The following is a 110,076-nucleotide window of genomic DNA, read 5'->3' on the forward strand; positions in this document are numbered from 1 at the left end:
GTGACGGCAAGGCAAATATCGCCGAGTCCTACGCCTCAGACGAAGGCAATGAAATCTGGCTGATCAACAGCCATCTTCCGGAATATCTGCAGGCCAACCGCTTCAACCACGAGCCCCGCCGTCGCCGGAAGCTGCTTTTGTCGAAGCGCGAGATCTCCCGCCTGCGTGTCGGTATCAACCGTGAAGGCATGACACTGGTGCCGTTGAAGATCTACTTCAATGAAAAGGGTCGCGCGAAACTCGAACTGGCGCTCGCCAAGGGCAAGAAGCTGCACGACAAGCGCGAGACCGAGAAGGAACGCGACTGGAACCGCGAGAAGTCGCGGCTTTTCAAGGCCGGTTGAGGCTGACCCGTCGGGCGTCGCGTTAAGCGCGTGCTCGAGCGAGCTGGAGAACCCTCACGGCGGAACAAAACCACACATCGCCCGTTTCAGCTCGTTATTTTGGGGCAAGTGGGCGATGACGAAAAAGCAGATCTTTACCTACATCACGATTGTCATCGGCTTCGGCGCCGCCGGCTACCTTCTGTACCATACGTTCCGCGAATACTCGCTCAGCGACATTGTCCAGTCCGTCCGGGATATCCCGACCTATAATCTCGTCATGGCGGGTCTGTTTGCCGCCGGATCTTATGTTTGCCTGTCCGGCTTTGATTGGGCTGGCGTGCGCTACGTGAAGAACGACCTCTCCTATCCCAAGATCGGCCTTGCCTCCTTCATCGCGCTGTCGATCGGCCAGAGTGTCGGCCTGTCGGGTCTCAGCAGCGGCGCGCTGCGCTATCGCTACTATCATCACTGGGGCATGAGCACCGAGGACGTTGCCAAGATCGTTCTGTTTTCCGGTGTCACTGTCGGCATCGGCATGGCCGTTCTGTCGGGTATTGTGATGATCATCAATCCGAAGGATGCCGCAACAGTCCTGCGGCTGTCGGAGGCGATGGTCATGGGGATCGGTTTTGCCTGCGTCGCCGTGACGGGTGTATATCTCATCCTCGCGGCAACGGTGCGCGCGCCTTTGAAGATCCGCTCCTGGAGCTTTGAAATGCCGACGCTCAGGATCGCCATCGCACAGGTGGTAATCGGCACGATCAATTTCGCGCTCGTATCCGCCTGTCTGCGCGAAGTCATGGCAGCGAGCGCCGATGTCAGCTACCTGAAGGCCGCGACCGCGTTCGTGCTCGCCAATCTCGCAATCCTCATTACCCATGCGCCCGGTGGCCTTGGAGTCCTCGAGGCAACGGTTCGTCATGTAATGGGCGACCAGGCGTCGATCGGTTCGCTTGTCGCGTTCCGAGTGATCTACTTCTTCATTCCGTTCTTTATCGGGCTTCCCCTGGCCCTGATCGTCGAGGGCGTGTTTCGTGCACGAAAGCGCAGCGCCGGGCAGGGGGCGTCATCTTCGGTGACGCCGGAGCCGCATTCGGCGTAGTCGTTTTCCCCAACAAAAAAAGGCGCCGTCGAACGGCGCCTTTCTCATTCCAGGGATGATCTCAACCTTCGGCCGGTTCGGGAGCAGGCTCCGTCGGCCGTGGTGCGCGTTCCGATGGATCGCGGCCCACTTCGGCTTTCAGTGTCATCAGATCGATGAAATGATCGGCCTGCCGGCGCAGGTCGTCGGCGATCATCGGCGGCTGCGTCTGCATCGTCGAAACGACCGAGACCTTGCGGCCGCGGCGCTGCAGCGCCTCGACAAGATTGGTGAAGTCGCCATCGCCCGAAAACAGCACGAGATGATCAACGGTCTCGGCCTGTTCCATCGCATCGATCGCGAGCTCGATATCCATGTTGCCCTTGATTTTGCGGCGGCCAAGCGAATCCGTGAACTCCTTGGCGGGCTTGGTCACAACCTTGTAGCCGTTGTAATCCAGCCAGTCGATCAGCGGCCTGATCGACGAATATTCCTGATCCTCGATCAGCGCCGTATAGTAATAGGCACGCAACAGATAGCCGCGCTTCTGAAAAGCCTTCAGAAGCTTACGGTAATCAATATCGAAACCAAGGCTTTTCGAGGCCGCGTAAAGATTAGCACCGTCGATAAAGAGAGCTATCTTCTCTCTTGGGTCAAACATATGTCTCCATCCCCTTCAAGCTGCTTGACCAAGGACCCGTCAAATGAAAAGTTGAGCCGATCGCTTAGGTATTTATCGGTTAAATTACCAGCTAATCATATAAATGTCATTTATGGTAGGATTCGCTTTTATCCAAGCAACCTTTCGTTGAATCTGGCCAGAGTCATCGCCACCACGGTCGGCGGCATGCGGCAGTCGGCATGAATAAACTTGAATTTCGCCGGCAATGGCTGTATCGGGCGTAGCAATTCCGAAAATAACGACCGCAAAGGACAGGCAATGGCCCGTGTCACAGTAGAAGATTGCATTGACAAAGTCGATAATCGTTTTGAGCTGGTGCTTCTCGCCAGCCACCGTGCCCGCCAGATCTCGCAGGGCGCAGCGATCACCATCGATCGCGACAATGACAAGAACCCGGTCGTCGCACTGCGAGAAATCGCCGACGAAACGCTGTCTCCCGACGACCTGAAGGAAGACCTGATCCATTCGCTGCAGAAGCATGTCGAGATCGACGAGCCCGAGCCCGATCCGGCAACCCTGATTGCTGCCGGCAGCACGTCGACAGCCACTGGCAACGACGAGGAAGACGGCGCTGCGGAAACCGTCAATTTCGACCAGATGTCGGAAGAAGACCTTCTCGCCGGTATCGAAGGCCTTGTGCCGCCGGAAAAGAGCGACGATTACTGATTGATGCATTGTTTGGGCAAGGGACCGTTCATTCTCTCGCCCTAATCTGTCTTGATATCTATGATGGCCGCGCTGATCTGATGGTTGGCGCGCCATTTTTATTTTGTTGGACCCGGTATCGAGGGCATTTCACGGGATGATGAGGCAGTACGAGCTTGTTGAGCGGGTACAGAAGTACAAGCCCGAGGCCAACGAAGCTCTTCTCAACAAGGCCTATGTCTACGCCATGCAAAAGCATGGCCAGCAAAAACGCGCCTCTGGCGATCCCTATATCTCGCATCCGCTCGAAGTGGCTGCCATCCTCACCGACATGCATCTCGACGAGTCGACGATCGCCGTCGCGTTGCTGCACGATACGATTGAGGACACGACCGCGACCCGCGCCGAGATCGACGAGCTGTTCGGCGAGGATATCGGTCGTCTCGTCGAAGGCCTGACCAAGCTCAAGCGTCTCGATCTCGTCTCGAAAAAGGCCAAGCAGGCCGAGAACCTGCGCAAGCTGCTGCTGGCGATCTCCGACGACGTGCGCGTCCTGCTGGTCAAGCTTGCCGACCGGCTGCACAACATGCGCACGCTCGACCATATGAAGGCCGAGCAGAAGGCCCGCATTTCCGAAGAGACGATGGATATCTATGCGCCGCTTGCCGGCCGCATGGGCATGCAGGACATGCGCGACGAGCTCGAGGACCTGTCCTTCCGCTACATCAACCCGGAAGCCTATGCGACGGTCACCCAGCGGCTGGCCGATCTTTCGGCCCGCAACGAAGGGCTGATCAAGAAGATCGAGGACGAGTTGCGCGATCTTCTCGTCGCCAACGGCCTGCCGGACGCCGCCGTCAAGGGACGCCAGAAGAAGCCCTATTCCATCTTCCGCAAGATGCAGTCGAAGTCGTTGTCCTTCGAACAGCTTTCCGACCTCTACGGTTTCCGCATTGTCGTCGACGACGTCGCCTGCTGCTACAAGGCACTCGGCATCGTTCATACCCGCTGGCGCGTCGTGCCGGGCCGCTTCAAGGACTACATCTCCAACCCGAAGCAGAACGACTATCGCTCGATCCACTCGACGATCGTCGGCCCGTCCAGGCAGCGTATCGAATTGCAGATCCGTACCGAGATGATGCAGGAGATTGCCGAATACGGGATCGCCGCGCACGCGCTCTATAAGGATGGCCAGTCGGGTGGTGCCAAGGGCGACGATCTTCTGCCCAAGGAATCGAGCGCCTATTCCTGGCTGCGCCATACGATCGAGTCGCTTGCCGAAGGCGACAATCCGGAAGAATTCCTGGAGCATACCAAGCTCGAACTGTTCCAGGATCAGGTCTTCTGCTTCACGCCCAAGGGCAAGCTGATCGCGCTGCCGCGCGGTGCCACGCCGATCGACTTTGCCTATGCGGTTCATACCAATATCGGCGACACCACGGTTGGCGCCAAGATCAACGGCCGTATCATGCCGCTTGTCACCCGGCTGAACAACGGTGACGAGGTGGAGATCATCCGCTCGGGCGTGCAGGTTCCGCCGGCCGCCTGGGAAGAAATCGTCGTCACCGGCAAGGCCCGCTCGGCCATCCGCCGCGCCACCCGCATGGCGATCCGCAAACAGTATGCTGGCCTCGGCTACCGTATCCTGGAGCGTACCTTCGATCGCGCCGCAAAGACCTTTACCCGCGAGGCGCTGAAGCCTGCTCTTCATCGGCTTGCCCACAAGGATGTCGAGGATGCGATCGCTGCCGTCGGGCGAGGGGAGCTGTCGTCGCTCGACGTGCTGCGCGCCGTCTTCCCTGATTTCAAGGACGAACGCGTTACGGTGAAGCCATCGGCCGATGACGGCTGGTTCAACATGCGCAGCGCGTCCGGCATGATGTTCAAGCTGCCGAACCAGCCAAAGGCACCGCTGGAGGATGCCCAGACGGCCGTCAATGCCGGCGATGTCGTTGCGTTGAGCCCTGAACCGGTTCCGATCCGCGGTCTTGCCGGCAATATGCAGGTGCGTTTCGCACCGAGCGGCGCCGTGCCCGGAGACCGTATCGTCGGGATCATGGACAAGGGCGAGGCGATCACCATCTATCCGATCCAGGCGCCGATCCTGCAGCACTTCGATGAGGAACCGGAGCGCTGGATCGATGTGCGCTGGGATCTCGACGAGGCCAACAAGTCTCGTTTTCTGGCCCGGATCGACGTCAACACGATCAACGAGCCAGGCACCCTTGCGACGGTCGCGAAGACAATCGGCGGTCTCGACATCAACATCCGATCCTTGTCGATGGCCAGCAATCGCGCCGCCGATTTCTCCGAGATCGCCATGGAAGTCGAAGTCTGGGACGTGCGCCAGCTCAACCAGCTCCTGACGCAGCTGAAGGAACTGGACTGCGTTTCCAACCTAAAGCGTGTCTACGACTAACCCCAGCCGACCGTCGACGCGGACTGCCTGTTTTGAGTGCGCTCCCCTGGAACGGGTATGCATTCAATGCAGGGCTGGGAGGTAACCCTTGCGTTGGTAAAGCCCGCTGGTTCAGCCTATATCTGCTGCGCCGCAACATTTACCGAAAGAGGCGTCATATGTTTACCTCCGTCCGCAAGTTCGCCCGCGTCCTGCGCGGTCCTTCCGTCCAGGAACGCGAAATGGCTTACCTCAATGAAGCCTGCGATCGCTTCGATCTCGAGCACCGCGTTCGCCAGATCGACCGTGGCATGTTCCGCAAGTCCATCTGAATTCAATGACATGACAGCGGCTCGGTCGTCTGTCGTGCAGTAGATCTATCCGGGGGCCGTGCGCGAAGCGGCCCGATGCCAGCGGCCAATTTTCGCCATCATCTTGGGCTTCCGATACGAAGACCGTTTCCGAACTGAGATGATGGTTCTCGGATCCTTGACCGGACCGAACCAGAAAGAAGCTGCTTCATGCCCTTTCGGCGCCGCAAAGCCCCGACCTTTCGAGAAAAGCTGCATCGCGCAATATTCCCCCCGAAGGGGTTCCGCCGTGTGCTCGGATATTACCGGCTTAAGATCTTGCGCATCGGCGGTTCGCCGCATGCGGTTGCTGCCGGTCTTGCCATCGGCATGGTCAGCGCCTGGACACCCTTTCTCGGCTTCCACATCCTTTTTGCGATTCCTTTTGCCTGGGTGCTGGGCGGCAGCATGGTCGCTGCGGCGCTTGGCACGGCCTTCGCCAATCCCGTTACTTGTCCCATCATCTGGCCCCTTACGTGGGAAATCGGCCAGTTCATCCTTGGCCGCGCTGGCGGCGGCGAAGCGCGGCCGGTCGATCTAGCGGCGCTGTTTTCCCAGCTCAAGCTATCGGAACTCTGGGACCCGATCCTGGAGCCGATGCTGATCGGCTCGCTGCCTCCCGGACTGTTCTGCGGACTGCTTGTCTATGTCGCGACCTATTTCGGGATCCGCAGTTTTCGCAACAGCCAGACGGAGCGTCGGCTTGCCCGCCGCAGCGAATATCAGCAGGCCTATGAGCGGGAATATCAGCCGGGGAACTTGACGGCGCAGCCGGCAGACCGCAAGTCAGTCGATGCTTGAGAAAGAGGGACTTTGATGATTATCGGCATGGGCAGTGACCTCATCGACATCCGTCGAGTTGAAAAATCCATCGAACGTTTCGGGGAACGGTTCACCCATCGTTGTTTCACCGATATCGAGCGCGCGAAGTCCGATCGTCGGAAGAACCGCGCAGAATCCTATGCCAAGCGGTTCGCCGCCAAGGAAGCCTGCTCCAAGGCTCTCGGCACCGGCCTTGCAAACGGCGTGTTCTGGAAAGACATGGGCGTTGTCAACCTGCCGGGCGGCAAGCCGACCATGGTGTTGACGGGTGGCGCGGGCGAGCGGCTGGCGGAACTGATGCCTGCCGGTCAGGAGCCTTTCATCCACGTCACGATCACCGACGAGTATCCCTATGCGCAGGCCTTCGTGATCATTGAGGCGCGACCGGTGGCCGCTCCGTGAGCGTACCCGAATTTGGCGAAGCGGTGGCCCATTGCCGCCGCTCTGTGAAGACGCTAAAGCATGTCCCGCAAAAGCGCGCAGCGGTTTTGTAGCTACAAGGTGCCACGCAGGAATGACCTGAACGGCGGGCGTGATCTCTCGAAGATTGCAGCACGTTTCACACAGGTAGCCATCCGCCGTGAAGAGAGAGATTGAAATACGTGTCCGATAACGCCGAGACGAAGCCGCAGAATGCCCTTTGGGAAAACATCAAGGTCATCATCCAGGCCTTGCTGCTGGCTATGGTGATCCGCACCGTCCTGTTCCAGCCCTTCACGATTCCGTCCGGCTCGATGATGCCGACGCTCCTGGTCGGCGACTATATCTTCGTCAACAAGTTCGCCTACGGGTTCTCAAAATATTCGATGCCGTTTTCGCCGGACCTGTTTGAAGGCCGCGTCCTTCAGTTCAGCGAGCCGAAGCGCGGCGACGTGATCGTGTTCCGCCTGCCGCAGCAGCCCGAGATCGATTACATCAAGCGCCTGATCGGCCTTCCCGGTGACCGCATCCAGGTTCGCGACGGCGTGCTCTTCGTCAACGGAACCGCTGTACCCAAGCAGGGCGACGGCGCTTTCACATCCGACTACCGCTCCGATCCCGGCACCAACGTTCCGGTCTTCCGCGAGACGCTCGACAACGGCGTGACCTTTGACACGCTCGACCAGTCCCCAAGCTCGCGCGGCGACAACACCCGCGAGTTCGTCGTGCCGGCGGAACACTATTTCTTCATGGGCGACAACCGCGACAACTCGCTCGACAGCCGCTTTGACGAAGGTCCGGGCATGGTTCCGGCCGAAAACCTCGTCGGTCGCGCCAGCGTCATCTTCTTCTCGCTCGGCAACGACACGTCCTTCCGCGAGATCTGGAAATGGCCGTCCAACATGCGTTGGGACCGTCTCTTCAAGGGCGTTCATTGATGAAACCGCTCTCACTCTCGGATGAAGAACGCGGCCGTCTCGAGACGATAATCGGCCACGTCTTTTCCGAGAAGCAGTGGCTTGACCGGGCGCTGACCCACGCCAGCGTCGGTCTTGCCAAGGATGCCAATTACGAGCGTCTGGAGTTTCTGGGCGACCGTGTGCTCGGGCTCTGCGTTGCCGAACTTCTGTTCACCACCTTCCGGTCCGCACCGGAAGGAGAGCTGTCTGTGCGCCTTAATCAGTTGGTCAGCGCCGAAAGCTGTGCCATTGTTGCAGACGAGATGGAACTGCACCGTTTCATCCGGACCGGCGCCGACGTCAAGAAGATCACCGGCAAGCGGATGATGAACGTCCGCGCCGATGTGGTGGAGAGCTTGATTGCCGCCCTTTATCTGGATGGCGGACTGGAAGCTGCCCGCGGTTTCATTCTGCGTCATTGGAAGGCGCGTGCGACCCGCGCCGATGGCGCCCGCCGCGACGCCAAGACCGAATTGCAGGAATGGGCGCATGCCAAATTCGGCGTGACGCCTTCCTATCGCATTGACGACCGCTCCGGCCCGGATCACGACCCGCGCTTTACCGTGACGGTCGAGATTCCCGGTGTTTCGCCCGAAACGGGCGCCGACCGGTCGAAACGTGCAGCCGAACAGGTGGCTGCCACCAGGATACTCGAACGCGAAGGCGTCTGGCAGAAGACCTCTGCTGAAGACTGATTGGACATCATGATCGAAGACAACACCATCGAAGGCAAAGACGAAGACGTAAACGCCGTTCAGCCGGAAACCGCGGTCGACAAGGCGGCGGCGGAACAGGCTGAAGCCGGTCCGACCCATTCCGGTTTCGTGGCGCTGATCGGCGCGACCAATGCCGGCAAGTCGACGCTGGTCAACCGTCTCGTCGGCGCCAAGGTGTCGATCGTCAGCCACAAGGTGCAGACAACCCGCGCCATCGTTCGGGGCATCGCGATCCACAACAACGCCCAGATCGTCTTCATGGATACGCCCGGCATCTTCAAGCCGCGCCGCAGGCTGGACCGCGCCATGGTGACCACCGCCTGGGGCGGCGCCAAGGATGCCGACATGATCGCGCTCCTGATCGACAGCGAACGCGGCCTGCGCGGCGATGCCGACGCGATCCTCGAGGGTCTGAAGGATGTGCATCAGCCGAAACTGCTGCTTCTGAACAAGATCGATCAGGTCAAGCGAGAGGATCTTCTGGCGCTTGCTGCCGCGGCCAACGAAAAGATCGACTTCGTGCGCACCTTCATGATCTCGGCGACGACCGGTTCCGGTTGCGACGATCTGATGGACTATTTCTCCACGACCCTGCCGGAAGGTCCCTGGTACTACCCGGAGGACCAGATTTCCGACCTGCCGATGCGCCAGCTTGCGGCCGAAATCACCCGCGAGAAGCTCTTTCTAAGGCTCCACCAAGAGCTTCCCTACGCCTCGCATGTCGAGACGGAGAAGTGGGAAGAGCGCAAGGATGGCTCCGTCAGGATCGAACAGGTCATCTATGTCGAGCGCGAAAGCCAGAAGAAGATCGCTCTCGGCAAGAACGGCGACGCCATCAAGGCAATTTCGACAGCGTCGCGCAAGGAACTGACCGAGATCCTTGAACAGCCCGTTCACCTGTTCCTTTTTGTGAAGGTCAGGGAAAATTGGGGAGACGATCCACAACGTTTCCGCGAAATGGGCCTGGAATTCCCGAAAAACTGAATGTTTGACCGTTTTTGGCTTGCCGACTCCTTCCGATGCGTTAGCTTGATATCGGGAGAAGGAACTGCTGTGTAATTTCGAATGTTAGTAAATTCGGAAATGCTTAATTGTTATTTCCTAAAATACGCCGACGGGTTACGCTGGTTGTATTGAAGGACTGAGGCGATCTCGGCAAATCGTGGAGGTGGTGCCAGGCATGAGCGATATAAGACGTTTTGATGCCTTCAGTGGTATGGATCTCAGCGATGCGGTTGGGTTCTTCAGCTGGAACGTTCAGGAGAACAAGGTCTACGGCGATCAGGTCTTCGCATTCATCTACGGGGTCCCCTACAGGGACCTCGAGAGCGGCGCGCCGATCGAACAGGTCATCGTCAACGTCGACGATGGCGACAAGCAGCGCGTCGCAAAAGCCCTGCACGAGTCCATCATTTCTGGAAAAAAGTGCCACCAGAGTTATGGGATCACCCATGTGGACGGTCGCCGCGTCACGGTGACAGGGCAGGGACGATGCCTTCGCGACAAGCTCGGCCTGCCGTCGATCTACACAGGCTCCGTTACCGCTGTCGAAGTGGGCAGTGGTGCTCATTCTGGCGATCCACTCAAGACCCATTGTCTCGAGGCTTTGAAAATCGCCAACAGCCGCCGCCACGCGCTTGCGGCCCGCTACCTGGCCTCCGCACTCAACGTGCTGGATGGCGGCAAAAAAGCGTAAAGCATCCATGGTTCGTGCAAATTGCGGCTGCATCCTCCGGTCGTGCACGATGGCTGCAGAATCGCTCCCTTGGACATTCCTGTCAGCCAAAGGGCGCTCGTGATTCGTTACGTAGAACCCCGTAGCAACTTGTCATCTATCAATGTACGCGATTGCTAACGCGATGGTGATGGTACAACTACGCGTCGTATTGGCATAGGGAGCGTACATGGCACGCGGAACGATCGCTTCTGACGAAGCGGATCAGGATTTCATCAACGCGGTGGGGTTCTACAGCTGGAATGTTGCAGAAAACCGCGTCTATGGTGACGACGTCATCGCCCATGTGTTTGGTCTCTCGATCGAGGACCTGTCGATCGGAATGCCGATCGACGTCCTGGTGCGCTACATCGACGAAGGCGACAAGCAGCGTGTGGCCAAGGCTATCCACATGGCGATCGTCGATGGTGCAGCCTACAATGCCGAATACAGCCTGACCCATCCGGATGGCCATAAGGTTAGCGTTCGCGCGAACGGGCGCTGTCTGCGCGATGTCGATGGGCTGCCTTCGATCTACAGCGGCACTGTCATCGTGCAGCCAGCGCTCGCCGAACCGATCCAGATCAGTGATCCGCTCGAGAGCCACTGCCGGGCAGCGCTGGATCTCGCTTCAGCGCGCGGCCATGCTCTGGCCGCGCGATATCTGTCTTCAGCACTCAACATGCTGACGCCGGATCTCGGCTGAGACGGAGATCTTACTTCTTGCGCTCCATCAGCGCCTTGACCTCTTCGAAGCGACGACGATTTTCGGGTTCCTGCTCACCCGGGCCGTAGCATGTCTTCGAGATGCAGAAGCGCAGCAGCGTGAATGGAGGTCCACCCTTGCCGAACTCGCAATCGATCTCGTTGGTGAAATCGGTCGGCTTGGCGTCCTGGCGGGTCGAATAGGTGAGACGTGCGCCCGGCGGATCGAGTTCCGGGAAGGACTGCACAATGCCGGTCTTGACGTCTGGAATGAGCAGGAAGTTCTTGGCAACCGCGACGCAGGCCTGTTCAAGCTGCGGCGACTGCGCGGCCGCAGGCGTTGGCAAGGCGAGGCCAAAGGGCATCGCGGCAATGATAGCGGTAGCGAGCAGGGCGTTTTTCATGTGATCTCCGGCAGCGTATTGCTCTTGGCTGTTCGGCGGAGAAATCCGCGGCGAAGGCAATTTGTTCCAGCCCGATCGAGAGATAAATCGAGGGAGGCGCGACAGCCACACCTAGACACCGACAGAGCCCGCAAACCGTGCCGGAAAGACGCAGAAACCGATTCAGTCCCAAGAGGTTATACGGTAGAACTGATCAACGCAGACAGGAAGTTCACCTATCGATGCAGTGGCAGGACGAGGCAATCATCATCGGCGTGAAACGCCACGGCGAGACGAGTGTCATCGCCGAACTGATGACGCGCGAACGTGGCCGCCATCTCGGCATCGTCCGTTCCGGCCGCTCGCGCGCGATGCAACCGGTGCTGCAGCCGGGAAACCGCGTGGAGGTGGTCTGGCGCGCGCGTCTCGACGAGCATCTCGGCGAATTCAAGCTCGAACCGCTGCAACTGCGTGCAGCAAAGCTGATGGAAACCGCAACGGCGGTCTACGGTGTCCAGGCGATGGGGGCTCTGCTTCGGCTGCTTCCCGAGCGTGATCCGCATCCGCACCTGTTCGAAGCTCTCGATATCATTCTCGCTGCGATGGATGATCCGTCCGATGCGGGCGAACTCTTCGTCCGGTTCGAACTCGCGGTGCTGAACGATCTTGGTTTCGGACTGGATCTTTCGGAATGTGCGGCGACCGGCACACGCAGCGATCTTGTCTATGTGTCGCCGAAATCCGGTCGCGCCGTGAGCCGCGATGCCGGCGCTCCCTATGCGGACCGCATGCTGGCCCTGCCGGATTTTCTGGGAGAGGGGGCATCCAGGACTGCTGACCGCGACGGCATGGCCGCGGCCTTCCGTCTGACCGGCCATTTCCTATCCCGGCATGTCTATGAACCGCGCGGAATGACCCAGAGTACCGCCCGCGACGGGTTCGTTCAGGCGGCGCTGAAGGCGCTGTCGAAAGCCCCTGACGATCAGACGCCGCAAGGATCAGGTATCATTCCGCCGGCTGCATGACCGGTTGGCGGTTCACCGTCTTTTCGCGAATGGGCCAGTGTACGGCCGCGGCAAACAGGCCGAACACGACGCCGAACCACCAGACCATGTCATAGGAACCGAGCCTGTCGTAAAGCGCGCCGCCCATCCAGACGCCGAGGAACGACCCCACTTGGTGCGACAGGAACACGAAACCGCCAAGCAGGCCCAGATGCCGCGTGCCGAACATGATCGCCACCAGTCCGTTGGTCGGCGGCACCGTGGACAGCCACAAGAGACCCATCACGGCGGCAAAGATGATGACCGAGGTCGGAGACTGCGGCAGAAGCAGGAAGGCCGTGACGGCGATCGAGCGGCCGATATAGATATAGGCGAGCAGATAGGGTTTCGAGTAGCGCTGCCCGAGCACGCCGGCGCCAAGCGAGCCGATGATGTTGAAGAAACCGATCAGTGCCATGGCGATCACCGCATAGCGAGCCTCGATGCCGATATCGCGAAGATAGGCCGGAAAATGCGCGGTGATGAAAGCTACCTGAAAACCGCAGACGAAAAAGCCCGAGGTCAGCAACAGGTACGACTTGTGCCCGAAGGCTTCCCGCAGTGCCTGCGCCGCGGTCTGCTTGAACTCCGTCTGGTTCTGCGTGCCGGAGCTGGCATTGCCCCGGAGCGGGATGGCAAGCAGCGGAACAGCAAGCATCATCGCCGACATGATCATCAGACTGTCCGACCAGCCGTAGGCCGTGATCAGCGCCTGGCTGAGCGGCGCAAACAGAAACATCCCGGCAGATCCGGCGGCAGTGCCGATCCCGAACGCTAAGGAGCGCTGTTCGGGCGTTACGTTGCGGGCAAAGGCTGACAGGATCGTGCCGAACGAACCGGCGCCGACGGCAAGCCCCACCATCAGACCGCCGGACAGGTGCAGCATGGGAATTGATTGCGCGGACGACATCAGGAACAGTCCGCCCGCATAGAGGAGACCGGACAGGGCGAGCACGCGGCCTGTACCGTATTTGTCCGCTATCGCTCCGAAGATCGGCTGGCCAAGGCCCCAGGCGAGGTTCTGGATCGCCATCGCGAGCCCGAACGTGGTGCGATCCCAGCCACGATCGGACAACATCGGCAACTGGAAGAAGCCCATTGCCGAACGCGGGCCGAAGGTCAGCATCGCAACCAAGGCACCGGCCGTGATGATCAGCCAGGGCATCGATGAGCGCGCGGGGTTGGACATGCTTGCCTCCTGAAATCAGGCATTATCCATAGCCGCGCAGGTGTGAAATGGGAAACGACTTTTCCTGACGCGATGCATCACAACAGCTGATGCGACAAAGCCTTCTCTACAGCGCGCCGGGCGGCTCGATCGGGGGCGGTGGGACTTTGCCAAGCCGCGATTCGCGCCAGAGCGTGAAGGCGCCGGCGCTAATGACGATCGCACACCCGGCCACCATGTTGATGGTCATCATCTCGCCGAACAGCATCACACCGATCAGGCAGACGAGCACCGACTGTACGTAGAACATCGGCTGTACCGCGACGGCGTCGACGAGCGAGTAGGCGCGGATCAGCAGATAGTGCCCGGTCATGCCGGTAACGCAAAGCGTCAACATCCAGAACCAGTCGGAAAGCGTGATGTGCGACCAGTAAAACGGACCGACCAGCGTGATCGCCGCAGCACCGGCAATACCCGTGTAGAAAAACGCGGTATCGGCCGTGTCGGTGCGGCTCGCGAGCCGGGTCAGCACCGAGTAGAGCGCAAACATCGTGGTGCCGATCAGCGGGATGACGATCCGGAAATCGAATGTCGCATGCAGCGGATTGATGATCATCAGGATGCCGGCAAAGCCGACGCCGATCGCGGTCCACCGCCGCCAGCCGACCTTCTCGCCAAGCAAGGGCACCGAAAGGCAGGCAACGAGCAGCGGCGTCGCCGCAAAGATCGTATGGGTGGCCGCAAGACCGACCTCGGCAAAGGAGAAGATCGACAGCGCGATTTGGAAAACCAGAATGACCCCGCGGGCAATCTGCAGCCACAACCTGTTCGCGGACGCTGCACCTTTGACACCGCCGGACGAGCGACCGGCCACGATGAGCACAAAACCTGCGAAGGCCCAGTAGCGGATCATCGCCACGAAAATGGGAGGATAGGCGCCGCCCAGGTGTTTCGAGATGCCGTCCTGAACCGCGAAGATAATGACAGCAGTCAACGCGAAGAGAAGTCCCGTAGACCGAGATGTCATGATGGTGATCGATTCCAGTGCGGAGCGCGCAAGCGCCGCCGTGACGCCCTACGTTTGTGAGATTGGTGTTCTTGACCGGTTTTGACCTTTGTCAACAAACGCCGATTGGACATGTCTGCCATGCGGTGCCGTCAGAGGGAACCTTCAGACCCGAAAAAGGTATATGAGAAACTGCAAATAGTTCTGGAGACCTCCACTTGAGGTCTTCCCCGTACTGGCGACTGGAACATATGTTCTCAAGGTTGAGTTAGACTTGGGCAAGCAAATCAGGAGAAACGATGCTCACTGGGATGACGGAAGACCAGCGAAACGAATTTCTGGAGCGCATCACCGCGACCACGATTGCAAACCAGGCAATCCTGAAGTGTAGCATCAGCGGTTTTCCTTTGACGGCGGATAATGTTGTCGCCTTCGTTGGCGATTTTCTCGATCCGGAAAACCCGAACCTGCAGGAACTGATCGAAAAGATTGGTCACGCCATCGACGAGGTGCTGGATTGCCAGGGCCAGGCGATGCGCCTGGCGCGGTAGCACAGGACAGTTCTCAAGTCCGGAAAGGGGACGCGGTCAGGCAACGTACAGCCGCTTTTCCTTACCGATGCTTGATGGCCCAGGCGCCGCGCGTCGAGACCACTTTCACGTCGTCACCAATTGCGATCATGCCGCCGCCGCGCGGCACTGCGTTCCATCCGAACAGCGGGCCGGGAACGCGCCGGTCGGCCGACATGCGCAGGCGACCGAGTGCCGGCATCGGGTTGGCGACATCCCGCGAACCGGTCACCTGATCCTGGGTGATCATGATGCAGCGGGCGCAGGGTTTGACGAGATCGAGACGAACGCCACCGATATCGATAGCCTCCCAATGGTCATCGCCAAAGGCGTCCCCGTCGTCGATGACGATGTTGGCGCGGAACCGGTCCATCCCGACGGCGCCTTCTCCATGCTTCTCCATGTCGGCATTGATCGCCTCGAGCGAGCCGGTGGTCGTGACCAGGACCTGGTATCCGTCGGCAAATGTGACCGGCGTATCGGGTCCTGCCCAGTCGTCGCTTGCGATCCGCTTCGAACGTTCATCGAAGAAAACAAGCCGCACGTCGCAGCCCAGCCAGTCGCAAAGGGTCGAGTTGATATCCTTGTCGGCCAGCGCGGCGCTGACGATCGAATTCCAAACGACCACATCGGTACGCCGGTAGCCCGGCGGCCGGGTGACGGTGATCCCGCCCTTGCTCTCCATCGAAAACCTGAACCCGTCCGTGTCGGGCAGGACCTGCAGCTGCGCCATTTCTGGAAGATCGCGCTGGTTGACGAAATGCCCCCTGGTATCGACCAGCATCAAGCTGCGATCGCCGGGTATGCCCGTGGACGTCATCTGCGTCTCAGTGAGCGAAATGCCGCGGCCGCTCTTCAAGGGGTAGTAGTTGATCTCGCTGACATGCATGGGTTTTCCTCAAATTTCATCGAGAAAGAGGTCGAGAACACTTTTCAGACGCTGGTGGCGTTCGTTTGCCGCCTGCCTGCCGGCCTGCGTCTTGAAGCCGTCGGCGAGCTTGAACAGCTTCGTTTCGAAATGATCAATTGCAAACGTCCTGTCGTCGAGCGGTCGATGCTTGGCGAGAGGATCGGCCGGATCGTAAAGCGCGGAACCCATCCGCCCGGCAATGTAGAAACAGCGTGCCGCACCGATCATGCCGATTGCATCGAGCCGGTCCGCATCCTGCAGGATCTTCGCCTCGATGGTCTGCGGCTCGAGGTTTGCCGAAAAACTGTGGGTGAGGATGGCGTGGGAAACCGCATCGATATCGGTCTCGCTCCAGCCCATCTCGCCCAAAATGCCCGCCGCCTTTTCCGCGGCAAGACGAGATGCCTGGTTGCGCAGCGGCGAGTTCTTTTCCACCGCAACGCAGTCATGCAGCAGCACCGCGGCTGCCAGCACCCGCCCGTCGCCGCCTTCGTGTTGATGAATGCGCATCGCATTCTTGAAGACGCGGGCGATGTGAGCCAGATCGTGGCTTCCATCGTCGCCAGCACTGGCATGCGGAATGAGGCTTCTAGCCAGATCCTGGTGGGGCGAAAAGGCTTCTGCGAGTGACGCGGTCATGCTGGTTTCTACGAGGGTTCGTGAGAATCGTCTGTATTAGATGTGTCGTTCTTGTTGACTAGAATCCGTTGATAGAAAAGCCCGATTCCGATCAGAACTGCCCCCAGCCCGATAAAGGACAGGGCCCGCATAATGCCTTCGAGATTGGCCATATCGATCAGGAAAACCTTCGCCACGGACACCAGCACCAGCACTGCAGAAGCAAGCCGCAGGCTCTTGGCGTTCCATTTCGAGCCCGCTACCAGAAGGCCGATGCCGATCAGGAGCCAGACCACAGAATAGGCATAGGTTTCGGAAGCGAGAAAGCCCTTCCACTGGGCAATATTCTGGCCCTGGAAAAAGCGTCGAACCGAAAGCGTCGCCCAGAGAAAGCCGAGCAGGGCGCCCGAGACGGCGAGCATTGCCACATAGGGCGCTGGCCGCCGGCCGCGCGCCAAGTACGAGGTCAGTCCATAGGCGAGCGCCGGGAGAAGATAACCGAGCAGCAGAAGGTTGAGGACGGGCCAGGAGCCCGTGCTTTCGCCGGAAAAGAACGGATTGAGCGCAAACACATGCGCCGAGAGCACGTTCACCGTCGCGATCGCGCCGGCGATCATCGAGCCGTAGCGGAAGACCGGGCTCGGGCTTTTCAGGTCGAGCGTCATCAGAATGCCGGAGAAGCCGATCGTCAAGAGCGTGTAGATCGACTGCTCGCCAAGCGTCGGTGTACGGGCATCGAGCACGCCGCCATTCATCGCGTGGCGTATCAGCACGGCAAGTGTTAGCAGGGCTGCAAGCGATGCCAGTCCCTGCAAAACGTTGCGGACACGGACATCGGGTGATTTGCGCAGCATCCAGGCTGCTACAATCGCGAGCAGGGTCGGAATACCGTAGCCCGGCAGCAGCGCATTGAAGAACGGCGTCGTGCCGAGACTGTCCGCGCCAACCAGCGTCGGCTGCCAGGCGATGCGGCCGAACACGATCGCGATTGCCGCCGCCATCATCCAGGGCAGGGCAGCCCATGTCCGCACTCGCATCGCCATCAGATAGGCAAAGCCGAGAACGGAAAGAAGGATCGTCGTGACGATGCCGTTGGTAAGCGCGTGTAGTGCCAGCGTGAAGCCCGCGAAGGAGCCGAGCACTGCGATATTCGCCGGCCAATCGATGCCGTCGCCATCGCTTTCGTCACGTCCGCGAAACAGCCACTCCGCCACCGCGAGCATCACAAGTCCGATGCCGATGCCATAGAGGCCGTGCGTCCAGTCGCGGAAAAAATTGCCGAAGTTCAGAAACGAGATGAACCCGATCGTGACCGGCATTGCCCCCATCATAAAGGACCAGAGTACCGAAAACGTCGGTTCCTCATGCCGGAAGCGCCTGAGGAACCCGGCCCCGAGCAGCGTGAAGATGCCGCCGAGGAGCAGGAAGCCTGCAATCTCGTGGCCGAAAGCGGCAACGACAGGCGCGGTTGTGCCGGTCACCGGTTCGGGCATCACATAGGCGAGCAATGTCGACGCAACGGTCGCTATACCGGCAAGCGCGGCGAGCGCTGCAACCACGACCGTCCACACCCCGTAGCTGCGACTGCTGCCGACGGCGGCCAGCGCGCCGATCAGGGCGACGAAGACGAACAGCGGATGAAGAGAGCCCCCAGGCGTGGCGACCAGCATGGCAAGCGCCGAAATCGCGACCGTGACTGATAACGAGAGGGTGATCCGCAGCGGTGGCCTCTTCAGCAGCGCCCGCCAGCCGCCGCTCCCTGTCAAGCCGCGCGTATAAACGCGGCCGGGCCAGATGAGGATCGTTCCGGCAATCATCATCAGCAGCACCAGCGAAGGCGGCATCATGTCGATCGGCAGCGATTGTGACGTGTAGGCGAGAACCCAGAGGCCGATCCCGAAATTGGCGATCATCGGCACCACGGTCCAGCGGCGGATGCGCGAGGCGGCGTTCAACGCCAGCCAGCTCACGCCGAGAAACAGGAACAACGCGTTGACGTCCGGGTCGTCGGTCGTCACCAGAAGCGGCGTGATCAGCGAGCCGAGCAGGCCAAGCCCGGCCAGCGTCTGCCCGTGCAGCAGCGACAGCCCTATTGTTGTAAACGAAATCAGGGCCATCAGCATGAAGGCGGTGCCGGAGCCGATGAAATCGTAAAAGGCGTAGGCCGCGAAGGACGCGCCCAGCAGCGTGATGCTACCGGCGGCCGTCAGCGCACCGGGGATCATCGCATTGGCGTAGAGCTCCGACATCTTGGGCATTGCCCGACGGCGCACCAGCTCGCCGGCGGCAATCAGCACCAGGCCGAACATCGCTGCCAGCGACAGACGGGCACCGGGGCCGAGCAGACCGGCTTCGATCGAATAGCGGACAAGGAAGATGCCGCCAAAGGCGAGTGCCACGCCACCCACCCAGACCGGCCAGCGAGCACCGAGATAGCTTTCCAGATTTTCACGGCGGAAGCGCGGAGCGGGCGCGGGGAGCGGTGGTGTTTCGGCTGCCTGATCGGACGTCCTCACCTCGGGCGCCGTGATCTCTGCCAGAACTTCGGTCTTCGATGGTTCTGCTGCAGCCTTTGCAAGGTCCGTGTCTTCGACCATGTCAGCCGCGGCTTCGGTGCGGATATCGGCAAGTGCCGTCTCGGGCGACACGACCACCTCGGAAGTGACGGGAACGCCGGTCAGCAGGCGCGCCCGGACATCCGAAAGTTCTTTCTCCAGCGAAGCGACCCGGCCCGACAGCTTTCGCTGCGAGACGACGAGGGAGAGAATGAGAACGATCAGCAGAAGCTGGAGGATCATATGCTAGCGGGCTCGGTTGAGAAGGTCAGCGGACGTTATACCATTGGTCCGCAAAGAAAAGCCGATCTCCCCGTCGATACCGTTATGGGGTGTATGAAGCCGGACCGTCGTCCTGCGCATCGGCCGGCACCTCTTCCTCGACCACCTTGTCGAAGGCAAGCTTGACGGCCTTGGTCATGTCGCGGCTGACCGCCCACCACTGGGCGCTCTTGATCCAGTAGCGCAGTGTCAGTTTGGCGCTGCCGGCATCGAAATCCGCAAGATAGGTGGTCGGTGCCGGGTTGCTCTCCACCCGCGTTTCCGACTTGGCGATCGACTTGAGCTTGGCTTCGGCCTCGTCGAGGCTCTGGTCGGCCGACAGCGTCACCGAGATCTCGTGCCGGCGCGTGTGCAGGCGCGAATAGTTGGTGATCGGCACGTTCCAAAGCGTCGAATTCGGCGCCAGGCGATAAACGCCTTCGGCGGTGCGAAGCTCGGTTGCAAACAGGCCGACATCGACGATCGTGCCGCTGACATTGCCAGTCTCGATCGATTCGCCGACGCGGAACGGGCGCAGAACCAGAAGCATGATGCCGGCTGCGATATTCTGCAGCGTGCCCTGCAGGGCAAGACCGACCGCGAGGCCGATCGCGCCCAGTGCCGCAAGGACCGATGCCGTCTGGACGCCGAACTGGCCGAGCACCATCACCACGACGATGATCAGCACCGCGTAACGGATGATGTTGGAGAAGAACTGCGCCAGCGTTGCGTCGATGCCGTTCACCCGCGACAGACCGTTGTGCGCCCAGCGACTGAGCAGGCGGGCAGCGGCCCATCCGACGATCAGAAGAAGAATGGCGCCGATGACCGAGAATGAATACTGGATGCCGAGGGCTGTGAGCTGTGAGAGTGCCGTACGAGTTGCGACGACGAAAGCCGATGCCTGTTCCATTCGGGGCCTGATCCTTTGCTGTAAAGAGGAGGCTAATTGGCGCGGGTGACTGTCAGGTCAAGGCAAACGGAGCGACGTTTCTCACCCGCCGCAGGGGATCAGGACGCGCGGTTTTCGATTTCGGCCTGTGCCGTAACAGGCAGCACGAACGAGGCCCGACCATCCGTTTCAGCGCCGCGCCCGATCCGCTTGATCGCCTGCACAAGCCGTCCGTCACGCTGCAAAAGACGGTCGCCGATCTCAATCAGCCTTGTATTCGGCGTCGCATGCGGCGCGACCTTGCGCAGCCTTGTCGCGAGCTCGACCTCGTCCTGATCGGGATAAAGTGAAAGCGACGCAATGACGGCCGCTGCCGGAGACCGCGACACGCCCATCCAGCAATGCACGACTAGCGGCGCGGACTGATCCCAGTCTTTGGCGAAGGCGATCAGCTGCTCCACATGTGCCTCGCTCGGCGCAATCAGAGTGCCGGTGCCGGCAAAGCCGATATCGTTCATCTTGAGTTTCAGGTGGCGCGCGGCGGCAATCACGGCAGGCCGGTGGAAATCCTGCTTTTCGGCAATCAGGCTCACCATTTCACGGGCGCCGTGGCGGACCGAGAGTTCAGCGATCTTGTCGAGCGGACAGACGATGATCCGGCTCATGCCGTCACACCGCGATCGGCTTCAAGCGCATGAAAGCGCTCGAGAAAGCGCGCCTGAGCATCGAGCGCCGGCATCGGCTTCAGTTCCAGCATGTCGCGGGTTATGCCACGCGGCACGCCGAAGAATTTCTGCGCCTCGGTGACGGAAAACCCGGCAAGCTCCGTCGCTTCGAAAAACGCGGCAACGGTGTCGGCTTTCTTGATCATCACCTTCAGCTCCTTGGTCGGATGCGGCGGCAGGCCGAAGCGGATGTGGATCGCTGCCTCGAGCCGCAATTCGACCGCCTTGTAACCGCCGCCGACCACCGACTTGAAGGGCGAGATCATGTCGCCGATGACGTATTCGGGTGCGTCATGCAACAGCGCCATCGCCATCGCCTCGCTGGAGGCATCGGGATTGGTGCGAGAGAAGATCTGCTCGACGATCAGGCTGTGCTGCGCCACCGAAAACGCGTGGTCGCCCTTGGTCTGGCCGTTCCAGCGCGCAACGCGGGCAAGCCCGTGGGCGATATCGGCAATCTCGACATCGAGCGGCGAGGGATCCAGCAGGTCGAGCCGGCGGCCGGAAAGCATCCGCTGCCAGGCGCGCATGGATTTCAATCCGCTCACGGCTCGGCCTCTTGCGTCGCTGTCGGGAACAACAGGTCGGTCCATTCCGGCAGCGAGAGAACGACGGTGACATCGCTCGCCGTCAGGGGAATACCATTGGCGATCGCATCGCCGACCCGGTCAATCCGCACGATTGCAAGCCCCTTGTTACCCAAGACGGATCCGAGCGTGCCGACCGGCTTGCCACCGGCCATGATGTCCGTGCCTGAGACGGGCAGGGCAGTCTCGCTTGTGACGAGCGCGACACGCCGCCGTGCCGTGCCACGGTGCTGCATGCGAGAGACGACTTCCTGCCCGACATAGCAACCCTTGCGGAACGACAGCCCGTCGGTCTTGTCGAGGAGAACGTCGTGCGGAAAGGCATCCTGCAGGGCATAGTCGAAGCCGGAGGCCGGAATGCCGGACGTGACCCGCAGCGTCTCGTACTCGGCTTCCGACGCGTCGATCGCGATGCCCTCGGGCTTTCCCGGATACCGCGACAAAGTCACGCCGGCTTTGGCAAACGCCGCATCCGCAGCACCAGTAACCGAACCGTCGCCCCAGGTTACCGTCACGCCATCGGCATCGTCGGCTGCAATCGTCACGGCCGCCCGCAGCTTGTACATGGTGAGCCGGCGCATCAGCGCGTCGCGCTGGGCCGATTCGGTTTCGATCAGGAAATCGTCGCCGTCTCGGGAGATCATGAAGTCGAACAGGATCTTGCCCTGCGGCGTCAAAAGCGCGCCGGGACGGGCCGTCCGTTCAGGCAGGGATTCGATATCTGTCGTGATCAGGCTGTGGAGAAAATCGCGTGCATCGACACCGGAAACCCGGATCAGCTGGCGCGAGGAAAGATGGACGGCGGGCATGGCGGAAGGTCCGATTGTTGAGCCGGAAGGTCGAACCCGACAAGTAAGCCCTCCCGACCGCGCGAACAAGTGCAGTCGCGGTGCCGCAAGCTTCAGTCGCCGCCGGTGAAGAACTTCCACTGGCCGTCGGGCGACAGGCCGATGCGGTAGAAATTATAGGCGTCGTTTTCTTCCATGCCGATCATATCGCCGGCCGTAACGATCCGCAGCAACTCGACGCGCTCGGGTGGGGTGAGGGCAGAGATCGACTTGCCGGCGAAATACGGCCAGACGTAAACCTCTTCCGGCTGCCCCGCCTCGAGCCTCACGGCGCTGGCGGAGAGAAGGTCCATGACAATCGCCAGAATTTCCTGGCCGTCTGGATCGCCGGAAAAGTTCTTCAGCGCGCCGACCGGATCGTCGCCCTGATAATCCATAACCTGGGTCTGGTTCGGGCCGGGATTGGTCAGCGGCTTCAGCCGTTCGATATCGCCGGAGGCTGCGGCCTCGATCAAGGCGGCGCGCATTTTCTTGACAGGCTCAGGCAGCGTGGTCATGTCGCGGATGATGTCGGCTTGGATCGTGTCGGTCGCCGCAGCCGTTGGCTGGCCGGCGGCGGGTGCAGCGGGCGCTGCTACGGGCGCCTGGGCTGACCCGGTCGCCGGCACTTGCGGGCCCTCGAAAGCCTGCATGACGCCGGACGATGGCTTGCTGCCGCCTGTTTCACTCTGCGCTGTGGTGCTCAGCGCCAGCGCGGAAGCCGGTGCCATAACCTGCAAGCCGCAAAAACATGTTGCGGCAAGCGCCAGACGCAGACCGTTGAAGTTTGTCATGATATGCATTCCGGCCGCCTTCCGAAGGGGAATTCTCGGCTTTTCTTGATGCCTGATAAGGATGTGCGAGATTACTGAACGATCCGTTCCGGCGAAAACTCTCCGGCCAGCATGCGGTTCTTCAGCGAATCCAGCAGTGCTTCGGCGCCGGTTTCGCCCAGCAGGCGGATCGTCTCGCGAATGGCACAGGCCATCGCGACATCAGCAATGATTTCAGCCTCGATGCCATCGGCACGGCCATCGGCCCAGGCTTCATTCTGATATTCCAACGCAGCCTGCATCTTCTCGTGGACGATCATGTCATCGATTTCGTTGCGGCCTGTCTGCATACTCTTGATCCTCGGTACCCGTATTAATTACTGACCCATTAAGAACTTTATCAGCCTTTTATCAAAACGACACGGCTTGAGGTCAAAAGAGGTAAATAAACCGCTAATTTCCGTAGCGACTGGCTATTTCGGCGGCAAGTGTTGCGCCTTCGGCACGGTAGAGTTCCTCAGCCATGCGTGCGGGTTCATTGCAGGACGTGTGAACCGCGGCAAACGAGCGGTAGCCGCGGTTGTAGGCGGCGGTCAAGCGTTCCCGCCGTTTAGGCTCGCTGGCGGTGTCAGAATCCAGCAATTTCTGCATGGATCCGCGCCAATCGTCACTGGTTGCACCGCAAAGCGACCGCAAATAAGTGACCGATCCCAGCACTTCCGCAAGCCGCATCATCTGCGAATCATACGGAGCCGGTTTTGATTCGGTTTCCGTCTGTGGCGCGGCCGTTGTCGCAGACGGCGCCTGCTTCGACGGTGCTTTCTGCGACTGGGCGCCAGCCGGCGCGGCGGCACAACTCAGCGTGATCGCAGCAACGATCGCGAATCGGTGGGAAGACGTGAGGAAAGACATCAGGCGGTGCATACGAACTCCTAACCGCGTTTCAGTTCCGCCGCCAGCCTTTCGGCGCATTCCAGCACGCTCGCAGGCACGGGAAGATTGCGGATCTCCTCAACCGAATACCATCCCGGATCGGCCGCATCGTCGGCGGCAATCGCCTCTCCTTCGGGGTCCGCTTCGACACGGAACACCGAGAGCGAGAAATGGCGGTTGTCGTCCTTGTCCTTCTTAAGGTCGTAGGTGGCAAACAGGGTCGGATTGCGCACAGCGATGCCGGTCTCCTCGAAGAATTCCCGCACCGCCGTCTCCGATGGCGTCTCGCCGGGCTCGGCCCGACCCCCTGGAAAGGCAAACAGATTCGCCGAGGGCGGGTTCAATCGCCGGATCAGCAGAAATTTGCCGTCGCGTTCGAGAATGGCCGAAGATGCGGCTTGCGGGGAGGGCGTGGCTGTTGTCATGAAATTCGGCGGCTTTGAAGAACGATACGGTCAGGCTAGTGTAGGCGGGAATAGCCGCCCATCAAGGACATATCATGTCGCGCGCAAAAACCCTCTCTCACGGCATGACACGGCCCGAACCATGCCGGTGAACCTCAACGGCTGGACAGCATGAAAACCTATCTCCTCTACTCGCTCGCCGCCCTGTTCGAGATCGCCGGCTGCTTTGCCTTCTGGGCCTGGTGGCGGCTGGAAAAGCCGGCTCTGTGGCTGGTGCCGGGTATGGTGTCGCTCGCGCTGTTTGCCTGGGTGCTGACCTTCGTGCCAAGCGACGCGGCCGGGCGGACCTACGCCGCCTACGGTGCAATCTACATCCTGGCTTCCATCCTCTGGCTCGCTGGCGTCGAGAACCGGATGCCCGACCGCTGGGACATCCTCGGCACGACCGTGTGCCTAATCGGCGGCGCGATCATCCTCTTCGGTCCCCGCAGCGCCTGATCCGCTTGACGTCTGCCTACCCCAGTGCCATCTAATCTCGCATGTGCGGACGCTACGCCCTGACGGCGACTTCTGAGGAAATTCTGGAGGTCATGCAGGCGCTGGGGGAGGAAGGTTTCCCGGCCCGCTACAATATTGCCCCGACGCAGCCGATCCTGATCGTCATGCAGAACGAACATGTGAAGCCCGGCAGCAATCTTCCGCCGCGTCGCGTCGTACTTGCCCGGTGGGGCCTGATTCCGGGCTGGGTCAAGGATATCAAGGACTTTCCCCTGATGATCAACGCCCGCTCCGAGACGGCGGCCGAAAAGGCGTCGTTCCGGGCCGCCATGCGTCACCGCCGCGTTCTTATCCCGGCCTCCGGTTTCTACGAATGGCGCCGGCCGCCGAAGGAAACGGGACTGCCTTCGCAGCCCTTCTGGATCCGCCCGAAGAATGGTGGCGTCATAGCCTTTGCGGGACTGATGGAAACCTACGCATCTGCCGATGGCTCGGAAGTCGATACCGCGGCGATCCTGACGACGGCTGCCAACCACGCCCTGCGGCCGATCCACGACCGCATGCCCGTCGTCATCGCGCCGGAGGATTTCGAGCGCTGGCTGGATTGCAAGAACGGTGAGCCACGCCACGTGGCGGATCTGATGCGGCCGGTACAGGACGATTTCTTCGAGGCGTTTCCGGTATCAGATCTGGTCAACAAGGTGTCCAACATGGGCAAGGATCTGCAGAAACCGGTCGCGGTGGCACAGCCGCAGGAGAAGCCGCCAAAGGCATCCGGCAGCAGCGGCCAGATGTCGCTGTTTTGATCCGTTCCGACCGCGTCACACCATCCAGCCTTCGAATCACGTCCTGAACGGATTTCCCTATGAACCTGATATCCGCCGGTTTTTCCGGCTTTGCGCTGGGCGGCTCGCTGATCGTGGCGATCGGCGCTCAGAATGCGTTTATCCTGCGCCAGGGGCTGATCCGCAGCCATGTCTTCGTGCTGTGCCTGATCTGTGCGGCATCCGACGCCTTGCTGATTGCAGCCGGCGTCGGCGGTCTGGGAACGATCGTGTCGCAGTCGCCTCTGCTGATCTCGGTGGTGACGCTCGGCGGCGCGCTGTTCCTCGCCACCTATTCGGCCATGGCATTCCGGCGGGCGGTACAGCCCGGTGCGATGGTCGCCGGCGCGCCTGAGGGCATGGCACTCAAGGCGGCGGTGATGACCTGTCTCGCCTTCACCTTTCTAAACCCGCATGTCTATCTCGATACGGTCCTGCTGCTCGGCAGCCTGTCTGCGGCCTACCAAGGCCCGGAAAGGGTAGCCTATGGCGCGGGCGCGATGATCGCATCCTTCGCCTGGTTCTTCGGCCTCGGCTACGGCGCCCGCTATTTGGCGCCGCTATTTGCCAGACCCGCCGCGTGGCGGGTGCTGGATGGCCTGATCGGCGTTGTCATGGGGTTGCTTGCGCTCGGGCTTCTCATAAGCTTCCTACGCGGCGCCTGAGACGGATCAGCGAGCCGGGCTGAGCGTTGGCTTGCGCTTCAGCATCATCGCCGCAGCAGCAACGGCTTTGAGGCCGAGCGGACGGTAATGGCTGGAGAGGTCCGGCTTGGTCTCGATGTTGGTTTTGTTGGTTTCGCTGCTCACGTCTGTCTCCTCACGAATCTCTGTTCCGCTTAAGGGCGGGCCGGCGCATTTCGCCGCCAATCCGGGCGGAATCATGGCTGCGGCTTTACGATGCGATAGAGAAAGAATGGACGCGCCAACTTGCCGCAAGCTGGGGCTGCGACGCAACAATTCATGTGCGCCGCAGCATCAGTCGCAAGGGCAGGACGATCAGACGTGCGTGCGCTCGTCCTCGATGGTGATCGTGCCATAACGCTTTTTCCACGCACGGGCAGAAAACGGCAGAACACAGAGATAGGCAATCGCGGTGATTGCCAGGATTTCCCAGGTGTAGCTCATCAAGAGGCCGACATAGAGAACGGCCACAAGCATGATCGGCAGCATCAGGTCACGGCGGATGCGGCCCGACTTGCCGGACCAGACCGGCAGACGCGAGACCAACAAGAAGCCGATCAACAGCGTGTAGAGAACGCTGGCATACACGAAGAACTTCGTCTGTTCGACGCCGAGAAAACCGAGATAGACCGGCAGAAGCACCAGAAGCGCACCCATGGGCGCCGGAACGCCTACAAAGAACTCAGACTGCCAGGGCGCCTTGATGCCGCGGTCTTCCATCACGTTGAACCGGGCAAGCCGCAGGCCAGCCGCGATCGCATAGAGAAGTGCAGCTATCCAGCCAAAGGATTTCGCTCCGTCCAGCAGAAACGCATAGGAGACGAGGACGGGCGCAACGCCGAAATTGATGATGTCGGCGAGCGAATCCATCTGCACGCCGAATTTCGACGTTGCCTTCAGAAGCCGTGCGATCCGACCATCGATCCCGTCGAGGAAGGCTGCCAGCAGCACCATCGCGACAGCGAGCTCGAACCGTCCCTCGAAGGCAAGTCTGATCCCGGTAAGGCCGGCGCAGATCGCCAGCACCGTGATCAGGTTGGGGATCATCAGGCGGACCGGGATCTCGCGCAGGCGCGGACCACGGGCCTCGTCGGTCGTATGGTTCTGTTCCGGCGGCGAGACGGGCGTCTCCATCAGATGATCTCCTTGCGTTTAGTTAGGCACGACGGCCGATGGTCGGACCCTTGGCGGAGCCGAATTCGGCCAATACGGTTTCGCCGCCGACCGCTCTCTGGCCAACCACGACGCGCGCCTGGCCACCGGCCGGAACGAAGACGTCAAGGCGCGAACCGAAGCGGATCAGGCCGAAGCGCTCACCGGCGCTAACCGGCTCGTTGGGCTTGACCCAGCAGACGATGCGGCGTGCCACGAGACCGGCGATCTGTACAACGCCGACGCGGCCGTGTGGGGTGTCGATGACAAGCCCGTTGCGCTCGTTGTCGCTGGACGCCTTGTCGAGTTCCGCGTTTACGAACTGCCCTTCGCGATACTCGATGCGTGTCACCTGGCCCCGAACAGGGGCGCGGTTGATATGGCAGTCGAACACGTTCATGAAGACCGAGATGCGCAGCATCGGCTCGATGCCGAGATCCAGTTCGGCTGGCGGCACGACCAGAGCAACATGGCTGACGCGGCCGTCGGCAGGGCTGATGACGAGATCGTCATCCTGCGGTACGACCCGTTCCGGATCGCGGAAGAAGTAGGCGCACCAGAGCGTCAGTACCAGTCCGATCCAGAACAGCGGCTCGGCGAAGTAGCCGAGGATCAGCGAGACGACGAAAAAGATGACGACGAAAACGTAGCCTTCCTTGTGGATCGGCACGAGCGTGTTGCGGATGGTGTCGAAAAGATTGATCAACCCTTGGTTCTCCTCAATGGTCTGTGCTGCCTGCCTATAGAAAAACCCTATTTGCGGCAATCCGGTTCCGTCGATGCGCCCATGACGTCATACAACTTCCCGGTATAATTGACGGAATACACCGTTTGAAGCGCCCAGCGACCTCTGCTTGAACGCGGTTTATCCCTGACGCGTCAGTTTCCCAAAGGCCCATCCTCGTCTTCTGACACTCGCAGACGCGGTGCATTGCCACAGAAATCTTCGCCTCAGCGAACCGCCTCAGGGTCTACCCAGCCCATCCAGGTCGAGAAGGCGAGCAGAGGCGAGCCGTAGAAGACCAGCACCAGCATATAGATGATGGCGATACCGCCGAGTACCAGCATCCGCCTGTTCGTATATCGTCTCATGCTGTTCTCCTGTTATTCTGCTGCCGTTACTCAGCAGCAGGTGCGCCGCGACGGACGATGCCGAGATCGTCGTTCTCGCGCACCTTCTTCAACTGCTCTTCCGCTTCCGTCGCCTCGCGCTGACGGTTCCACATCGAGGCGTAGAGGCCTTCCTGCTGCAGCAGCCCCGAATGGGTGCCGCGCTCGGCAATCTGGCCGTCGCGCAGAACGATGATCTCGTCGGCATTGATAACCGTCGAGAGGCGGTGGGCGATGACAAGCGTCGTCCGGTTCTTCGAAACGAGATCGAGTGCGGACTGGATCTCGTGCTCGGTCGTCGTATCGAGCGCCGAGGTCGCCTCGTCGAGAATGAGGATCGGCGGGCTCTTCAAAACCGTGCGGGCAATCGCCACGCGCTGCTTTTCGCCGCCCGAGAGTTTCAGCCCGCGTTCGCCGACCTTTGTCTCATAACCATCCGGCAGAGCCTTGATGAACCGGTCGATCTGAGCGATCTCGGCCGCCGCCTGGACTTCGGTATCCGAGGCACCCGGCCGGCCGTAGCGGATGTTGTAGACGACCGTGTCGTTGAACAGGACCGTATCCTGCGGCACCATGCCGATGGCCGAGCGCAGCGACTTCTGCGTCACGTTGCGCACATCCTGGCCGTCGATGGTGATCGATCCGCCCTGGATATCGTAGAAGCGGTAGAGCAGGCGCGAAATGGTGGATTTACCAGCACCCGAAGGGCCGACGATCGCCACCGTCTTCCCGGCCGGCACGTCGAAGGAGATGCCTTTAAGGATCGGTCGTGCCGGATCATAGGAGAACTGCACGTCGCGAAAGGCGATGGCGCCTTTTTGAGGTCCCTGTCCGATGACAAGATCCTTCGCGTCCGGCCGGTCCACGACTTCTGCTTCGACTTCAAGAAGGTCGAACATCTGCTCGATATCGGTCAGCCCCTGGCGGATTTCGCGGTAGACGAAGCCGATGAAATTAAGCGGAACCGCGAGCTGCATCAGCAGCGCGTTGACGAACACGAAATCGCCAATCGTCTGGTCGCCGCGCTGCACGGCAAGCGCCGACATGATCATGATCACGGCCTGTCCCAGCCCGAAGATCACGCCCTGGCCGAAGTTCAGCCATCCGAGCGAGGTCCAGACGTCGGTCGCGGCCTTTTCGTAGCGCTCCATGGAGGAATCGAAGCGCTTGGCTTCCATGTCCTCGTTGCCGAAATATTTCACCGTCTCGAAGTTCAGAAGCGAATCGATGGCTTTTGTGTTCGCCTCGGTATCGTTGTCGTTCATCGTCCGGCGGATGGAGATGCGCCAGTCGCTGGCCTTGATCGTGAACCAGATATAGGCGGCAACCGTGACAGCCGTGACGGCGAGGTAGGCGAACCCGTAGGCGGCCCAGAATATGATCGCCGTCAGCAGGAATTCGATCACCGTCGGCACCGAATTGAGGATGGTGAAACGAACGATCGTTTCGATGCCCTTCGTGCCGCGTTCGATGATGCGCGACAGGCCGCCGGTCTTGCGTTCGAGATGGAAGCGCAGCGAAAGCTGATGCATGTGCACGAAGGTCTTGTAGGCAAGCTGGCGCACCGCGTGCTGGCCGACCGAGGCAAACAGCGCGTCACGCAGCTGGTTCAGACCCACCTGCAGAATGCGGGTAAAGTTGTAGGCGACGACCAGCACGACGGCGCCCAGCAGAAAGACCGGCAGGATGCCCGCCATGTCGAGCTTGCCGTTTAGCGCATCCGTCGCCCACTTGAAGAAATAGGGGACAGAGATCAGCACCAGCTTTGCCAGCAGCAGAAACACCGTCGCCCAGATGACGCGCGCTTTCAGATCCGCGCGTCCGACCGGCCACATATAGGGCCACAGGTTGACGAGTGTGCTGAAGGGATTGCCGCTATCCGCAGATACGGTCTTCTTTTTTGCTGCCATGGATTTTACCTGAATCTGAGGGCGAAGAAACGCCTTCCCGGCAAATAGGCTGCGCAGGGCCATGTTGCAAATGAAACTCGCATGAAACCTCATCTGGCCTCATCGGTCGAAAGTAGGTATGACTACGGAGTGTATAAGTCCGAATTGCGAGGCGGAGGAGGTCTGGCTATTCGAGGGAAGCTCGCATTGGGAGGAATATCATGCGCTTCAAGACGATTGCCGTTGCGACTGCCCTGAGCACTCTTCTGTGGGGAGCCTCCGCCGGCGCGGCTTTCACTGCCTATACGGTGGTCAAGCATGTACCGCATCTGAATATACTGGAAACGGTCACAGCACTTGTCGAGCGCAACAGTCTTTCACTGCACGTTGCCGCCCATTCACTGGCAGTCACGCCGTCGCAACTGATGATCGGCGATCGGTCGTAAGTCTGTTTTTCTGCAGAGTGTTGCACCGATAGCCGCCGCCGCGACGTGAAGCTCAACCTCCCGCATTCCCGTGATGAGCACAGGAATGTGGAGATTGGGGAACCCGAAGCATTGGCCCTGCGGTTTTAAGTCGTTTTCAGGAGAATTGGGGCCGCGTCATCATTTCCGATGCTGGATCCGTTCGCGGTGCAGCTCTTCCGAATCCGGCCGGAACTCCTCCGGTACGCCGAAGATCTGGCCGGGCTGGATGATGTCGGGGTTGCGGATCTGATCCTCGTTGGCGAGGTAGATCGTCGTGTAGCGCACGCCCTGGCCATACATCCGGCGCGAAATCTGCCACAGCGTATCGCCACGTCGGATGATCACCGAATTGCGTTCGCTTTGCGTCAGCGGTGCCTGCTGGAACGTCTTTGTGCCGTCGACGCCGGTGGCGGGAGCAGCCGGCGTGCCGGCCATTTCCTGTTCGTTGCCACCATCCATCTGCCGTGCCATGGCGGGCCCGACGGCGCGGGCGATCATGGCGCCGAGGTCCTTGAGGGCTGCGCCAACGGCGGCAACGTCGTTTGGAACCTTGTCGAGTGCGGCAAGTGCTGACGCTGCATCCTTGGCGGCATTGTCGGCAACGGAGCGGGCGGAAACGGAAGCGTCGGCCGGCAGGCGGTATTCGGTCAAAGACTTGAGCGTAATCGATGTGGACGAACGTGCCGCCGCCATCTGTTCGCCGCTCGGCATCTTGCCGTCGGCGTAGAGGTTCTGGAGCAGGTTGAAGGCGCGTACCACTTCGTTGCGAAGCTTCTCGAAGGCGCCGCCATCGATCGTCGACATCGGGCTTGAAACTGCGGGGGCTGCGACTGCCGCCACCTGTTCGCCGGCCGGACGGTTGAACGGAACCTCGACCATGACGGTGCGCTGGCCGGCACCGTTCAGTGCCTCGACGCTGATCCGGTGATCGCCGACCGAAAGCTGCGTATTGCCCTCGATGACGAAATGGCCGTTGCCGCCTGCGCGCGACTGGCCGACGGGCTCGCCGTCGACAAGACCGCGCACCATGACACCCGAGCGGGCGATGCCGGCGATAAAGATTTTCGAGCCTTCAAGCTCGACGGCGGTGATCTGCAGATCCGGTGTTCCAGCCGGAGCAGGCGTCGCGTCGGGAGCCGCGGTCGAGGACGGAGCAGAGACGTTTGGCGCGCTGGATGCGATCTGCGACGATGCCTGCGGCAAGGCCGGAGTGACGGCTGGCGTCTGAGACTGACCCGCAGCCGTCTGGCCTGCAGTGGACGGCGCAGCGCCAGGGGCAGGGGGTGTCGGTGATGTTGCGGCATTCGGTGCGGCAGGCGCAGACGCGTTCGGCGTCGCGATGACCCGGCTCGCTTTGCCCGGCGTCGTCACCATGGCAAGCAGCTTGCCGGTCTTCGGATCGCTCGGTACGGAGACCGTCGCTGTCTCGTCCGAGACGACCGTCTTGCCGTCCTTGCCGGTGGCCTTGAGAACCAGCTGGTGATCGCCAGGCGGCAAAGGCTTGTCGAGAACGGCTGCAAAATCGCCGCTCGGGCCGACGTCGATCTTTGCGACGACCGAGTTGCCACTGGAGATTTCGAGTGTCGAATTGGGCAGCGCGCGGCCGGCAATCACGGCCGAACCGTCGGGCTCGACGCGCAGCACGTCAAAGGCGGGCTTGGCTGGCGTCTGGGCAGCGTTCGGCTGGGCGGTGACCGGGCTTGTCGCGCTCGGTGCAGCTGTTACTGCGGGTGCGGCCGGAGCGGAGGGCGCTGCCGGAGCGGAAGGGGTTGCCGGGGGAGATATGGGAGCGGCCGGCGTCGTCGCGGGCACAGATGCCTGCTCCTGCGGTTTCGGCGCGTCCGGAGAATTCGGTGCGTCTGTCGGCTTCACCGCCTGCTTCGTGCTCTCGACCGCGTCCTTGACCGCATCGCCGGCAGCGTTGATCGCATCGCCGAGCGGTTTGGCATCATGATTGATCCGCGGCAGCACGAAAAAGACCATCAGCAGCGATGCGATGGCGAGTACGACCAGAGCGAGCCAACCGGCGCGGTTTTTCATGAGCAAAGCCTTTTCCCGATGGACCCTCCATCGTCTTTCCGGATTATCCGTTTCCTCTAGTCATAACAAGCTTTTCCAGTGTTTCAGCCTTGCTCTGCGCAGTATTTCCAGCCAAATCTCATGGTTGGTGCGTCGCGTGCCAACTCTTTGAAGTGCCTGACGGAGAAAACTGTGCCAATACGATCCATCTGCGTTTACTGCGGCTCCCAGCCGGGACGCGATCCCGCCTATATGCAGGCCGGCCGCGCGCTCGGAAAATCCATTGCAGCCCATGATCTCAGGCTGGTCTATGGCGGCGGCACCAAGGGCATCATGGGTGCGGTTGCTGCAGGCGTTCTGGCGCATGGCGGCAAGGTCACGGGCATCATTCCGGACTTTCTTGTCGATATGGAGGCAACCCGTCATTCGCTCGGCCAGCTCGACGAACTGATCGTCACCAAGGACATGCATGAGCGCAAGCACAAGATGTTCGAACGCTCCGATGCCTTCGTCACCCTTCCGGGCGGCATTGGCACTCTGGAGGAGATCGTCGAGATCATGACCTGGGGCCAACTCGGCCGTCATGAGAAGCCGATGGTATTTGCCAATATCGGCGGGTTCTGGGATCCGATGCTGTCGCTCGTCACCCATATGCGCGAGGAAGGCTTCATCCACCGGGGGCATCTGGTACAGCCGATGGTGATCCCTGACGTGGATGACATCGTGCCGGCCATTCTCGACCGCGACGAACAGCAGGCTGCGTCAAAGGGCGAAGCCGCCGTCATTTCGAAACTCTAGGGTTTCAGGCTCCCGCCGAGGGTAGGGAACAGGAGCACCGCATGCCAGACTGGAATATCCTGTTCGCCTTCCTTGTGACGACGTCCATCTTCGCGTTCATTCCGGGACCCGCGATGCTTTACGTAGCGGCCCGCACGATCGCTGCCGGCCGCAAGGCGGGCATGATGGCGGTGCTTGGCGTCCATCTCGGATCCTACGCCCATATCATCGCTGCAGCAGCTGGCCTTTCGGTTCTCTTTCACGCCGTTCCGGTGGTTTATGCACTGGTGAAGCTTGCAGGCGCGATCTACCTGGTCTGGCTCGGCATTTCCCTGTTTCGCGCGAAGGCTGCGGGTTCAGGCGATCTGCAGGCGGAGACGCCGAGATCCGCCCGAAAGGCATTTGCCGAAAGCATCGTCGTCGAGGTTCTCAACCCGAAGACGGCGATCTTCTTCCTCGCCTTCCTGCCGCAATTCGTCGACAGCACGGCCAGCTTTCCGGTCTGGGTTCAATTCGTGATTCTGGGACTGGCCGTCAGCGTCATCTTCACGATCGCCGATGTTTTCGCCGTTGCCCTTGCCGGCCTGGTGATGGCACGGCTCAACCGATCGACGACCGCGCAAAAGCTTGCCCAGCGGGCAGGCGGCACCATCCTGGTTGGTCTCGGCGCGCATCTCGCGCTGCAGAGAAGCTAGAGACGAGCGTCAGTCGACGATGAAGAGCTTGGCGCCCAGTGTCGTCGAGGACCGGTGCGGTTCGGCGCTGTCGGCCACCTGATAGCTCATGCCGGGCTTCAGCACGAAGATGCGTCCGTCGGCAAGCTCGGTGGTCATCTCGCCTTCGAGGCAAAGCAGGATATGACCCTTCTCGCACCAGTGGTCGGCCAGATAGCCCGGCGAATGCTCGACCATCCGCACCCGGATCGTCCCGAAATGGCGGGTGCGCCAGGTCGAGTGTCCGGTGTCGCCCTTGTGGATGGTCGGCTCGATCTGCGACCAGTCCGTCGTGCCGAAGGGGATATCTGACATCTGCATGAACGAAATCTCCTGAGGGGCGGTCAGCGGCTGCGAAGGTCCCGCAGCATCGCCAGCGTATAGACTGCAAGTGCCGACCAGATAAACACGAAGGCTGTGAGCTTGATGCCGCTCAACGGCTCCTTGAAGATAAACACGGCGGTCAGAAAGATCATTGTTGGTGCGATATACTGCATGATGCCGATGGTCGAAAGCTTCAGCAGCTTGGTGGCATTGGCATAGATCATCAGCGGCACGGCTGTCGCTATACCGGCAAAGGCAAGAAGGGCCGCATCATAGCCGACACCGTTCAGGAAGTGGCCCTGGCCCGTCGCTTCCAGCCAGATGAGGTAGGGCAGCATCGGAATGCTGATCAGAAGCACTTCGAGGAAAAACCCCTGGTTCGGACCGATCGGCAGCGTCTTGCGGAACAGGGCGTAGAAGCCCCAGGTAAACGTCAGCGCCAGCGACACCCAAGGCAATCCGCCGGAGCCCCAAGTGAGGATTGCGACGCCGACCACGGCAAGCCCGATCGCCGCCTTCTGCATCGGCAACAGCTTTTCCTTCAGCACCAGCGCTGCCATCAGGATGCTGAAGAGCGGATTGATGAAGTAGCCGAGCGCGGCATCGATCGCATGACCGTTCGAGACCGCCCAGACATAGATACCCCAGTTGGCGGTGATGAAGGCGGCGGTGACGCAGGCCATGCCGAGCATGCGCGGCGTCCTGATCGCGGTCTTCACATCCCCGGTACGGCCCAGAATGATCAGCACGAGGCCGGCGATCGGCACGGACCAGATGGCGCGGTGCGCCAGCACTTCCAGCGCCGGAAGATGCGCGACCGCTTTCAGGTAAAAGGGAAGGACGCCCCACAGGAGATAGGCGGTGATGCCGAAGGCAAAGCCGCGCGGCGTGTCCTCGTTCTTCGCTCCCGCGGGTTGTGCGGCGACGGGAACGGTATCGGTGGCCATCAGGGCGTTTCCGGCAATTTGTTATCGTTGGCTGGCGGGATACACCAAGGCGTGGCCCCCGGCCAATTCATTTCTGTGAAGCATGGATCAGCGGCGCGACCGCTCCGACCGACCCGCTCACCGGATGCCGCAACTCACTTCGGCCTCAGCGTGATCACGGTCAGTTCCGAGGGTACGCCGAGCCTCAGCGCAAAACCGATCCACAGGGCTGTACCGTTATTGACATAGAGCGACATCTGATCGACGTCGTAGAGACCGGACACGAAGCCGTTGTTGAAGCGGGCGATAAGGCGATCGAACCCCCAGATCATGCCGCCATGGGTATGGCCGGACAGCTGCAGATCGGCCCCGGCATCCGCCGAAAGCTTCGCATCGCGTGGCTGGTGGTTGAGGAGGATGACCGGAACATCAGCTGGCGCACCTGATAGCGCCTTGCCGACGTCAGGGCCTTCCAGGCCGAACCGGGTGGCGTTGAGATCGTTGACGCCGGCCAGCACCATCTGCGCACCGCCGCGCGACAGCACCACGTGGCCGTTGGAAATGGTGCGAAGGCCAAGCGTCTCGTATTGCCGCATCCAGTCGTCATGGCCGAAGTAATATTCGTGATTGCCCGGAATGGTGAAGACGCCGTCTGGAGCGCGCAGTTTGGCAAGCGGGGCAACATCCAGATTGCGGGCCTGCAGATCGCCATCGATCAGGTCGCCAGTGATGACGATGAGGTCGGCATTCTGGGCATTGGCCTTGGCTACCGTCTCTTCGACCCAGGGCGCCTGAAACAGCCGGCTGATGTGAAGATCCGTCAGCTGGATCAACCGGTAGCCATCAAACTGCGCCGGCAGGTCGGGGATCCGGATCTCGACTTCCTTGACCGGCGGCACCCGGATCGCCTGGTTGACGGCAAAAGCTGCAAGCGACATGGCAGCTGCGCCGATCCCGTAGCGCAGCCCGACCGGTATTCTGATCCGCCGACGTCGAAGGGCTGCCGTGACAAGCGCGACCAGATCGAGCGCCAGCTGAAATATGCCAAGCAACAGGATCGTGCCCGCCATCCAGTTGACGACGATCATCGTCATCCGCGGCACTTCAGGCGAAAACATCGTGCCGAACACGATCCGGCTGATCAGACTGTGCTGGAACACCACCATCAGCACGACCGCGATCAACCCCTTCGCCCAGCGGGGCCACGGCAGCGGCAGAAGGAAGCGGAGGACGACGTAGAGGCACAGAAGGGCTTTGGCGAGATGAAACACGTCGATGAGGCTCGGCTTCAGGAGGATGCGATAAGGCAGGGAGCCCTAACTGTGCCGGCCGGCGGTTAATCTCAACCGGCATAACGGGATGTTGATCGGGAGGGGTGAGGCATATCGCTTCTCCCCGCCCGCAGGGAGAAGTTGGCGGGAGCCGAATGCGGGGCGAGACGCCCCGCAAGCTTTCGCATTTATGCCTTCCCCGCAAACCGATCCGTCGCCCGGATCAGTTGATCCGTAATCCCCGGTTCCGATACGGCATGTCCAGCGCCTTCGATGATGTGGAAATCTGCGTCGGTCCAGACCTTCGACAGCTGGTAGGCGTATTTGAGCGGGCAGGGCATGTCGTAACGGCCGTGCACGATGATGCCCGGAATGCCCTTGAGCTTCGTCGCATCGCGCAAGAGCTGGCCTTCCTCAAGCCAGCCGGCATTCATGAAGAAGTGGTTTTCGATGCGGGCAAAGGCGATGGCGTAATGGTCTTCGCCGAAGCCTTCGGTCAGCGCCGCATCGGGAAGCAGGGTGATCGTCGATCCCTCCCATATGCTCCAGGCCTTGGCCGCCTCGAGCTGCGCCGCCGTGTCTGATCCTGTCAGGCGGCGGTGATAGGCGGCCATCATCTCGTGGCGCTCATCCTCGGGAATCGGTGCGACAAACGCCTCGTATTTTTCGGGAAACATTTCGGAGACGCCGAATTGGTAGTACCAGTCGAGTTCCGCTCTGGTGAGCGTGTAGATGCCGCGCAGCAGCAGCTCGGTCACCCGCTCGGGATGCGTCTCGGCATAGGCGAGGCCGAGCGTCGAACCCCAGGATCCGCCGAACACCTGCCACTTCTCGACACCGACCATCTCGCGCAGCCGCTCGATATCGGCGACCAGATGCCAGGTCGTGTTGGCCTCAAGGCTTGCATGCGGCGTCGACTTGCCGCAGCCGCGCTGGTCGAACAGAAGGATGTCGTAGAGTTCAGGATCAAACAGCCGTGACTGGATCGGCGTGATGCCGCCTCCGGGGCCGCCATGCAGGAAGACGACGGGTTTTGCCCCCTTCGTGCCATGCCGTTCGAAATTGATCGAGTGACCGTCGCCGACATCGAGCGTGCCGGTCTCAAAGGCAGTCGTTGCCGGGTAGAGCGTGCGCAGCACTTCCGTCATAGATGCAGACCTTTCGCCGGCCAGTTTTCCGTATCGTGATCGGGGTGCTGGAAGGAGATGATCTGCTCCTGCTTCGAATAGTAGTCCGTATCGCCATGCACGGGAGCGTCGAAGATCGTTTCCACCCAGGGCAGCCGGAAAGCGTGGTTGACCTGCACCTGCGGCATCAGGTCGTCGCGCTCGTCGAAGGCACCGATGGCGATATCGAGGCTGGTCGGCGTACGATAGGTGAGCGGCGTGCCGCATTCCGCGCAAAAGCCGCGGTCAATATTAATCGAGGACTGGAAGTATTTCGGCTCCCCGCGGGTCCACTCGACCCCACTCTCAGCACCGTCCTGCGGCGTTGCGACAAGCGGCCCGAAGAAACCGCCGAACGCCTTCTGGCACATCCGGCAATGGCAGATGGAGGCACGACCGAGCTGTCCGTTGATCCTGAAACGCACGGCGCCGCACTGGCACCCGCCGGTTCTCGGCTGACCGGCTTTTTCCGTTTCACTCATGCGTCGTCCTCCTTCGTCATTCCGCGATCGGCGGGAACTGGTTGCCACGTCTGTGTATCGTGATCCGGGTGCTGGTTGGAAACGATATCGGAAAGGAACGGCGCCTCGTCGATATCATCCATCGTATCGTGCCCGGGCAGGGTGTGCAGATGATCCACGAAGGGTATCTTGCCTTCGGTGCCGTACTGGACCGACGGCGGTAGCGCCGACGGATCGTCGAAAGCACCGGCTGAAACCGCGATACCGTCCACCGCCTCATAGATCAGCGGCGTGCCGCAATTGTCGCAGAAGCCGCGCCGCACATGGTTTGAAGAGTGAAAATATTTCGGCTGTCCGCGCGTCCACGAAAAGCCGGTGCCGCGGGTGGAGACGAGGGGCGCATAATAGGCACCGAACGCCTTCTGACACATGCGGCAATGGCAGATCGAGACATGGTCGGGCTTGCCGTCGAGGCGAAAACGCAGGGCGCCGCACTGACAGCCGCCGGTATGAATGTCATGGCTCGTCATGCATTGCCCCGTAGCGAGGTCTGACGGCCGCGACTGCCCACAGGGTTTGGTTGGCGCTCTGCACTCATGTCATCCTCCCCTCATCCTTTGGGTGGTCCCGTGCGAAAAGCATAGGACCACCCCGCCCATGCGGCAAGCGTTAGCGCTTTACCTCCCAAGTGGTCACCCGTTCGCCGGTCTCGGCGTTCTTGCCATCCTTCAGCTGGATACCCTTGGTTGACAGTTCGTCACGGATGCGGTCGGCTTCGGCGAAGTTCTTCGCTTTGAGCATTTCGAGCCGCAGCGCGACGAGCGCATCCACCGCTTCGGCAAGCGCCCCGTCCACTTCCGTCTTTTCCGGCGCGACGCCGAGAAGGGCGGCACTGGCGCCAAACATCGGCAGCAGCGTGCTGTCGGCATTGGCTTCCTGCGCCAGTGCGTGGATGCGCTGGATCGCGGCAACCGTGTTGAGGTCGTCGGCGAGCGCGTCGAGGACGATTGGGCAGGGCTGCGTGCTCGAAGGAATGTCGGCGAGGTCGACGGCCGGCCATTTGGCAAGAAGCCGCTCGGCCTCCTCGATGCGCTTGATCGAGAAGTCGATCGGTTCGCGGTAATGCGTCATCAGCATGGCGAGACGCAGCACCTGGCCCGGCCACTTGCGGCCGCCGAATGTATCGGTATCCAGCAACTGGTTGATGGTAATGAAATTGCCGTCGGACTTCGACATCTTGCGGCCTTCGACCTGCACGAAGCCGTTATGCATCCAGACATTCGCCATCACGTCGGTGCCGTGGGCGCAGCGCGACTGGGCAATCTCGTTTTCATGGTGCGGAAAGATCAGGTCCAGCCCGCCGCCATGAATGTCGAAGACTTCGCCGAGATAGCGGCCGCTCATTGCTGAGCATTCGATATGCCAGCCGGGACGACCGAGGCCCCAAGGGCTGTCCCAGCCGGGTTCGTTGTGGGAGGAAAGCTTCCACAGCACGAAATCGCCCGGGTTCTTCTTGTGCGCATCAACAGCGACGCGCGCACCGGCCTGCTGCTCGTCCAGCGGACGCTTGGAAAGCTGGCCGTAATCGGCCATCGACTTGGTGTCGAACAGCACTTCGCCCTCGGCGACATAGGCATTGCCGTTGCCGACCAGCTTTTCGATGATGGCGATCATCTGCGCGATATTGTCCGTGGCGCGCGGCTCGATGCTGGGCTTAAGGCAGCCAAGGGCAGCGACGTCGTCGTGAAACTGCTTCGCCGTCTTTTCGGTGACCGCATGGATCGCATCGTTGAGCGCAAGATGCGGAAAGTCGCGCAGCGCCCGGGCGTTGATCTTGTCATCCACGTCGGTAATGTTGCGCGCATAGGTCACATGGGCGTCGCCGTACACATGCCGCAGCAGCCGGAATAGCACATCGAACACGATCACCGGCCGGGCGTTACCGATATGGGCGAAATCATAGACCGTCGGGCCGCAGACATACATGCGGACGTTGTCGGCATCGATGGGCTCGAACGCCGTCTTCGCGCGGATCAAGGTATTGTATAGCTTGAGCGTGACGCTCATCGAAAAATCTCCCAACATCCTGACGTCGCATGCATCTATGGCGAGCGGACCAGAGCGTTTGTCTTCAAAGCTTTTCGAGAGACGAAAACGGCCAGGCCAGCGCTTTACGCTGAGCGAATAATGATCCCGCAGATGGAAATCGCCGTGTTCATCCGTCGTTTATGGCGCGAGGCCACTGTTTGGTCAAGAGATTTGCTGATGCGTTCCCGCTCCGAAATCCCATCGAAAAAGCTGTTGAAAAGCGGTTTTCACCGCCCGCGTTTAGTTACCGGTTAATCTTAACCAAAACCTGTGTTTTGCGTTTTGTCCATTCTGCCTAATATTAGAAATCACTGATGAAGAGTGGGAGGCAGGGTCATGGACGTAAGAACGACCTTCGTGGGAAAGCCGCTTGATCCGGGTGAGCTGGAACGGCTGGCGCGAATATACAACGTCGCGCGCTGGATGACCGGTCGCTCCAGGCACGATCCGTCTGCCGCAAGGCTGGCGGCCATGGCAATTCGCTTCTACCAGCTCGGCGTGCGCGACGACGATGTTCTTCTCGAAAAGGTGCTGAGCACCCATTCGGCTCTCACGAGCAACTGAGATGTCCGAACGGCGTGCGACCTAATTTCGGGTTCCCGCCCACATGCGTGACAACGTCTTGCGCGCCAGGAATGCGGTGACGGCAACCGCAACAAGGATTACGCCGAGGGCTGCGAGCATGTGAACATGCAGTCTCAAATGTCCAAACAGCGCCTCGACCGCGTTGCCGAACAGGTACCCGATCGCCGTTATCCCGACGCCCCAGACGAATGCGGCGATGAGATTGAGAAAGAAGAAGCGAAGAGGCGAGATGCCGGAAAGTCCGATCATCAAGGGACTGACGGTGCGGATGCCGTAGATGAAACGGAACGAGAGGATGAAGCCCGTCGGATGCGCCGCAAGCAGGGTGCGGACGCGTTCTGCAGCCTTTACCCTCATCATCCGCTGGACGATTGCCACGCGGTTGGCGTGGCGGCCCGCAAAAAACAGCGCCTGGTCAGCGATCAGCGATCCCAAGAAGGCACCCGCCGCGGCCTGCCAGTAGGGCATGAGGCCGCGGTGGGAAATCACGCCGCCGAGAAACGCTGCCGTCTCGCCCTCGACAGCCGCTCCCAGAAACACGGCCACCGGTCCATACTCACCGATCAACTGTTCCAGGCTCATGACTAGATTCCCCCAAACGTCCGGGCTGTCGGTCTATCCGGTTATTCCGGCATTCTGAAATCGACGAACCGGTTTTCGCGCACCACGAACATGCGGCCACTGTCGGTAAGCTCTGGCGAGGCGAGGAAGAGAATCTTCTGCGCCACCTCTGAAGGATGCGGCAGTGTCTCCGGATCTTCGCCAGGCACGGCCTGCGCCCGCATCGCGGTCCTTGTGGCGCCCGGGTTGACCATGTTGACCTTGAGCGTCGTATGCGTGTTTTCCGCAGCCCAGATGCGACCCATGGTTTCGACAGCGGATTTCGAGATCGCGTAGGCACCCCAGAAAGCCGGTGCCTTTGCGGCAGCGCCTGACGAGAAGAGCAGGGCGCGACCCGCATCGGATCGCACCAGCAGCGGCTCCACCGAGCGGATCAGCCGCCACATCGAGGTGACGTTGGTCAGCATCACCTTCTCGAACACTTTCGCCTCGATATGCCCGAGCGGCGAAATTGTACCAAGGATGCCGGCATTGGCGACCAGGATGTCGAGCTTGCCCCAGCGTTCGAAGATCGAGGCACCCAGCCGGTCGATCGCCTCCATGTCGGTGAGATCGAACGGCACGAGCGTTGCCGAGCCGCCTGCAGCCTTTATCGCGTCGTCCAGCTCTTCCAGCCCGCCGACGGTGCGTGCGGTGGCGATCACATGCGCGCCGGCCTTTGCCAGCTCCAGTGCCGTGAAGTAACCGATGCCGCGCGAGGCGCCGGTCACCAGCGCAATCCTACCCTTCAAGTCGATCGTCATTGTTCCATCCCTGCCAGTCGCGACCAAAAAAGAAGGCCGCGTTCCCGCAGCCTTCTAAAACGTTCATGATCGATTGAAAACCATTCAGCCGTTGCTGGCCAGAAGCGAGACCTTGCGGCCGACCGCTTCACCATCCTTGTCGAGAAGACGCGTCGGGTAGTCGCCGGTGAAATAATGGTCGGTGAACTGCGGCCGTGCATCGTTGCGGTCTTCGCCGCCGACGGCGCGGTAAAGCCCGTTGATCGACAGGAATTCGAGCGAGTCCGCGCCGATATATTTGCACATCGCTTCGAGGCTGTCGTACTGGTTGGCCAGCAGCTTTTCCCGGTCCGGCGTGTCGATGCCGTAGAAATCGGGATAGTAGATCATCGGGCTTGCGACGCGCAGGTGAACTTCCTTGGCACCGGCATCGCGGATCATCTGGACGATCTTCAGCGACGTGGTGCCGCGCACGACTGAATCGTCGACCAGCACGACGCGCTTGCCCTCGATCATCGCCCGGTTGGCGGAGTGCTTGAGCTTCACGCCGAAAGCGCGGATCTGCTGAGTGGGCTCGATGAAGGTGCGACCGACATAATGGTTGCGGATGATGCCGTATTCGAACGGAATGCCGCTCTCCTGGGCGTACCCCAGAGCTGCCGGCGTGCCGCCATCGGGAACCGGCACGACGACATCAGCTTCGACAGGCGCTTCCTTGGCGAGGTTGATGCCCATGTTCTTGCGCGCCACATAGACCGAGCGACCGCCGACAACGGAATCGGGACGAGCGAAATAGACGTATTCGAACAGGCAGAGCCGTTCCGGCTGGCCATTGCCGGCCTTGCGGGCATCGATCGAGATCGAGCCGTCTGACTGGATCTCGCAGATGATCACTTCGCCGTTTTCGACGTCGCGGATGAACTTGGCACCGATGATGTCGAGCGCGCAGGTTTCAGAGGCAAACACAGGCTTGCCGTCGAGTTCGCCCATAACGAGGGGACGGATACCGGTCGGATCACGCGCCGCGATCAGCTTGGTGCGGGTGATGGCAAGCATCGAATAACCGCCTTCCATCTGCCTGATGGCATCGATGAAGCGGTCTGCGGTGGAGGAGTAGCGCGAGCGCGCGATGAGGTGAAGGACGACTTCCGTATCGGATGTCGACTGACAGATGGCGCCGCCGGCGATCAATTGCCGGCGCAGCGTGAGACCGTTGGTGAAATTGCCGTTGTGGGCAATCGCGATACCGCCGACTTCAAGTTCCGCAAACAGCGGCTGGACGTTGCGAAGAGCGACTTCGCCGGTCGTCGAATAGCGGTTGTGGCCGATCGAGATATTGCCGGGAAGCTTCGCGAGCGTGACCGGGTCCGTATAGTGATCGCCGACCAGGCCCATCCGGCGCTCCGAATGGAAGCGCAAACCGTCGAACGAGACGATACCGGCGGCTTCCTGACCGCGATGCTGCAGGGCATGCAGGCCGAGCGCCGTCAGCGTTGCCGCATCCGGGTGGCCGAGGACGCCAAAGACGCCGCATTCTTCATGAAGGGTGTCTTCGTCCCATACGTTGGAGCGGTTGACATCGAATGTTTGCGATCCCGGCTGCTGCATCTGGCCGTACCCTTTCAGGAAAAATGGAAAGGCTGGCCGGGGGAGATTTCCCCCGGAGACCAGCCCGTCTATCATCAGATTTCGAATGTTACCACAAATGGTGATGGTGTGCGCTGCATCAAGCGCAACACAGCGTCAATTATTTGTAACCGGTGCGTCTTCGGCCGGCGTCTGGTCGGTACCAACAGCGCCATCCACAGGTGCTTCTTCCTTGCCGAGGATACGGGCCCGGATCTGCGGCTCGATATCGGCTGGCAGCACGGCTTCGAGGCGTCCGACCAGCGTATCGAGGAACGGCTTCGACTTGGCGTTGGTGACCCAGGTCGGCTGGGCACTTTCAGCGACCAGCCAGTTCCAGAAGGCAACGGCCACGACGAGAAGCAGGATGCCGCGGGCAGCTCCGAACAGGAAGCCGAGCGTGCGGTCGAGCGCACCGATGCGGCTGTCGATGATGAAGTCGGCGATCCTGGATGTGATGAAGGAGATGATGATCAGCGCCACGAGGAAGATGACGCCAGCCGAACCGGCAATGGCGATGCGGTGATCGGATGTGTACTTTTCCGCGTAAGGGACGAGCAGCGGGTAGAGATAGTAGGCGGCGGCAATGGCGCCGGCCCAGCTTGCGATCGACAGAACCTCGCGGGAGAAACCGCGAACCATGGCAAGCACGGCCGAAAACAGGGTGACGCCGATGACAATACCGTCGAAGATGGTGATGGGCATGTAAACTCTACTCCAGAACCTGCCGTTGCATGCCTGCCGTCTTGGTGAAGCCAATGTGGGCCAGCCGTTTTCGTGCCTGAATCCGACCGGAGTTTCCAACCTGATCCAGAGCGTCGAGCGCGTGTCTTACATCAGCCGTGGCGTTAACGGAAGATCAATCATCTTCCTCCTGCTTCCCCAGCTTTTTGACCGAACCGGCGATGCGCGAGACGAGATCCGGCAGGTCCTCGATCATCGTCCAGCGGGCGCTGGAGCCCTTCGGCAGTTCGGCGGATGTGGCCGGCAGCATGGCACCGGAAAAGCCAAGCTTCTCGGCTTCTTTCAATCGCTGCGCCGTCTGCGAAACGGGACGCACCGCGCCGGAAAGACTGATCTCGCCGAAAAACACATGGTCGGCCGGAAGCGCGATGCCGGCAAGCGAAGAAACAAGCGCCGAGGCGATCGCCATATCGGCCGCCGGTTCCGAGATGCGGTAACCGCCGGCGACGTTCAAATAGACGTCGTGCTGGCCGAGCCGCACGCCGCAATGGGCTTCGAGAACCGCAAGGATCATCGCGAGACGCGACGAATCCCAACCGACCACGGCACGGCGCGGCGTGCCGAGCGAGGTGGCTGCCACTAGCGCCTGAACCTCGACCAGAACCGGCCGTGTACCTTCCATGCCGGCAAAGACTGCGGCCCCCGGGGATTTGGCGTTGCGCTCACCGAGAAACAGTTCCGACGGGTTGGTGACCTCGCGCAGGCCCTTGTCGGACATTTCGAACACGCCGATCTCGTCGGTCGGCCCGAACCGGTTTTTCACCGTACGCAGGATGCGGTAATGATGGCCGCGGTCGCCTTCGAAATAAAGCACGGCATCGACCATGTGCTCGACCACGCGCGGACCGGCGATCTGGCCTTCCTTGGTGACATGGCCTACCAGAACCATGGCAGCGCCCGTCTGCTTCGCAAAGCGGATCATCGCCTGCACACCGGTGCGTACCTGGGTGACGGTTCCCGGCGCCGAATCGGCGGTATCGCTCCACAACGTCTGGATCGAATCGATGATGACGAGATCCGGCCGCTTGCCTTCCGACACCGTGGCGAGAATGTCCTCGACATTGGTTTCGGCCGCCAAAAGCACTTCCGTATCGGCAGCACCCAGCCGCTGGGCCCGAAGGCGAACCTGAGCGACGGCTTCTTCGCCGGATACATAGATGATGCGATGACCACGACGCGAAAGGGCGGCCGCCGCCTGCATCAGAAGCGTCGACTTGCCGATGCCCGGATCGCCGCCGATCAGCACCGCCGACCCACGCACGAATCCGCCGCCGGTGGCACGGTCGAGTTCGGAAATGCCGGTATGGATGCGCGGTGCTTCCTCGGTCTCACCGGAAAGGGCGGTCAGCGTCACGGCGCGGCCCTTTTTCGGCACCTTGCCGGGACCGGACCCGATGCCGCCCATCGGATCTTCCTCGACGATCGTATTCCACTCGCCGCAGCCTTCGCACTTGCCCGCCCAGCGGCTGTGCACCGTGCCGCAGTTCTGGCACACGAATTGAGTTTTAGGTTTTGCCATGAGATCAGGTTTCGTCAGTCTTGAAGAGGTCGGGATGAAGGTTTTGATGGCCGTGCAGGACCCGGACGATGCGGACTGCCGTTTCCGTTCGGCGGAAGTAGATACAGCGCTTGCGGTATGGGAGTGCTTTGAGACCGGGTGAGAGATTATCGCGCGGCGAACCTGGAAAACCGGTGAAGGCAATCCACGCAGCCTTTCGAGTAAGATCTCGTACGAAGTGGCCGGCCGCGACCGGATCGTCGACGGCGATGTACAGGAATATGTCGAGGAGATCCTGATCGGCCAGCGGGGAGTAAATCAGCTCTTTCGGTTCAATATGCGCATCCCCCGTTCGATGATCGAATCCGCGTGTGTGTCGGCATTGGCGAAACGCACGAACTCGCCTCTCTCCAGCTGGGCATCCGCCTCGGCGATCATCGTCCTCAGGAGTTCGTCTTCGCTTCCGAGACGGCTTAGTCCCGCCGCAACGACATCCGCAGCGCTCTCATAGGCGCCTGTCTTCACCTGCTCTTCGATAAACGCCAGAGCCTCGTCATTGAGATGGATCTCGGTCATTTCGATCTCCTTTTGTTCTCATTTAGCACGAAGGTTCCGCCCGCGAAAGAGGGGATCTCCGCGGGCGCTTACGTTCTCACTCGTCGGCGTAAAGATACCGCCGCTCGTAGCGCAGGCCGAGACTGGTGAGGAGTTCGTAGCCGATCGTGCCGGCCGCGCGCGCGACGTCGTCGAGCGGCATGTTGGGACCGAACAGCTCGATATAGTCGCCAGTGCGGACATCGCGTTCCGGCACATCGGTGATGTCGAAGATCGTCAGGTCCATGGTGACGCGGCCGACGACCGGCACGCGGTGGCCGGCGATGAAGCCGAAACCGCCCTCGTGAATGCTGTCCCGAATGGGAACGCCGGCGCCCGAAAGCGCCCGCTTGTAGCCATCCGCATAGCCTGCCGCGACGATTGCCAGCCGGCTGTCGCGGGTCAGCCGGTGTGTGCCGCCATAGCTGACCGTTTCGCCGGTCTTGGCGCTGCGGATCTGGATGATGCGGGCCTCTGCCTTGGCGACGGGCCGCATCGGATTGCTGACGCCGCCGACGGCCTCGCCGCCATAAACGGCGATGCCTGGACGGGTAAGGTCGAAATGGTACTCGGATCCGAGAAGGACGCCGGAAGACGCCGCAAGACTTGCCGGAATGCCGTCATAAGCCTCCGCAACCTTCTGGAATGATTCAAGCTGCTGGCGGTTGAAGGAAGAGGAGGGCGTATCGCCGCTGTGCAGATGCGACAGCACGAGGACGGGCGAGAAACTCGCCGGCCGCGACACGTCGTCGGCAAAGGCGAGCGCGTCCTCAAGCGGAATGCCGAGCCGGTTGAACCCGGTATCGATATGGAGCGCACAAGGGTGATCGCCGTGTTCTGCGGTTACCGCCATCCAGAAGCTGAGCTGCTCTTCGGAGACGAGGACCGGAACCAGTCCATGTTCGTAGAACGTCCCTTCCTGGCCTGGCCAGATGCCTGACAGCACATAGATGCGGGCGTCCGGCGCATAGGTTCGAAGCGTCACACCTTCCTGAACCACGGCCACGAAGAAATCGCGCGCGCCGGCCTCGTAAAGCGCCGTACCGCAATCCTCGAGACCCAGCCCATAGGCATCCGCCTTGACCACGGCCGCAGTCGAGGCATTGCCGGAGAGATCAGCCATCTCCCGCCAGTTGTCGGCAAGCGCTACGAGATCGATGGTCAGCCGGGCAGGGGCGATATCGAATTCGTCGAAAGGCAGGGCGTCGTCGTCGAAATCTGTCATGAGCGCTCAGCAGAATGGATCGGATCGACGCCAATCCTTACCCGTTTCCACGGCCGGAAAAAGACGTACGGGCGAGATTTTGCGCGCTGCACGCTTTTTTTCAAACATTCCAAGCAATCCGATAAAAACAGACACATCCACAACGTATTAATTCAGTGTTCAGATTGTATTGTGTATCAGATTTACTGTTCAATTAATTGAATTTCCCCGCGTCATTGGGCAGGGGGAGGGCAGAAATATATTTCGGGAGACTAATGTGAAAAATGTACTTTCAGTCATATTGACAGCAAGCTTTCTTGCTTCCGGCGCGTCTGCAGCCTTGGCGCAGACGAAGGGCGACTGGGTTCTCGGCAACTATAAGGGTGCCGGTTACTGGTTTCCGGGTGTCATCGAAAAGATCGGCGGTGGCAGTATTACCATCCGCTACGATGACGGTGACCGGGAAACGGTGGCTTCGAGCGCGGTGCGTCCGTACGACTGGATGATCGGCATGAAGGTCGAATGCAACTACAAGGGCGCCGGCGACTGGTACCCGGGCAAGATCACCGCGCTGGCAGGCGAGAAAATCGGGATCGCCTATGATGACGGCGACAAGGAAAGCACCCGGACCGGACGCTGCCGGACCCAGTAGTCGATCAGCGACCCTAAACTGGTCGATGCCGGCCGCTTTGCGGCGGCGGGCATTGACCATCTTATCACAGAGACTTGTGCCGCAATGAGCTCATCAATGCTCTTCGTATTGCGTGAAGCTCGGCTCCGCGAGATCGGCAAACCGGGTGAATTCCGCCTGGAAGGCGAGCTTGACGGTGCCGGTTGGTCCGTGGCGCTGCTTGGCGATGATGACGTCGGCCGTCCCCTTCACCTTGTCCATCAGCTGTTCCCATTCCGGATATTTCGGATCGGCCATATCGCGCGGCTCTGAGTTCTTCACGTAATACTCTTCGCGGAACACGAACAGAACCACGTCGGCGTCCTGCTCGATCGAGCCCGATTCGCGAAGGTCGGAAAGCTGCGGACGCTTGTCTTCGCGGCTTTCCACCTGGCGCGAAAGCTGGGAGAGCGCGATGATCGGCACGTTGAGTTCCTTGCCGAGCGCCTTGAGGCCCGTGGTGATCTGGGTGATTTCCTGCACGCGGTTCTCGCCGGATTTGCCCGACCCCGTCATCAGCTGGATATAGTCGACCACGAGGCAGTCGAGGCCACGTTGGCGCTTGAGGCGGCGGGCGCGGGCAGAGAGCTGCGCAATCGAGATACCACCGGTCTGGTCGATGAACAGCGGCACTTTCTGCATCATCTGTGAGCAGGCGACGAGCTTTTCGAAATCGGCCTCGGTGATATCGCCGCGGCGAATTTTTGACGAGGACACTTCGGTCTGTTCGGAGATGATACGGGTCGCCAGCTGCTCGGACGACATTTCGAGCGAATAGAAACCGACGACGCCGCCATTCTTGGCTTTCATCGATCCGTCCGGCTGGACCTCAGGCTCGTAGGAGGCTGCGATATTGTAGGCGATGTTGGTGGCAAGCGAGGTCTTGCCCATGCCCGGACGACCGGCAAGCACGATCAAGTCGGACCGCTGCAACCCGCCCATCTTGCCGTCGAGCGACATGATGCCGGTGGAAATACCGGACAGATGGCCGTCGCGCTCGAAGGCCTGGCCGGCCATGTCGATCGCCAGCGCCACCGCGTCGTTGAACGACTGGAAGCCACCGTCGTAGCGGCCGTTTTCGGCAAGCTCGAACAGGCGACGCTCGGTATCTTCGATCTGGCTCTGCGGCGGCATGTCGAGCGGCGCGTCATAGGCGATGTTGACGACGTCCTCGCCGATGGTGATCAGCGCACGGCGCAGCGCCAGATCGTAGATCGCCCGGCCGTAGTCCTCGGCATTGATGATCGACACGGCTTCGGCAGCGAGACGGGCGAGATACTGCGCCACCGTCATGTCGCCGACCTTCTCGTCCGCGGGCACGAAATTCTTGATGGTGACCGGGTTGGCGGTCTTGCCCATGCGGATGATGTCGCCCGCCACTTCGAAGATCTTGCGGTGCAGCGGCTCGTAGAGATGGGTCGGCTTCAGGAAGTCGGAGACGCGGTAATAGGCGTCGTTGTTGACGAGGATCGCACCCAGCAGCGCCTGCTCGGCTTCGATGTTGTTGGGAGCCTCACGGTAGTGCGGCGCTGCATCCTTGTTGCTCAGCGATGCGATGTTGCGCGCGACTTCGTTCATGATCTCTGTCCGTCCTGTCCGTCGAAGCTGCCGGTTCTACTGGTAAATGCGCCGTGCTGAAACCGGCCTTTTGCCCCAGCGGCTTTTCCACAGCTATCCACAGCGCCATTTTGCCGGTGCCAGAAAGAACGCAGTGAAACGATGAATCCGGTTGACTGTGTTTCGCTGCGACTCAGTCACTGGTCGCATCAGTATAGCCCCAAGAAGACAAAAAAACGCCCGGGCTGATGACCCGGGCGTTTCTCGAACTGGTTAGACGATGACGGCTTATTCGTCGTCTTCAGCGTTGCCGTCTGCGTCCGGATCGAAGAAGTCTTCCGGACGAAGCGCGTCTTCGTCGACGCCGTAGATGGCGTCAGCCGAGGTGAGGCTTTCGCCCTTGGCCTGGCGCTCGGCTTCTTCAGCGGAACGGGCAACGTTGACAGCGATTTCGGTTTCAACTTCCGAATGCAGGTGCAGAACGACCTTGTGGAGGCCGATTGCCTTGATCGGGGTGTTGAGATCGACCTGGTTGCGGCCGACGTTGAAGCCTTCGGCAGCCAGTGCCTCGAGGATGTCGCGGGCAGCGACCGAACCGTAGAGCTGGCCGGTTTCGCCAGCCGAGCGGACGATCACGAAGGTCTTGCCGTCGAGCGCGTCGGCAACGGTCTGGGCTTCGCCCTTGCGCTCCAGGTTGCGGGCTTCGAGCGTTGCACGCTCGGATTCGAAGCGCTTCTTGTTGGCTTCGTTGGCGCGCAGCGCCTTGCCCTGCGGCAGAAGGAAGTTACGGGCAAAGCCGTCCTTGACCTTTACCGTTTCGCCCATCTGGCCAAGCTTGGCCACGCGTTCAAGCAGAATGACTTGCATGTTGTGGTTCCTTTCAAGTTTCAATTCGTAGGTGGTTCGTCACTGCCGTCTGCAGGTTTTGCAGGCGTCAGGGCAATGGTGCGGCGTGTGTCGGAAAGACCCAGCACGACAATGGCGATCGCCGGCAGGATAAGCATCGACGACAGGTAGCAGAGGACGAGAACCGGCAGGCGCCAGTCCTTGTCGCGGGTGCGAAAGTGAAGCGAGGCATAGCCCGCCATGAGAAAGCCGGCGCCGAATGTGCCGCAGACGACCGCGCCGATCATCGCCGGAGCGCCGCCGAAGAAAGTCATCACGGTGCCGGCGAGAAAGATGAAGATGGCATTGCGGTTCATGCGCAGCGCCGACGGCATGTCCTCGCGCGGCCGAACCGCACGGCCCGACCGCGACACGACGCGCACGGCGATGTAGAAGGCGGCAAACAGCAGCGTCACCCAGATGCCGCCCTGAAACATCGGCAGCATCAGCACCAGCAGCGACTTGGTCTGGGAAAGGCTCGCGACATCGGGGGCGAGCGTGGGCTCCTGCGCCTGCAATGCTGTTGTCATCGCATCGACCATCTGGTCGATCAGTTCAGGACCGTAGCCGATCGCAAAGCCGAGCGCGATCACGGCGATCGTGACGAGCCCGCAGAGGTGCAGCAGAATGTCGGAAATCGGGTACCAGGCCATCAGATTGTCCGGGCCGCCGAGTTCGGAGGCGGGACGGGCAAGATTGGCAAGATGCGACAACCAGCCGGCGGGGATCAGCGTGAACACTGCCATGGCAAGCGCAAACATCGGCGACACGAGAAGTGCACCAAGTACGCCTGCGGTGACGACACCGACGATGGCGGCGCGATTGCCCCAGCCGAGGCCGGCAATCAGGATGGGAAGTGCGGAAGCTGCATAGAGAATGGAGGCAAACGACGACTGTGCGCTGGCACCCATGACAAGCACGGTGGCGATAACACCGGCAAGGATACCGGTCGGCAGCACTGTCTGGAACTTGTTCGTCACTTTGTCTCGCTGTCCTGCCACATCAAGCAGTTAGGGGATAGGCCGGGACGGATGTCGCAATGGCCTTGATCCCCAACATGGGGTTTTGGTTTTGCCGATCCGCGCCCAACGCGGAAGGGGAGATGGACCTGCCGGCTTTGACAGCCGGCAGGTCCGATATCAGATTACGACAGAACGTAAGGCAGCAGGCCGAGGAAGCGGGCGCGCTTGATGGCCTGGGCCAGTTCGCGCTGCTTCTTCTGGGAAACGGCCGTGATACGCGAAGGTACGATCTTGCCGCGCTCGGAAATGTAGCGCTGCAGAAGGCGTACGTCCTTGTAGTCGATCCGCGGTGCATTCGCGCCCGAGAAGGGGCAGGTCTTGCGACGACGGTGGAAAGGACGGCGTGCCGCGGAGGAGGATGAGTCAGCCATTGGTGTTTTCTCCTTCGAACCGATTAAGCGTCACGTGGCGGGCGCGGTGCGCGCTCGAAACCACCTTCACGCGGGGGACGATCGCCGAAATCGCGGCGCGGGCCACGATCGCCGAAGTCGCGGCGAGGACCACGGTCGTCGCCATCACGGCGCGGACGGTCGTCACGATCGCGCTTCTGCATCATTGCAGACGCACCTTCTTCGTGCTTCTCGACGGCAAGCGTCATGTAGCGAAGAACGTCTTCGTTGATGCGCATCTGGCGTTCCATCTCGTGCACGGCAGCTGCCGGTGCGTCGATGTCCATAAGGGCGTAATGCGCCTTGCGGTTCTTCTTGATGCGGTATGTGAGGGACTTGAGGCCCCAGTTTTCTACGCGCCCGACTTTGCCGCCATTTGCTTCGAGGACACCCTTGTACTGTTCTACGAGGGCATCAACCTGCTGTGCGGACATATCCTGTCGAGCAAGGAATACGTGTTCATAAAGAGCCATGTAAGCTTTGCCTTTCTTGCGGTTGTTTTGTCACCCGGGTTCGGCGGCTAAGCCTCAACGACTGCTCTTGGAATGGGGCAAGCCCAGGCAAGAAAAGCTGTTGTATCGAGACGGTCGAGAGCGGAGACACGGGAGGCCGGAACGCTTTTCGTTCCTACGGCCGCTCACGCGACCTACCCTCCGTTCAGCCACCAGCCAGAAGACCGGGTGTTTCGAACAAGGCGGCTTATACGGATTTTTGACGATAAGGCAAGGGGGAGGGGGTCGATGCTCGCAAAAATAGTTAAATGGACTTCATAGCACCTTGGGTTGTAATTTGGGTTCGGGTCAATTCGACCCTTTGCCAAGAGGAGCAGGAGGCATGGCTAAGCTCGATACTATTTTGAATACTACCATCACCTGGAAAAATTGGACGTCGGATGCGGATCTTCTTTCGCTTTTGTCGGACCTGCAGGCCAATATCCTGAAGGGGCACGGCAGAGATCATACCAAGAATGTCTTTCTCAGTTTCGCTGGCATGAAGTCTGATGCGGTCGCCGGCCTGCTGCGGGATCTTTCGTTCGTGACGACATCCGCGCTGACGCAACTGCGCGAGGCAGAAGCATTCAAGGCAACAAGCCTGAGCGGTGGAACCGTTCTCAGCGTCTTTCTCAGCGCGAACGGCTACCGAGCGCTTGGTTTGCCCGACGCCAAGATTCCCGCCGATAAGGCCTTCCGTGCCGGGATGCGGATCCGCGGCCGGCTGCCGGCGGTACCGCTTCCGTTTAACGGTCCGCCGATCAATGATCCGGAAAAGGAGCACTGGGAAAAGGGTGAGGCTTGGGACAGCGCCAAGGACGACCCCGACGCCATGGTTCTGATTGCAGACGAACAGGCCTCACTTGTGGGCAATTCCTACAGCGCGTTGCAGAAGGTTTTCGCAAAGCACGGCGCAACGGTTCTGGGTTCGGACATCGGCCTGGCGCAGAGGCGCAAGCAGGCGGGCGGCGATGTTCGAGGCGAAGGCATCGAGCATTTCGGCTATGTCGATGGCATCAGCCAGCCATTGTTTCTGACCGAAGACTTCCTCGACAACAATGGAATGCCCAAACCTCGTGGCAAATGGGACGAGGAGTTCAAGGCCTCCCAGTTTGTCGTATCGGATCCGGGCAATCCCACGACATTTTCATGCGGCAGCTATTTCGTCTACCGCAAGCTCGAGCAGAACGTGAAGCTGTCCAAGCAGAGGGAACGTCTGCTTGCGCAGTCGGTGGATCCACAGAACCCCGATGAGGACCGCGCGGGTGCGATGGTTGTCGGTCGCTTCGAGGACGGAACACCGGCACTGCAGAGCGGTCCAGTGGCCGGCGCGCCAACCAATGACTTCGACTACACACTCGACCCGGTCGGGCTGAAATGTCCCGTTCGAGCGCATGTCAGGAAGACCAATCCGCGCACGCCGGGCGACGAATTCGAGCGCTCGCATATCATGGCGCGCCGAGGCATAACCTATGGCGATCGGGCACCCGATTTTTCAGATGAGCCAGACAAGGGAGTCGGTCTTATTTTCATGGCTTACATGGCAGACGTCAATCAGCAGTTCGAGTTCACCCAGAGTGCCTGGGCGAACAATACGTCGTTTCCATTCCAGCCGGCGGTTCCGGCGAAGAAAGGTGTCGATTTCATCATCAGCCAGGTCGCAAACAGTGGCGATCCGTCCGAAAAGGAATGGATCGATGGCCATAGTCAGCCACAAAAGGTCGGCGTGATGGATTTCGTGCAGACGGTGACCTTGATGGGCGGCGAGTACTTCTTCGCTCCATCGATCAGCTTCCTTCAGTCGGCACCATCCTTGATCGCAAACCCGCCGGCTGAGTTGTCGTGAAATAGCCGAGCGATTGAGCGGCGACAGAGATATATCCGGCGGCCGGGACTTATCGTTCCGGCCACCTTTATGCTGACCTACCGCGCCGCCCGGCTTTTCCGGTATCTGACCACGGCAATCACGATGAGGAGGGCGGCGAGCGGAAACCCAGCCTCCGTCACGAAGACCCGATCCGCCCTGACCTGGTCGCGCATGGCGGTCCAGGCGATCGAGCTGACGATGCAGTTCTCGTTCGTGTCGGATATCTCGGTAATCGGCAGCTGACCGCATTGCGCGGCGGCCACCAGATAGGCCTCGTGGAACGGGCTTCCGGGCCTTGGAATGTCGATCATGGCTTGTCCTCCGCCGGAAGAAATAGCGCAAGTTTGCGGATGACGACAGCGTGTTTCAGCCGGTCATCCGCAATCCGTCGCGACCTCAGATCGGCATCGGATAGTCGCGATAGACCGCGGCGATCTCTCTCAGAACCTCATCCGACAGCGTCACGTCGGCAGCGGCGATGTTGGTTTTCAACTGGTCCATCGTCGTTGCGCCGATGATGACGGAGGCCATGAAGGGGCGCGTCAGGCAGAAGGCCAGCGCCATCTGAGACGGGTCGAGGCCGTGTTTCTTGGCGATGTCGAGATAGGCCTTGACCGCCGGCTCCTGCCGCGGCTGAAGGCGACCGCCGAGATCCTGGTTGATCGAGCCGCGCGAGCCGTCGGGACGCGCGCCGCCCTGATACTTGCCGGAAAGCAGCCCGGCTGCGAGCGGCGAATAGGCGAGGAGGCCGACATCCTCGTGATGGGACATTTCTGCAAGATCCAGATCGAACTGGCGATAGAGAAGATTGTATTCGTTCTGCAGCGTCGCGACGCGGGGCAGACCCTTCTCCTCGGCCACATCGAGATAGCGCATCGTGCCCCAGGTGCTTTCGTTGGAAAGCCCGATCGCGCGGATCTTGCCCTCCTTCACCAGTTCGCCGAGCGTTTCGAGTTTTTCCAGAAAACTCGTGCGTGCCTGTTCGCGATCCTGTTTCGACGCATCGAATTTCCAGGAATTGCGGAAGTGGAACGTGCCGCGGTTCGGCCAGTGGATCTGGTAGAGGTCGAGGTAATCCGTCTTGAGGCGCAAGAGGCTGGCATCGAGTGCTTCCCGAATCGTCTCGCGGGTAATCGGGCGGCCGTCGCGAATGTAGGAGCGACCGCTGCCGGCGATCTTGGAGGCAAGGATCAGGTCGGAGCGCTTGCCGCTCTTTTGCAGCCAGGTGCCGATGATCGTTTCCGTGTCGCCGTAGGTCTCGGCGCCGGCAGGCGTCGTCGGGTAGAGTTCGGCCGTATCGAAGAAGTTGACGCCGTTGTCGAAGGCATAGTCCATCTGTTCATGGGCTTCGGCCTCGGAATTCTGCGTTCCCCAGGTCATCGTGCCCAGGCAGATCTCCGAAACGGAGAGGTCCGTGCGGCCAAGTTTGTTGTATTTCATGCAGCTCGATCCCGTCTGAAAATGTGGCCGGACTTTAGAACGGATTTGACGCAACGCAAGGGCGCCCCGGTTGCGGCTTCAAGCGGCTATAGCGGAAAATTTACCAAGTGTTTGCTGGACGTGAGAGATATTTTTCCGATTTGTAGTCGGATACGGTATTTTTTGCGGCTCGTTCCAACTTGCCGTGGAATAAATTTTCGGAGGAGTTGTTGAATGACTGATGACGCGATGCAGCACAAAAAGACGGAATACGATGACAAGGGGTTTCCTGACGCCGGCGAGCCGCCGAAGACGGGACGATGGAAACTCATCGGTCCCGGTATCGTGGTTGCCGTCACCGGCGTCGGCGCCGGCGATCTGATCGCCACGCTGATTGCCGGCTCGCGCTTCGGTTATGCGCTTCTCTGGGCAGCCGTCATCGGCTGCATCGTCAAGATTGCGCTGGCTGAAGGTTCCGCCCGCTACCACCTTGCCACGGGTTCCACGATGCTGGATGGCTGGAGGTCGCTCGGCAAGTGGACGAGCTGGTATTTCGGCATCTACATCATGATCTGGGGCTTCGTGTACGGCGCTACCGCCATGAGCGCGACGGCACTGCCGCTGGCGGCTCTCTTCCCGTTCCTGCCGCTCTGGGCCTGGGCCATGATCTCAGGCCTCGTCTGCGCGGCCTTCGTTGCCTTCAACAACTACGAAGTCTTCGAGACCGTGATGAAGATCTTCATCGCCATCATGTTCACCATCGTCGTCGGCATCGCCATCCTCGTCGTGCCTGATGTCGGCAATGCGCTGACCGGTCTGATCCCGACCATTCCCGAGGGTTCGGCCATCTACACGCTCGGCCTGATCGGCGGCGTCGGCGGTACCATCACAATGGCGTCCTACGGCTACTGGGTGAATGCCAAGGGATGGCGCACACCGTCCTGGATGGGCGTCATGCGCCTCGACAATCGCGTCGCCTACATCATGACCGGCATTTTCGTCATCGCCATGCTGATCGTCGGCGCCGAGCTTCTCTACACGGCGCAGATCGCGCTCTCGACCGGTGACCGCGGGCTGCTCGATCTCGATGCGGTGCTCCAGGAGCGGTTCGGTCCGTTTGTCGCAAAGGCCTTCCTGGTCGGTTTCTTTGCCACCACGATCTCCTCCATCCTCGGCGTCTGGCATGGCGTGTCGCTGCTGTTTGCGGATTTCGTCCGCACCGTGCGTGGCGAAACCAGTGGCTCGCGGCAGGGACTGGAAAAGACGCCGGCCTTCAAGTTCTACCTGTTCTGGCTGACGATCCCGCCGATGTCGCTGTTGTGGTTCGGCCGCCCGTTCACGCTCGTCATCATCTATGGCGCGCTCGGAGCCTTCTTCATGCCGTTCCTGGCGGTCACGTTGATCTGGCTGCTGAACTCTGCCCGCGTCCCGAAGGAATGGCGCAATGGCTGGCTGTCGAATGGCCTGCTCGGCGCTGCAGCGCTGCTATTCGTCGTTCTTTGCGTCAACGAAGTGATCAGCCTGATTTCGGGCTGATAACAGGGGGTAAGCACCGGCCAAAATCGGGGTAAATGCCCGAAACCCTTGACTTGCAAGGCGGGAATGTGAATGGAAAGGGCAAAAATAGGGAAAGGAAACGACCTTATGAGTAGTCCGGCGAGCAGTATCGCATTCACATTCCCGGGTCAGGGAAGCCAGGCCGTCGGCATGGGCAAGGAACTGGCCGACGCCTTTCCCGAAGCCCGTGCCGTGTTCGATGAAGTCGACGAGGCGCTCGGCCAGAAACTGTCCGAAACAATGTGGAACGGGCCGGAAGAAACGTTGACGCTGACCGCCAACGCGCAGCCGGCCCTCATGGCCGTTTCCATCGCGACGATGCGCGTTCTCGAAGCCCGTGGCCTCGTTCTCGCCGAAAAGGTCGGTTTCGTCGCCGGCCATTCGCTCGGCGAATATTCGGCTCTTTGTGCGGCCGGCACGTTCTCTCTCGCAGACACAGCACGGCTGTTGCGCATTCGCGGTGACGCGATGCAGTCCGCCGTTCCGGTCGGTCAGGGCGCGATGGCTGCGATCATCGGCCTCGACCACGCCGATGTCGAAGCGATCTGTTTGGAGGCGAAGTCGGAAGGCGTGTGTCAGATCGCCAACGACAATGGCGGCGGCCAGCTGGTGATTTCCGGCTCGAAGGCTGCTGTCGAGAAAGCAGCGGCTCTGGCGACCGAAAAAGGCGCCAAGCGCGCGATCATGCTGCCGGTCTCTGCACCCTTCCACAGCGACCTGATGGCGCCGGCGGCCGACGCCATGCGCCATGCGCTGGACACCGTCCAGAAAAACGATCCGGTCGTGCCTGTCATCGCCAATGTGCGCGCAACGCCGGTCACCGACGCGAACGAAATCGCGACGTTGCTGGTGGCGCAGGTGACCGGACAGGTGCGCTGGCGCGAAACCGTCGAGTGGTTCGGCGCCAATGGCGTGACGACGCTCTACGAAATTGGTTCCGGCAAGGTGCTGACGGGTCTTGCCCGCCGCATCGACAAGAATATCTCTGGCATAGCCCTCAACACCCCGGCTGATATCGACGCGGCGCTGGCTGCCATCCTCGGCTGAAGAGAAGGAATTCAACATGTTTGACCTGACCGGCCGCAAGGCCCTCGTCACCGGTGCCACCGGCGGCCTCGGCGAAGAAATCGCCCGCATGCTGCATGCGCAGGGTGCAACCGTCGGCCTGCACGGCACCCGCGTCGAGAAGCTGGAAGCACTCGCTGCCGAACTCGGCGATCGCGTCCACATCTTTCCGGCCAATCTCTCCGACCGCGCCGCGGTCAAGGCGCTCGGTGAAAAGGCGGAAGCGGAACTCGGCGGCGTTGACATTCTCGTCAACAATGCGGGCATCACCAAGGACGGCCTGTTCGTGCGCATGAGCGACGAGGACTGGGACGCAGTCCTTGAAGTCAACCTGACCTCCGTGTTCCGCCTGACCCGCGAGCTGACCCATCCGATGATGCGCCGTCGCTTCGGCCGCATTATCAACATCACCTCGATCGTCGGCGTCACCGGCAATCCGGGCCAGGCCAACTATTGCGCCTCCAAGGCCGGCATGATCGGCTTCTCGAAGTCGCTGGCGCAGGAAATCGCCACGCGCAACGTGACGGTCAACTGCGTCGCGCCAGGCTTTATCGAGAGCGCCATGACCGGCAAGCTGAACGACAAGCAGAAAGACGCCATCATGGGGGCCATTCCGATGAAGCGGATGGGCGCCGGATCCGACATTGCCGCCGCTGTTCTTTACCTCGCTTCGAATGAAGCGGGATATGTGACTGGACAGACCTTGCATATCAATGGCGGTATGGCGATGATCTGATCCGGGGCACGGGCGCAGCAAATCCGAGTAAAATCGGCTGTTGGCGGCTGTGCGGCGGAACAGATTCTGGCTTTGCGTAGCACGGAAACCGTGTTAAGCGGGCCTTGACTACACGAAGTCACCCCGAAATTCAGGGCGTCATAATGCGTGAGCATGTGACTGGAACCTGAAGAGGGGCGAAGGGGTTTGCCCGCATCGGCACCATGAAGTGCCGGCGGCAGGTATTAACAGGATACGGATGCCATTCAGGCATTCGAGAAGACAAAAGGTCGAGGAAACCGACATGAGCGATATCGCAGAACGCGTTAAGAAAATTGTTGTTGATCATCTCGGCGTCGACGCCGAAAAGGTTGTCGAAGGCGCTAGCTTCATCGACGACCTCGGCGCGGACTCGCTCGATACGGTCGAACTGGTCATGGCGTTCGAAGAAGAATTCGGCGTGGAAATTCCGGACGATGCAGCTGACTCGATCCTGACGGTCGGCGACGCTGTAAAGTTCATCGAAAAGGCTCAGGCCTGATCGAACCATATTCGGGACGCGCGCCTCGTTGCGAGGCCGCGATCTCTCATGACGGCCCGCTTGTTCGGGCCGTTTCAGCAACTAACTGACAATACTACTACAGGGTGGGGCACTGGCGATGAGGCGTGTCGTTATCACCGGTACCGGCATGGTATCTCCTCTGGGATGCGGAACGGAAGTCAGCTGGCAACGTCTGCTGGCCGGCGACAACGCCGCCCGGGTCGTGACCGAATTTGAAGTCGAAGATCTTCCGGCCAAAATCGCCTGCCGCATTCCGGTCGGCGACGGTTCCAACGGCACATTCAATGCCGACAACTGGATGGAGCCGAAAGAACAGCGCAAGATCGATCCATTTATTCTTTATGGTGTTGCCGCCGCCGACATGGCGCTGGCCGACGCCGGCTGGCACCCGCAGACCGACCAGGACCAGATCGAGACCGGTGTCCTGATCGGCTCCGGCATCGGTGGTCTCGAGGGTATCGTCGAGGCTGGCTACACTTTGCGAGACAAAGGCCCACGCCGCATCTCGCCGTTCTTCATTCCCGGCCGCCTGATCAACCTTGTCTCCGGACAGGTCTCGATCAAGCACAAGCTGCGCGGCCCGAACCATTCGGTCGTCACCGCCTGTTCCACCGGCGCACACGCGATTGGCGATGCCGCCCGGCTGATCATGCTGGGCGACGCGGAGGTCATGGTGGCCGGTGGTGCCGAATCACCCATCTGCCGGATCGCGCTGGCGGGCTTTGCTGCCTGCAAGGCGCTGTCGACCCTTCGCAACGACGACCCGCAAAGCGCCTCGCGCCCCTATGACCGCGACCGTGACGGTTTCGTGATGGGCGAGGGCGCCGGAATCGTCGTGCTGGAAGAGCTCGAACACGCCAAGGCGCGCGGTGCCAAGATTTACGCCGAAGTCGTCGGTTACGGCATGTCCGGCGATGCCTTCCACATCACGGCTCCTTCCGAAGACGGCGATGGTGCTTTCCGTTGCATGACGTCGGCCCTGAAGCGCGCTGGTCTTGGCGCATCCGACATCGACTACATCAACGCGCATGGCACATCGACCATGGCCGACACGATCGAACTCGGTGCTGTCGAACGCCTGGTTGGCAATGCGGCCTCCAAGGTCTCCATGTCGTCGACCAAGTCGGCAATCGGTCACCTTCTCGGTGCAGCCGGCGCTGTCGAAGCCATCTTCTCCGCATTGGCGATCCGTGACAATATCGCGCCGCCGACGCTCAACCTCGACAACCCTGATGTCGACACTGTGATCGATCTTGTTCCGCATACCGCGCGCAAGCGCGAAATCAACGTGGCGCTGTCGAACTCTTTCGGTTTCGGCGGTACCAACGCGTCTCTGGTGCTCAAGCGCTACGAAGCCTGACGCGCATTCGGCCTTCGCTTCTCGGCTGGACTTAGGTAGTCCGGCCGATATCATTTTCCGAACCTGCTTTTTGCCGTATTGCTTGGCCAAACAGCCGGTTGAAAGTCCAGAGTCGAGGGGAAACGGTTGAGCGACATGAATTCATCGAATGATCAGCCGGGTTATGGCAGTGGAAACGGCCATGGCGGCAATGGCAACGGTACGACCCGTGGTCCGATCATTCCGAAATCGCCGAACGAGGCCCTGAAGCCCGAACGGGTGCCGGAACCGCCGCGTCGCTCCAAGAAGGCGCGCAGCCAGCTGGTGATCTTCCTGAACTTCGTCATGACCATGGTCGTGCTCGTCTGCATCGTGGTGATCGGCGGCCTGTATTACATGATCCGGACGTTTCAGGATCCGGGCCCGCTGGAAACGAACGCCCACTTCATGGTCCGTCCCGGCAACGGCCTGGCGGAGATTGCCAACAATCTCGAGCGCAACGGCGTCGTGTCCGACGCGCGCGTGTTCCGCTACGTGACCGCGACCTATCTGCGCGGCGGCGAGACGCTGAAGGCCGGCGAATACGACATCAAGGCGAAGGCTTCGATGAAGGACGTGATGGAGACGCTGATCTCTGGCAAGTCCATCCTCTATTCCGTCGTCTTCCCGGAAGGCCTGACCGTGCGCCAGATGATGCTGCGTCTCAACGAGGATGCGGTGCTGGAAGGCGACATGCCGGCTGAGCTTCCCGCCGAAGGCAGCCTGCGTCCCGATACCTACAAGTTCTCGCGCGGCACCAAGAGGTCGGAAATCCTCTCGCAGATGCACGCCGCTCAGCAGAAGACGATCGACCAGATCTGGGAAAAGCGCGACCCCGACCTGCCGGTCAAGACCAAGGCAGAGTTCGTGGTGCTGGCCTCGATCGTCGAGAAGGAAACCGGCAAGGACGACGAGCGCGCCCATGTCGCCTCGGTCTTCATCAACCGGCTGAACAAGGGGATGCGGCTGCAGTCTGACCCGACCATTGTCTACGGCATCTTCGGCGGGGAGGGCAAACCGTCCGATCGGCCGATCTACAAGTCCGATCTGACCAAGCAGACGCCCTACAATACCTATCAGATCAAGGGCCTGCCGCCGACGCCGATCTCCAACCCCGGCCGCGCCGCACTCGAGGCTGTTGCCAATCCGTGGCGCACCAACGATCTCTATTTCGTGGCAGACGGCACAGGCGGGCACGTGTTTGCAGCCACGCTGGAAGAGCACAATGCCAACGTACGCCGCTGGCGCCGGATCGAGGCCGAACGGTCAACCGGCAATACGGCAGCCCGCGGTGAAGAAGTGGTCGATGGCCAGCCGGATGGCGACGACGCCGAAAAGCCACCGAAAAGCAACTGACGCCTTGCCTCTGGGGAAGGCAGTCCGGAGAAGCGTATGAGCCTGCCGTCTAACCCGAAATCCCTGCAGTCGATGACCGGCTTTGCCCGCAGCGAAGGAACAAGCGGCCGCAATCGCTTTGCCTGGGAACTGCGCTCGGTCAACGGCAAGGGGCTCGACATGCGATTGCGGCTGCCCTCCGGCCTTGATCGTCTTGAGCAGGATGTCCGCAAGCGGATTTCCGAACGGTTTTCGCGCGGCAATCTGCAGGTGGCGCTGTCGCTCTCGACCGACGACGCAAAGGTGGAAGCGGTGCTGAACCGCGATGCACTGGCCGCCGTGATGGCGCTCCGCGCTGAACTGGGCGATCTGGTCGATCCGGCACCGCTGCGTCTCGACACGTTGCTTGGCATCCGTGGTCTCGTCGAGATCCGCGAGGCCGAGGATGACGAACAGGCGGTGACGGCGCGCGACGCCGCCATCCTTAACTGTCTCGGCGACGCGCTTTTCAGACTTGAAGAGATGCGCGAGCACGAAGGGTCGGCGCTGCGGGACATTCTCACCCTCCATGTGGACCGCATCGCCGAACTGACGACGCTGGTGGAGAACGACCCGTCCCGCTCGCCGGAAGAGATTGCCAAGAAGCTTTCCACGCAGCTCGCCGCCTTGATGGCAGAGGCGCCGACCCTCGACCGCGACAGGCTTTATGGCGAGGCAGCACTGCTTGCGACCCGCGCCGATCTGCGCGAAGAGATCGACCGACTGAAGGCCCATGTCGTCGCAGCCCGCGAGCTTCTGCAGACGGGCGGGCCTGCCGGGCGCCGTCTCGACTTCCTTGCACAGGAATTTAACCGGGAATCGAATACGATCTGTTCCAAATCCAACGCCTCTGCTGTAACGGCAGCAGGACTGGAACTGAAAGTCGTGATCGACCAGTTCCGCGAACAGGTTCAGAATCTGGAGTGACACGACCATGAGCCCGGCCCCCTCGACACCGAAAACCTCGTCGCCCTCGAAGATGAAGACGACGATCGCGCGCCGGGGATTGATGCTGGTCCTGTCGTCGCCGTCAGGCGCTGGCAAATCCACCATCGCCGGCAATCTCTTGCGCGGCGACCATAGCCTCGAGATCTCGGTCAGTGTCACCACCCGCGCCAAGCGTCCGAGCGAGATCGCCGACACCCACTACCATTTCATCACCGTGCCGCAGTTCGAGCGCATGCGCGATGCCGACGATCTGCTGGAATGGGCCGAGGTACATGGCAATTTCTACGGCACGCCGCGCGAGCCAGTGGAAAAGGCGATGGCCGAGGGACGCGACATGCTGTTCGACATCGACTGGCAAGGCGCACTTCAGCTGCAGGAAAAGATGAAGGCGGACGTCGTCTCGATCTTCGTGCTGCCGCCAACCATGACCGAGCTGCAGTCACGCTTGCACCGCCGCGCTGAAGACAGCGAAGAGGTGATCCGCACCCGGCTTGCCAATTCCCGCTCGGAAATCGAGCGCTGGCGCGAATACGACTACGTCATCGTCAACGACGATCTCGACGAAGCCTTCCACAACGTCAGCTGCATCGTCAACGCCGAACGCGTCCGCCGCGACCGCAGACACGGCCTGTTCGAGTTCGTGAGCAACTTGCTGACCGAAGAGCCCGCGCTGTAGGTTTTAGTGGTACGGGGCGCTGCGGTTAGGTGCTCCCCGGAATTGCTCTACCTTTCCAAGCCATATGTGACGCGCTTTACTGCATCGCGTGCCTGCTGGATGGTGTCGACGATGGATGTGACCGATCGCACGGGGTTCCCGTCCGGGCCGAGATATATCAGGCTGTCAAATTTATAGCGGCAACCTGATCTTTCGATCTGGCCTGCCACCTCGGCGACCGTCTCGGGAGATGTGAGGAGAAGCATTTCCAGATTGGTACGATCTGGCACGCAAGCCGTGCCGCCATCCTTTGGCATCGGCTGAAGAGCGTCATTGAGATAGTAGATCACCCCAATCAGATTCTCGCCCCGACCCACTGCATGTGGCGTGCCCCATACCGAAGCAAGCTCTCCCAGCCACTCCTGCAGTGAAGGAAGGCGTGCGTTTTCTTCTTTTGGCTTGATGTCGAACCTAATCGCATAGAGTTCGGAACTAGTGAGAGGTGAAGTGAGAAAGAGAGAATAGGTGCGGTTGAAGGCGCGCTTTGCTGTTCTATCGGCAATCAGCACGCTTTGGAGATAGGGGATTTTCGAGCCCGACGGCAATGCCACGTCTCGCCGAACATTGATAAGCGTTTCTCTTCGGACCAGAGGCCAGCCCGGCAAGCGTTCTTGGGCAACCTGCTCCAGATCCTTAGCACTCATGCCAAATCTGAATTCCTGAAGCGGCAAGAAAAGGTGCACAAGCGAATCGGGCAAGACCTCCTTCGAAGGAGCGGACCATGCGTGGGCACTCACACCAAGATAGAATAGGCAGATGAGGACGAAGAGGGTGTTGCGCACCGAGGTTGTGTTCCTGTTCGATTGCTTGGAGTGCGGACGCAGCGTCTCATGAGCAGGGCACGTGTCCAATGAAAATCAAAGCGGAGAAGCAGAGTTTCCCTGAAAGCCGCACGATCACGCCGAAGGCGGCATCATGCGGGCCGGAGACCGTTGTGGGGATCCGAACTCAATCGTGCGGTATTCTGAATTTGACGCGGCCTACCCGACTGGGACGAGGCCGTGACCCCTTAAAGCAAGTTCGCGAGTCTCACGAACTCTTCCACCGATAGCGTTTCCGCGCGGCGTTGCGGGTCGATGCCGGCTTTGGCGAGCAGGACTTCCCCACCGACAGGTTTCAGGCTCTGGCGCAGCATCTTGCGGCGTTGACCGAAGGCGGCGTGGGTGATGCGTTCCAGCTTGGAGACATCGCAGGGCAGGGGATTGGCCCGCGGGATCAGATGTACGACGGTCGATGTCACCTTGGGTGGTGGCGAAAAGGCCTGAGGCGGCACGTCGAACATCATGTGGGGATCGGTGCGCCAGCCCGCGAGGACGCCGAGGCGGCCGTAGTGGTCGTCTTCTTGGTCGGCAACGATCCGCAGACCCACTTCCCTCTGGAACATCAGCGTCAGGCTCTGCCAGAATGGCGGCCAGGTCTTGTCCTCAGGCAGAAGCCAGTTCAGCAGCAGTTGCGTGCCGATATTGTAGGGCAGGTTGGCGATGATCTTGACCGGTCCACCGGCAGCCTTCTCGGCCGCGAGCGCGGCGAAATCGATCTGCAGCGCGTCGCCCTCGATGACCTCAAGCCGTCCCGGATAGTGGTCCGCGATTTCTGCAAGCACTGGAAGCGCGCGGGCGTCGCGCTCGATGGCGATCACCTTCTTGGCGCCGAGCGACAGGATGGCGCGGGTAAGGCCGCCGGGACCCGGCCCAACCTCGAATACGGTCACGTCCTCAAGCGGTCCGGCCGCGCGGGCGATCTTCTGGGTGAGGTTGAGATCGAACAGAAAGTTCTGGCCAAGCGATTTCTTGGCGTCCAGTCCATGACGCTGGACGACGTCACGCAGCGGCGGCAGCCCATCGAGCGTCGCCATCAGATGCGCCCCGCAAGGCTCGGTGTCATTGTTCCGGCCATGGCGCCTGCAAGCCGGATTGCCTCGACCAGGCTCGTTTCGCGGGCGACACCCTTGCCGGCGATGCCGAAGGCGGTGCCGTGGTCGGGAGAGGTCCGGATGAAGGGCAAGCCGAGCGTGACGTTGACGGATGTGTCAAAACCCAGCGCCTTGGCCGGGATCAGCGCCTGATCGTGATACATGCAGATTGCCACGTCGTAGCGGCCGCGGGCTTCGTCATGAAACATCGTATCAGCCGGCAGCGGCCCGAATGCGTTGATGCCCTCTGCGCGCAGCTTGACGATGGCCGGATGGATGATGTCGCGTTCTTCGGTGCCCATCGTGCCGTCTTCGCCCGCATGCGGATTGAGACCGGCAATCGCGATGCGCGGCTGGTCGATGCCGAACCGGACCTTCAGGTCGTGATGGGTCACGCGGCAAGTTTCAAGGATCAGCGTTTCGGTGAGCACCGCTGGAATGTCCTTGAGCGGAATGTGGATCGTGACGGGGATGGCCCGCAGCTTCGGTCCGGCCAGCAGCATGACGGGGCGCACGGGCGTGCCGGTATGCTTGTGCGCAAGGTCCGCCAGGAATTCCGTATGGCCGGGAAAGCCGAAGCCTGCCTGGTATAGAACGGACTTGGCAATCGGATTGGTGACGACGCCGAGCGTCTTTCCCGCAAACGACAGCGACACGGCGGTCTCGATCGCCTCGATCGTCCCACGGGCGGTGGCGACATGCGGCTCGCCGGCGGCGACTTCGGCTCCGGCCGGGATCGGCAGAACGGGAAGCGCGTCTTCGAAGATCGAAACGGCGCCGTCCGCGTCGGTTTCACGGATCGCAACGTCGAGGCCAAGAAGGGCCGCGCGTGATGCAAGCACCGCCGGGTCGCCGAGGAAGAGAAACGGCGCAATGCCATGTGTCCGTCTCGCCGTCCATGCGGCGAGCGTGATGTCTGGACCAATGCCGGCAGGATCGCCCTGGGTCAGCGCGAGCGGACGATCAAAAGGCATGCGGTCTCCGTTCAGGCCCTTTTGGGCTTTACGACTTCTGGATGTAATCGATCTGGGCCTTGGCGCGAAGATCGTCCATGTACTTCTTGCTGTTCGGGTCTTCACCGGACTTTTCAGCCTTGCCGAGATCCTCGGCGCGGAACACGGCTTCGGCCGCCACGTCGTCGGAAACCTGACGCTGCTCGCAGATCGCCAGGAACTCGACGCCACGCTCGGTAACGCGCGTGCCGGTCGTGTTGCCGGAGGACTTCTCGATCAAAGGCTTCCAGTCTTCCGGCAAATCCGGCGCAAGCACGCGGCCCAGATCACGGATGGAAACGTCCAGCATCGTCGCTGCAAAGGTTTTAGCTTCGGCGCAGCCGGGGAACCGCGACCGCGACGCGTCGGCTTCCGCCTTGCGCTTGTTGAGGATGGCGTTCCGCTTTGCCGCGGGAACAACGAAGATCACCTGTTTCAGGAAATATTCGGTGGTGACGGGCTTTTGCTTGTTTTCCATCATGCGGGTGACAAGCTGGTCGGTCGACATGCGCTGACGACCGCCGCCGTAACGGGCGTTGACCAGGCGCGGCCAGCTCATCTGCACAGCGATATAGGCCTTGAAATGGTCCGGTGTGACGCCGGCCTGATTGAGCACGCTGCTCAACTGCTCGGGCGTCATCTTGTTGCCCTGCGCGAAGCGGGCAAACGAACGATCGACGTCCTCGGTGCTGACGGACATCTTGACGCGCGAGATTTCCTGGCGCTTCAGCGTTTCGTCGATCAGCTGATCGAGAGCTACCTTGTTGCTCGGCTTCTGACGCTGAAGGCGCATGAAGGCCGAACGGCGAGCAACGTCGGCGGTGGTGATCGCCGACCGGTTGACGACGGCTGCGACGCCGCTCGTCGACTGTGCCATTGCCACGATTGGTGTCATCACCGGCGTGGCGACCGTGGTCGCGGCGAGCACGGAGACTGCCAGCACGATCTTGCGTGTCGCGGTCATTGCAAACATGAAACCAATCCCTTTTTTCCGCCCGGGCACTTGTCGCGCGACTTTGCGCGCTTTCGGCCGCCATACTAGCCGATTGGCGTCCGATTGCACAATCGTTGCGGCAAAACCATGACGACTCTTCCGTTACCGGTCTCAGTAACGGAAGGTTTGATCGTAATCCTTGGTCGTGCCGATATTGACGTCGCCAAGCGTGCGGAAACTCAGGCGCGCACTGATCGTCCAGTCGTTCGCATCGGCTTCCGAAGGCTTGTCGGTATAGGCAAGCGTGAAGATCGTGCACTCGTCGGCGTAGCTGATACCGACGCCGCGCCGGATGAGCGAACTGTCTGTCAGGTCCCACGTGGCGGAACCGGCCAGCGACCAGTTTTCGTTGACCCGGAGCGACATGCTGTTCTTCAGCACGTCCGTCGCGTCGCTGTCGCCGTACTCGTCCTGCGCATCGACCTTAGTGTAGATCAGCTTGCCGCTGACCCGCGGTGTGGAATAGCTGAACGCTGTATCGGTGCGACGGATATCGAGCGACTTTTCATCGAGCCGCACGTTGTTGGAAAGCGAGAAGCCCTGCGGCAGGTCGATCGCCGCCATGGCGACGTAATCGGATCGCGATGTTTCGAGGCCCGAATTGGCCCCGGCCTGAACAAGATCGTCGCTGGCAAAGGAATTCTCGCCGGCAATCTGGTAGGACTGGCCGAAGATGCCGCGCACGCCGATGCCGTTGTTGAACGAGCCGGTATAGCGGAAGCCAACATTGGCACGGGTGCCGCCTTCGACACGGTCGTAGCCGGAGAACTTGTCCCGTTCGAACAGCGAAGTGGCATCGAACACGAAGCTCTGCGCATCCTCGTTCGGCAGGCCGCCGGACATCTGTTCGTCCGGACGCGCATAGATCTGCGCGATCGGCTCGATGATGTGGCTGCTGTTTTCGCTGGTGATCAGGAACGGATAGCGGGCCTCGAGGCCAGCCGTCAGCATGTATCGACCGTTCGTGCCGTTCGGCTCCAGATTGCCGTCATAGGCAAAGTTCGGATTGGACACATCGTGGCGGATGCCATCGGCGCGTGCTGCAAACAGCGGCGTCAGCAGCAGGCCGCCCGATGTCGTGTAGGTGCGCTTCCATTCGGCTTCGGTCGTCACGCGGGCGTAATCGCCTTCGAGACCAGGGAAGCGGTATGTGGTGCCCTCGAAGTAGGAATCCTCTTCGCGACGCGACAGGTTGGTCAGGTTGGCGTTGAACGAAAGCTCACCGCCGTACACCGATTCGGGCGCGATATACTGGTAGTCCAACGACGGATAGGCGATCGCCTGCTGGCGCTCGAGCGTGTTCGACGTGCCATTGTCCTGGACGTCGAAATAGTAGGCGTGCAGGTCGAAATAGTTACGCTTGCCAAGGCCGGTCAGGTAGACGTCGTTGGTGAACGTATCCTGGCTGACATCGGTCAGGCTGTAGGTCCGCGAGAAGTTCGCGTCCGTCTGGGCCATGACGTTCCAGCCGAAGGCCCAGCGCGGGTTGATCTGAAACTCGCCCTTGGAGGCGGCCATGAAGCGGCTGTTCTGCTCGCGGTCGCTTGTGCCAGCGTCGAACGAGCCGGGATCGCGCTGATCGATGCCGGCAAAACGGAACGTGTGGTCGCCGTTGTCGAACCGGTTGCGCACTTCGCCTTCGACCAGAAGTCCCTGGCTCGAATAGTAGGTCGGGCTGATCGTGGCATCCATGCTTGGCGAGAAGACATGGTAATAGGGGACGGTGACGCCGAACCCGAGGTTGTCGCTGACGATGAACTTCGGAAACAGCACGCCGGACTTGCGCTCGACGGTTTCATCGGGAACTTCGATCGGGAAGGGCAGTTTTCCAAGCGAAAAGCCGAACAACTCGAACTGTGCATTCTCGAGGCGAATCGTATGCTTCTGTCCGTTGCGAATGACGCGCTGCGCCTTGACCTGCCAGAGAGGCGCCTTGCCGGGTGTGGCGGCGCATGGAAGGCAGGCGGTGTACACGGTGTTGTTGAGCACCATGATATCGCCGGTCTGGCGCTCGGCGCTTTCAGCCGCAAGGCGGGTATTGTCAGTGGTTTCCACGCGCAGGGCATTGATGAAGCCTTGGCCGAAATCGTCGGTCACGTCGAGCTCTTCCGCGTAGACGCGGCTGCCCGACGGTTCGATGAACTCGATATTGCCGGTCGCCATGACGCGGCCGGTGTTCTGATCATATTCAACGCGCTGCGCGACCATGCGGTAACGGTTGTAATAGATCTGGACGCCACCGGTCGCGGTGACGCGCTTGTTGTCCTGATTGTAGGTCAGTTCGTTGGCGCGCAGAAGCATCTTCGCACCGTCTTCAGCAGCCGGCACGAGGCCCTGCGCATACGCGCCGCCCGTCAATGCAGCGACGCCAGAGACACATACAGACACACCGGTCAGCAGGGCGGCGGCGAGCCGACTGATATTTCCGCGGTTACTTACCGCCACTAGCCATCCTCCTGATGAAGCAAGATCGTAGCGCCCAGGGCAGTCGCGACGACGACTGGAATCCAGACCGCCACGAAAGGAGGAATCGCCCCGCTGCTCCCGAATGCCTTCACAAGCACCGAGACGACATAAAGCACGAAGCCCGAAACTATTCCACCCAGAATCATCGACCTGGACTGTGCGAAGCGACTGAATTTTAACGACACAGTTGCCGCAATCATCGTCATGGCGACGAGCAGCAGCGGCAGTGAAAGCAGGGAGTGAAACTGGGTTTCCAGCGCCTTTGTCGAGATTCCAAAGGATTTGCCTATCTCGATCTTTCGGGAAAGACCAAGAAACGCAACGGTTTCCGGCTGAGCAAGGCTCTCCTGAAGATACTCGCGTCTCAAATTGGTTTTGACCTGTGCCGTCTCGAGACGGGTCGGAATTTCGCCCGGCCGATTCTCCAGAACGTCGTTAAGAAGCCAGTAACCATCTTCCAACTTAGCGGTCTTGGCGTCCTGCCGCATGGTGATGACGTCGTCCTTGTCGAAGTGGAAAACCACCACGTCGAGGAGCTCGGTACCGCTCTCGCGATAGGTCTTGGCGCCGATGATCACGTCTTCGTCGCCGGACAGCTGGCGGATCCACGGCACGAACTTGGACGACTTGGACTTGTTGCTGGCCTGCCGCCACGTGGTCTCGAGCGAGATTGATTCGCGCTGGCCCCAGGCGCCGATCGGGTTGACGACGAACAGCGTGAAGAGACCGAGCAGAAACGATCCGACAATGAAAGGTGCGACGAACTGCCAGACGGAAATTCCGGCTGCACGGGTGACGACCAGTTCGTAGCGACGGTTAAGCGCGATCAGCACCGTCATGCCGATAAACAGGCTCAGCGTCGGGATGGCCTGCTGCAGGATCTGCGGCACGCGCAACGCCGTCATCGCCAGCGCGCCGTAGAGGCTGTAGCCGTTGAGGCCCGAGAGGCGACGGCTCGTTTCGCTGAAATCGGCGAGAAAGATAATGGCGCTGACACCGAGCAGGAACCAGAATGCGGTGCTGATATAGCGCTTGAAGAAATAGCGGCCGAGAGTGGAGAAGATCATTTCACTTCTCCCGTGGTTCCGCGTCCCGTCGGCGACAAGCGCTTCTGCACGACGGTTGTCGCTTTCGTGATGCTGCGGCTGAACAGGCGAGGCATCTGGATCTGCCGGTTGGTGGCCAGCATGAAGCCCGTCACCAGGCAGGTCACCAGCGGAATCGCGTAGACCAGCGGCACGTAGGCCGCGTTGCGTTCCGTCAGATTGGTGGCCGAGAAGCCCAGCCAGCGCAGCAGGAAGGCGAAAAGCAGCACATAGATCATCGGATGCAGCCGTGCCGACCGGTGCGACCGCGTGTTGCCGGCGACAAGCAGAGACACCAGCGCGAAGGTGATCGGGAACAGCCAGTCGGACAGGCGACGATGCAGTTCGCTGCGGAAGCTCTCGGGCTTTTTCTGATAGGCGGGATCGGTCTTGTCGGGGTTGAGCAGGAAGCTCAGCGGCCGGTCACCGGAGTAAAGCGGCAGGCCGCCCTCATCCGATTGGGTCATCGCTGACAGATCGAACGCATAGGACGCGAACTTGACGATCGAGATCCGGCCGTCCGGGCCTTTGCGATGCACTTCGCCATCGCGCATGGTAAGCGATGTGCCGCCAGGATCGACCGATCCTTCGCGGGCATAATAGATCAGGCCGAAATTCGGATCGCGGTAATCGACGATGAAAAGGCCTTTCAGCACCCGGCCTGAATGGCGCTCGGAGATCTGGACGTAAAGCCCGTCCTCGATGCTGCGAAAGGTCTTTTCCTCGATCACGGAAGATAGAAGGTCAGCATAGGCAGCTGCGACCATTTCGCGCGCGCCGAGCCGTGATTTGGGTTCGATGAAATTGGTGATGGTGAAGGAGACGAGGCTGAGCGCGACCGCGAGCAGGATCACCGGCTTGTAGATGATGCTGCGGGCCGCACCGGCCGCGTCGATCACAGGCAGTTCCGAATCGTTGTTCATCGCCGTCAGCGTCTGGGTGATGCCGATGACAAAGGCGAAGGGCAGGACAACCGGAATGATGGTCGGCAGGATATAGCTTGCGAGCTGCATGAACGAGCCCATCGACTGGCCGGTGTCGGTGACCAGGTTGATGCGGCCGAGCACCTGAATCGTCCAGATGATCGTGAGCACCGGAACGAGTGCCACCAGGAACATCTGCAGGATTCGGCGCAATATGTAGAGTTCGAGAAGCTTCATTCCCGCATTATGCCTCAGGTCCTAAGGGGCTTTCGTCCCGCATTCGATCGATGGTAGCCGCGCCTATCTAAGCGATTGGGAACGGCATTGCGACAGGGCCCCTGTCACAAAATGTTGGCAACCCCGGTTTTCTTCGGCGTTGTGACATTTGGAAACAGTGGATTGGACATCAATACGGGCTTTAGGAAGGCACGAAGTTCGATCCTGCGCGCTTGCGTTCGCGACCGAAAGGGTGAAGATCGGGCCTTTCTTCCGCACCACAATGCCTGGAGCTGTAATGTCCATGAAATTCGATATCGCCTTTTCCGCCTCCGCCGTCATCGATGGAGGACTTGCGATTCAGCTCAAGCTTTCGGGAGATGCCGTAGCCGCCGGTGTCGCCGAAGTCGATCCGCAGGCTGTTGCGGTAAGGGCGGCGGGCATCGCCAAGTTCAAAGGCAAGGCGTTGTCGACGCTGGATATTCTGGCCCCGGCCGGATCGAAGGCCGATCGGCTTATCGTGCTGGGTCTCGGCAAGGCCGACAAGCTGACAGCCTACGACTGGCTGAAGGCGGGTGGCGTCGCGGCCGCTGCGGTCAAGACGATGGAGAAGGTGACGGTGTTCCTCGATGCACCCGGTGCCGACGTCGGCGCGGCCGAAGCTGCGGATTTCGCGACCGGCATGCTGCTGCGCGCCTACAAGTTCGATACCTACAAGACGAAGAAGAAGGACGACGACGAGGACAAGTCGCCGAAGACGGTGACCGTCACCATCGTCACCGCAAAAGCGGATGCGGCGACTGAGCAATTCGTCTCGGCGAAGGCCATTGCCGAGGGTGTGATTCTTGCCCGCGACCTGGTCAATCTGCCGCCCAACGTGCTTGGCCCGATCGAGTTTGCGCAGAAGGCGAAGGATCTGGAATCGCTTGGCGTTGACGTGGAGATCCTGACCGAAACCGAGATGACGGAACTTGGCATGGGCGCTCTGCTCGGCGTCGCCCAGGGCTCTTCCCGGCCGCCGCGGCTGGCGATCATGACCTGGAACGGCGGCACGCCGGGAGATCAGCCGGTCGCCTTTGTCGGCAAGGGCGTCGTGTTCGATACGGGCGGCATCTCGATCAAGCCGAGCCTCGGCATGGAAGACATGAAGGGCGACATGGGCGGAGCTGCCGCCGTGACCGGCCTGATGCACACGCTCGCCGCCCGCAAGGCCAAGGCGAACGTCATCGGCATTATCGGCCTGGTCGAAAACATGCCTGACGGCAACGCCCAGAGACCCGGCGATATCGTCACCTCGATGTCCGGCCAGACGATCGAGATCGTCAATACCGATGCGGAAGGCCGTCTCGTGCTGAGCGATGCGCTCTGGTACTGCAAGGAACGCTTCAAGCCGCGCTTCATGATCGATCTCGCGACGCTGACCGGCGCCATCGTTGTCGCACTCGGCAACCTCCATGCCGGACTGTTTTCCAACGATGACGCGCTGGCGGACGAACTGACGCAGGCGGGCGAGACAAGCGGCGAGAAGCTCTGGCGCATGCCGATCTCCAAGGACTACGACAAGATGATCGACAGCCGCTTCGCCGACATGAAAAACAGTGGCGGCAGGCAGGCGGGCTCGATCACCGCGGCGCAGTTCCTGGCGCGGTTCGTCGGCGATACCCCTTGGGCGCATCTCGACATCGCGGCAACGGCGCTCAATTCGCCGCAGAACGAGATCAACCAGTCCTGGGCATCCGGTTACGGCGTGCGCCTGCTGGACGAACTCGTTCGCAGGAACTACGAGAACTGATGACCGAAGTTCTGTTCTACCACCTGACCGAATCGAAGCTCGAAGATGCGCTGCCGGCGCTTCTCGAAAAGAGCGTCGAGCGCGGCTGGAAGGTGGTCGTTCAGACAGCCGAAGACGTGCGTCGGGATTTTCTCGACGCACATTTATGGACGTTCCGCGATGACAGCTTTCTGCCGCATGGCACCGATGCAGCGCCGATGCCGCAGGAGCAACCGGTTCTGCTGACCGCGACGGCAGAGAACCAGAATTCCGCTACCGTACGTTTCGTTGTCGACGGCGCCGAGCCGCCGCCGCTCGACCCCTATGAGCGCGTCGTCTTCATGTTCGATGGCTACGATCAGCTTCAGCTGGAAGGCGCGCGCGCCCAGTGGAAGAAGCTGAAGGGCGATGGACATGCGCTGACCTACTGGCAGCAATCGCCCGAGGGACGCTGGGTGAAAAAGGCCTGATCAGGCAAGGTCGGTCCGCGCAAAATCTCCGCCGACATAGAGAAGCGGCAGACCCGACTGGCGGGCGCCGGCATAGGAAAAGCAATCCCCGAAATTGAGCTTTGCCGGATGGCGGCCCTTGCCGTAGCGGGCGAAGGCGTCTATGGCGGCAGACGCGACTTCGTAGGATGCTGGCAGGACAGAAATCTCGAAGCGTTCGACGAAGCGCTGTACCAGCAGCTTTGTTTCTTCGGGTTGCCTGCCAAGCCGGGTCGCCAGCACAGTCGCCGATTCGTAGATCACGGTCGGTCCCGTGCAAATCGACCGGCTCTCTGCCATGCGCCCCAGAAGCTCGTTTGCCCTGTCGCCGTCGATCAGGATTTCAACGGAGACCGAGCTATCGATGAACATCGTTCTCGCCCCACATCTCGTCGAGATAAGCCTTTTCATCAAACGGGGGCAGCGACTCATTGGGTGGCATGTTGAAATCTTGCCTCAGCCGCTCCAACCGGTCTCGCAAAGCCTGCAGTCGTTCGCTTCGTGTCGTGTTGTCGGAGACAGGTTCAGTTCGTTGATGAACCTCTCCCACCACGCGAACCAGCGCCTGCCGGACCGCATCCTCCTTGCTCGGAGCATTCAGAATTCTCTGCGTCTGTTCGGCAAGCGCGTCGAGAACCGGGTCGGTGATATGAAGCGTCATGGTCATGCCTCACGGGGTTGCGAACGAACGATAGTGTATCCGCGGATTTGGCACAACCGATGGCTACCGCTCACGCTTTCATGATCGTTTCGCGCAGGAAACTGTAGCCCATCGCCAATCGCGCGGCCTGTTCAAGCGTATCGCCGGCGCCGCCGTGGCCGCCCGAGCCGTATTCGTGAAACAGAGGAAGATGCCCGGCGTCGATCAGTCGCTTGGCGAAACGGCGGGCATGCGATGGATGCACGCGGTCGTCGTTGGTCGAGCTTTCGATGTAGATCGGCGGATAGGTCACCTCAGCCGCGGGGTCGATATTGTGGAGCGGCGAATAGGTCAGCATCGCGGCAAGCTCTTCCGCGACGTCAGGGTTGCCGTATTCGTCCATCCAGGCCTTGCCGGCTGGGAAGACGTGGAAGCGCGACATGTCGATGACGGGGACGGAGGTCCAGATCGCGCCGAAATCTTGTGGGTATCGCGTTGCCATGACAGCGGTCAGAAGTCCGCCATTGCTGCCGCCATGGCAGGCGATGCGCGACGGTTTTGTGATTCCACGGGCGACAAGATCGCGGGAGACTGCGACGAAATCCTCGAACGCCTTGTGACGGCCCTTGCCCTTGGCGACCGTGTGCCAGTCGGGGCCGAATTCCGCGCCGCCGCGGATATAGGCCTGTACATAGGCGCCGCCATGCTCGAGCCAGACGCCGGTATTGCCCGAGTAGTAGGGAGCAAGCGGCCAGCCGAAACCACCATAGCCATACATCAGGACCGGCAGTTCGCCCTTCTCCCACGTCTTCGGATAGACGATGTGATAGGGGATTTTCGTCCCGTCTTCCGATGTCGCCTGCAGAAGCTCGGACTGCATCCCTTGCGCATCGAAATAGGCGGGAGAGACGCCGGTTGGAACCAGTTCGGGCGTGCGGGCGCGATCCGTCAGGTCGAGACGCCATGTCCCGTAAGGCTGCAGGAACCCCTGGCCGATGACGGTCAGGATTTCCTCGCCGCGCGTGAGGTCGGCATCGAGCGTGCGGAAGCCAACCGTCTGCAGCGCCGAAGGCAGCGGCAGTTCCTGCGGCTGCGCATCCGGTTTCGTGAGGTCGATCAGGAATAACCGCGGCACCATCACGTCGCTGACGATGAATGCGCCCCAGGTCTTGAACAGCGTGAACTGAGTGACGGTCTGCCCGTGTTCAGGGCTAAAGAGAACACGGGCAGCACCCAGCGGCTCATCCGAATACGGGATAAAATCCTGCAGGATCAGGCTGCCGGTCGGATAGCGCTCGTCACTCTTGGCGCGCCAGAGCAGATGGCGATGGTTGGCGGTGACATCGATCCTGTCGGGCAGATCGAGACGCCGGAGCGCACCTTGTCCATCGCGGACATGGACGCTCATCCGGTCGATCTCGTGGATGACGGTAAAGAACTCGATCGGCTTCTCGTCCGGTCCGCCGTTCCAGAACAGTGGATCGATGATCCCGCCGGTCGCCTGAACGTCGTCGGGGCCTGCTTCGAAGAGGATCGGCGCATCTTTCGGATCCATGGCGCGCTTCAACCGGCGTCCGACGCGGGGCCAGCCAGAGCGGGTGGCGGAGAATTCGTCGATCGAGCCGAAATAGGCAATCTCGTCGGGACCGATCCAGCTTGCATGGGCTCGCGCTGCCGGTGTGTCGAAACCGCCCTCGACGACCGCCTTCGCCTCCGTGTCGAACTCCAGCAATCGCATCTGGTCGGATCCGCCGTCGGACAGGATGACGAGAACGCGGGTCGGCTCGTAAGGGGAGGTGACGGCGCCACTATAGATCCAGCGCTTGCCTTCAGTAACGCAAAAGGAGTCGAAATCGAAAATGGTTTCCCAGGCCGCGTCGTGGCGCGGCTCGTCGGTCGCGGGCAGTCGGCGCCAGAGACCGAGCGGATTATCCTTGGTGCGATGAAAGTCGAACTGCCAGCGTCCGCGCCGCGCCGGCACAATCAGCCGGTCCTCGCGCTCGAACATCGCCTTAAGCGTGTCGCGGTCCGCCTCGAACTGCTGTGTTTCGAGCGCCTCGGCCGAGATCGCGTTCTGCTCGGCGATAAAGGCGAGCGTGCGGGCGTCGTCGTCGGTTTCGAGATAAAGATCCATCGAAGGCCTCCTCTGGCTGCAGCCACTTAGCTAGGCATGCAGACCGGCCGAGGCAACCGGGATTTCGAAACTCAGCCGGCCATCGCTTCTTCGTATTCCGAAGACAGCATCAGCCATTGCTCTTCGGCAGCCGCGAGTTTGGCCGCGGCTTCGCCCCGTTCCTTGGCCTTGCTTGCGGCCTTTGCCGGCGTCTTTTCATAGAGCGCCGGGTCTGCAAGCTCTTTATCAAGCGCCTGAATCAGCTTCTCAAGCTTGGCCGTCAAGGCCTCGGCATCGTTGATCTTTTTGCGCAACGGGGCGAGCGAGGCACGCCTTTCCGCGCTCGCCTTGCGCTGTTCGACCTTCGATGCCGCATCGTCAATCAGCTGCGGTTTTTCTTCTTTTTTTTTACCGGAACTGACAATCAGGTCGCGGTATTCTTCGAGATCGCCCTCGAAGGTTTGCACCGTGCCGTTGTTGACGAGCCAGAGACGATCGACCGTCGCCTCGATCAGATGCCGGTCATGGGAGATCAGGATGACCGCGCCCTGATAGTCGTTGAGCGCCTCGATCAGGGCTCTTCGGCTGTCGATGTCCAGATGGTTGGTCGGCTCGTCGAGGATGAGGAGGTTGGGCGCGTGGAAGGCGGCAAGCCCCATCAGCAGGCGCGCCTTTTCGCCGCCCGACAGATCCTTTGCAGGCGTCGACATCTTTTCTGTCGCAAGCCCCATCTGGGCGACGCGGGCGCGGACCTTGCCTTCCGGGACTGACGGCATCAGGCGGCGCACGTGCTCCACGGGAGAATCACCCGGGACGAGGTCGTCGAGCTGGTGCTGGGCGAAGAAGCCGATCTTCAGGCTTGGCGCGAGTTTCAGTTCGCCGCTTTCGGCGGCAAGCCGGCCGGCGATGAACTTGGCGAAGGTGGACTTGCCGTTGCCGTTCGAGCCGAGGAGGGCGATGCGGTCGTCATGGTCGATCCGGAGCGTGATGTTCTTGAGGATCGGTTTGCCCGGCTCGTACCCGACGGCACCGTTCTGCACCGAGATGATCGGCGAGGCGGGTTGCTTTTCGGGCTCGGGGAAAGTGATCGGCTGGACATGATCCTCGATGACAGAGGCGACCGTTCCCATCCGCTCCAGCGCCTTGACGCGGCTCTGCGCCTGCTTGGCCTTGGAGGCCTTGGCCTTGAAGCGGTCGATGAAGGTCTGCAAATGCTTGCGGGCCGCATCGTTCTTCACCTTGGCCTTGGTCTGCAGCTCGTCGTTTTCCGCCTTCTGGCGTTCGAACTGGTCATAGCCGCCGCGATAGAAGGTAAGCTTCTTCTGGTCGAGATGGACAATCGACGTGACCGCATTGTTGAGCATGTCGCGGTCATGGCTGATGACGATGACGGTGTGCGGATAGCGGCGCACGTAATCTTCCAGCCAGAGCGTGCCTTCAAGATCGAGATAGTTGGTCGGCTCGTCGAGCAAAAGCAGGTCCGGCTCGGCAAACAGAACCGAAGCAAGCGCCACACGCATTCGCCAGCCGCCGGAAAATGACGAGGCAGGCCGAAGCTGAGCTTCCTGCGAAAAGCCAAGGCCCGCGAGAATGCTGGCGGCGCGCGCTTCCGCCGAATGGGCGTCGATGTCGACGAGGCGCATCTGGATGTCGGCAATCCTGTCCGGATCGGTGGCCGTCTCCGACTCGGCCATCAGCGCTGCGCGTTCCTTGTCGGCGGCGAGCACGATTTCCAGCAGCGAATCCTCGGTGCCGGGCGCTTCCTGAGCCACCTGTCCGAGCTTGGCGCTCTTCGGATAGGAGACCGAGCCGGTCTCCGAGCTGAGCTCGCCGGTAATCAGCTTGAACAGCGTCGATTTGCCCGCACCGTTGCGGCCCACAAGCCCGGCTTTGGTGCCGGCGGGCAGCGTCACGCTGGCATGGTCGAGGAGAAGGCGCCCGGCAATACGGGCGGAAAGGTCGGTAATGGTAATCATGGCCGCGGTTTTGGCCGAAACCGGGCGTGAAGGCAAGACGGCGGCCGTCGCGATTTGCGGGCATTGTGCGCTGCGAAGGGACAATCTCTCAAGGATCTCCCCCTGTTCCTCCGGGAACAGCCCTCCAGACCGCGCCCATCTAGGTTCGTCCCTGGCCACTCGGCCGAAGCATCCCTGACGGATGTTCGAACAAGGAGGGTTGAGAGATGAAGTTTTGGAAAGCGTCATGCCTGACACTTTTGGTGTCGGTTTCCTTTGCACCGACAGGCGCATTCGCCGATGACCGGTTCACCTGCTGGGCGCCGACCGCGGCGCAGGCGGCCTTTACCGCAGACTACTGGACGGACGAGCGCCGTCGCAATGCAATCCCCGCTCCCGGCCTACTGCCGGAGAGCGGCATGCCAGGTGGCGACGTACATTCCCTCGAAGGTACCGAGGTCAAGCTGGCACCGATCAAAGAGGCTCCGTTCAAGTTCGGTGGCAAGCTGTTCTTTAGCCTGGGCGGAATCGATCAAGCGGCCAGCGCCCAGTTCGTATCCGACGACAAGATCATTATCGGGGCGGCACACGCCATGTGGCTGAATGGAGACCAGGCCAGCAACGTGGTGTTCTATCCGGGTTATGACGGAGCGCCGGGCGAGGCTTATCCTATCGAAATGGCGTCCGTCCTGACGGCGTGGACGAAGATACCGCAAGTCCCGGGCCTTGCCGCGGCCGCAGTCGATTACGCGGTCATGCGCAGTACCAAGGCATCGACGTCTGGAAAATTCCAGCTGCGTCTCGCTAAGGTACCTGAGAAAACCGAACTCACCCTGATGGGATATCCCGGACGGCTGGATGGTGGCGAGTACATGTTCATGGAGGACCCGTCGATCAGCGTCAGCGATGCGACGGCTTACGAGGCAAAGCCGCATCCGATGTACGGCGGCGGTGCCAGTGGCGGAGCGTGGTTCCTGCCGGCTGAGAACAAGGCGTTCGAAATCTTCAGCGTCGTGTCGAATGGCAGCCCTAGTAACGTCAAGGGGCCGCATTTCACGCATGAGACCGAGGAAATGATCGAGTACGTCAAGGGTGGCTGCAAGTAGCGATCGCAAAAGGGCAGGCGACCTGCGCGACGGACCTCAAAATCCGTCGCGCTTGGCGTCGCGGCCTGGACCACCCTGTCAATTGTCGGTAGCCCCTTCGCGCGACATGATCTTCAGCGATCGGTAGTCGAGGATGATCAGGCGGCCGCGCCGCATGCCGAGCACGCCGTCGCCCTTCCAAGCCTGAAGCTGCGCGTTCACTCGTGGGCGGCTGGCATTGATCAGTTGCCCCATTTTCTCCTGCGATATCGCTCTGTCGATCAGCAGCCCCTCCGCTGTGCTGCGGCCGTGCAGGCGGGCGAGATCCACCAGAAGACGCGCGAGCCTGGTCTGCAGCGTATGCAGTGCCATGCCTTCGGCAAAGGCCATCGTCTTTCTGAGTTTGCGTGCGAATGTCTTCATGAGAAAAGCCGACATCTGGGGCATGCGGGTGATTTCGCTGAAAGCGCTGCGCCGGACCACCATCACGCGGGTCTCGCCGGCGGCGACCGCGTTCGCGAAGTGGGTGCAGCCGAGGGTGAGTTCGACATCTCCCAGAACGTCGCCGGCGCCGAGCTCGGCGAAGATCACCTCATGCCCATCCTCCGAGATGAAATAGAGATGCACGCAACCGGACACGATGATCGACAGCGCGTCGCAGGCCTGACCGCTGAAAAACAGCGTCTGGCCGTCCCTATAGAGCCGGCTCGCCGACCCCGACACGAGACGCGAGTACGTGTCGTCGTCGAGATCGTCGAACCACGCGGAATGTCGGATATCGTTGTTGATCTTGGAGATAAGGTTCGATGTCATAAACCCACTCGGACGCTGAGGTGTCGCTTGCCGTCTGAGCCGTGATACGAATAAATGCAATCAAAAGTTGTTACATGCGTGACATTCTCCAGCGATAAATCATTCTAGGTTGTGCTCACGGCAGGAGTTGCCGTTGGTAGCCGAACGGACCGCTCGGTCCGGTCCGCATGTCGCGGCGGCAAGAATGTGAAAGAGGAGAGGTCAGCATGCGTGTTATGATGGGAAGGGAAGCGATCGAGATCTTCGAGAAACAGGATCTGGGAACGCCCTATACGCTTACGGTCATGAACGAGAACCCGAAGTTCCAGAGTTATGCGTTGTTCCAGACGATACCGGACGTGGTCGGCGCGTCGCAGAGCCCGTTGTCTCTGGCATGGATGATCGGCAACGCGGCCTCGGGCAGCCCGGAAAACCCGAGCATGTCGACATTCAGCTGGACGATCGACTACTCGATCAGCGCCGGTTACATCCAGGAACTGGGTTCGACACTCAACCCGCGGGCATTTGCTACCGCCAGCAAATGTGACGTGGTTCTCGATGGCCTGAACAACGTCGCCGTAACCTATCAGGGCGCGTTCCCGAACGGTGCTCCGGCGTTCCCGACAAATCCGACCAGCGGCCCCGCAGGTGTCTTTCTCGTGCGGGCGAACAACCTGATCCCGTCGGTTCTGCAGCAGGCCAGTGTCCGGATGTCGCTGAACGTGGGTCTTGCGATGGGCGGCAAACCGGCCGTCGCGGTGCAGCTCGAGCCAAACCTCGACTACACGTTCACACCGAAGCCGAGCTATTTCATCATCGCCGGCTCGTTCATCGAGGGGCAGGTGATCGATACGGCCATCTCGTCCGCAGCGTTTCCGGTCCAGTTCGCGCAGGGCGTGACCAGAAAGACAATCCGCTTCACGCAGGAAAACCAGTTCGTTCCCGCCTGACGCCGACGCGATCGACTTTTTGCTGAAATGCAGGACGCGGCGCCCGGATGGGCCGCCGCGTCAATGTCGTATGGAGGATCGGAGAGCGTGCTCAGGAGACACGACGGCTTGGATCGCCGAAGATCGCCACGGTTTCGGTTCCGGCGCCTGAACCATGGACACGAAGGCTTTCGAGTGCGGTTGCCGCATGCAGCTTGATCTGTTGCGGCGAGAATGCCTCGGTCGAGAGCGCCACGCCGATCGACAGCCGCATGTGGGGGTAATGCCCTTCACCGGAACCTGCAAACACGAGGCTGTCGGTGATCGAAGTTACGAGTCGATCGGCGATCGCTTTTGCACCGCTCCGATCGACATCCTCGAACAGAAACGCAAAGCTGTCGGTCGCGGTCCGGGCCAGAAAGTCGTTCTTCTTGATCGCCTTGCGGAAAATCGCGGCGGCGCGCTTGACGATCCGGCCGGCAGTCACCTGGCCATAGGTCTGCGCCATCTCGCCGAGATCGACAAGGCGGACGACAAACAGCGCGGCCGCGCGATGCTCGGCGGCAGGCGCGTAGAGCAGATCCAGCTTTTCGGCCAGCGCCACATGGTTCGGAAGCCCGGTCAGCCGGTCGGACAGAGAATTGGTTCGGGCCGCTTCCGCCAGATTGCTCGACATCAGCAGCCGGTCGGCGGCAAGCTCCAGAGATTTGGTGAGACCGATCTCGGCGGAGAGCGTTTCGCTGAGGTTCGCCTGCAGATGATCGAGCTCGGCCTGGATGTCGGCGAGACCGCTGGCACTTCCGCTCCGAAGGCTTTCGGCCGCCGTCTCCAGCGCACGTACGAAATTCTGCTTCTTCAGCGTGGCCTGGGCAATCGTGCCGACGAGATCGAGAACGCGTCTCGTTTCCTCGTCCCGGTTGGCGATCGATAGAACGACGAAGCCGGGAAGCTGGTAGCGCAGGCCGATCTCGTCGATCTGGGCCTGGGTAGCGCCGGCCGGAAGGGTGGCGACGTCGCGGGTAAGCGCCGGATCGGACCCCGACAGCGCTTCGTGGAACAGCGTGTAGTTGCGTGGAAGACCGGCAACGTCCTGCTTTGCCATCTGCTGCGCCACGACAGCCAGGCTCCTGTCACGCGATTGCCGTGCATTGTCCGCCGACATGATCCACCTATTCCTCAGGGTCTCGTTACTGTCTCGTTTCAGGAAGACAGTACGCGAGATCGAGGGTTAAGAACGCCTGAAACGTTGGCTTTTGTCAGGCGTTTGAAGACGTCTCGTTGCGAATACGGTTAAGGCTGAGTTCACAACCCCTGTTTGTCCTAAAGCCGTATTACATTAAACCTGCATCCACTGTTTTCCATGCCCGCGCAGGAAGGCGATCATATCGAGCACTACGGAGGGCTTGCCGAGCGAGGTGAGGATGGCGTGCACCTGTCCCCGGTGGTGGGTCTGGTGGTTGAAGAGATGGGCGAGAACAGGCGCCACTGGTTCGGTGACCTCCGTCGGAACGGTCACTGGCGTATAGGTGATGGTGGCACTGAGTGCGCCGTCGCTCAGCGACGTGAGATAGTCGGTGATACGCACATCTTCAGCGTCACGCGCCGTGCGCAGGTCAGAGAAATCCTCGAACAGAACGGCCCCCAGATCCGTCGGCGCCGTGCCGTCTCCGGTCAGGCGGCGCATCCAGATGCGGTCGGCAACGAGGATGTGGTTGAGCGTGCGGTGGACTGATCCGAAGAAGGCGCCACGATCTTCGCGGTATTCGGCGTCCGTCAGCGCGGCACAGGCATCGTAGACCTGTGAATTTGCCCAGGAATTGTATGCGGCAAGCATCTGGAAATGGCGCAGCATTCAAAGCGTCTCCGGTTGTTCACGTGTAATCATACCGGATTTGTCGGCCAACCCGAGGGGCAGGGGTTGATACCACCCATGAAATTTCCTGACTGGATTTGTGGGGCTTCCCATCCCATCATGTGCGGTGAGTGACAGATCAGGAGCCCATGATGACACGCATTCTCTATTCCCTCTGCGGCGCTGACGCGCACCGGCCCTTTTCGCCGCATGCGTGGAAAGTGGTAATGGCGCTCAAGCACAAGGGGCTCGACTACACGGAGCAGCCAACACCGTTTACGCAGATCCCCAACCTGGAGAACGGGTTTTCCAAGACCGTGCCGATCCTGCGGGACGGAAACGAACTGATCCGTGACAGTTTCGACATCGCGGTCTATCTGGACGAGCGCTATCCCGACCGTCCGACCCTGTTCGGCGGCGAAGGCGGCAAGGCGCTCTCCCGGTTTGTCGAGGGTTTTTCGCAGACGGTGGTACACGGCGCAATCGCGAGGATCGCAATCAAGAGCGTACACGATACGCTGGGGCCGGCCGACCAGGCCTATTTCCGCAGCAGCCGCGAGGCCATATTCGGCCGGTCGCTGGAAGAGGTCGCCGCCGACCGGCAGAGGGAAATCGACACCTTCGCCGAGAAACTGAAGCCGGTTACGCACACGCTGAAATTCCAGCCTTTCCTTGGCGGCGAGGCGCCGCTCTTTGCAGACTACATTCTGTTCGGCGCGCTGCAGTGGCTGCGGGTGACGGATGGTGCCGACGTGCTGGGCAAGGACGGCCTGCTGGCTTCGTGGTTCGAGCGTCTGCTCGACCTTCATGACAGCGCAGGACGCGTTGTGACGGCTGCGTGAAATTAGGCCCATCCCCCTTGTTTCCCGCGAAAGGGGCGGTTAAACACCGCCCACTTTCCGTGGAAACAAAGGATGAGACCAATGGCGATTGAACGCACGTTTTCGATGATCAAGCCGGACGCAACGAAGCGCAACCTGACCGGTGCCATCACCAAGGTATTTGAAGACAACGGCCTGCGCATCATCGCATCCAAGCGCGTCTGGATGAGCAAGCGCGAAGCTGAAGGCTTCTACGCCGTTCACAAGGAACGTCCTTTCTTCGGCGAACTCGTCGACGGCATGACGTCTGGCCCGACCATCGTTCAGGTTCTCGAAGGCGAAGGCGCCATCCTGAAGAACCGCGAAATCATGGGCGCGACCAACCCGGCCAACGCCGACGAGGGCACGATCCGCAAGCAGTTCGCCCTGTCGATCGGCGAAAATTCGGTTCACGGTTCGGATGCTCCGGAAACCGCTGCCCAGGAAATCGCTTACTGGTTCGCCGAAACCGAAATCGTCGGCTGATTGCTGACGGATCGGTTCGATCTAAAAAAGGCCGGGGCATTCGCTCCGGCCTTTTTTGGTGTTTGCGGCAAGGTCATGGAGTCGCCGGGCAGCCGGTTCGCCCGGAGAAGTCGGTCGAGCCATCGGCCTTGAACATGTCGGGGTTGGGTGTGTAGGCCGGGCCGACGACCAGCGGTGCCGCCGGTATCACAGACTGATCGACATCCGACGTCACGGTGGTTTCGATCACCTGCAGCACCTCGCCGGACGCGCCTGTCAGCGTGATGGCCACGCGGTAGGGCCTGTCCTTCCGGACGCACTGGACGAACGGGCTGGCAAGCGTGAGCCCATCGTCGACATCGAGAACTTTCTCTTCGGTGAAAAGCGCCGGTCCGCCCTGCGGATCTTCGAATTCCGCTCTGGCGCGGCTTTCCTTAGGGATGGCAGCGACCCTTCGCAGCGTAACGAGGTAGTTAGCGGTGGCCACCCGGTAGTTGAAGACGAAAATCCGGCCGGACAGTTCGAAATACACGCCTTCCGACGGTCGCTGGCAGCCAGTCACAATCAGGCCCATCACGCAGAGCCCGGCTGATATCGCTGCCCTCCACCTCATGTTGCGTCTCCAGCCGAAGGTCCGCCATCGCGGCTGCGGCGATAGTGGCGGTTCGCCTTTACGCGGTTGCCGCAGACGGTCATGTCGCACCAGCTTCTGCTGCGGTTGCGGCTTCGGTCGATAAACAGCCAGCCGCAATTGCCGCAGGTCTTCAGGCGGGAAATCTGATCGTCGCCGAGAAGCCGCAAGGCCGAGCGGGCGGTGGCGGCCTCAAGTGAGCCGGTGCCGGTTCCGCGCAACGCCACAGCCGTCGCGCCAAGCAGATCGGCCAGTTTGTGCGGGTCATCCTCGCCATCCGCTCGAGCACGGAAATACCGGTCGATCGCTTCCCGAAGCACGAGGAAATCGGCGCGTCTTTCCGCGGCGACTGGCGTCACTTCTCCAAACAACGCCCGCTCCGCCGAGAATTCTCCGGCCGCCTCGGGAAAGGCATCCATCTGCTGCGGAGAGGCGAAGCGATCAATGCGGCGTGACGGATCGATGCGCAGTATGACGCTGTTGGCGACATCGAGCGCCAAGGCGCCACCGACGAAACGATGCGGGGTCCAGGTGAAATCCATCCCAGAATTATAACTAGTGTAACGCGGTTTACCAGTTATATTCGTGTCATCCTTTTGGGGTTTGCCGATGGCCTATCTGCTCCAGCAATTGGCGAATGCTGTGCCGCTGTCGGTACTCTACGCAACGCTTGCCTTCGGCTACGTGATCGGCTTTGCGCTGACGAAGCGCGCAGACATCGCCTATGGCGCCATCTTTGCTTTTTCCGGCCATCTCTACGTGTTGTTCGCGCAGCTCGGCTGGGACGAGTTCTGGCTTGTCCTGCCGGCGGCACTGGCGATGGGGGCGGGCGCGGCGATCGTCGGCGGCGTCGCGACCGGGATCGTGGTCGGCGGGCTGACCCTGCGGTTGATCGAAAGGCATGCGCGCAACGCGCCGATCGTCGCCGCGCTGGGCGTGCTGCTGGTGCTGATGGAGGGCGCTCGGCTTGCCTCCGGCTCCCGGGAGATCTGGCTGTCGCCGTTTCTGAACCGTGCCGTTCCGCTCTGGGCGGGTCACAGTTTCGCAATAACCCTGACGCTGATCCAGTTGCTTAATACCGGCCTGATGCTGGCAATGATCGCGGCCGGCTGGCTGGTAATTGATCATACAAGCCTCGGGCGCATCTGGCGGGCGGTGGCCGACGACAAGATTGTGGCCCAACTCTGCGGCATCAGTTCCCGTCTGGTATTCGTCCTCGCCTACGCGGCAGCATCTCTGTACGCCTCCGTCGCAGGCGTGTTGGCGACCTCGTATTACGGAACGATGGACTTCGGCGCCGGGTTGTTGGTCAGCATCAAGATCGTCCTGATTGCTGCAGCCGGGGGCCATTCGCATCCGCTGCGGTCGGCAGCCGGTGCCGCCGCTATCGGCTTCGCTGAAACGCTATGGAGCGGTTACGGTCCGATCCTGTGGCGGGATTTCGCCATCGGCCTGATGCTGGTTGCGGTTCTTGTCATCAGCCGGCGGGAAAGGGTGGTCCTGTAAACCTCAGCGCCAACGGTCGCGTGCGGTATCGTCGGCGTCTTTCGCATCGACCCAGGACCGGGGCGAACCGTCGGCCGCATGTTCCTTCTTCCAGAACGGCGCAGATGTCTTCAGAAAATCCATCACGAAATTGGCGCCATCGAAGGCTGCCTGGCGATGCGAGGCGACGGCGATGACGAGGACGATGTTGGCGCCGGGCGCGATCTTGCCGTAGCGGTGGATGGCGGTCAGTCCGAGAAGCGAAAAGCGGTCGATGGCAAGAAGGGCGATGCGGTTCATCTCGGCTTCCGCCATGCCCGGATAATGCTCGAGCTCCAGCGCCGAAAGCGCTCCATGCTCGTCGCGGCAAAGACCGCTAAAGCTGACCACCGCGCCGATATCCATGCGGCCGGCAGTGAGGAGATCGATCTCCGACTGCAGATCGAAATCGTCGGTCTGGACGCGGATCGTGGGCATGGTCATCAGAATGGTTTCCGTTTACCCGCCTGTCATTGGGGGGAAAATGCCGATCTCGCGTGCTCCGGCGATCTTTTCGAAATGCTCCACATGCTCCTGATCGATCGCGACGCGAATGACCTCGGGATATTGCAGCGCGTTCTCGTATTCCTCGCCGAGTGTCTTCAGGTGATTAAGGAGATCACGCGCGGTAACGACCTCAGGCGGCAGGTCGAGATCCTCCTCGGTCTTGCCGATTCTCTCGCGCACCCAGGCGAAATAGACGAGTTTTGTCATCCCTCGTCATCCACGAGATGCTTGAGACCGGCGCGGAAATAGTCGTAGCCGCTGTAGAAGGTGAGGGCCGCTGCGACCCAGAGAAGGCCAATGCCGATCTGCGTCGTGAACGGCAGGAACTTGTCGCCGGCAGGTCCGGCCAGCAGGAACGCGATCGACACCATCTGGATCGTCGTCTTCCACTTGGCGATGCGGGTCACCGGCACCGAGACCTTGAGCGCCGCCAGATATTCACGCAGGCCCGAGACGAGAATTTCGCGGCAGAGGATCGTGATCGCGGCCCAGAGCGACCAGCCGGCAATCGTCTGGTCGGCAGCAAGCAGCAGAAGCACGGCGGCAACCAGAAGCTTGTCGGCGATCGGATCCAGCATGCGGCCGATATTCGACGTCTGGTTCCAGATCCTCGCAAGATAGCCATCCAGATAGTCGGTCAGCGACGCCACGACGAAGATCCAGAATCCGGCCCAGCGGGCAAAATCCGAGCTTTCCAGCTTTCCTTCGATGAAGAAGCACAGAACGATCACCGGTACGGCAAGGATGCGCGCATAGGTCAGAAGATTGGGAATGTTGTACGCGCGGGAAGCCATGATGGACCTGTGCTTGAGGGTTGCCTCTAGTTGAGGTTTCGAGACGCCAGCGTCAACAGTTTTCGCGGCTTTTTTACAGTTGGTTGAGATGCATACGCTGTTTTGATGACCCATGCATGTCGTTCATCGTCATCCACTTCGGCTCTCGTGGAAGTGATTATAGACCTGTTTGGCCACCGCTTCGGAAATTCCTTCGACCGCCATCAGATCGTTGAGACCTGCGCGGGACACGGCCTTTGCGGTGCCGAAATGCTGCAGCAGCTTGCGCTTTCGGCCCGGCCCGATGCCCGCGATTTCGTCGAGCGGGTTCTTGATCATCTCCTTTTTGCGCCGGGCCCGGTGCGAGCCGATCGCGAACCGGTGCGCTTCGTCGCGCATGCGCTGGACGAAGTAGAGGACGGGATCGCGTGGCGGCAGAGAAAAATCGCTGCGGCCGTCGGCAAAGAAGCGTTCGCGGCCGGCATCGCGGTCGACACCTTTGGCCACCCCGATCGCCGTCACCACGTCTCGGATGCCAAGTTCGTCGAGGATGGTGCGCACAGCCGTCATCTGGCCCTGGCCGCCATCAATCAGGATGACATCGGGCCAGGCCGGAAACGCGGCATCGTTGATATCGTCGCTGGTCGCCTCGACGGGTTTCGGCGTCGAGATGCTGCGATCAGGAATGCCTTCTTCCTTGATCAGTCGCGAGAAGCGCCGGGTCATGACCTCGCGCATCATGCCGAAGTCGTCGCCGGGGGTAATGTCGGTCGATTTGATGTTGAACTTGCGGTATTGGCCCTTCACGAATCCTTCCGGACCCGCGACGACCATGCCGCCGACGGCATTGGTGCCCATCATATGCGAGTTATCGTAGATCTCGATGCGCCGGGGCTGGTAGGGCAGGCTGAAAGTTTCGGCGAGACCCTTGAGAAGGCGCGCCTGCGACGATGTTTCGGCCAGCTTGCGGCCATGTGCTTCGCGCGCATTGGCAGCGACGTGATCGACGAGATCGCGCTTTTCTCCACGCTGCGGCACCAGGATCGAGACCTTGTGTCCCGCCTTTTCGGAAAACGCGAGCGCCAGCAGTTCCTGCTCCTCGACCGTTTCCGACAGCAGAATCTGCTTGGGAACCGGCTTGTCGTCATAGAACTGCGCGAGAAACGCGTTGAGGACCTCGGCTCCTGCCATCTGAGGATCGGCCTTCGGGAAATAGGCGCGGTTGCCCCAGTTCTGGCCGGTGCGGAAGAAGAACACCTGGATGCAGGTAAGCCCACCTTCGTGGTGGATGGCGAAGATATCGGCTTCCTCGACGCCGGCCGGATTGATGCCCTGGTGGCTCTGGACGTGGCTGAGCGCTGCCAGCCGATCGCGATAGATTGCGGCGCGCTCGAAATCCATGTCTTCGGAAGCTTCCGACATCTGCCTGGCGATGACGGTCTTCACGTTCTGGCTCTGGCCCGAAAGAAAGTCCGAGGCTTCCTTGACGAGCTCGGCATAGCCCTCGTCGCTGACTTCATGGGTGCAGGGGCCGGAACAGCGTTTGATCTGATACAGAAGACAGGGACGCGTGCGGCTCTCGAACACGCTGTCTGTGCAGGTGCGCAGCAGGAACGCACGCTGTAGCGAGTTGATCGTGCGGCCGACGGCAGAGGCCGATGCGAACGGTCCGAAATACTGGCCTTTGCGGGCGCGGGCGCCTCTGTGTTTCATCAGGGCAGGGGCACGGTGATCGCCGCTGATGAGAATGTATGGAAACGACTTGTCGTCGCGCAGCAGAACGTTGAACCGCGGACGTAGCCGCTTGATGAGGTTCGCTTCAAGCAGCAGCGCCTCGGTCTCCGTCCGCGTCGTGACGAATTCCATATGCGTGGTTTCGCGCACCATGCGGGTGAGGCGGTTGGAATGCAGTCGGCCCTGCGCATAATTGCTGACACGTTTCTTGAGGCTCTTCGCCTTGCCGACATACATCACATCGCCGGCCTCGTTGAACATCCGGTAGACGCCCGGCGCGTTCGGAAGGTGCTTGACGAACTCGGCGATCAGGTCGGCGCCCTTGAGGCCCGTGTCGTGGCGGACAGCCTCGTTCCAGTCGATGGACGTGGTGATAGCCGCAGCGACCGCTTCCGGTGCCAGGGCATCGTCGTCGTCTTCTTCGTTTCCGTCATAAAGAACGCCGCCATCGGGCACATTCTTCGCGTTCATCGCATGTCTCCGCCGGCAGAATCAGTTCAGACGACTATTTCTGCGGGCTCATCTCGTCTTTGTGATCATCCAACCCGAAGAAATCGGCGACTCGGGGCTGAAGCTGTTCGCCAACAGATAGTGTTTTGCCGGCAGCTTTGGAAGCGTGCCACCACGCCTGCATTTCTCTCTCAGCAAACGTGCTCGCGGGGTCCTGGAAGCGAATACGGCAGGAATTCGGCCTCGTTTCGACCGGAAATGACGATTTGCAAGTAGGAGTTCTGCAGGATGCTGTGATGGCGTTGATGCGTTGCTCGTCTAAATTTGAGTTAAACTCGAATAAAGGAGGCTAAATCTCGCGCCTCTCGGAGTCGTGATATGTATCGAGGCTGTTTGACAGCGTTTGTTCGCAATGTTAAGAAACGATCAAGAAATGTAAAATGCTCTATAGTGCGATTAACGTCTCATTATCCTTAACGATATACCTGTGGCGATGAAGCAACATCGAAATTTAGCCGTCTAGCTGCCACAAACAATTCACATTTCGGCTCTTTCAATTCCTCAATTGCCCCCCAAATTCGTCCTCAGCCAGCAGGGAACAAAGCTGTCGTCAACTCTGTTGATGTGACACTTGCCCGGCAGCCTACAGCGCCGATACCCGAAAGGGTGCGCAGGGACGTTGTAGCAATTAGGAATACTCGTGTCGGACCTTCCGAAACCCGAAGTGGTTTTTGAGCCGATGCGCCAAACGGAGAAAAAGGTATGCGTATTCTCGTCGCGACTCTGATGGCCTCGGCTGCCAGCTTTATTGCAATTTCCTCGGCCAGCGCTGCTGACGCCGTCGACCAGATCCCTGCAGCTCCTATGGCTGTTGAAGAAGTCGCACCGGCCGCTACGTGGCAGGGCTTCTACCTCGGCGCCACCGGTTCCTACGACTGGGGCCGTTTCGGCGGTGGCGACTACAATGCCAAGGGTGCAGGCGGCGGTGCTTACACCGGTTACAACTGGCAGAGCGGCCAGGTTGTGTACGGTATCGAAGCTGACGTCGGCTACAACGGCCAGGACGGCAGAACGTCCGGCGGGTATCGTGGCGAAGCTGGCTGGGACGGTTCGGTCCGCGGCCGCGTCGGTTACGACCTCAACCCCTTCCTGATCTACGGTACGGCTGGTGTCGCGCTGCAGAACAACGAACTCAAGGATGCAACGTCGTCTGACGACAAGACATCCGTTGGTTACACGGTCGGCGTCGGTGCTGAAGCATTCGTCACCAGCAACATCACGACCCGTATCGAATATCGCTACACGGACTTCGCAGCCAAGGACTACAGCCTCGACAGCGGCAACGTCTCCAAGGGCTTCGACGACCACAGCGTTAAGGTCGGTATCGGCGTAAAGTTCTAATAAGAACAACAAAAAGCCGGGAGCGTTTCCCGGCTTCTCATCTAAAAGCCCGTTGTCACCAACGGGCTTTTTTCATGCGTGGTTTTCGGTCGGTATAACGGTCAGTCCATCTGGATATTGGCGTTCTTGACGACCGGGGTCCATTTTGCGAGTTCGGCTGTCACGTGTTTACCGAGTTCCTCCGGGGTGGAACCGACGATCTTGGCGCTGAAATCCTTCATCCTCGCGACAACTGCCGGGTCCTGTAGCGCCTTGTTGGCGGCGTCGTTCAGTTTTGCGACCACTTCAGGCGGCGTGCCGGCCGGTGCGAACAGGGCGTTCCAGGTGTAGGTCTCGTAACCCGGTACCGTCTCGGCAATCGTCGGCACGTCCGGGAACGAAGCTGCCCGCTCGGCAGTGGTGACGCCCAGTGCCTTCAGAGTTCCCGCCTTGATATGCGGAGACGAGGAGGGCAGGTTGTCGAACATGATCGAGATCTGGTTGCCGATCAGGTCGTTGAGGGCAGGACCCGCGCCCTTGTAAGGAACATGCTCCATCTTGACGCCGGTCATCGCCTTGAACAATTCGCCCGAGAGATGCAGGGGCGTGCCGTTGCCCGACGACGCGTAAGAATACTTCTCCGGCTCCTTCTTGAGGAGCTCCACCAGTTCCGCCACCGTGTTGACCGGCAGTTTCGGATTGATGACCAGAACGTTCGGCACGATGACCAGTAGCGAGACAGGCGCAAAATCCTTCTCGGGGTCGTAGGGCTTCTGCTTGAGGATCAGCGGGTTGAGCGCGTGGGTCGCAACCGTGCCCATCAGGATCGTGTAACCGTCCGGCTCCGCACGCGCGACGCGGTCGGCGCCGAGATTGCCGCCGGCTCCGGCGACGTTTTCAACCACGATCTGCTGGCCGAGGATATCGCCCATCTTCTGCGCCACGACTCGACCGACAACATCCGTCGATCCGCCGGCTGCAAACGGCACGACGAGGGTGATCGTCTGGTCGGGAAACGACTGGGCCGCAGCCCCGGTGGCTGAAAGTGCTAGTGACATCAGGGACAGAGCCGAGCCTGCAAGGGCTACGGAAAGGCGCAGGGCGGTTCGCCGCGTCAACGCTGATCGCTTCATGAAATTCCTCCGAATTGCTTCAAACGGCCTCCCGCCGTTCTCGTCATAGTAGCGGAGGAAAACCGGAGGGCAAGCGTTTCAATTGCTTGTGCAAATGGGAGAAGGTCTCGAACGACCGGCAGGTTGTGCCAGGATCCGCGGCAACCCAAGAGTTCTAGGGCGGCCGCGGATCTCATTCGGTTCAGGCGTAGGGCTTCATTTCCATATAGGCCGGAAAGCGCTTGGAGAACGTGTCAGGCCAGGAGGCGAGTTCCGGACGACCTTCGGCCCACTGGCCGTTAAAGCGCAGGTCGAGATAACCGATCATAGCGGCAAGCGCGAAATGGCCACCATGCAGCTTCTTGCCGGTCTTCGGCAGGTTCTTTTCCAGATAGTCCAGCCCGCGCACCACCTTGTCCCACTGCTTGTCGATCCAGGGCTGGTGGACCTTTTCCTCCTCGCGCGAGCGACGCTCGTAGACGATCGCGAGAAGGCTATCGGTAATGCCGTCGCAGAGCGCTTCGAGCACTTCCGCCTCGGTCCGCTTCACGTCCTTCTTCGGGTAAAGCTTGCCGCCGGAGTGACGATCGAGGAAGTGCATGATCGCGACGCTGTCATAGACCGGCGGCTCGTTCTTGCGGATCAGAACCGGGATCTTCCCGAGCGGATTGTTGTCGATGAGTTCGGGAGGCGCCGCATTCGTGTCGGTCTTTTCTTCGGTCACGTCGAGACCGAGATGGCGGGCGGCCATGCGAACCTTGACGGAGTAGGGCGAGGCCGGGGAGTGGAGGATCTTCATCGGTATGTCCTTGTTCTGATATCGAGGGCCGCTGGTGTCATCTTGGGCAAGCGGATGTCAGCGGGCCGGAGGAAGCGTAATCTGGCCAATCCGGCAGCCGCGGCGGTCGACCTCCGCGCAATCGCGAAACTGTAGATCCTTGCTAAGGCAGATACGAATTTCATCGAGCTTTTCACCTTCGCAGCTCGCAGCGATACCGCGGCGGGAAAGACCCGGGTTGGCGGACATGAAGGCCTGCTCGATGGCATCAGGGGAAAGCTTGAGCGGGCTTTGCCCGCCAGCAAGGTCCGCCGGAAGTTTGACGTGCTCAAAAGCCTTGCGGACAGTGTCGAAATAGGTTGGCTGGTCGAGGCCGGTGCAGCTTCCATGCTTGCGCCACTGGTGACCGATCAGACCCATCGACGGCATGATGTCGAACAGCTTTTCACCAAGCTGGCGCGGCACGCGATCGGGTTCCGACGAGCGGCAGAAATCCGGGAAGCCGGTTTCGTATTGCGGCCAGAGCCCGTGTACGACGAAGCGGAAACGCTTGTCGGTGCCGCATTGCTGCCGGTTGCGGCCTCCGTCATCGGATGCGCAGAAGGTTGGCGACCAGGACAGAGAGAGGACGTAGAAATCGAAAGCGCCCGCACGGTCCTCGGAGCCTTGCTGACCCCGGTTGCGCTGCCGCTCCTGCGCCGTCGACGCAGTAGTGAAGGCGAGAAGGACGACGAGGCCTGCAAGGGCGGCGAACAAGCGTTTCATGGTGGGCGGCCTCCAGTCGCGCCGCACCATGAAAGGGATGCGCCGACGGGTCAAGCCTCGGCGTCGGTGTGTTCACCTCTTATCCAGAAGCATCGCTGCGAGGCGTAACGATCCTGTGCCAGCGCCGTCTTTATCGGGGGCAGGATCGTATGCAGCTCATCCTTGAGCGTGAAAGGCGGGTTGACGATGACGAGGCCCGAGCCGTTCAGGCCGGCTAGATCCCGGTCGCTTTTCACGGTCAGCTCGACGCAGAGCATTTTGGGGATATCCAGCGCGTTCAGCTGCTCGTGAAAATCCTTGATCGGTGCGCCCTTCTTCATCGGGTACCAGAGGCAATAGGTGCCGCCGGAGAACTTGCGATAGGCATTGGCGAGACCCTTGACCATCCGGTCGTACTCGCCTTCCTCCTCGAAGGGCGGATCGATCAGCACGATGCCGCGCTTTTCCTTCGGCGGCAGATGCGCGCCGAGCGCCAGCCAGCCGTCGAGTTCGGTCACACGTGCCTGGTAGTCGCCTTCGAACAGGCGCGACAGGCGGGCAAAGTCTTCCGGATGCAGCTCCATTGCCGAGAGACGGTCCTGCGGGCGAAACAGCATGCGGGCGAGTTTCGGTGAGCCGGGATAGAACTTGACGCCACCCTTCGGGTTCAGTTCCTTCACGGCGCCCAGATAGGGCGCAAGGATTTCGGCCACTTCGGGAGAAAACTCCGCATCGACCAGCTTGCCGATGCCGTCGAGCCATTCGCCGGTCTTCTGCGCTTCTTCGGAGGATAAGTCGTAAAGCCCGATGCCCGCATGCGTATCGAGGAAGCGGAACGCCTTGTCCTTGTTCTGCGCATAGAGAACAAGCCGCGAAAGAACGACGTGCTTGAGGACGTCGGCGAAATTGCCTGCGTGGTAGATGTGCCGATAGTTCATCTCAGCTTGTGTCTCGCTTGAATAAAATTGATGCACTGCAAATGGCGCTTTTTGCATCCGTCGCCATGCCATATAGAAAAGCCATGAACGTTGCGACCCCCATTCCCGAAAGCCCCGTCGTCGGTCACAATTCCGTCGGCCATACCGTCTGTCCGCATGACTGTCCGAGCGCCTGTGCGCTGGATGTCGATCTGACTGCGGATGGCAGGATCGGTCGTGTCCGCGGCTCGTCCGACAACAGCTACACGGCCGGCGTCATCTGCGCCAAGGTCGCGCGCTATACCGAACGCATCTATCATCCCGGCCGCCTGATGGTGCCACAGCGCCGCATGGGTGCCAAGGGCGAAGGGCTCTGGCAGGAGATCTCCTGGGAAGCCGCGCTCGACGAGATCGCCGACGCTTTCGTCAAGGCCGAAGCGAAGCACGGGTCCGAAGCGGTGTGGCCCTATTTCTACGCTGGAACGATGGGGCAGGTGCAGCGCGATTCGATCGAGCGCCTTCGCCATGCCAAGAAATATTCCGGCTTCATGGGGACGATCTGCACCAACATGGCCTGGACCGGTTATGTGATGGGCACCGGCGCCCTGCGCGGCCCCGATCCGCGCGAGATCGCAAAATCCGATTGCGTCGTGATCTGGGGAACCAATGCGGTCTCCACCCAGGTCAATGTGATGACCCATGCGATCAAGGCCCGCAAACAGCGCGGCGCCAAGATCGTCGTCATCGACATCTACGACAATCCGACAATGAAACAGGCCGACGTCAAGCTGGTGCTGCGCCCCGGCACCGATGCAGCACTCGCCTGCGCCGTGATGCATGTCGCCTTCCGCGACGGCTATGCCGACCGCGCCTATATGGCGAAATATGCCGATGATCCGGCAGGCCTCGAAGCGCATCTGAGAAGCCGCACGCCGGAATGGGCGTCGGCGATCACGGGCCTCACCGTCGAGGAAATCGAAGGATTCGCCAGGCTTGTCGGCACCACTGCGAAGAGTTTCTTCCGTTTGGGCTATGGGTTTTCCCGTCAGCGCAACGGTACGGCGGCGATGCACGCGGCGCTGTCGATCTCGACCGTGCTCGGCTCCTGGCGACACGAAGGCGGCGGCGCCTTCCACAACAACGGCGAGATCTACCGGTTCAACAAAGCCGAGCTGATGGGCACGGCCTACAAGGATCCGGACATCCGCATGCTTGACCAGTCGCAGATCGGCCGCGTTCTGACCGGGGACGCGGAAGCGCTGCGTCATCGCGGACCGGTAACGGCGCTGCTGATCCAGAACACCAACCCGATGAACGTTGCGCCGGAACAGCGCCTCGTGCGCGAAGGCTTTCTGCGCGACGATCTTTTCACCGCCGTCCACGAGCAGTTCATGACCGATACGGCCAAGGTCGCCGATATCGTTCTGCCCGCGACCATGTTCCTCGAGCATGACGACCTTTATCGCGGCGGCGGGCATCAACATATCCTGCTCGGCCCGAAACTGGTCGAACCACCGGCAACGGTGCGCACCAACCTTTTCGTCATCGAGGAAGTGGCAAAGCGTCTCGGCGTCGACGGGTTTGCCGGCTTCGGCATGGATGAGCGCACCCATATCGACCGTATCCTGAGCGCCAGCGGTTGGGGATCCTATGACGCGCTGAAGGCCGACAAGTGGATCGATGCGCAACCGGATTTCGACACTGCGCATTACATCAACGGCTTCGGCTATCCGGACGGCAAATTCCGCTTCAGCCCCGACTGGATCAATGGCCCATCGCCGGACCGGACGCCCGATAGCGTCGGTCCGCTCGGGCCGCATGGGCAGTTGCCACGTTTTCCGGACCAGGTCGACGTGATCGAGACGGCCGACGCCGAGCATCCGTTCCGCCTCGCGACCTCGCCGTCGCGCAGCTTCCTCAATTCATCCTTTGCCGAGACCAAAAGCTCGGTGGAGAAGGAAGGGCGGCCGGACGTGATGATCGATCCGACGGACGCCGCACGTCTCGACATCGTTGACGGCGATATAGTCACGCTCGGCAACCGTCGGGGCGAGATCCGTCTGCATGCGAGACTCGTGGCCGGCGCGAAACCGGGAGTGCTGATCGCCGAAGGACTGTGGCCCAACGACGCGCATCTCGACGGCGAGGGCATCAACGTCCTCACCGGCGCCGACCCGGTGGCGCCTTTCGGAGGTGCTGCCGTGCACGACAACAAGGTCTGGCTACGCAGGGAAATCGCATGAGCGACGTGAATGACCGGGTGAAGATCGTCAGCGATACGACGCTGTCGCAGGGCTGGACGCGGCTTTCCGATTATCAACTCGACTATACCGATCGCAACGGCGAGACGCAGCGGATCAAGCGCGAGGTTTTCCATCGCACGCCGGCCGCCTGCATCCTGCTACATGACCGCGAACGCGATATCGTCGTCCTCGTCAAACAGTTCCGGCTGCCCGCGCATCTCATCGGCGAGCCGTCCTTCATGATCGAGGTCCCGGCCGGCCTTCTTGATGGCGAAGACGCCGAAGACGCGATCCGCCGCGAGGCGATGGAGGAGACCGGCTACCGGATCCGCGACGTGCGTTTCGTCTTCAAGGCACTGACGTCGCCGGGCTCCGTGACCGAGGTCATCCACTTCTTCCACGCCTCGATCGATCTTTCCGACCGGATCAACGAGGGTGGCGGGCTCGCCGACGAGCACGAGGATATAGAAGTGCTTGAGCTTCCGCTCGACAAGGCCGTCACGATGATCACCGACGGCGAGATCATCGATGCCAAGACAATCATGCTGCTGCAGTGGGCCGTGCTTAACCGGGCGGCGCTTTAGGCCCGCACGAGGCTGCACCCGGCCGACGGGGCTGCCGCGATCAACTGCTTGTCGAGCGTTGCGAGTTCGAGGTTTTCCTCGAGCGACAGCGCAAGATAGGCGGCGTCGTAGGCGGATAGCTGGTACCGTGTCGCAAGGTCGAGAATAACGCCGTCATCCTCGACAGCGACCGTCGATATGTTGAGCTTGCGCAGCTTCGCCAAGCCTTCGAGGACGAGGTCGAACGAGATGCGCTGACGCCTGTATGCGACCATCAGCACGTTCCGCACTTCGTACCAGAGCAGTTGTGGCGCGATTGCCTCGGAAGTCTGCAGGCGAGCAAAGGCTGCATCTGCGATTGGATGACGTTCGTCTGGAAGGATCCAGCTGCAAACCACGGATGCGTCTGCAACGAATGCCGTCACTATCGGCGACCTTCCTTTTTCCACTCAACGATTTCCTCGGCAGTTGCCGACGGCATCCTGTCGCGGAAAGCGATGATGTCTTCGATCACTGCCCGCCGCCGCGCGAGTTGTTCTTCGGTGAACTCAGCATTCATACCGGGCGTGGCCGCGATCGGGCTGAGCCGCGCGACGGGTGTTTCGCCACGCGCAATCACCACCTCCTGGCCGGCTTCGACGAGGGGCAGGAGCTCGGAAAGTTCGGTTTTCGCATCACCCAGCTTGACCGTGATCGTCATCTCACACCTCCGGTTCAATCCAAGGTAGTCCGCGCCAAGCCGGTCGTCAAATGGCTGGTCGTTGGGAGGGATGCATCGCTTCCATGTCGGGGAACAATTGCCAGAGACCTCCCGTTAGACTGGTTCCATTGCCAGAAGAAGGGATGCAAAGATGACCATGATCACCACCCGCGACGGAACGCAGCTTTATGTCAAGGACTGGGGTCCGAAGACCGGCCGTCCCGTCATCATGATGCACGGTTGGCCGCTGACATCGGACACCTGGGACGATTTCGCGGTGGTGGCGGCTGACGCCGGTTTCCGCGCCATCTCCTATGACCGACGCGGGTTCGGCCGCTCAGAGCAGCCGTGGGACGGGTACGAGTACGATACGCTGGCCGATGATCTCGCCGATGTCATCGAAGCGACCGGCGCTAAGGATGCCGCGCTGTTCGGCTTTTCCATGGGCGGTGGCGAGGTTGCCCGCTACATGTCGCGCCACGGCGGCAAGGGCGTCTCCAAGGCCGCGCTGATCGCCTCGGTCGTGCCCTACATGACGCAGACGTCCGACAACCCTGATGGTGTGCCGCAGTCGGTGTTCGACGAAATGACGGCCGGCATGAAGGAAGACCGGGCGAATTTCTTCCAGGGCTTCCTGAAGAGCTTTTACGGCGTCGGCGTGTTCACCGGATCGGTGAGTGAGGCCGTGCTCGACTGGTCGTTCCAGCAGACGATGATGGCGGGTCTGCGGCCAACGCTTGCTTGCGCCAAGGCCTTCTCCTCGACGGACTTCCGTCCGGACCTACCGAGCTTCAAGGTGCCGACGCTGATCATCCACGGAACAGGTGACCAGACCGTGCCGATCGAAACGTCCGGCCGTGCCGCCGCCGCCGCAATCCCCGGCGCGACGCTGATCGAATACGACGGCGCGCCTCACGGACTGTTCGCCTCGAACAAGCAGCAGCTGACGGATGACCTGATGGCGTTCCTGCGCAGCTAACACGAATGGCCGCACGCCGGATGGTTATGTCCGGCGTGCGGCCAAGATGTACACGAACGCTGTGATTAAAACTCTGCCCTGCCGGCGCGTAAGCTGACGCCGCCGGTCGCCAGAAGCGCGAGTGCTTCCGGATAGATCTGGTGCTCGACGGTCAGTACCCGCGCAGCCACAGTGTCAGGCGTATCGCCGTTCTGAATGGGAACGCAGGCCTGGGCCACGATCGGGCCTTCATCCATGCCCTCGGTCACGAAATGAACCGTGCACCCGGCAACCTTCATCCCGGCATCGAGCGCCCGCTGATGCGTGTGCAGGCCTGGGAAGAGCGGCAGGATCGACGGGTGTATATTGAGTATCCGGCCCTCGTAGCGGGAAATGAAGTCCCCCGAAATCAGCCGCATGTAACCCGCAAGGCAGATGATGTCAGGCGCTATTTCCGCCAGTGCCTCTAGGATCGCGGCCTCGTGCTCGGCCTTGCCGGCATAGGACTTGCGCTCGAAGGCAAGTGTCTGGATGCCGCGCGCTTCAGCCTTTGCAAGCCCCCCGGCCTGCGGTTTGTCGGATATGACGGCAACGATCTCGGCCGGGAAGCCTGGGTCTTCACAGGCATCCGCCAGCGACAGCATGTTGGAGCCGCCGCCGGAAATGAACACGACGACGCGCTTCTTCTGCACGCTGGCGAGTGCGTCGCTCATAGACCGAGCGTGCCCTTGTAGACGACGCCGGCGTCGCCTTCCGCACGGTCGATCATGCGGCCGAGAGGGACGACGATTTCACCTTCGCGGGTCAGCACATCGGTCACCGTCTGCGCGTTTTCGGCCGATACGACGACGATCATGCCGATGCCGCAGTTGAAGGTCCGCAGCATTTCCTTCGGCTCGACGCCGCCGGTCTTTGCCAGCCACGAAAACACGGGCGGCACGGGGATCGAGTCGAGATCGACTTCGGCCGCCAGGTTCTTCGGCAGCACGCGCGGAATGTTTTCCGGAAAGCCGCCGCCGGTGATGTGGGCGAGCGCCTTCAGGGCCCCGGTTTCGCGGATCGCCTTCAACAGCGGCTTCACGTAGATGCGGGTCGGCGTCAGCAGCGCTTCGCCGAGCGACTTGCCGTCGAAGAATGGGGCAGGCGCGTCCCAGCCGAGGCCCGAGATGGAGACGATCTTGCGCACCAGCGAGAAACCGTTGGAATGCACGCCCGACGAGGTGAGGCCGAGAATGACGTCGCCGGCGGCCAGATCGCCGACCGGCAGAAGCTGGCCGCGTTCGGCTGCACCCACGGCAAAGCCGGCAAGATCGTAGTCGCCATCGGAATACATGCCCGGCATTTCCGCCGTCTCGCCGCCGATCAGCGCGCAGCCTGCATCCACGCAGCCCGCCGCGATCCCCTTGACGATGGCAGCGCCCTGGTCCGGATCAAGCTTGCCGGTGGCGAAGTAATCAAGGAACAGCAGCGGTTCTGCGCCCTGCACGACGAGATCGTTGACGCACATGGCGACGAGATCGATGCCGACGGTGTCGTGGAAATTGGCGTCGATCGCGATTTTCAGCTTGGTGCCGACGCCGTCATTGGCGGCCACCAGGATCGGATCGGTAAAGCCTGCAGCTTTCAGGTCGAACAGGCCGCCGAAGCCGCCGATTTCGCCATCCGCGCCGGGACGGCGGGTTGAGCGTACCGCCGGCTTGATCTTCTCGACCATCAGGTTGCCCGCGTCGATATCGACACCGGCATCGCTATAGGTGAGACCGTTCTTGCCCGTCTCGCTCATCGTAATTCTCCGTTGGGACATGCCGCGCGAACCGAAGATCGAGACCTTTCGGCGTGCAGCGGCTGCGCAAAAATCTCCGGCCCGCCATTGCATGACATGGCGGAGGATGCAAGCAGAAGCGTGGGTTTTCAAGGCTTTTCACAGGCCAGACCGTCGGCCGACGCGGCGAAGTCGATGCCGATCTTGACCTTACCCGGTCCGGGCTCATATGCGTGATACCGGGAATGCAGTGCAAAAAGGACGTAAAGATGCCCTATCATATCAGCGGAGCGAGCCTTCGCCGCCATGTCTTCTTCTGGGCAGCCGTTCTTTTCATCTTTGCGCTGTTCCTGTGGTTTTTCAGCTCCATCCTTCTGCCCTTCGTTGCGGGCATGGCGCTCGCCTATTTCCTCGATCCCGTCGCAGACTGGCTGCAGCGCCGCGGACTGAGCCGGATGATGGCTTCCGTGCTGATCCTGGTCTCGTTCGTCACCGTGTTTGCCCTGTCGCTGATGCTGGTCATCCCGATCATCGTCACGCAGTTCACCCAGTTCGCCGCCGCGTTGCCGGGTTACATCACCCAGTTGCAGCAGATCATTTCGAACCCGGAGAACTCGTTCCTGCCGAGCTGGGTCTCCAGCCAGATCGAGACCGTCAAACAGAATTTCTCCGAAGTGCTGAGCCAGGGCGCCGGTTTCATCGGTACCCTGTTCGCGCAGATCTGGAACTCCGGCAAGGCGATCGTCGACGTCGTGTCGCTTCTGATCGTTACCCCGGTCGTCGCCTTCTATCTGCTGCTGGACTGGGACCGGATGGTATCGAAGGTCGATAGCTGGATCCCGCGCGATCAGGTCCAGACGGTGCGCGATATCGCCCGCGACATGGATGGATCCGTCGCCGGCTTTATTCGCGGGCAGGGATCGCTCTGCCTCATCCTCGGCATCTACTATGCAGTCGGTCTGTCGCTGGTGGGCCTGAATTTCGGCCTGCTGATCGGCTTCGTCGCCGGCATGATCTCGTTCATTCCCTATATCGGTTCGATGATCGGGCTGATCATGGCGATCGGTGTGGCGCTCGTACAGTTCTGGCCGGACTATCTGTGGATCATGGCGGTCGCTGCCGTGTTCTTCTCCGGCCAGTTCCTGGAAGGCAATATCCTGCAGCCGAAGCTGGTCGGCGAAAGCGTCGGTCTGCATCCGGTCTGGCTGATGTTTGCGCTGTTTGCCTTCGGTGCCATGTTCGGCTTTGTCGGTCTTCTTCTGGCCGTGCCCGCTGCGGCAGTCGTCGGCGTGCTTGTCCGCTTCGCGATCTCAAGGTATCTTGACAGCGATCTCTATTACGGCCGATCGGTAGATCTGCCGTGGGAAGGGGCGCCACAGGCCGTGGTCAATGAAAATACCGGCATGCAGCGTCTCGATGCTCCCAAGAGCGACCAGAAAGACATCTGAAAAGCGAATGACCGGATCGAGCGAACGCGACCAGCGCAGAAGCGAACAGCTTCCGCTGCAATTCACCCATGATTCCGCGCAGAGCCGGGATGATCTCCTGGTCTCCGAACGGCTGGCCGCCGCGGTCTCGATCGTCGATGAATGGCCGGCTTGGCCATCGCCCGTTGTCATCCTCGCCGGCCCGATCGGTTCCGGAAAATCGCATCTCGCCCAGATTTGGCGGGAGCGGGCAGGGGCTGCCGAGATCCAGCCGATCTCGGGTTCGAATGCAGCAACTGTCGCAGCGGACGGCCCGGTGCTGTTTGAGGACGCCGATCGGCGCGACTTCGACGAGACGACGCTTTTCCACGTCATCAATGCCGTGCGCCAGAATGGCCGCACTTTGTTGATGACATCGCGTCTATGGCCGATGTCCTGGTCCGTGACGCTGCCAGACCTCAAATCACGGCTGAAGGCTGCGACCGTGGTGGAAATCGGCGAGCCCGATGAGGAATTGCTGGCGCAGGTCATGGTAAAACTGTTTGCCGACCGTCAGCTTTATATTGATGACAAACTTCTCAGTTACATCGTCACCAGGATGGAGCGATCCCTGGGCGCTGCGCAGACCATCGTCGACCGGCTTGACCGGTTGGCATTGGCGCGCGGGACCCGGATCACCCGTCCTCTGGCAACCGAAGTCCTCAAGGATTTCGGCAGTGCCGTACCGAATGATTAGCAACGTCTGCGCCGGCAATTGACTATGACGGTCGCGTCGTCAAACGTATCGCACGGCCCCACGCATACCGGTTATGGGGCTGGCTCTGGGATGGATGAAGATGGAATCGATGACGACCGAGATTGAGCAGCCCAAAAAGGGCGAGGCAGCCAGCAGGGACGAAGCGGTGGATATGGGTGAGGCGCTGCTTTCCAGCCCCGAGCGGTTCATCAACCGCGAGTTTTCCTGGCTGCAGTTCAACCGCCGCGTTCTCGAGGAAACGCTGAACGCGTCGCATCCGCTTCTGGAGCGCATCCGCTTCCTGTCGATCTCGGCTGCAAACCTCGACGAATTCTTCATGGTGCGCGTTGCCGGTCTTGAGGGGCAGGTCCGCCAGGGCATCGTCATCAAGAGCCCCGATGGCAAGACGCCGGCAGAACAGCTGGATGCGATCCTGCAGGAAATCGACAATCTGCAGATGGAGCAGCAGGCCTCGCTCGCCGTGTTACAGCAGTATCTGGCGCAGGAAGAGATTCTGATCGTCCGTCCGGCAGCACTTTCGGACGAAGACCGTAACTGGCTGTCCGGGACGTTCGACGACGAGCTGTTCCCGATCCTGACACCGCTTTCGATCGATCCGGCGCATCCGTTCCCGTTCATCCCCAATCTTGGCTTCTCGATGGGGCTGCAATTGCACAGCCTGAACGGCAAGGAGCCGATGACGGGTCTTCTGCGCCTGCCGACGACGCTTGACCGCTTCATCCGTCTGCCCGACGACGCAAACACGATCCGCTACATCACGCTCGAAGATGCGGTCGCCATGTTTACCGACCGGCTTTTCCCCGGTTACGAGGTCAAGGGCGGCGGTACGTTCCGCATCATCCGCGACAGCGATCTCGAAGTCGAGGAAGAAGCCGAGGATTTGGTCCGCTTCTTCGAGACGGCGCTCAAGCGCCGCCGTCGCGGCAAGGTCATCCGCATCGAGACCGATTCGGAAATGCCGGCGGAACTGCGCCAGTTCGTGGTGCAGGAACTCGGGGTTCCGGACAACCGCGTCGCGGTCTTGCCGGGTCTTCTGGCACTTAACACGCTGTCGGAAATCACCAAGGCGCCGCGCGACGATCTGCGGTTCGAAAGCTACAACGCCCGATTTCCCGAACGCGTCCGCGAACACGCCGGAGACTGCCTCGCCGCCATCCGCGAAAAGGACATGGTGGTCCACCACCCGTACGAGAGTTTCGACGTTGTGGTGCAGTTTCTTCTTCAGGCAGCCCGTGACCCCGACGTCCTCGCCATCAAGCAGACCCTCTACAGAACCTCCAACGACAGCCCCATCGTCCGAGCCCTGATCGATGCGGCCGAGGCCGGCAAGTCGGTCACGGCGCTGGTCGAGTTGAAGGCACGCTTCGACGAAGAGGCCAACATCCGCTGGGCGCGAGACCTGGAACGCGCCGGCGTGCAGGTCGTTTTCGGCTTTATCGAGCTCAAGACACATTCGAAGATGTCGATGGTGGTGCGCCGTGAGGACGGCAAGCTGAGAACTTATTGCCACCTTGGTACCGGCAACTACCATCCCATCACCGCAAAGATCTACACGGACCTTTCCTTCTTCACCTGCAACCCGAAGATCGCCCACGACATGGCGAATATCTTCAACTTTATCACCGGTTACGGCGAGCCGAAGGAAAGCACCACGATCGCCATGTCGCCCTACACGCTGCGACCGCGCATTCTCAAACACATCGAGGAAGAGATCGCGCACGCGAAGGCGGGAGCTCCGGCCGCGATCTGGATGAAGATGAATTCACTGGTCGATCCGGAGATTATCGACGCGCTTTATCGCGCCAGCCGCGCCGGCGTCGAAATCGATCTGGTCATCCGCGGCATCTGCTGCCTGCGCCCGCAGGTGCCGGGTCTTTCCGACAATATCCGCGTCAAATCGATCGTCGGGCGCTTCCTCGAACACAGCCGCATCTTCTGCTTCGGCAACGGTTACGGCCTGCCTTCGGACAAGGCTCTGCTCTACATCGGGTCCGCCGACATGATGCCCCGAAACCTCGATCGCCGCGTCGAAACGCTGGTGCCGCTGCTCAATCCGACCGTGCACGAGCAGGTTCTTTCACAGATCATGCTGGGCAATCTCATTGACAATCAACAGAGCTACGAGATATTGGCGGACGGTACGTCAAGGCGCATGGAAGTGCGCAAGGGTGAAGAACCGTTCAACGCGCAGCATTATTTCATGACCAATCCTAGCCTCTCGGGGCGTGGTGAAGCCCTGAAATCCAGCGCTCCGAAACTGATTGCCGGCGTCATGTCCGGACGCAAAAAGTAGCCGGCAAGAACAGTCAAGAAATAGGCAGCATGGTACGATCTGAAGCTCAAGGGCGCCTGCCTGGCATCGCCCCTGTTTCCGTCATCGACATTGGCTCGAACTCGGTTCGCGTGGTGATTTACGAAGGCCTGACCAGGGCACCGACCGTTCTCTTCAACGAGAAGGTTCTGTGCGGTCTTGGCAAGGGTCTCGGCTCGAACGGCCGGATGGACGACGAGGGCGTGTTGCGCGCGCTCGCCGCTCTCAGACGGTTCAAGGCGCTGTCCGACCAGGCGCAGGCGACGGAAATCTACGTCCTTGCAACGGCCGCCGCCCGCGAAGCCTCCAACGGCCCTGATTTCATCGCCAAGGCGGAGGAAATCCTCGGCCAGGAAATTCAGCTCCTGTCCGGCGAGGAAGAAGCCAAGTATTCGGCTCTCGGCGTGATCAGCGGCTTCCACGAGGTCGACGGAGTTGCCGGCGATCTTGGCGGCGGTTCGCTTGAACTGATCGACATCAAGGGACATGAGTTCGGCAAGGGGATCACCCTGCCTCTCGGCGGCCTGCGCCTGTCGGAATCATCAGGTGGCTCCATCTCCAAGGCGCGCACCTTTGCCCGCAAGCAGGTCAATACCGCCCGCTTCCTGGAAAAGGGCGAGGGCCGCACCTTCTACGCCGTTGGCGGTACCTGGCGCAACATCGCCAAGCTGCACATGGAAATCACCAAATATCCGCTGCACATGATGCAGGGGTATGAACTGACCTTCGAGGAAATCCAGAAATTCCTCGAGGACGTGATTGATGCCAAGGATTCCAAGGATCCTGCCTGGCAGGCCGTCTCGAAAAGCCGTCGTTCGCTTCTGCCCTTCGGCGCCGTGGCCCTGCAGGAAGTGCTCTCCGTCATGAAGCCGTCGGTCGTCAGCTTTTCGGCGCAGGGCGTGCGGGAAGGCTATCTCTATCATCTGATGCCGGATGAGGAAAAGCAGGCCGATCCGCTGGTCGTGGCTGCCGATCAACTCGCCATCCTGCGCGCGCGTTCGCCGGAACATGCGCGCGAGCTTGCCGATTGGACCGGCCGCATGGTGCCGTTCTTCGGCATTACCGAGACCGAGGAAGAAAGCCGCTATCGCAGGGCTGCCTGCCTGCTGGCCGATATCAGCTGGCGTGCGCATCCCGATTACCGCGGCGCCCAGGCACTTAACGTCATCGCCCACTCGTCCTTCGTCGGCATTACCCATGCGGGCCGCGCCTACCTAGCGCTCGCCAACTACTACCGGTTCGAGGGTTTGAGCGACGACGGTGCCACCGGCCCGCTCTCGACGATTGCGACACCGCGGCTGCTGGAACTGGCTAAACTGCTCGGCGGATTGTTGCGGGTCGTCTATCTGTTTTCGGCCTCGATGCCTGGCATCGTCAATAACCTGACTTTCCGCCAGTCGAGTTCGCCCGATCTCGACATGGAATTCGTCGTTCCGCACGCTTACCGCAACTTCGCTGGGGAGCGGCTGGAAGGTCGGCTGCAGCAGCTTGCCAAGCTGACCGGCAAGAAGCTCGCCTTCGTGTTCGAATAGCAGCTGTTGCGAGAACAGATGCATCAGATCTAGACGGTTGCAACTGATCGAGCTTCGGCTTATCTTCGGTTGAACAGGCATGCCTTATGTTGGTGTTGGCTTCGAGGGGGCTCGAACATGGCAGTGGCAGATCAAGGCGCGAACAATCATGCGGACGGTGGGGCCAATAACGCGCTGGCGCCCGAGAACAATTTTCCGGAAAAATACTTTGTTGCCGGCGTGGCCGTCGGGCTCTTTCTCGTGCTGCTGGGTACTGCGATCCTTCTCTTCGGACGCAGCCAGACCGCCTCCTCGCTGACCATCTGCGTCGGTTTCGGGCTGGTGCTTGCGGCGTTCGGTGCAAAGGTTGCAGGGAACTGGGCCGGCTGGTCGGTGACCGGGGCCGGCGCCATGGCAGTCGTTCTGTTTCTAATGCTCCAGCAATTTACGCCGCCTGGCACGCCGGCGCTGTTTAAAGGCGAGATCAGCGGCGACTTCTCGCATGTCGCCGATATCCGCATAATCGATGACGAGCCGCTCTACATCTACAAGGATGCCATGGTCCGACGGATCAAGTTTCTTGGCCTCGGTACATCGCTACAAAGCACGCAGATGCGGATGCAGGTCGATACAATCGAAAAGGAAGCTGGCAAAGAGTATTTCGAGCTTATCGGCGATGCCCAGAAAATCCGAGCAATTTTCGCCGAA

Annotated in this window: 118 protein-coding genes (2 of these 118 running past the window's edge); 47 read left to right on the forward strand and 71 right to left on the reverse strand. The window is 60.8% G+C overall.

Translation table 11 applies throughout. From position 1 onward, the window contains the following. Together smpB and G6K99_RS05145 are read left to right on the forward strand one after the other, a co-directional pair. On the forward strand, positions 1-344 hold the 3' portion of the coding sequence (gene smpB / locus G6K99_RS05140) for an SsrA-binding protein SmpB (protein WP_062453395.1). The gene continues 133 nt to the left of window position 1, outside the view; 344 of the gene's 477 nt are visible here — the last part of the coding sequence; its start codon lies off the left edge, out of view; it ends in the stop codon at positions 342-344. A gap of 115 nt (positions 345-459) precedes the next feature. Further along, on the forward strand, positions 460-1,428 hold the full coding sequence (locus G6K99_RS05145; protein WP_174195900.1) for a YbhN family protein: 969 nt from the start codon (positions 460-462) through the stop codon (positions 1,426-1,428). 61 nt (positions 1,429-1,489) lie between these two features. On the opposite strand, the gene G6K99_RS05150 is transcribed toward G6K99_RS05145, so the two are convergent. Next, positions 1,490-2,068 (reverse strand): NYN domain-containing protein, encoded by a 579-nt coding sequence (locus G6K99_RS05150; protein ID WP_062453393.1) that lies wholly within the window; start codon positions 2,066-2,068, stop codon positions 1,490-1,492. Between the two features lie 279 nt (positions 2,069-2,347). Between G6K99_RS05150 and rpoZ the strand changes: the two genes are divergently transcribed. The 10 genes from rpoZ (at position 2,348) to G6K99_RS05205 (ending at position 10,819) form a co-directional block, all read left to right on the forward strand. Next, positions 2,348-2,755 (forward strand): DNA-directed RNA polymerase subunit omega, encoded by a 408-nt coding sequence (rpoZ, locus tag G6K99_RS05155; RefSeq protein ID WP_174195901.1) that lies wholly within the window; start codon positions 2,348-2,350, stop codon positions 2,753-2,755. A 136-nt stretch (positions 2,756-2,891) separates the two neighbouring features. After that, positions 2,892-5,153, forward strand: coding sequence for a bifunctional (p)ppGpp synthetase/guanosine-3',5'-bis(diphosphate) 3'-pyrophosphohydrolase (locus G6K99_RS05160; protein WP_113167359.1), 2,262 nt, complete (start codon positions 2,892-2,894; stop codon positions 5,151-5,153). Positions 5,154-5,311: 158 nt separating this feature from the next. Further along, positions 5,312-5,464 (forward strand): DUF3563 family protein, encoded by a 153-nt coding sequence (locus tag G6K99_RS05165; RefSeq protein WP_082471869.1) that lies wholly within the window; start codon positions 5,312-5,314, stop codon positions 5,462-5,464. 189 nt (positions 5,465-5,653) lie between these two features. Continuing rightward, entirely contained in the window at positions 5,654-6,283 is a 630-nt protein-coding gene (locus G6K99_RS05170; protein WP_062453391.1) for a DUF2062 domain-containing protein, read from the forward strand. A gap of 15 nt (positions 6,284-6,298) precedes the next feature. After that, entirely contained in the window at positions 6,299-6,706 is a 408-nt protein-coding gene (gene acpS / locus G6K99_RS05175; RefSeq protein WP_062453390.1) for a holo-ACP synthase, read from the forward strand. Between the two features lie 200 nt (positions 6,707-6,906). Further along, positions 6,907-7,662, forward strand: a complete 756-nt coding sequence (lepB, locus tag G6K99_RS05185) for a signal peptidase I (protein ID WP_062454754.1) — start codon at positions 6,907-6,909, stop codon at positions 7,660-7,662. Next, on the forward strand, positions 7,662-8,378 hold the full coding sequence (gene rnc, locus G6K99_RS05190; RefSeq protein WP_371816122.1) for a ribonuclease III: 717 nt from the start codon (positions 7,662-7,664) through the stop codon (positions 8,376-8,378). The genes lepB and rnc overlap by 1 nt, the downstream gene beginning before the upstream one ends. 9 nt (positions 8,379-8,387) lie before the next feature. Then, positions 8,388-9,383: a GTPase Era gene (gene era / locus G6K99_RS05195; protein ID WP_371816138.1), complete on the forward strand. Its 996-nt coding sequence runs from the start codon at positions 8,388-8,390 to the stop codon at positions 9,381-9,383. Positions 9,384-9,579: 196 nt separating this feature from the next. Further along, entirely contained in the window at positions 9,580-10,095 is a 516-nt protein-coding gene (locus G6K99_RS05200) for a hypothetical protein (RefSeq protein ID WP_174195904.1), read from the forward strand. Positions 10,096-10,303: 208 nt separating this feature from the next. Beyond that, on the forward strand, positions 10,304-10,819 hold the full coding sequence (locus G6K99_RS05205; protein WP_062579790.1) for a PAS domain-containing protein: 516 nt from the start codon (positions 10,304-10,306) through the stop codon (positions 10,817-10,819). Between the two features lie 10 nt (positions 10,820-10,829). On the opposite strand, the gene G6K99_RS05210 is transcribed toward G6K99_RS05205, so the two are convergent. After that, positions 10,830-11,222: a hypothetical protein gene (locus G6K99_RS05210; RefSeq protein ID WP_062453386.1), complete on the reverse strand. Its 393-nt coding sequence runs from the start codon at positions 11,220-11,222 to the stop codon at positions 10,830-10,832. 221 nt (positions 11,223-11,443) lie between these two features. Here G6K99_RS05210 and recO point away from each other — a divergent pair, with 221 nt between their 5' ends. After that, positions 11,444-12,226: a DNA repair protein RecO gene (gene recO, locus G6K99_RS05215; protein ID WP_174195905.1), complete on the forward strand. Its 783-nt coding sequence runs from the start codon at positions 11,444-11,446 to the stop codon at positions 12,224-12,226. Here recO and G6K99_RS05220 read toward each other — a convergent pair. Beyond that, positions 12,207-13,433, reverse strand: coding sequence for an MFS transporter (locus tag G6K99_RS05220; RefSeq protein WP_113111125.1), 1,227 nt, complete (start codon positions 13,431-13,433; stop codon positions 12,207-12,209). The genes recO and G6K99_RS05220 overlap by 20 nt on opposite strands. Positions 13,434-13,539: 106 nt before the next feature. Further along, positions 13,540-14,439 (reverse strand): DMT family transporter, encoded by a 900-nt coding sequence (locus G6K99_RS05225; RefSeq protein ID WP_062453384.1) that lies wholly within the window; start codon positions 14,437-14,439, stop codon positions 13,540-13,542. Between the two features lie 278 nt (positions 14,440-14,717). Between G6K99_RS05225 and G6K99_RS05230 the strand changes: the two genes are divergently transcribed. Then, the gene (locus tag G6K99_RS05230) at positions 14,718-14,969 is read left to right on the forward strand and encodes a hypothetical protein (protein WP_139283842.1); all 252 of its coding nucleotides are present in this window, start codon (positions 14,718-14,720) and stop codon (positions 14,967-14,969) included. 61 nt (positions 14,970-15,030) lie between these two features. On the opposite strand, the gene G6K99_RS05235 is transcribed toward G6K99_RS05230, so the two are convergent. The 11 genes from G6K99_RS05235 to G6K99_RS05285 form a co-directional block, all read right to left on the reverse strand. After that, positions 15,031-15,876, reverse strand: a complete 846-nt coding sequence (locus tag G6K99_RS05235; protein WP_174195906.1) for an MOSC domain-containing protein — start codon at positions 15,874-15,876, stop codon at positions 15,031-15,033. A gap of 9 nt (positions 15,877-15,885) precedes the next feature. Beyond that, the gene (locus G6K99_RS05240) at positions 15,886-16,536 is read right to left on the reverse strand and encodes an HD domain-containing protein (RefSeq protein ID WP_092661820.1); all 651 of its coding nucleotides are present in this window, start codon (positions 16,534-16,536) and stop codon (positions 15,886-15,888) included. 8 nt (positions 16,537-16,544) lie between these two features. After that, on the reverse strand, positions 16,545-19,313 hold the full coding sequence (locus G6K99_RS05245; protein ID WP_174195907.1) for a DUF2339 domain-containing protein: 2,769 nt from the start codon (positions 19,311-19,313) through the stop codon (positions 16,545-16,547). An 82-nt stretch (positions 19,314-19,395) separates the two neighbouring features. After that, complete coding sequence (locus tag G6K99_RS05250; RefSeq protein WP_174195908.1) at positions 19,396-20,244, reverse strand: mechanosensitive ion channel family protein; 849 nt, start codon at positions 20,242-20,244, stop codon at positions 19,396-19,398. A gap of 98 nt (positions 20,245-20,342) precedes the next feature. Beyond that, positions 20,343-20,888, reverse strand: a complete 546-nt coding sequence (locus tag G6K99_RS05255) for a tyrosine phosphatase family protein (protein ID WP_174195909.1) — start codon at positions 20,886-20,888, stop codon at positions 20,343-20,345. Next, entirely contained in the window at positions 20,885-21,478 is a 594-nt protein-coding gene (locus G6K99_RS05260) for a YfbR-like 5'-deoxynucleotidase (protein WP_244631397.1), read from the reverse strand. Before G6K99_RS05260 ends, G6K99_RS05255 begins: the two co-directional genes overlap by 4 nt. Positions 21,479-21,492: 14 nt before the next feature. Next, complete coding sequence (locus G6K99_RS05265; protein WP_174195911.1) at positions 21,493-22,344, reverse strand: folate-binding protein YgfZ; 852 nt, start codon at positions 22,342-22,344, stop codon at positions 21,493-21,495. Between the two features lie 92 nt (positions 22,345-22,436). Continuing rightward, positions 22,437-23,165 carry a hypothetical protein gene (locus G6K99_RS05270; RefSeq protein ID WP_174195912.1) on the reverse strand — a complete coding sequence of 243 codons (729 nt, stop codon included), beginning with the start codon at positions 23,163-23,165 and terminating at the stop codon, positions 22,437-22,439. 62 nt (positions 23,166-23,227) lie between these two features. Then, complete coding sequence (locus G6K99_RS05275) at positions 23,228-23,485, reverse strand: hypothetical protein (protein WP_062453374.1); 258 nt, start codon at positions 23,483-23,485, stop codon at positions 23,228-23,230. A 103-nt stretch (positions 23,486-23,588) separates the two neighbouring features. Beyond that, positions 23,589-24,059, reverse strand: coding sequence for a TIGR02301 family protein (locus tag G6K99_RS05280; protein ID WP_244631359.1), 471 nt, complete (start codon positions 24,057-24,059; stop codon positions 23,589-23,591). Between the two features lie 8 nt (positions 24,060-24,067). After that, entirely contained in the window at positions 24,068-24,493 is a 426-nt protein-coding gene (locus G6K99_RS05285) for an NUDIX hydrolase (protein WP_062579812.1), read from the reverse strand. A gap of 150 nt (positions 24,494-24,643) precedes the next feature. On the opposite strand from G6K99_RS05285, the gene G6K99_RS05290 reads away from it, so the two are divergent. The 3 genes from G6K99_RS05290 (at position 24,644) to G6K99_RS05300 (ending at position 26,459) form a co-directional block, all read left to right on the forward strand. Next, the gene (locus G6K99_RS05290) at positions 24,644-24,970 is read left to right on the forward strand and encodes a YnfA family protein (RefSeq protein ID WP_174195913.1); all 327 of its coding nucleotides are present in this window, start codon (positions 24,644-24,646) and stop codon (positions 24,968-24,970) included. Between the two features lie 41 nt (positions 24,971-25,011). Continuing rightward, on the forward strand, positions 25,012-25,776 hold the full coding sequence (locus tag G6K99_RS05295; RefSeq protein ID WP_174195914.1) for an SOS response-associated peptidase: 765 nt from the start codon (positions 25,012-25,014) through the stop codon (positions 25,774-25,776). 65 nt (positions 25,777-25,841) lie between these two features. After that, positions 25,842-26,459, forward strand: a complete 618-nt coding sequence (locus G6K99_RS05300; protein WP_371816139.1) for a LysE/ArgO family amino acid transporter — start codon at positions 25,842-25,844, stop codon at positions 26,457-26,459. Between the two features lie 6 nt (positions 26,460-26,465). On the opposite strand, the gene G6K99_RS05305 is transcribed toward G6K99_RS05300, so the two are convergent. The 5 genes from G6K99_RS05305 to G6K99_RS05325 form a co-directional block, all read right to left on the reverse strand. Further along, positions 26,466-26,603: a hypothetical protein gene (locus tag G6K99_RS05305; RefSeq protein ID WP_165699869.1), complete on the reverse strand. Its 138-nt coding sequence runs from the start codon at positions 26,601-26,603 to the stop codon at positions 26,466-26,468. A gap of 189 nt (positions 26,604-26,792) precedes the next feature. After that, positions 26,793-27,611, reverse strand: a complete 819-nt coding sequence (locus G6K99_RS05310) for a phosphatidylcholine/phosphatidylserine synthase (protein WP_062453369.1) — start codon at positions 27,609-27,611, stop codon at positions 26,793-26,795. A 22-nt stretch (positions 27,612-27,633) separates the two neighbouring features. Continuing rightward, the gene (locus tag G6K99_RS05315; RefSeq protein ID WP_180215429.1) at positions 27,634-28,335 is read right to left on the reverse strand and encodes a phosphatidylserine decarboxylase; all 702 of its coding nucleotides are present in this window, start codon (positions 28,333-28,335) and stop codon (positions 27,634-27,636) included. A gap of 245 nt (positions 28,336-28,580) precedes the next feature. After that, on the reverse strand, positions 28,581-28,721 hold the full coding sequence (locus tag G6K99_RS05320) for a hypothetical protein (protein WP_156461813.1): 141 nt from the start codon (positions 28,719-28,721) through the stop codon (positions 28,581-28,583). Positions 28,722-28,747: 26 nt separating this feature from the next. Beyond that, complete coding sequence (locus G6K99_RS05325; protein ID WP_092661830.1) at positions 28,748-30,649, reverse strand: ABC transporter ATP-binding protein/permease; 1,902 nt, start codon at positions 30,647-30,649, stop codon at positions 28,748-28,750. Positions 30,650-30,849: 200 nt separating this feature from the next. On the opposite strand from G6K99_RS05325, the gene G6K99_RS05330 reads away from it, so the two are divergent. Beyond that, on the forward strand, positions 30,850-31,074 hold the full coding sequence (locus tag G6K99_RS05330; protein ID WP_062453367.1) for a hypothetical protein: 225 nt from the start codon (positions 30,850-30,852) through the stop codon (positions 31,072-31,074). Between the two features lie 159 nt (positions 31,075-31,233). On the opposite strand, the gene G6K99_RS05335 is transcribed toward G6K99_RS05330, so the two are convergent. Continuing rightward, entirely contained in the window at positions 31,234-33,135 is a 1,902-nt protein-coding gene (locus G6K99_RS05335) for a LysM peptidoglycan-binding domain-containing protein (RefSeq protein ID WP_174196057.1), read from the reverse strand. Between the two features lie 156 nt (positions 33,136-33,291). On the opposite strand from G6K99_RS05335, the gene G6K99_RS05340 reads away from it, so the two are divergent. Then, entirely contained in the window at positions 33,292-33,912 is a 621-nt protein-coding gene (locus G6K99_RS05340; RefSeq protein WP_174196058.1) for a TIGR00730 family Rossman fold protein, read from the forward strand. Positions 33,913-33,953: 41 nt separating this feature from the next. Continuing rightward, entirely contained in the window at positions 33,954-34,586 is a 633-nt protein-coding gene (locus G6K99_RS05345; protein WP_174195916.1) for a LysE family translocator, read from the forward strand. 9 nt (positions 34,587-34,595) lie between these two features. On the opposite strand, the gene G6K99_RS05350 is transcribed toward G6K99_RS05345, so the two are convergent. The 7 genes from G6K99_RS05350 to cysS all read right to left on the reverse strand — a co-directional run bounded on the left by G6K99_RS05350 (position 34,596) and on the right by cysS (position 40,819). After that, the gene (locus G6K99_RS05350; protein ID WP_174195917.1) at positions 34,596-34,925 is read right to left on the reverse strand and encodes a DHCW motif cupin fold protein; all 330 of its coding nucleotides are present in this window, start codon (positions 34,923-34,925) and stop codon (positions 34,596-34,598) included. Positions 34,926-34,948: 23 nt separating this feature from the next. Continuing rightward, positions 34,949-35,875, reverse strand: coding sequence for an EamA family transporter RarD (rarD, locus tag G6K99_RS05355; RefSeq protein ID WP_062453363.1), 927 nt, complete (start codon positions 35,873-35,875; stop codon positions 34,949-34,951). Between the two features lie 134 nt (positions 35,876-36,009). Then, on the reverse strand, positions 36,010-37,125 hold the full coding sequence (locus G6K99_RS05360; protein WP_174195918.1) for a metallophosphoesterase: 1,116 nt from the start codon (positions 37,123-37,125) through the stop codon (positions 36,010-36,012). Positions 37,126-37,313: 188 nt separating this feature from the next. Continuing rightward, positions 37,314-38,273, reverse strand: coding sequence for a prolyl aminopeptidase (gene pip, locus G6K99_RS05365; RefSeq protein ID WP_174195919.1), 960 nt, complete (start codon positions 38,271-38,273; stop codon positions 37,314-37,316). Then, positions 38,270-38,773: a GFA family protein gene (locus G6K99_RS05370; protein WP_174195920.1), complete on the reverse strand. Its 504-nt coding sequence runs from the start codon at positions 38,771-38,773 to the stop codon at positions 38,270-38,272. The genes pip and G6K99_RS05370 overlap by 4 nt, the downstream gene beginning before the upstream one ends. After that, positions 38,770-39,282, reverse strand: a complete 513-nt coding sequence (locus G6K99_RS05375; RefSeq protein WP_174195921.1) for a GFA family protein — start codon at positions 39,280-39,282, stop codon at positions 38,770-38,772. The genes G6K99_RS05370 and G6K99_RS05375 overlap by 4 nt, the downstream gene beginning before the upstream one ends. Before the next feature lie 139 nt (positions 39,283-39,421). Continuing rightward, positions 39,422-40,819, reverse strand: a complete 1,398-nt coding sequence (gene cysS, locus G6K99_RS05380) for a cysteine--tRNA ligase (RefSeq protein ID WP_174195922.1) — start codon at positions 40,817-40,819, stop codon at positions 39,422-39,424. Between the two features lie 357 nt (positions 40,820-41,176). Between cysS and G6K99_RS05385 the strand changes: the two genes are divergently transcribed. Next, positions 41,177-41,404, forward strand: a complete 228-nt coding sequence (locus G6K99_RS05385) for a hypothetical protein (RefSeq protein WP_062453357.1) — start codon at positions 41,177-41,179, stop codon at positions 41,402-41,404. A gap of 21 nt (positions 41,405-41,425) precedes the next feature. Here the strand turns inward: G6K99_RS05385 and G6K99_RS05390 are convergent, their stop codons facing one another. The 8 genes from G6K99_RS05390 to alr all read right to left on the reverse strand — a co-directional run bounded on the left by G6K99_RS05390 (position 41,426) and on the right by alr (position 48,455). Continuing rightward, positions 41,426-42,007, reverse strand: coding sequence for a DedA family protein (locus G6K99_RS05390; RefSeq protein WP_174195923.1), 582 nt, complete (start codon positions 42,005-42,007; stop codon positions 41,426-41,428). A 41-nt stretch (positions 42,008-42,048) separates the two neighbouring features. Further along, positions 42,049-42,789 (reverse strand): SDR family NAD(P)-dependent oxidoreductase, encoded by a 741-nt coding sequence (locus G6K99_RS05395; protein WP_113111103.1) that lies wholly within the window; start codon positions 42,787-42,789, stop codon positions 42,049-42,051. Positions 42,790-42,873: 84 nt separating this feature from the next. Continuing rightward, positions 42,874-44,376 (reverse strand): amidophosphoribosyltransferase, encoded by a 1,503-nt coding sequence (gene purF, locus G6K99_RS05400; protein ID WP_062579838.1) that lies wholly within the window; start codon positions 44,374-44,376, stop codon positions 42,874-42,876. Between the two features lie 135 nt (positions 44,377-44,511). Continuing rightward, on the reverse strand, positions 44,512-45,099 hold the full coding sequence (locus G6K99_RS05405) for a CvpA family protein (protein ID WP_062579839.1): 588 nt from the start codon (positions 45,097-45,099) through the stop codon (positions 44,512-44,514). A gap of 154 nt (positions 45,100-45,253) precedes the next feature. Continuing rightward, entirely contained in the window at positions 45,254-46,657 is a 1,404-nt protein-coding gene (gene radA, locus G6K99_RS05410) for a DNA repair protein RadA (protein WP_062453352.1), read from the reverse strand. A 4-nt stretch (positions 46,658-46,661) separates the two neighbouring features. Beyond that, on the reverse strand, positions 46,662-46,973 hold the full coding sequence (locus tag G6K99_RS05415; protein ID WP_371816140.1) for a type II toxin-antitoxin system RelE/ParE family toxin: 312 nt from the start codon (positions 46,971-46,973) through the stop codon (positions 46,662-46,664). Next, positions 46,955-47,212: a type II toxin-antitoxin system ParD family antitoxin gene (locus G6K99_RS05420; RefSeq protein WP_174195924.1), complete on the reverse strand. Its 258-nt coding sequence runs from the start codon at positions 47,210-47,212 to the stop codon at positions 46,955-46,957. Before G6K99_RS05420 ends, G6K99_RS05415 begins: the two co-directional genes overlap by 19 nt. A 76-nt stretch (positions 47,213-47,288) precedes the next feature. Continuing rightward, positions 47,289-48,455 (reverse strand): alanine racemase, encoded by a 1,167-nt coding sequence (alr, locus tag G6K99_RS05425; protein ID WP_174195925.1) that lies wholly within the window; start codon positions 48,453-48,455, stop codon positions 47,289-47,291. 256 nt (positions 48,456-48,711) lie between these two features. On the opposite strand from alr, the gene G6K99_RS05430 reads away from it, so the two are divergent. After that, positions 48,712-49,086 (forward strand): agenet domain-containing protein, encoded by a 375-nt coding sequence (locus G6K99_RS05430; protein WP_174195926.1) that lies wholly within the window; start codon positions 48,712-48,714, stop codon positions 49,084-49,086. 93 nt (positions 49,087-49,179) lie between these two features. Here G6K99_RS05430 and G6K99_RS05435 read toward each other — a convergent pair whose 3' ends face one another. The 5 genes from G6K99_RS05435 to rpsF form a co-directional block, all read right to left on the reverse strand. Next, complete coding sequence (locus tag G6K99_RS05435) at positions 49,180-50,682, reverse strand: replicative DNA helicase (protein WP_062579847.1); 1,503 nt, start codon at positions 50,680-50,682, stop codon at positions 49,180-49,182. A gap of 267 nt (positions 50,683-50,949) precedes the next feature. Further along, positions 50,950-51,528: a 50S ribosomal protein L9 gene (gene rplI / locus G6K99_RS05440; RefSeq protein WP_062579849.1), complete on the reverse strand. Its 579-nt coding sequence runs from the start codon at positions 51,526-51,528 to the stop codon at positions 50,950-50,952. A 20-nt stretch (positions 51,529-51,548) separates the two neighbouring features. Continuing rightward, positions 51,549-52,526 carry a DUF2232 domain-containing protein gene (locus tag G6K99_RS05445; RefSeq protein ID WP_062579851.1) on the reverse strand — a complete coding sequence of 326 codons (978 nt, stop codon included), beginning with the start codon at positions 52,524-52,526 and terminating at the stop codon, positions 51,549-51,551. Between the two features lie 164 nt (positions 52,527-52,690). Continuing rightward, the gene (gene rpsR, locus G6K99_RS05450) at positions 52,691-52,939 is read right to left on the reverse strand and encodes a 30S ribosomal protein S18 (RefSeq protein ID WP_062453345.1); all 249 of its coding nucleotides are present in this window, start codon (positions 52,937-52,939) and stop codon (positions 52,691-52,693) included. Between the two features lie 23 nt (positions 52,940-52,962). After that, the gene (gene rpsF, locus G6K99_RS05455; protein ID WP_062453344.1) at positions 52,963-53,430 is read right to left on the reverse strand and encodes a 30S ribosomal protein S6; all 468 of its coding nucleotides are present in this window, start codon (positions 53,428-53,430) and stop codon (positions 52,963-52,965) included. A 361-nt stretch (positions 53,431-53,791) separates the two neighbouring features. On the opposite strand from rpsF, the gene G6K99_RS05460 reads away from it, so the two are divergent. Then, positions 53,792-55,294, forward strand: a complete 1,503-nt coding sequence (locus G6K99_RS05460) for a Dyp-type peroxidase domain-containing protein (RefSeq protein ID WP_174195927.1) — start codon at positions 53,792-53,794, stop codon at positions 55,292-55,294. 77 nt (positions 55,295-55,371) lie between these two features. Here G6K99_RS05460 and G6K99_RS05465 read toward each other — a convergent pair whose 3' ends face one another. Next, positions 55,372-55,626 carry a hypothetical protein gene (locus G6K99_RS05465; RefSeq protein ID WP_174195928.1) on the reverse strand — a complete coding sequence of 85 codons (255 nt, stop codon included), beginning with the start codon at positions 55,624-55,626 and terminating at the stop codon, positions 55,372-55,374. An 85-nt stretch (positions 55,627-55,711) separates the two neighbouring features. Beyond that, the gene (locus G6K99_RS05470) at positions 55,712-56,755 is read right to left on the reverse strand and encodes an aldo/keto reductase (RefSeq protein WP_174195929.1); all 1,044 of its coding nucleotides are present in this window, start codon (positions 56,753-56,755) and stop codon (positions 55,712-55,714) included. Between the two features lie 213 nt (positions 56,756-56,968). On the opposite strand from G6K99_RS05470, the gene G6K99_RS05475 reads away from it, so the two are divergent. From G6K99_RS05475 to gmk, 8 genes are all read left to right on the forward strand, one after another. Continuing rightward, the gene (locus tag G6K99_RS05475) at positions 56,969-58,270 is read left to right on the forward strand and encodes an Nramp family divalent metal transporter (protein ID WP_202048825.1); all 1,302 of its coding nucleotides are present in this window, start codon (positions 56,969-56,971) and stop codon (positions 58,268-58,270) included. Positions 58,271-58,378: 108 nt separating this feature from the next. Then, the gene (gene fabD / locus G6K99_RS05480; RefSeq protein ID WP_113111094.1) at positions 58,379-59,338 is read left to right on the forward strand and encodes an ACP S-malonyltransferase; all 960 of its coding nucleotides are present in this window, start codon (positions 58,379-58,381) and stop codon (positions 59,336-59,338) included. A 16-nt stretch (positions 59,339-59,354) separates the two neighbouring features. Further along, positions 59,355-60,092, forward strand: coding sequence for a 3-oxoacyl-[acyl-carrier-protein] reductase (gene fabG / locus G6K99_RS05485; RefSeq protein WP_062453338.1), 738 nt, complete (start codon positions 59,355-59,357; stop codon positions 60,090-60,092). 283 nt (positions 60,093-60,375) lie between these two features. Next, positions 60,376-60,612: an acyl carrier protein gene (locus G6K99_RS05490; protein ID WP_006727438.1), complete on the forward strand. Its 237-nt coding sequence runs from the start codon at positions 60,376-60,378 to the stop codon at positions 60,610-60,612. Positions 60,613-60,730: 118 nt separating this feature from the next. Beyond that, the gene (fabF, locus tag G6K99_RS05495) at positions 60,731-61,993 is read left to right on the forward strand and encodes a beta-ketoacyl-ACP synthase II (protein ID WP_174195930.1); all 1,263 of its coding nucleotides are present in this window, start codon (positions 60,731-60,733) and stop codon (positions 61,991-61,993) included. Between the two features lie 135 nt (positions 61,994-62,128). Next, positions 62,129-63,367 carry an endolytic transglycosylase MltG gene (mltG, locus tag G6K99_RS05500; RefSeq protein WP_174195931.1) on the forward strand — a complete coding sequence of 413 codons (1,239 nt, stop codon included), beginning with the start codon at positions 62,129-62,131 and terminating at the stop codon, positions 63,365-63,367. Positions 63,368-63,403: 36 nt separating this feature from the next. Next, the gene (locus G6K99_RS05505) at positions 63,404-64,312 is read left to right on the forward strand and encodes a YicC/YloC family endoribonuclease (protein WP_244631360.1); all 909 of its coding nucleotides are present in this window, start codon (positions 63,404-63,406) and stop codon (positions 64,310-64,312) included. 7 nt (positions 64,313-64,319) lie between these two features. Further along, positions 64,320-65,009 (forward strand): guanylate kinase, encoded by a 690-nt coding sequence (gene gmk / locus G6K99_RS05510; RefSeq protein WP_244631361.1) that lies wholly within the window; start codon positions 64,320-64,322, stop codon positions 65,007-65,009. A 47-nt stretch (positions 65,010-65,056) separates the two neighbouring features. On the opposite strand, the gene G6K99_RS05515 is transcribed toward gmk, so the two are convergent. From G6K99_RS05515 to G6K99_RS05545, 7 genes are all read right to left on the reverse strand, one after another. Beyond that, positions 65,057-65,830: a hypothetical protein gene (locus G6K99_RS05515; protein WP_192076705.1), complete on the reverse strand. Its 774-nt coding sequence runs from the start codon at positions 65,828-65,830 to the stop codon at positions 65,057-65,059. A 227-nt stretch (positions 65,831-66,057) separates the two neighbouring features. Then, positions 66,058-66,903: a 16S rRNA (adenine(1518)-N(6)/adenine(1519)-N(6))-dimethyltransferase RsmA gene (rsmA, locus tag G6K99_RS05520; RefSeq protein WP_174195933.1), complete on the reverse strand. Its 846-nt coding sequence runs from the start codon at positions 66,901-66,903 to the stop codon at positions 66,058-66,060. Further along, the gene (gene pdxA / locus G6K99_RS05525; protein ID WP_174195934.1) at positions 66,903-67,934 is read right to left on the reverse strand and encodes a 4-hydroxythreonine-4-phosphate dehydrogenase PdxA; all 1,032 of its coding nucleotides are present in this window, start codon (positions 67,932-67,934) and stop codon (positions 66,903-66,905) included. The genes rsmA and pdxA overlap by 1 nt, the downstream gene beginning before the upstream one ends. A gap of 28 nt (positions 67,935-67,962) precedes the next feature. Further along, complete coding sequence (locus G6K99_RS05530; protein WP_062580243.1) at positions 67,963-68,916, reverse strand: peptidylprolyl isomerase; 954 nt, start codon at positions 68,914-68,916, stop codon at positions 67,963-67,965. 141 nt (positions 68,917-69,057) lie between these two features. After that, on the reverse strand, positions 69,058-71,391 hold the full coding sequence (locus tag G6K99_RS05535) for an LPS-assembly protein LptD (RefSeq protein WP_062453331.1): 2,334 nt from the start codon (positions 71,389-71,391) through the stop codon (positions 69,058-69,060). Continuing rightward, positions 71,391-72,479 carry an LPS export ABC transporter permease LptG gene (lptG, locus tag G6K99_RS05540; RefSeq protein ID WP_062453330.1) on the reverse strand — a complete coding sequence of 363 codons (1,089 nt, stop codon included), beginning with the start codon at positions 72,477-72,479 and terminating at the stop codon, positions 71,391-71,393. Before lptG ends, G6K99_RS05535 begins: the two co-directional genes overlap by 1 nt. After that, positions 72,476-73,657 carry an LptF/LptG family permease gene (locus G6K99_RS05545; protein WP_062453329.1) on the reverse strand — a complete coding sequence of 394 codons (1,182 nt, stop codon included), beginning with the start codon at positions 73,655-73,657 and terminating at the stop codon, positions 72,476-72,478. The genes lptG and G6K99_RS05545 overlap by 4 nt, the downstream gene beginning before the upstream one ends. A gap of 277 nt (positions 73,658-73,934) precedes the next feature. Between G6K99_RS05545 and G6K99_RS05550 the strand changes: the two genes are divergently transcribed. Together G6K99_RS05550 and G6K99_RS05555 are read left to right on the forward strand one after the other, a co-directional pair. Continuing rightward, entirely contained in the window at positions 73,935-75,428 is a 1,494-nt protein-coding gene (locus G6K99_RS05550) for a leucyl aminopeptidase (protein ID WP_174195935.1), read from the forward strand. Beyond that, positions 75,428-75,877, forward strand: coding sequence for a DNA polymerase III subunit chi (locus G6K99_RS05555; RefSeq protein WP_113111088.1), 450 nt, complete (start codon positions 75,428-75,430; stop codon positions 75,875-75,877). Before G6K99_RS05550 ends, G6K99_RS05555 begins: the two co-directional genes overlap by 1 nt. Here the strand turns inward: G6K99_RS05555 and G6K99_RS05560 are convergent, their stop codons facing one another. The 4 genes from G6K99_RS05560 to G6K99_RS05575 form a co-directional block, all read right to left on the reverse strand. Next, positions 75,878-76,267: a type II toxin-antitoxin system VapC family toxin gene (locus G6K99_RS05560; RefSeq protein WP_174195936.1), complete on the reverse strand. Its 390-nt coding sequence runs from the start codon at positions 76,265-76,267 to the stop codon at positions 75,878-75,880. Continuing rightward, positions 76,254-76,556: a type II toxin-antitoxin system VapB family antitoxin gene (locus G6K99_RS05565; RefSeq protein ID WP_174195937.1), complete on the reverse strand. Its 303-nt coding sequence runs from the start codon at positions 76,554-76,556 to the stop codon at positions 76,254-76,256. Before G6K99_RS05565 ends, G6K99_RS05560 begins: the two co-directional genes overlap by 14 nt. A 70-nt stretch (positions 76,557-76,626) precedes the next feature. Next, the gene (locus G6K99_RS05570) at positions 76,627-78,669 is read right to left on the reverse strand and encodes a prolyl oligopeptidase family serine peptidase (RefSeq protein WP_174195938.1); all 2,043 of its coding nucleotides are present in this window, start codon (positions 78,667-78,669) and stop codon (positions 76,627-76,629) included. Positions 78,670-78,740: 71 nt separating this feature from the next. Then, complete coding sequence (locus tag G6K99_RS05575; protein WP_174195939.1) at positions 78,741-80,624, reverse strand: ABC-F family ATP-binding cassette domain-containing protein; 1,884 nt, start codon at positions 80,622-80,624, stop codon at positions 78,741-78,743. A 206-nt stretch (positions 80,625-80,830) separates the two neighbouring features. Between G6K99_RS05575 and G6K99_RS05580 the strand changes: the two genes are divergently transcribed. Then, positions 80,831-81,709 (forward strand): serine protease, encoded by an 879-nt coding sequence (locus G6K99_RS05580; protein WP_174195940.1) that lies wholly within the window; start codon positions 80,831-80,833, stop codon positions 81,707-81,709. A gap of 78 nt (positions 81,710-81,787) precedes the next feature. Here G6K99_RS05580 and G6K99_RS05585 read toward each other — a convergent pair whose 3' ends face one another. Continuing rightward, positions 81,788-82,501, reverse strand: a complete 714-nt coding sequence (locus G6K99_RS05585; protein WP_092661890.1) for a Crp/Fnr family transcriptional regulator — start codon at positions 82,499-82,501, stop codon at positions 81,788-81,790. Between the two features lie 206 nt (positions 82,502-82,707). Here G6K99_RS05585 and G6K99_RS05590 point away from each other — a divergent pair, with 206 nt between their 5' ends. Beyond that, positions 82,708-83,430 (forward strand): hypothetical protein, encoded by a 723-nt coding sequence (locus tag G6K99_RS05590; protein ID WP_174195941.1) that lies wholly within the window; start codon positions 82,708-82,710, stop codon positions 83,428-83,430. A 91-nt stretch (positions 83,431-83,521) separates the two neighbouring features. Here the strand turns inward: G6K99_RS05590 and G6K99_RS05595 are convergent, their stop codons facing one another. Beyond that, the gene (locus G6K99_RS05595; protein WP_174195942.1) at positions 83,522-84,571 is read right to left on the reverse strand and encodes a diguanylate cyclase domain-containing protein; all 1,050 of its coding nucleotides are present in this window, start codon (positions 84,569-84,571) and stop codon (positions 83,522-83,524) included. 174 nt (positions 84,572-84,745) lie between these two features. After that, positions 84,746-85,261: a DinB family protein gene (locus tag G6K99_RS05600; RefSeq protein ID WP_062579897.1), complete on the reverse strand. Its 516-nt coding sequence runs from the start codon at positions 85,259-85,261 to the stop codon at positions 84,746-84,748. A 152-nt stretch (positions 85,262-85,413) separates the two neighbouring features. On the opposite strand from G6K99_RS05600, the gene G6K99_RS05605 reads away from it, so the two are divergent. Both G6K99_RS05605 and ndk read left to right on the forward strand, forming a co-directional pair. Beyond that, positions 85,414-86,103 (forward strand): glutathione S-transferase family protein, encoded by a 690-nt coding sequence (locus tag G6K99_RS05605; RefSeq protein ID WP_174195943.1) that lies wholly within the window; start codon positions 85,414-85,416, stop codon positions 86,101-86,103. Positions 86,104-86,184: 81 nt separating this feature from the next. Next, positions 86,185-86,607 carry a nucleoside-diphosphate kinase gene (gene ndk, locus G6K99_RS05610; protein WP_062453319.1) on the forward strand — a complete coding sequence of 141 codons (423 nt, stop codon included), beginning with the start codon at positions 86,185-86,187 and terminating at the stop codon, positions 86,605-86,607. A 73-nt stretch (positions 86,608-86,680) separates the two neighbouring features. Here ndk and G6K99_RS05615 read toward each other — a convergent pair whose 3' ends face one another. Beyond that, positions 86,681-87,199, reverse strand: a complete 519-nt coding sequence (locus tag G6K99_RS05615) for a hypothetical protein (protein ID WP_092661898.1) — start codon at positions 87,197-87,199, stop codon at positions 86,681-86,683. After that, positions 87,196-87,759, reverse strand: a complete 564-nt coding sequence (locus tag G6K99_RS05620) for a CGNR zinc finger domain-containing protein (RefSeq protein WP_062453317.1) — start codon at positions 87,757-87,759, stop codon at positions 87,196-87,198. Before G6K99_RS05620 ends, G6K99_RS05615 begins: the two co-directional genes overlap by 4 nt. Positions 87,760-87,826: 67 nt before the next feature. On the opposite strand from G6K99_RS05620, the gene G6K99_RS05625 reads away from it, so the two are divergent. Beyond that, positions 87,827-88,723, forward strand: a complete 897-nt coding sequence (locus G6K99_RS05625; protein WP_174195944.1) for a branched-chain amino acid ABC transporter permease — start codon at positions 87,827-87,829, stop codon at positions 88,721-88,723. A 3-nt stretch (positions 88,724-88,726) separates the two neighbouring features. On the opposite strand, the gene G6K99_RS05630 is transcribed toward G6K99_RS05625, so the two are convergent. The 4 genes from G6K99_RS05630 to uvrC form a co-directional block, all read right to left on the reverse strand. After that, a complete protein-coding gene (locus G6K99_RS05630; RefSeq protein WP_174195945.1) occupies positions 88,727-89,185 on the reverse strand; it encodes a molybdenum cofactor biosynthesis protein MoaE in 459 nt (152 codons plus the stop codon). Positions 89,186-89,200: 15 nt separating this feature from the next. Beyond that, positions 89,201-89,455, reverse strand: coding sequence for a molybdopterin converting factor subunit 1 (gene moaD, locus G6K99_RS05635; RefSeq protein ID WP_062453314.1), 255 nt, complete (start codon positions 89,453-89,455; stop codon positions 89,201-89,203). Further along, positions 89,452-90,042, reverse strand: coding sequence for a CDP-diacylglycerol--glycerol-3-phosphate 3-phosphatidyltransferase (pgsA, locus tag G6K99_RS05640; protein ID WP_062453313.1), 591 nt, complete (start codon positions 90,040-90,042; stop codon positions 89,452-89,454). Before pgsA ends, moaD begins: the two co-directional genes overlap by 4 nt. 129 nt (positions 90,043-90,171) lie before the next feature. Then, positions 90,172-92,226, reverse strand: a complete 2,055-nt coding sequence (gene uvrC, locus G6K99_RS05645) for an excinuclease ABC subunit UvrC (protein ID WP_174195946.1) — start codon at positions 92,224-92,226, stop codon at positions 90,172-90,174. Between the two features lie 741 nt (positions 92,227-92,967). Here uvrC and G6K99_RS05650 point away from each other — a divergent pair. Next, on the forward strand, positions 92,968-93,606 hold the full coding sequence (locus tag G6K99_RS05650) for an outer membrane protein (RefSeq protein WP_062453311.1): 639 nt from the start codon (positions 92,968-92,970) through the stop codon (positions 93,604-93,606). Positions 93,607-93,707: 101 nt separating this feature from the next. Here G6K99_RS05650 and G6K99_RS05655 read toward each other — a convergent pair whose 3' ends face one another. The 4 genes from G6K99_RS05655 to G6K99_RS05670 form a co-directional block, all read right to left on the reverse strand. Beyond that, a complete protein-coding gene (locus G6K99_RS05655) occupies positions 93,708-94,718 on the reverse strand; it encodes a tripartite tricarboxylate transporter substrate binding protein (RefSeq protein WP_062453310.1) in 1,011 nt (336 codons plus the stop codon). Between the two features lie 181 nt (positions 94,719-94,899). Next, positions 94,900-95,496 (reverse strand): glutathione S-transferase family protein, encoded by a 597-nt coding sequence (locus G6K99_RS05660; RefSeq protein WP_062453309.1) that lies wholly within the window; start codon positions 95,494-95,496, stop codon positions 94,900-94,902. 57 nt (positions 95,497-95,553) lie between these two features. Then, positions 95,554-96,240 carry a ribonuclease gene (locus G6K99_RS05665; RefSeq protein ID WP_062453308.1) on the reverse strand — a complete coding sequence of 229 codons (687 nt, stop codon included), beginning with the start codon at positions 96,238-96,240 and terminating at the stop codon, positions 95,554-95,556. A 50-nt stretch (positions 96,241-96,290) separates the two neighbouring features. Then, entirely contained in the window at positions 96,291-97,157 is an 867-nt protein-coding gene (locus tag G6K99_RS05670; RefSeq protein WP_174195947.1) for a 23S rRNA (adenine(2030)-N(6))-methyltransferase RlmJ, read from the reverse strand. Positions 97,158-97,240: 83 nt separating this feature from the next. Between G6K99_RS05670 and G6K99_RS05675 the strand changes: the two genes are divergently transcribed. Further along, positions 97,241-99,379 carry a molybdopterin-dependent oxidoreductase gene (locus tag G6K99_RS05675; protein ID WP_174195948.1) on the forward strand — a complete coding sequence of 713 codons (2,139 nt, stop codon included), beginning with the start codon at positions 97,241-97,243 and terminating at the stop codon, positions 99,377-99,379. Further along, positions 99,376-99,963, forward strand: a complete 588-nt coding sequence (locus tag G6K99_RS05680) for an NUDIX domain-containing protein (RefSeq protein WP_092661914.1) — start codon at positions 99,376-99,378, stop codon at positions 99,961-99,963. The genes G6K99_RS05675 and G6K99_RS05680 overlap by 4 nt, the downstream gene beginning before the upstream one ends. Here G6K99_RS05680 and G6K99_RS05685 read toward each other — a convergent pair. Together G6K99_RS05685 and G6K99_RS05690 are read right to left on the reverse strand one after the other, a co-directional pair. Continuing rightward, positions 99,960-100,367 carry a type II toxin-antitoxin system VapC family toxin gene (locus tag G6K99_RS05685; protein WP_062453304.1) on the reverse strand — a complete coding sequence of 136 codons (408 nt, stop codon included), beginning with the start codon at positions 100,365-100,367 and terminating at the stop codon, positions 99,960-99,962. The genes G6K99_RS05680 and G6K99_RS05685 overlap by 4 nt on opposite strands. After that, positions 100,367-100,642, reverse strand: coding sequence for a type II toxin-antitoxin system Phd/YefM family antitoxin (locus G6K99_RS05690; RefSeq protein ID WP_062453303.1), 276 nt, complete (start codon positions 100,640-100,642; stop codon positions 100,367-100,369). The genes G6K99_RS05685 and G6K99_RS05690 overlap by 1 nt, the downstream gene beginning before the upstream one ends. 151 nt (positions 100,643-100,793) lie before the next feature. Here G6K99_RS05690 and G6K99_RS05695 point away from each other — a divergent pair, with 151 nt between their 5' ends. Further along, the gene (locus G6K99_RS05695) at positions 100,794-101,621 is read left to right on the forward strand and encodes an alpha/beta fold hydrolase (RefSeq protein WP_174195949.1); all 828 of its coding nucleotides are present in this window, start codon (positions 100,794-100,796) and stop codon (positions 101,619-101,621) included. A 65-nt stretch (positions 101,622-101,686) separates the two neighbouring features. Here the strand turns inward: G6K99_RS05695 and purN are convergent, their stop codons facing one another. Both purN and purM read right to left on the reverse strand, forming a co-directional pair. Next, the gene (gene purN / locus G6K99_RS05700) at positions 101,687-102,313 is read right to left on the reverse strand and encodes a phosphoribosylglycinamide formyltransferase (RefSeq protein WP_174195950.1); all 627 of its coding nucleotides are present in this window, start codon (positions 102,311-102,313) and stop codon (positions 101,687-101,689) included. Beyond that, positions 102,310-103,383 (reverse strand): phosphoribosylformylglycinamidine cyclo-ligase, encoded by a 1,074-nt coding sequence (purM, locus tag G6K99_RS05705; RefSeq protein WP_113111070.1) that lies wholly within the window; start codon positions 103,381-103,383, stop codon positions 102,310-102,312. Before purM ends, purN begins: the two co-directional genes overlap by 4 nt. A gap of 248 nt (positions 103,384-103,631) precedes the next feature. Here purM and G6K99_RS05710 point away from each other — a divergent pair, with 248 nt between their 5' ends. The 5 genes from G6K99_RS05710 to G6K99_RS05730 all read left to right on the forward strand — a co-directional run. Next, positions 103,632-104,810, forward strand: a complete 1,179-nt coding sequence (locus G6K99_RS05710; protein WP_062453299.1) for an AI-2E family transporter — start codon at positions 103,632-103,634, stop codon at positions 104,808-104,810. 7 nt (positions 104,811-104,817) lie between these two features. Then, positions 104,818-105,525, forward strand: coding sequence for a DnaA regulatory inactivator HdaA (gene hdaA / locus G6K99_RS05715; protein WP_174195951.1), 708 nt, complete (start codon positions 104,818-104,820; stop codon positions 105,523-105,525). Between the two features lie 100 nt (positions 105,526-105,625). Beyond that, positions 105,626-107,839 carry an RNA degradosome polyphosphate kinase gene (locus G6K99_RS05720; protein ID WP_174195952.1) on the forward strand — a complete coding sequence of 738 codons (2,214 nt, stop codon included), beginning with the start codon at positions 105,626-105,628 and terminating at the stop codon, positions 107,837-107,839. Positions 107,840-107,868: 29 nt separating this feature from the next. Further along, positions 107,869-109,389 (forward strand): exopolyphosphatase, encoded by a 1,521-nt coding sequence (gene ppx, locus G6K99_RS05725; protein WP_062579928.1) that lies wholly within the window; start codon positions 107,869-107,871, stop codon positions 109,387-109,389. A gap of 117 nt (positions 109,390-109,506) precedes the next feature. Continuing rightward, positions 109,507-110,076 carry the 5' end (the start) of a HEAT repeat domain-containing protein gene (locus tag G6K99_RS05730; RefSeq protein WP_174195953.1) on the forward strand. The gene runs 717 nt beyond the window's last position, so the window shows 570 of its 1,287 coding nt (coding positions 1-570); its start codon is at positions 109,507-109,509; its stop codon lies beyond the right edge, outside the window.

The sequence above is a fragment of the Neorhizobium sp. AL 9.2.2 genome (genome assembly GCF_013317225.1).
Lineage (GTDB): Bacteria > Pseudomonadota > Alphaproteobacteria > Rhizobiales > Rhizobiaceae > Neorhizobium > Neorhizobium soli.

What these genes read in the sequence shown, in the direction of transcription:
- G6K99_RS05280 (WP_244631359.1), bottom strand. Translation starts at nt 24,059, where the DNA reads ATGCACCGCCTGATGTCTTTCCTCACGTCTTCCCACCGATTCGCGATC.
- fabF (WP_174195930.1), top strand. Translation starts at nt 60,731, where the DNA reads ATGAGGCGTGTCGTTATCACCGGTACCGGCATGGTATCTCCTCTGGGA.
- lptG (WP_062453330.1), bottom strand. Translation starts at nt 72,479, where the DNA reads ATGATCTTCTCCACTCTCGGCCGCTATTTCTTCAAGCGCTATATCAGC.
- G6K99_RS05565 (WP_174195937.1), bottom strand. Translation starts at nt 76,556, where the DNA reads ATGACGCTTCATATCACCGACCCGGTTCTCGACGCGCTTGCCGAACAG.
- G6K99_RS05460 (WP_174195927.1), top strand. Translation starts at nt 53,792, where the DNA reads ATGGCTAAGCTCGATACTATTTTGAATACTACCATCACCTGGAAAAAT.
- moaD (WP_062453314.1), bottom strand. Translation starts at nt 89,455, where the DNA reads ATGACAAAACTCGTCTATTTCGCCTGGGTGCGCGAGAGAATCGGCAAG.
- G6K99_RS05375 (WP_174195921.1), bottom strand. Translation starts at nt 39,282, where the DNA reads ATGACGAGCCATGACATTCATACCGGCGGCTGTCAGTGCGGCGCCCTG.
- rpsF (WP_062453344.1), bottom strand. Translation starts at nt 53,430, where the DNA reads ATGGCTCTTTATGAACACGTATTCCTTGCTCGACAGGATATGTCCGCA.
- G6K99_RS05600 (WP_062579897.1), bottom strand. Translation starts at nt 85,261, where the DNA reads ATGCTGCGCCATTTCCAGATGCTTGCCGCATACAATTCCTGGGCAAAT.
- rplI (WP_062579849.1), bottom strand. Translation starts at nt 51,528, where the DNA reads ATGCAAGTCATTCTGCTTGAACGCGTGGCCAAGCTTGGCCAGATGGGC.
- G6K99_RS05200 (WP_174195904.1), top strand. Translation starts at nt 9,580, where the DNA reads ATGAGCGATATAAGACGTTTTGATGCCTTCAGTGGTATGGATCTCAGC.
- G6K99_RS05270 (WP_174195912.1), bottom strand. Translation starts at nt 23,165, where the DNA reads ATGCATATCATGACAAACTTCAACGGTCTGCGTCTGGCGCTTGCCGCA.
- G6K99_RS05350 (WP_174195917.1), bottom strand. Translation starts at nt 34,925, where the DNA reads ATGCAGATGTCAGATATCCCCTTCGGCACGACGGACTGGTCGCAGATC.
- G6K99_RS05230 (WP_139283842.1), top strand. Translation starts at nt 14,718, where the DNA reads ATGCTCACTGGGATGACGGAAGACCAGCGAAACGAATTTCTGGAGCGC.
- G6K99_RS05625 (WP_174195944.1), top strand. Translation starts at nt 87,827, where the DNA reads ATGGCCTATCTGCTCCAGCAATTGGCGAATGCTGTGCCGCTGTCGGTA.
- G6K99_RS05660 (WP_062453309.1), bottom strand. Translation starts at nt 95,496, where the DNA reads ATGAAGATCCTCCACTCCCCGGCCTCGCCCTACTCCGTCAAGGTTCGC.
- rpoZ (WP_174195901.1), top strand. Translation starts at nt 2,348, where the DNA reads ATGGCCCGTGTCACAGTAGAAGATTGCATTGACAAAGTCGATAATCGT.
- G6K99_RS05670 (WP_174195947.1), bottom strand. Translation starts at nt 97,157, where the DNA reads ATGAACTATCGGCACATCTACCACGCAGGCAATTTCGCCGACGTCCTC.
- G6K99_RS05325 (WP_092661830.1), bottom strand. Translation starts at nt 30,649, where the DNA reads ATGGCAGCAAAAAAGAAGACCGTATCTGCGGATAGCGGCAATCCCTTC.
- alr (WP_174195925.1), bottom strand. Translation starts at nt 48,455, where the DNA reads ATGACAGATTTCGACGACGACGCCCTGCCTTTCGACGAATTCGATATC.
- G6K99_RS05655 (WP_062453310.1), bottom strand. Translation starts at nt 94,718, where the DNA reads ATGAAGCGATCAGCGTTGACGCGGCGAACCGCCCTGCGCCTTTCCGTA.
- G6K99_RS05675 (WP_174195948.1), top strand. Translation starts at nt 97,241, where the DNA reads ATGAACGTTGCGACCCCCATTCCCGAAAGCCCCGTCGTCGGTCACAAT.
- G6K99_RS05420 (WP_174195924.1), bottom strand. Translation starts at nt 47,212, where the DNA reads ATGACCGAGATCCATCTCAATGACGAGGCTCTGGCGTTTATCGAAGAG.
- G6K99_RS05245 (WP_174195907.1), bottom strand. Translation starts at nt 19,313, where the DNA reads ATGATCCTCCAGCTTCTGCTGATCGTTCTCATTCTCTCCCTCGTCGTC.
- G6K99_RS05220 (WP_113111125.1), bottom strand. Translation starts at nt 13,433, where the DNA reads ATGTCCAACCCCGCGCGCTCATCGATGCCCTGGCTGATCATCACGGCC.
- G6K99_RS05310 (WP_062453369.1), bottom strand. Translation starts at nt 27,611, where the DNA reads ATGGAGACGCCCGTCTCGCCGCCGGAACAGAACCATACGACCGACGAG.
- fabG (WP_062453338.1), top strand. Translation starts at nt 59,355, where the DNA reads ATGTTTGACCTGACCGGCCGCAAGGCCCTCGTCACCGGTGCCACCGGC.
- radA (WP_062453352.1), bottom strand. Translation starts at nt 46,657, where the DNA reads ATGGCAAAACCTAAAACTCAATTCGTGTGCCAGAACTGCGGCACGGTG.
- G6K99_RS05550 (WP_174195935.1), top strand. Translation starts at nt 73,935, where the DNA reads ATGTCCATGAAATTCGATATCGCCTTTTCCGCCTCCGCCGTCATCGAT.
- G6K99_RS05265 (WP_174195911.1), bottom strand. Translation starts at nt 22,344, where the DNA reads ATGCCCGCCGTCCATCTTTCCTCGCGCCAGCTGATCCGGGTTTCCGGT.
- fabD (WP_113111094.1), top strand. Translation starts at nt 58,379, where the DNA reads ATGAGTAGTCCGGCGAGCAGTATCGCATTCACATTCCCGGGTCAGGGA.
- G6K99_RS05210 (WP_062453386.1), bottom strand. Translation starts at nt 11,222, where the DNA reads ATGAAAAACGCCCTGCTCGCTACCGCTATCATTGCCGCGATGCCCTTT.
- pdxA (WP_174195934.1), bottom strand. Translation starts at nt 67,934, where the DNA reads ATGCCTTTTGATCGTCCGCTCGCGCTGACCCAGGGCGATCCTGCCGGC.
- purM (WP_113111070.1), bottom strand. Translation starts at nt 103,383, where the DNA reads ATGAGCGAGACGGGCAAGAACGGTCTCACCTATAGCGATGCCGGTGTC.
- mltG (WP_174195931.1), top strand. Translation starts at nt 62,129, where the DNA reads ATGAATTCATCGAATGATCAGCCGGGTTATGGCAGTGGAAACGGCCAT.
- G6K99_RS05295 (WP_174195914.1), top strand. Translation starts at nt 25,012, where the DNA reads ATGTGCGGACGCTACGCCCTGACGGCGACTTCTGAGGAAATTCTGGAG.
- G6K99_RS05695 (WP_174195949.1), top strand. Translation starts at nt 100,794, where the DNA reads ATGACCATGATCACCACCCGCGACGGAACGCAGCTTTATGTCAAGGAC.
- G6K99_RS05490 (WP_006727438.1), top strand. Translation starts at nt 60,376, where the DNA reads ATGAGCGATATCGCAGAACGCGTTAAGAAAATTGTTGTTGATCATCTC.
- pgsA (WP_062453313.1), bottom strand. Translation starts at nt 90,042, where the DNA reads ATGGCTTCCCGCGCGTACAACATTCCCAATCTTCTGACCTATGCGCGC.
- ppx (WP_062579928.1), top strand. Translation starts at nt 107,869, where the DNA reads ATGGTACGATCTGAAGCTCAAGGGCGCCTGCCTGGCATCGCCCCTGTT.
- G6K99_RS05595 (WP_174195942.1), bottom strand. Translation starts at nt 84,571, where the DNA reads ATGTCGGCGGACAATGCACGGCAATCGCGTGACAGGAGCCTGGCTGTC.
- G6K99_RS05530 (WP_062580243.1), bottom strand. Translation starts at nt 68,916, where the DNA reads ATGACCGCGACACGCAAGATCGTGCTGGCAGTCTCCGTGCTCGCCGCG.
- G6K99_RS05385 (WP_062453357.1), top strand. Translation starts at nt 41,177, where the DNA reads ATGGACGTAAGAACGACCTTCGTGGGAAAGCCGCTTGATCCGGGTGAG.
- G6K99_RS05335 (WP_174196057.1), bottom strand. Translation starts at nt 33,135, where the DNA reads ATGAAAAACCGCGCCGGTTGGCTCGCTCTGGTCGTACTCGCCATCGCA.
- G6K99_RS05560 (WP_174195936.1), bottom strand. Translation starts at nt 76,267, where the DNA reads ATGTTCATCGATAGCTCGGTCTCCGTTGAAATCCTGATCGACGGCGAC.
- G6K99_RS05205 (WP_062579790.1), top strand. Translation starts at nt 10,304, where the DNA reads ATGGCACGCGGAACGATCGCTTCTGACGAAGCGGATCAGGATTTCATC.
- G6K99_RS05680 (WP_092661914.1), top strand. Translation starts at nt 99,376, where the DNA reads ATGAGCGACGTGAATGACCGGGTGAAGATCGTCAGCGATACGACGCTG.
- G6K99_RS05435 (WP_062579847.1), bottom strand. Translation starts at nt 50,682, where the DNA reads ATGAACGAAGTCGCGCGCAACATCGCATCGCTGAGCAACAAGGATGCA.
- G6K99_RS05370 (WP_174195920.1), bottom strand. Translation starts at nt 38,773, where the DNA reads ATGAGTGAAACGGAAAAAGCCGGTCAGCCGAGAACCGGCGGGTGCCAG.
- G6K99_RS05545 (WP_062453329.1), bottom strand. Translation starts at nt 73,657, where the DNA reads ATGAAGCTTCTCGAACTCTACATATTGCGCCGAATCCTGCAGATGTTC.
- G6K99_RS05620 (WP_062453317.1), bottom strand. Translation starts at nt 87,759, where the DNA reads ATGGATTTCACCTGGACCCCGCATCGTTTCGTCGGTGGCGCCTTGGCG.
- G6K99_RS05150 (WP_062453393.1), bottom strand. Translation starts at nt 2,068, where the DNA reads ATGTTTGACCCAAGAGAGAAGATAGCTCTCTTTATCGACGGTGCTAAT.
- G6K99_RS05470 (WP_174195929.1), bottom strand. Translation starts at nt 56,755, where the DNA reads ATGAAATACAACAAACTTGGCCGCACGGACCTCTCCGTTTCGGAGATC.
- G6K99_RS05255 (WP_174195909.1), bottom strand. Translation starts at nt 20,888, where the DNA reads ATGAGCCGGATCATCGTCTGTCCGCTCGACAAGATCGCTGAACTCTCG.
- cysS (WP_174195922.1), bottom strand. Translation starts at nt 40,819, where the DNA reads ATGAGCGTCACGCTCAAGCTATACAATACCTTGATCCGCGCGAAGACG.
- pip (WP_174195919.1), bottom strand. Translation starts at nt 38,273, where the DNA reads ATGACGGAAGTGCTGCGCACGCTCTACCCGGCAACGACTGCCTTTGAG.
- G6K99_RS05390 (WP_174195923.1), bottom strand. Translation starts at nt 42,007, where the DNA reads ATGAGCCTGGAACAGTTGATCGGTGAGTATGGACCGGTGGCCGTGTTT.
- G6K99_RS05225 (WP_062453384.1), bottom strand. Translation starts at nt 14,439, where the DNA reads ATGACATCTCGGTCTACGGGACTTCTCTTCGCGTTGACTGCTGTCATT.
- G6K99_RS05650 (WP_062453311.1), top strand. Translation starts at nt 92,968, where the DNA reads ATGCGTATTCTCGTCGCGACTCTGATGGCCTCGGCTGCCAGCTTTATT.
- G6K99_RS05585 (WP_092661890.1), bottom strand. Translation starts at nt 82,501, where the DNA reads ATGACATCGAACCTTATCTCCAAGATCAACAACGATATCCGACATTCC.
- G6K99_RS05555 (WP_113111088.1), top strand. Translation starts at nt 75,428, where the DNA reads ATGACCGAAGTTCTGTTCTACCACCTGACCGAATCGAAGCTCGAAGAT.
- G6K99_RS05720 (WP_174195952.1), top strand. Translation starts at nt 105,626, where the DNA reads ATGGAATCGATGACGACCGAGATTGAGCAGCCCAAAAAGGGCGAGGCA.
- rsmA (WP_174195933.1), bottom strand. Translation starts at nt 66,903, where the DNA reads ATGGCGACGCTCGATGGGCTGCCGCCGCTGCGTGACGTCGTCCAGCGT.
- G6K99_RS05145 (WP_174195900.1), top strand. Translation starts at nt 460, where the DNA reads ATGACGAAAAAGCAGATCTTTACCTACATCACGATTGTCATCGGCTTC.
- G6K99_RS05285 (WP_062579812.1), bottom strand. Translation starts at nt 24,493, where the DNA reads ATGACAACAGCCACGCCCTCCCCGCAAGCCGCATCTTCGGCCATTCTC.
- uvrC (WP_174195946.1), bottom strand. Translation starts at nt 92,226, where the DNA reads ATGAACGCGAAGAATGTGCCCGATGGCGGCGTTCTTTATGACGGAAAC.
- G6K99_RS05395 (WP_113111103.1), bottom strand. Translation starts at nt 42,789, where the DNA reads ATGACGATCGACTTGAAGGGTAGGATTGCGCTGGTGACCGGCGCCTCG.
- G6K99_RS05615 (WP_092661898.1), bottom strand. Translation starts at nt 87,199, where the DNA reads ATGAGGTGGAGGGCAGCGATATCAGCCGGGCTCTGCGTGATGGGCCTG.
- rpsR (WP_062453345.1), bottom strand. Translation starts at nt 52,939, where the DNA reads ATGGCTGACTCATCCTCCTCCGCGGCACGCCGTCCTTTCCACCGTCGT.
- G6K99_RS05345 (WP_174195916.1), top strand. Translation starts at nt 33,954, where the DNA reads ATGCCAGACTGGAATATCCTGTTCGCCTTCCTTGTGACGACGTCCATC.
- purN (WP_174195950.1), bottom strand. Translation starts at nt 102,313, where the DNA reads ATGAGCGACGCACTCGCCAGCGTGCAGAAGAAGCGCGTCGTCGTGTTC.
- G6K99_RS05405 (WP_062579839.1), bottom strand. Translation starts at nt 45,099, where the DNA reads ATGCCCATCACCATCTTCGACGGTATTGTCATCGGCGTCACCCTGTTT.
- purF (WP_062579838.1), bottom strand. Translation starts at nt 44,376, where the DNA reads ATGCAGCAGCCGGGATCGCAAACATTCGATGTCAACCGCTCCAACGTA.
- recO (WP_174195905.1), top strand. Translation starts at nt 11,444, where the DNA reads ATGCAGTGGCAGGACGAGGCAATCATCATCGGCGTGAAACGCCACGGC.
- G6K99_RS05465 (WP_174195928.1), bottom strand. Translation starts at nt 55,626, where the DNA reads ATGATCGACATTCCAAGGCCCGGAAGCCCGTTCCACGAGGCCTATCTG.
- G6K99_RS05690 (WP_062453303.1), bottom strand. Translation starts at nt 100,642, where the DNA reads ATGACGATCACGGTCAAGCTGGGTGATGCGAAAACCGAACTTTCCGAG.
- ndk (WP_062453319.1), top strand. Translation starts at nt 86,185, where the DNA reads ATGGCGATTGAACGCACGTTTTCGATGATCAAGCCGGACGCAACGAAG.
- G6K99_RS05505 (WP_244631360.1), top strand. Translation starts at nt 63,404, where the DNA reads ATGAGCCTGCCGTCTAACCCGAAATCCCTGCAGTCGATGACCGGCTTT.
- rarD (WP_062453363.1), bottom strand. Translation starts at nt 35,875, where the DNA reads ATGGCCACCGATACCGTTCCCGTCGCCGCACAACCCGCGGGAGCGAAG.
- G6K99_RS05580 (WP_174195940.1), top strand. Translation starts at nt 80,831, where the DNA reads ATGAAGTTTTGGAAAGCGTCATGCCTGACACTTTTGGTGTCGGTTTCC.
- G6K99_RS05575 (WP_174195939.1), bottom strand. Translation starts at nt 80,624, where the DNA reads ATGATTACCATTACCGACCTTTCCGCCCGTATTGCCGGGCGCCTTCTC.
- G6K99_RS05475 (WP_202048825.1), top strand. Translation starts at nt 56,969, where the DNA reads ATGACTGATGACGCGATGCAGCACAAAAAGACGGAATACGATGACAAG.
- G6K99_RS05570 (WP_174195938.1), bottom strand. Translation starts at nt 78,669, where the DNA reads ATGGATCTTTATCTCGAAACCGACGACGACGCCCGCACGCTCGCCTTT.
- G6K99_RS05710 (WP_062453299.1), top strand. Translation starts at nt 103,632, where the DNA reads ATGCCCTATCATATCAGCGGAGCGAGCCTTCGCCGCCATGTCTTCTTC.
- hdaA (WP_174195951.1), top strand. Translation starts at nt 104,818, where the DNA reads ATGACCGGATCGAGCGAACGCGACCAGCGCAGAAGCGAACAGCTTCCG.
- G6K99_RS05160 (WP_113167359.1), top strand. Translation starts at nt 2,892, where the DNA reads ATGATGAGGCAGTACGAGCTTGTTGAGCGGGTACAGAAGTACAAGCCC.
- G6K99_RS05290 (WP_174195913.1), top strand. Translation starts at nt 24,644, where the DNA reads ATGAAAACCTATCTCCTCTACTCGCTCGCCGCCCTGTTCGAGATCGCC.
- G6K99_RS05590 (WP_174195941.1), top strand. Translation starts at nt 82,708, where the DNA reads ATGCGTGTTATGATGGGAAGGGAAGCGATCGAGATCTTCGAGAAACAG.
- rnc (WP_371816122.1), top strand. Translation starts at nt 7,662, where the DNA reads ATGAAACCGCTCTCACTCTCGGATGAAGAACGCGGCCGTCTCGAGACG.
- G6K99_RS05275 (WP_062453374.1), bottom strand. Translation starts at nt 23,485, where the DNA reads ATGCAGACAGGCCGCAACGAAATCGATGACATGATCGTCCACGAGAAG.
- G6K99_RS05330 (WP_062453367.1), top strand. Translation starts at nt 30,850, where the DNA reads ATGCGCTTCAAGACGATTGCCGTTGCGACTGCCCTGAGCACTCTTCTG.
- G6K99_RS05605 (WP_174195943.1), top strand. Translation starts at nt 85,414, where the DNA reads ATGACACGCATTCTCTATTCCCTCTGCGGCGCTGACGCGCACCGGCCC.
- G6K99_RS05320 (WP_156461813.1), bottom strand. Translation starts at nt 28,721, where the DNA reads ATGAGACGATATACGAACAGGCGGATGCTGGTACTCGGCGGTATCGCC.
- G6K99_RS05665 (WP_062453308.1), bottom strand. Translation starts at nt 96,240, where the DNA reads ATGAAACGCTTGTTCGCCGCCCTTGCAGGCCTCGTCGTCCTTCTCGCC.
- G6K99_RS05240 (WP_092661820.1), bottom strand. Translation starts at nt 16,536, where the DNA reads ATGACCGCGTCACTCGCAGAAGCCTTTTCGCCCCACCAGGATCTGGCT.
- acpS (WP_062453390.1), top strand. Translation starts at nt 6,299, where the DNA reads ATGATTATCGGCATGGGCAGTGACCTCATCGACATCCGTCGAGTTGAA.
- G6K99_RS05235 (WP_174195906.1), bottom strand. Translation starts at nt 15,876, where the DNA reads ATGCATGTCAGCGAGATCAACTACTACCCCTTGAAGAGCGGCCGCGGC.
- G6K99_RS05165 (WP_082471869.1), top strand. Translation starts at nt 5,312, where the DNA reads ATGTTTACCTCCGTCCGCAAGTTCGCCCGCGTCCTGCGCGGTCCTTCC.
- G6K99_RS05630 (WP_174195945.1), bottom strand. Translation starts at nt 89,185, where the DNA reads ATGACCATGCCCACGATCCGCGTCCAGACCGACGATTTCGATCTGCAG.
- gmk (WP_244631361.1), top strand. Translation starts at nt 64,320, where the DNA reads ATGAGCCCGGCCCCCTCGACACCGAAAACCTCGTCGCCCTCGAAGATG.
- G6K99_RS05170 (WP_062453391.1), top strand. Translation starts at nt 5,654, where the DNA reads ATGCCCTTTCGGCGCCGCAAAGCCCCGACCTTTCGAGAAAAGCTGCAT.
- G6K99_RS05250 (WP_174195908.1), bottom strand. Translation starts at nt 20,244, where the DNA reads ATGGAACAGGCATCGGCTTTCGTCGTCGCAACTCGTACGGCACTCTCA.
- era (WP_371816138.1), top strand. Translation starts at nt 8,388, where the DNA reads ATGATCGAAGACAACACCATCGAAGGCAAAGACGAAGACGTAAACGCC.
- G6K99_RS05260 (WP_244631397.1), bottom strand. Translation starts at nt 21,478, where the DNA reads ATGCGCGCCTGGCAGCGGATGCTTTCCGGCCGCCGGCTCGACCTGCTG.